This is a genomic window from Ruminococcus flavefaciens ATCC 19208, from assembly GCF_000518765.1.
GTDB lineage: Bacteria > Bacillota > Clostridia > Oscillospirales > Ruminococcaceae > Ruminococcus > Ruminococcus flavefaciens.
Genome location: NZ_KI912489.1, coordinates 523,693 through 636,492, shown reverse-complemented (window position 1 = coordinate 636,492; position 112,800 = coordinate 523,693). Strand labels below are relative to the sequence as shown.

The following is a 112,800-nucleotide window of genomic DNA, read 5'->3' as shown; positions in this document are numbered from 1 at the left end:
TAAGTAAACTCAAATTATCTCCGTTCGACTTGCATGTGTTAAGCGTGCCGCCAGCGTTCGTCCTGAGCCAGGATCAAACTCTTTATTAAAGTTGTATATTTAAATCTTTCGATTTAGATATCTGATCCAGTTCATAACGCTTGCGTTATTACTCGTTAAAAGTGTTTTTTAGTCTTTTCTTGACTTTCCTTCTTTAAAAAGGAATCTCAAGGGTCGTTACTTTTTCTTATTCGCATTGTTCAATTTTCAAGATGCTGTTTACCGCCCCTTCCGAGACAGCTTTAATATTATATCACTTTCCTTCAGAGTTGTCAAGTAGTTTTTCAAAATTTCTTTGAAAAAATTTTCTCTCGACTTGCTGTTTTTTCCAGCTCCCTGTCGGACAGTGATTATATTATAGCACCCTTTTTGATTTTTGTCAAGGAGAGAGTTTTCAACAATCTTAACACTATACTGTTAAATTCACGCAGTCAGCAGTATTAAGGTATAAAAAAACAGCTGCAAATGCAGCTGTTTATAATCATTACTTTGTAACGACCAATTTCTTTAATGTTTCATCATTTATGGAATTCATAGAGGTATTTCTGAGCTTATCCAAAAGGTCGTTGTCAAGCTCATTCGTCCCCTTTGGATATGTTCCCTTATAATTTCCATTTACGTAGGCTGTATAAACTACCGACTGAACATTATAGTTCTTGACATAGATCTTATAAAATCCTTCGCCACCGGTAATATTATTTATAGCCCTGCTCAAATCACCATTTTTCTTGGAATTTGCAGCTTCATTATCAACAGAGCCATTACTCTTTATTTTTACACCCTTAGAGCCGTTCCAATAAAAATAGAACTCACCATCGCCCATATAAATCTGCTTTCCGATTTCATCCTTGACATCAGTTGCAACTGTCGGATCATTATATTTATTCAGTAAGCTTCTCTCGTTATCACATATACGTGTAACAGCAGTCTGAGCAGCATTAAATACTATCTTAGCTTTTGAATTCGCATCTCTTTCGCGGGCTCTTCTCAAAAAATATCCCCAAGAAGGAATGATAATTGCCATAAGTATACCCATAATAGCAATTACAATAATGAGCTCCATTAAGGTAAAACCTTTTCTGGTCTTTTTCGCCTTCATTAGATATGCACCTCCCAATACAATCTTCACATATATTATATCAAAAAGTTCACATTTTGTCAATAAAGAATCAGACATTCTCTGCAACAATTTTTTTGCACATTTATTGTGCAATTTCGCCGAGAAAATCCCCCTCGATTCTTTGTAAAAAAATGCTCCTCCCAATTGGAAGGAGCATTATTTTTAATTCAAGTATCTAATCGCTTAGATTATGATGCCTTCTTCTTAGCGCCTGCGAGAGCATCGCCGAGCTTGCCTGTGCCGCTGTACTTCTCGTAGTTATCAACTGTAACTACACCAGCAGGTGATGTACCTGTGTAAGTATCGTCAACGCTTACTGCAACAGCCTTGCATACGCCGCCTTCAATGTATGACTGCCATGCGAGCTTGCCAGCCTTCTCCATGTAGTTCATGATCTTCTTTGTTACATCAGCAGCAGAAGCTGTTGTTGTACCTGTGATTGTAGCATCACCTGAACGACCTGCACGGTTGATAGCTGTGATACCAGCTGCATCCTGTGACTCCTCATCGATTTCAACGAGTGATGTGTTGATAGCCTTGAGAAGTGAGTTTGCTGCTGAGTTAGCTGAAGAAACCTTTGACTTCTTTACATAACCGAGCATTGAAGGAACGAGGATTGCTGCGAGAACACCGATGATAGCGATAACAACGATGAGCTCAATAAGTGTAAAACCTTTCTTTGTAGTTTTCATAAGAAAACCCTACTTAAATAATATAGTTTTGTGAAAGCTTTTTGCTTCCACTTCATTTTTGGGTTCGGGGTTTTTTTAACTCCCTTTCCCTTCCCTGTGATTATAGTATACCACCTTATTCACATAATGTCAACAGATTTTGAAAAAAAAATCCATATATCAAGGCACTTTTTACATTGGAACGGTAAATCGGCATATTTTTTTTAGCGTTTCCGTCAAAATGCACAAGTTTCTGTGAATATGTAAAATCAATTATCTTGTTTTTGTTATATTCACAGCTGATTATACGTTTTGTAAACGGATATTTTGACTTCCATATGAACATTTCATTTCCTTTTTTTATGTCTTTTCTGAATATTTCTTTATAATCTTCCTTCAAAAAAACAATTATTTCTGTAATATTGCGTTAATATATTACGAGGTGTAATAAATAAGGCCCATTATTTAAGTAGCAATGTTTTAAGCTGATTTAAGTGATGAGCAGTACACAAAGTCGTTTTTTATAACATTCCGAAGCATATTTCCTCTGCAAAATCCTCTTTGTTGTATTGTATAATAACAATTCAGAGCTTCTTCAGACAGATTCTACTTACTACTCTCCATTCACTAACCGCTTAGACTGTCTATTTTGATTTGGTTTGCAATGCTATGTGCAGAGCTGTCAGCCCCTACGTTCTCAATTCTCAAAACTACTTATTATAATATAAAAGACCGTCGGAAAAATCCGACGGTCTGTGTTATACAGTCATCAACCCTGGAGTGAGCTTCTTGGAGCTCCGCCCATCTGTGAAAGGAAACGATAGAATTCCTGCTTGTCGAGGCACTTTTCGAGAGCATCGACTTCGCCGATAACGTTCTTGGATACAAGTCTTGCAAGCTCCATATCCAGAGACATCATGCCCTGCTGCTTACCTGTCTGGATAGCAGACTGAACAAGGTGGATCTTGTTATCACGGATCATAGCCGAAATAGCATCGGTTACGTTGAGGATTTCCATACAAGCGATACGTCCTGTACCGTCCTTCTTAGGAATAAGTGTCTGTGAGATAACAGCTACCAGGTTATTAGCGAGCTGAGTTCTGATCTGCTGCTGCTGATGCTCAGGGTAAACGTCGATGATACGGTTGATAGTATCAGCGGCAGATGTTGTATGAAGTGTTGACATAACGAGATGTCCTGTTTCAGCGGCGGTTACAGCAGCCTGGATAGTCTCGAAGTCACGCATTTCTCCTACGAGGATTACATCCGGGTCCTCACGGAGAGCAGCTCTCAGAGCAAGAGCGAATGACGGAACGTCGTCGCCGATCTCTCTCTGGTTTACCATACATCTCTTATGCTCGTGAACGTACTCGATAGGATCCTCTACAGTTATAACGTGAGCACTTCTGTTAAGGTTAACGAAGTCGATCATAGCTGCGAGGGTTGTTGATTTACCTGAACCGGTAGGACCTGTTACGAGAACGAGTCCACGGGGACGCATTGCGAAATCTGCAAGGATCGGAGGAAGTCCGAGATCCTCAAGTGTAGGAATATCGTTTCTGAGAAGACGGATAGCGATAGCAGGCTTGCCCTTCTGGAAGTATACGTTTACACGGTGACGGTAACCGCTTCTTGTTGTGAACGAGAAGTCAGTATCGTGGTGATTGTTAACGCTTGTCTGCTGTGCATCGTTTGTCATCTGGTGAACGATGTTGAGTATTTCTTCCTCGTCCATTTCAGGATACTGTGAACGCATAGTTCTGAGTGTACCGTTAAGACGAACAACAGGAGCTATTCTGTCTGTGAAGTGAAGGTCAGAACAACCGAGGAGTCTTACCTCGTCAAGTATTCTATGAATTTCAATTGCCATGTTATTTTCCTCCCTATATAGATAAAGCTATTATACTGTGTATGTAGCTCTTACAAGCTCATCTATAGATGTTTCTCCTGCCATTACGAGTTCAGCAGCGTTGTCACGAAGCAGCTTTGTACCGTTTGCCTTTGCAGCTTTTTCGATATCTTCCTTAGTACCGCCTGCTGCGATGATAGAAGAAACAGTTGTTGTACAGTGAATGATCTCGTGGATAGCAGTTCTTCCTCTGTAGCCTGTGTTGTTGCATACAGGGCAGCCGCCTGCCTCAAAGATCTGTATTGAATGATCCAATCCCATGAGGTCATTTTCTTCGGGAGTTGACATTCTTGGCTTCTTACACTCAGGACAAAGTACCTTTACAAGTCGCTGAGCGATAACACCGATAAGTGAAGTTGCAACCATGTAAGGAGCAACACCCATATCAACAAGACGAACAACTGTCGAAGCAGCGTCGTTTGTATGAAGTGTGGAAAGAACCAAGTGTCCTGTGATAGCGGCACGGATACCGATATCTGCTGTCTCGGTATCACGCATCTCACCGATCATTACTACGTCAGGGTCCTGACGGAGGATAGAACGAAGAGCAGCGGCGAATGTCATACCAGCCTTCGTGTTAACCTGACACTGGTTGATACCATCGATAGCCTTTTCGACAGGGTCCTCAACAGTTACGACGTTTACGTTTGGCTTAGCGATCTCACCAAGAGCAGCGTAAAGTGTAGTTGTTTTACCTGAACCGGTAGGTCCTGTTACGAGGATAACGCCGTGAGGAACTCTCAGCATTGACTCGAACAGTGTATAGTTATAATCAGACATACCCAGATCGGTGATCTTACGAAGAGCGATCTGTCCTGTTGAAAGAATTCGGATAACGATCTTTTCACCGTGTACCATTGGAAGTGAGGATACACGGACATCAAGTGTTGTTCCGTCAACGACCTGTGTGAAACGGCCGTCCTGCGGGATTCTCTTTTCAGCGATGTTCATACCGCTGATGAGCTTGAAACGTGTTGTCAGCGCACTGTGAACTGCACTTGAGATGTTCATGAGTTCAACGAGGTCGCCGTTTACACGGATACGGATTCTTGTATACTTGTCAAATGGCTCGATATGAATATCGGTAGCGTCTGCTCTGTATGAGTTTTCAACGATAGTAGTTGCAAGCTTAACGATAGGTGCGCTTTCAACTCTGTCCTTAGACTCGATATCAGCCTCGGACATTTCACCGAGGTCGCCGCCCATACTTGAAACACCTTCCAGAACGCTGTCAACGTTCTGCATTGAGTAGCACTTACCGATAGCCTTGTTGATAGCCGATGTTGTTGCAAGAACAGGAACGGTATCCATACCTGTAGAAACCTTGATGTCCTCGAGGACGATAAAGTTTACAGGGTCATTAGTTGCAACTGTAAGACGCTTACCTTGTACATTGATAGCGATTACAGTGTGCTTTCTTGCAAGTGCCTCAGGAACCATCTGTACAGCATCGCTATTGATCTCGATATTGTCGAGGTCTACATACTGAACTCTCAGGTTTCCAGCCAGTGCCTTTGCGAAGTTAACTTCTGACATGAATCCCAGCTCAACAACAACGTCACCAAATTTCTTTGAACCGTTTGATGCTTTCTGAGCTTCAAGTACCTGCTGAAGCTGTTCGCTTGTGATAAGCCCTTGATTGACTAAGTAGTCACCAATTCTCTCGTTTCTCATAAAAAACCTCCGCTTATTTTCTGAACATCAGACATATCCGTCATACGCCTGATATTCTAAAATTGTACTTGAATTTTCCATAATTTATGTTATAATAAGATTATGTACTTTATAATATGAAGGAGGGGTAAAATCATGTTTGAATTTGAAAATATGCTCCACGATGAATTTACCGAGCTACCTTTCAAGATCATGTTTTACGTCATCATTTTCCTTTTCGGCATCTGTATCGGAAGCTTCCTCAACGTTGTCATTTTAAGACTTCCCGCAGGCGAGTCGGTACTCGGAATTGGAAAAACAAAAGAGGACAAAGAAAAAGCTTCACACTGTATGACCTGCGGTGCCAAGATCAGACCCATTGATCTGATCCCCGTTTTCAGCTGGCTGATGCTGAGGGGAAAATGTCACAGCTGCGGTCAGAAGATCTCACCGCGCTACCCTATCGTAGAGTCACTGAACGGATTCCTCTACGTTCTGACGTTTTTTGCTTTGGATATTAATGTTAAATCCATAATAACCTGCGTTTTAATGTCGCTCCTTATCTGTATAGGATTTATCGACTGGGATACAAAGGATATTTACGTCAGCATGGTTGCCGTTATTCTTATCCTTGCGATCCCACTGCATCTTTTCTACTCACGCGAGTATCATGATGTAAGTCTCAAGAGCCGCATAATCGGTGCATTCATAATCAGTGTACCCTTCTTTCTTATCGGTGAGATCAGCCGACCGATCATCAGGAAGAAGTTCGGTGAAGACTTCAGAGCGATAGAACTTGGTGATACATATCTCATGTTTGCAGCAGGTGCGTTTCTTGGAACGCGGGCTGTTATCGCTTCAACATTTGTTGGAATCATGACCGCCGCTATCGGAGGCCTCATAGTCAAGAAACTTACTAATGATTCAAAGTTTGCATTTGGTCCGTTTCTTGCAATCGGAATTGCTATCGGAAGCTTATGCGGAAATCAGATCGCTCAATGGTATCTGAATTTACTTCCTACCGAGTAAAAACAGTAAAAAATAAGTACAGGCAGCAGCATTAACTGCTGCCTGTTTTTTTACTTATTAATACATTTCATCTGTATATGCGTATACAAAATAGATGTCGTTCTGGAAATCGAATGTAGAGCTTGCATACTTATCACAGCTTACTGCATAACCTACAGCGCCATCACCCTGAAGCTTTACAGGATCGCCTTCTGCCTCCATCATAGGTCTTTTAACACCCTTTGGAGAAGAACTGTGATTTTCTCTTATTGCAATATTTGTAAGAGGAAGATTAGCGATCTGTACCGATACAGGACTTGCAAAAGCTCTGCATGCCTTCTGAGATCCAAAGGCCGGAATGTCAATTGATCCGGTGTCCTTCTTGTCAAGAACTATTGATACTGCAAGTGTTGTTGCAGAGATACCTGTCGGGCTGTCCTCGATATCCTTATCAAGTGCCCTGTAAACAACATCTCTGTCGATCTTTGCCTTTGCAGCATCATCAAGATCAGAATCAGGCGGCATTTTTACAACCTTGAGGTTTGAAGAACCCAATGCATAATTGTAATTATACACTGAATCCACAGCATCGAAGAAAGCTTTGTTGAGGTCTGCTGTCTCAGTATAAGCTGATGTTGACGATATTGGAATATTGGATGTAAATCCGTATACTCTGTGGATTATCTGACCTCTTGGAACCTCTTCTCCGCTTTTCAGCTTTGTATCGCTGTTGCAAAGCTTGATAACATGAATGTTACCCTTCATATAATTAGCTTTATTGCCATCATATGTTACTGTATTTTCAAAGTGTTCCTTACGGAATGTTTCTACAAGCTTTGCAATGTCTTCGTCGTCTACACCGTTGACACCGTTAAAGTCCAGCTTATCGGTTGTGCCGACATATACATCTTCTGCATACTCCAGCTTACCCTGAAGGTAAAGCTGGATATTATTTGCATAAGAATATGTTTTTTCTGCAAGGGCTGTCTTCTGGAACAGCCTTTGCACAGGACCTGTAAGAGCCATAACTGCAACCATAAGGATAGAGAATATTGCCATTACAACTATAAGCTCAACGAGAGTAAAGCCCTTTTTAATACGTTTTTTCATAGACTTACCCCCTTGATTACTCTGTTTCTTCCGGCTCTTCAGCAGGTTTTATATCGAAGAAATCAAGATTAAGCTTACCGTTTGCTTTCTTTCTCATATCATCGATCTCCTCAGCAGTCATTCCGGCTGTTATAAGCTCTTCTGTAGAATACTTATCAGCCTTCATGTCTACCTGTACCGAACCGCTTTCACCATACGGATGTTCAACATATGTTTTAGTCTTCTCGTCATATGTCCAATATGTACCGCTGGCATTGATCTTGACAGATATATCCATCTCTTCACTGTGCAGTTTCTTTTCTTTTCCATCCTCATCTGTACCAACTACAGAGTAATGATTAGCTGCATACGGCGACTCGACAACTACCTTGTTTTTAAGGTTATTAGCTGCTTTTGAGGTTGCATCAATATGTGTTCCCACAAGTATGAGCAAGCCGCCCATTATTGCGAATATGAAGATCGAAATGATCATTTCGATCAGAGTCATGCCCTTCAGCTTCTTTTTGCTTTTTTTCATAAGAACATTCCTCCTTTACGCACCTGTGAAATATGAAACTTCAAATACACCAAGTGCTGTACTAACGCTCTTCTTATCCTTTGATGCTCCGCCGCCGCCGGAGTTAAGAACTGCAAAGCTGTTCTGTGCTTCCTTTACATTTTTAAAGAGAGCACTTCCGACAATAGGAGCACTGATCTCTATAGCATCGCTTTCACTTGCTGTATATACGCTCTGGTATTTACACTTATACTTACCTGCTACGTAAGAAGCAAATGAAGTCTCAGGACACATAAATGTTCCTACCAGTGTGCTTCCGCCTGCATTTGTAAGTTCGACAGACGAATCAACTGCACCATAGTATTCAATACCCCACTGCATATCAGGAGTAATAAGCTTACCGTCTGTGCCGTTATCATTCAGATATGATGATGCGCCGCCGCCTGTTACTACAGGAATTATTGCAGAGCTGCTCAGCTTAACTGTTCCGTCTATAAGGAAACATACCTTACCTACAGATGTATCGCATCTGATATCTATTCCTGCATCAGCTGATGCAATATTGATATTTCTGAGGACGATCCATCTTCCGTCGGTAGTACCTGTAATATTAATATTGCCCTTTGGAGGTGTAAATGCTCCACCGTCAGCTCTACCTATAATACAGTTCTGAGTAATTGAATTACCGTCGCTGCTCCACGGACTCTTGTTATAAATATCCGTATCCTCCATATACTCATCTTTATCTTCCTGTGAATTCTTATCACCGAGATTCTTATGACCGTTTGGAAGGAATGCGTATGGAAGCTTATTTACTGTTGTATCTGATTCATCAGCTGCATTCAGACACTCGCTCTTCGGTACATGATCGAAGTATACATCTTTCTTATACTCACCATTTTCATCCATGTTAAGATCTTCTCTTACTTCAAAGATATTCTTGATGAGCTTTGTATCATTATTTACATGGAATTCGCCTGATAAATCATAATAACCGTAAATAGCCTCACGAGTCATGCTTGCAGGATATGCAGGTTCTTTACCGCTGCCTGTATAAGGAGTTGAAGAACCTACTGTTACATTTTCGTAAGCCTCATCCTTGCTGACAATTGCACCGCTCGGATCTGTATAATATGTACGAACAGCTTCTGACTTGTCTACAACATCACCTAACTTACCATCATCAGTGAGCTTATAATATGTAGCTTCATCTTCAGTTGGTTCATTGAGAATTACACTTGTATCGTCAGGATCTACCTTATAGATTGATCTTGGATTCTCAACTATAGTATCATAATCAATAAGACCGTCATATTTTGTAGCATAATATGGCTTTGATTCAAACCACTTGTCGCCGATTACATAGATACCGTAATCTGCATTTCCTCTTGGATCATTCCAATCCTTGAATACAGTTACTTCATCATCGCCCGGATACAGAATGCCCCAATGCCAGCCGTTACCGTCATCATCTTTATAGTTTCCGTCCTGCTTTGCTTTTCTGAATTCATATGAAGCCTCAGGAACAGCCTCGTTTTCATATATAGCATTAGGAACTTCTGCATAATAACCGGTTACCAGTTCATCAATATGCTCATTATAGCCTGACTTGAGCTGATTTTTGTTCGTTGTACCGGCAATACCTGATACACTATCACAGTATATTGTGCCGTTAACGCTTGTAACATCTCCGCCGCTGAAGGTAAGTGAGCCCTTAACTATAAGGTCACCGTGGATTGTAACGCCATTCTTTACTGTACAGTCTCCGTTAACTCTTACGTCGCCGAATATTTCAGCATTCTGAAGAGTAAGGTTACCCATTGAGTAAATGTTACCGCCTGATGACTTATGGAGTGTATCTGTCATATTAACTATTGAAGATGTCCAGTCATACAGTAAGCTCTTACCCTTAGCTGTACCAAAGAAGTTGTTACCCTTCTGGATACCCTTTATATCCTTAGCTTTATCAGCGGCATCTCTCTTATCCGCAGGGATTGGATTGCCGTCTTCATCAAGCTTGAGTGTTCCGTCTTCATTTGTCTCATAGAATGTCTCTTCAAGAGCGTAGTTTCTGTCAGCATACATTACTGTATACTTTTCAGAAGGATTATACTCATCCATCAGGTAAAGGTCTGAACCGCCTAAACCAAATACGAATCCGTTATCATCACCCTTTGTACAGTCAAGAGTACCGATGAATACATTGTAAGGTGATGCTTTACTTGCCTGTTTATTGCTCTTACTGTCTACTACAAGATTTACACTTGAAGCATTTGCGCCGATTGTTCCGTCAATATAGAGATATGGGATATCCTTCTGAGTGAAGTTGCCTTCCATTTTGTAATCATTGAATACCAATGTACCTGCATCTCTTACGAAAACATTTCCCATTACTACTGTCTGAGAATATGGTCTCTGCTTCTTAGCATCTGCATCCTGTGGAGTCTTTACCCAGATCTCAAAGTTTGATGTACCTGCAACGATACTTCCGTTGATGAAAGAAAGCTTTGTCTGGATATTTGTCTGGTTATGTGCAGGGAAAAGACCGGAAGCGTCCTTGGAAATACCTAATCCGAAACCGCCGGTAATAGTACCGCCGTTAGGGAATGCATTAGCTCCGACTTCCTGAAGTCCGTCAAGACCTCCGGGATTTACCTCTGAATGAGAAGATGCTGACTTCTGAATATAAGCAGAAACAGTTTCCTCTTCCTTACCTACCCTACAAGTTGCTGTAACCTTTACAGCTGTTACCTTTACCCATGAATCCGGTTTTCCGTCTCCGGTGGTATCACCGAAAACATATCCCTCTGCGTCGGGAACATTTTCAACAGTGATCTCATTTTCTTTCCATACATGATTCTTATCATAATGGCCTACTACACCGAGAGTCTTATCAGGGATTTTTATCTCAACTGTAAGCTCATCAGTTGTCATGTCCTGTATTGCAGCAGGGATTCCGGGATCACGTTCCATTGAACGCACGAATGTATCGATTGCAGCTCTCGCTGTGTAACTTGCCTGTGATGATGCATATGACTTATGCGCTCTGTTGCTCGATGCAGATGCAAGAGCAAGAGTACCTGTCAGAAAGATTATCAACAAGGCCATTACACAAACTACTGTAAACAGTACGGAGCCGCGTAATGTTTTCTTGTTCTCTGTTTTCATTTTTCTAACCGCCTTTCAAGTTATATAACTTAATAACTATAGCGTATGATGTAGAAAGCCTGCATCTTAATTAGAAGAAACGTCTTCAACATTCGGTTTTGCCATTTCGTATACTGAGAAAAGTGTTACAATTATCTTAACGTCTGTAGCGTTTGATATCTTCTTACCTTCGCCAGCCTCTACAATTGTTTCCTCATCGGCATCCTTTGAATCAGGAAGAGAAACATTTAATGCTTCTGCCTCGTTCTTACCGAAGCTTCCGTCAGTCATAGTAACAGTATTTACTGTAAGGGTCTTGTCAAACTTCTCAAGAGCTGCAAGATAAGCCCATACGCACTTCTGTGTACCGTGAATGCTGATAGCGTACTGTGTCTGCATTACAGACTCTTTAGCTCTCTGTGATACAGCTGTGCTTTCAGCAACCTTTTCTGAATATGCCTTTGAAAGACTTCCGTCAACATCGGCAGCCTTACGCATATCACCAAAGTTATCGGCTACTGCATTATAATAGTATTCAATAGGTGTAAGCTTAGCTTCCTTAAGCTCTACGCTGAGAAGCTTAACCTTTGCTTCATCTGCAAACTTCTGCATATACTTATCGATATATACCTGATCCTGTACGTCAGCGATCGGAACGAAGTTAGCTGTGATAACTGATGTATCCTCATAAAGCTTTAAGATACTATTCTTAAGATCAGGGATCTCAGCGATCTGAGCCTTGATCTCTGCTTCTGTCTTCTGTACTTCTTTAAGATTCTTCTGATGTGTCTGTATGTCCTTATACTTTGGCTTAATAAGCGCAAAGTATCCTACTAAAAATATAGTGATAGCTATAAGAATAGCAGCAATGATCTTATCTCTGTAATTAAGTTTCATTATTAATTAGCCTCCTCTTCTCATTCTGCCTTATCATCTTTTTTAGCACTATCATCGGGATGATAAGCACTCTTGAAGCCTACAAGCTTTGCACTTGAATTGAAGGTAATCTTCTGAACAGGTTCCTTACCCTCTTCTTCAATTGTCGTTACACGGTATCCACCGTAGCTTGAGCCGCAGAATTTAGAATCTGCCAGAATATTGTTTACAAAATCTGAAGGAAGCTTCTGTGCATATTCCTCCTTTTTAGCATCACATTCTACAGAGAATGTAATTGTGCCGTCCTGATAACGTGGTGTGATTACCTTAAAGTGCTCGAGTCCTTCCTTCTTACAGCTTTCTTCGAGTACCTTAACGACCTCATCAAATGATCCGCCGTTAACAACAGGCTTTGAAAGATATGCATCATATGCATTATTTACCTTTGTATAATATGCATTTACAGAATTCTTCATTGCAATAAGACGTTCACGATGCTCGAGCTTCTTAGCTGTATCAGCTGAATTGATGAAGTCCTCACAGTCCTGAATGTCACTCTTAATGCTCTTGTCCTTAATAGCCATACCTGCGTATATACCGCCTGCGATAACAACAGAACCAATAAGTGCAGCTATCATAGCAACATTGCCTGAGCTTTCGTTTCTGATCTTGTTCTTAACAGCAGTACCGAGGTCTGTTTCAAGAAGATTGATCTTTTCGATCTCTCTGTTTCTCTTGAACATAGCACCGATAGCGTTAGCGTACAGCGAGAATTCCAGATTTTCATGACCGTGGATCTGAGGAGGAACATTGATAAGGCTTGTTTTAAGATCAAGCTTTTCAAGTTCATCAGTAAGTCTTACATACTCGTGAGTATCACCGTAGAAGATTACGTTCTCGATTGACTCACCTGTGTTACGGCTTCTGTGGAACTGGAGCATACGGAAGATATTCTCGTTAACTGCCTCAAATACATAGTCATCAGAATATCCGTAGTCAGCTGCGTCGATAGAAGCGAAACGTGAGAATGAAAGCTGTCCCTGCTCATAAAGGTTGAGAGAGATGAAGTTGTTGTCGATCTGTACAGCAAGAAGCGGCATCTTTGATCTGATCTTTGTATCTGCGAGAAGTACTCTTGTGATACAGTTACAGCCGACCATAACCGATCTCAGTGAGATACCAAGAAGCTTGAATGCTTCTCTGTAGCTGTTTACGATCTCGTAAGGACAAGCTGTAGCGAGGATCTTGTATGAAGGCTCGCTTACTTCGCTGCTGTCTGCGTCACCAACTATGATGTATGAAACACTGTATGAATCATCGAGATTGAGCTCTGCCTGCATCTGGAGCTTAACTGTCTTCTGAAGGTCCTGACCTCTGCCCTTTGCAACTGTCATTTCCTTGAAGATCGTAAGGTTGGACGAGATCGAAACGATCGCTTCCTTATCAGGCATTCTGTGCATTTTAATAACGTTGTTTATAAGTGTTGCAACTGCGGGAACGTCCTTAACGTGTCCGTTAACGATAAGTCCCTCTTCAACGTTTACTGTAGCAGCAGAACTGATCTTGATCTTTCCGCCGCCCTCAACGCCTTTTACTACTCGTATGTTTCTATCTGTAATATCAAATGAAAGCATTTATCTTTCCTCCTTATTAACTGTTTTCGATGCTCTCTAATGAACCGTAAAGTGCAGGATAAATTCCGCACACAACCATTCCTATGATAAGACCCATGAATATAAGAAGGATAGGCTCCAGCATACCAACAAGACGCTGAACTGCTGCATCTGATTCTTCTTCGTAGTAATCCGAAGTCTTTTCAAGGATAGTATCAAGAGCACCCGACTCTTCACCAACATAGATTACAGAGCAGAACATAGGCTCAAATATCTCTGTACGTGTTATTGCCGACGAAAGCGGTTCACCCTGTTTAACCTCATCAATAACTGTCTCGAACTTTTCATCTACATATGAATTACCGAGAATTGCTGAAGCTCTCTGCAGGCATTCAACCATTGGAATACCGCTTGAGTAGAGTGAAGAAAGGGTTCTTGAAAATCTACCTGTATAGATCTTCGTTACAAGAGGACCAAATCCAGGTCCCTTTATAAGCATTCTGTCGAATTTCTTTCTGAGATTAGGCATCTTCATTGCATATCTGAATCCGAATACCAGAGCTGCAACTATTATGATCAGTACATACCACTTTGTCTTTAAGAAGTCACTGATAGCTGCCAGTATCTTTGTAAGAAGAGGCATCTTGCTCTTATCCTCAAACATGTCGATAAATGTAGGCATGATAACAGTAAAGAGGAAGATAACTATTACAATACAGAGGGTGAGAAGAATGATCGGGTAGACCATTGCGCCTCTGATCGTGTTCTTGAGTTTGTTTTCCTTTGCGTAGTGATCAGACATACGAGTCATAATGATATCCAGCGAACCGCTGCTCTCGCCCGCGCCGACCATGGAAATAAGAAAGTCAGGGAATGAACCCGAGTGCATCTCGAGAGTTGACGAGAAAGACTCACCTTTCTGTACATTCTCGTAGATATCCTGCCATATTGCTCTCGCTTTTTCGTTCTCCTGCTCCTTGGTTAGGATATCGATGGCTTTTACAAGTGTCAGACCCGAAGTAAGCATAGCACTTAGCTGTCTGCAGCAGAAGTTAAGTTCCTTCGTGTTGAACTTGTACATTGATTTTGCGTCACCTGAATCGCTTTCCTTATAATCCTTGACATACAAGCCCTTTTCTTTGGCCTTCTGTAAGAATTCCTGCTCATTTTCCGCATTCATGACTCCCTTGACCTGTCTGCTTCTTGCGTCCTGAGCTACATAGGAAAAACTCTTCATGAAACCACCTCCATAATTAATTACTTGTGATGAACGTTTCTCACTGCCTTAATAATAACAATTATAACATTTTAATAGTTACTTTTCAATCGCTTTTTTGACATAAATAATCAACCGTTTTTTATCAATATTAACCAAGAAATATACTATCTGTAATACTGACTGTTATAAACGGCTCACTTTTTACAAAAACACAACATCAAAGGCAGCCCAATATATGGTATATGCACACGTATACCAAACATTGTTAAACTTCCACAATAATTATAACACACTCACTTTTAAATTGCAACATAAAAGCTCATTTTTTCTGCTAATTTTTACAGAATTGTAAACTGCGGCAATTTGCTTATTGCTAATTTAGTTATTTTGACTGTTATTGCATAAAAACGTCGTTTTACTGCTCGAAAAACCGAAGGGCTTTCTGTGGACAAGTTTATATTTTTTACTAAAACTGCCCCGAAATCGTGTTTGCTTCTTACGTATACTATTATAATATAAGCATTTCTATTACAATATTCCTGCCGTGCCGATCAGAGCTCCTGTATAGTTTTCCAGAGCTCTTTTGCTATATCCATATTCACTCCTGCTACAGCCGCAAGCTCCTCCGGAGATGCACCGCGAAGATTGGTTATGGTCTTATACTTCATGAACAGCTTCGCCGCCTTCTTTTCGCCTATTCCACGCACATTCAGAAGCTCTGAGCTGTAGGTCTTTTTCTTATGGCGCGTATGCATGAAGCTTACGGAATAGCGGTGCACTTCGTCCTGTATCCTCGTCACAAGGTCGAATACCGATTTAAGATTGTTTATCTGTATCTCTCTTCCCCCCGTCGCAATGGCACGGGTGCGGTGCTTATCGTCCTTGACCATGCCGAAAAGAGGTATATCCAGACCTAATTCACGCAATACAGGCGCAACTGCGTTCACATGACCCTTTCCGCCGTCAAGAAGTATCAGGTCGGGTTTTCGCGTGAAATACTCGTCACCCTCCCCTGTTACGATATGCATGAGCCGCCTTTTTAGCACCTCGTGCATACTTCCGTAGTCGTTCTGGAACTGCTGCTCCTTTACAGTAAAGCGTTTGTATGCCTTTTTCAGGGGTCTGCCGTCCTCAAATACTACCATTCCCGCAACCATTGACTCCGAGGATAAATTGGATATATCATAGGCTTCGATGTAGCGCGGCGGCTTTGAAAGCCCCAGACTCTGCCCAAGCTGCTCAAGTGCAATGACCTCTTTTCCTGTTCGGTCATTCTTGATAGCGGCATACTCCGCGCTGTTATTTTTTGCAAGCTTCAGAAGCTCAAGCTGTCTGCCCTTCTGAGGCACATGGAGCTTGACCTTGTGCTGTGCCTGTTCCTCAAGCATTTCCGTCAGCAATTCACTGTCCTCCGGGATATGGTCAACTATGACCGAACGCGGTATATCAGGCTTTTTATAGTAAAATTGCAGCATGAAGCCGCTGAGTATATCCTCGTCCTTGTCGGGCAGCGGAAGCTCAAATACAGCCTTATCGAAGAGCCTGTCCTCGCGGTACATGAGTACGGAAATGTACAGTCCGTCGTAAAATTCTGCAATACCGATAACATCTGCCGACTCCACTCCGCTGTTGATTATTTTCTGCTTTTCCGAAGCCTTTTTCACTGCTGCTATCCTGTCGCGGAGCATTGCTGCTTTCTCGAACTGAAGCTCCTCGGCTGCTTTGTTCATCTCCTCTTCCATGCGCTCTACCGACTCGGCACTGCCGCTTTTTATAAACTCGACCGCCTGCTCGACTGCACTGCGGTAATCCTCAGCACTTATCCTGCCTCTGCAAACTCCCATGCACTGCTTTATATGGTAATTGAGACAGGGACGACTTTTTCCGAAATCCTGCGGGAATTTTTTCTTGCAGGTAGGCAGCATGAACACTCGGTTAGCCTCGTTTACAGCTTCCTTTGTGATAGCCCCGCTGGTATACGGTCCGAGATATCTGCCGCTCTGCTTAGTATTTTTTTCGTTGGTGATACGTGGGTACTCTTCGTCTGAAATACGAATATAATGATATCCCTTATCGTCCTTGAGAAGTATATTATACTTGGGTTTGTGCTGTTTTATAAGGCTGCATTCCAGCAGAAGTGCCTCGAATTCGCTGTCAGTTACAATGAAGTCATAATCGTATACATTCGATACCATAGCCGCCACTTTCGGCGTATGATCGGGATTTTCGCGGAAGTAGCTGCTGACGCGGTTATGCAGGTTCTTAGCCTTGCCTATATATATTATAGAGCTGTCCTTGCGGCGCATTATATAAACGCCGGGAGAGGTTGTCAGCTTTGAAGTCTTTTCACGGAGATATGGTAATCTCGTATTCATTTCATCTCACCTCTGTTCTTAAAATGCAGAGGACGCCATCAGGCGTCCTTTTCAAATCTTACTTCATCTTTCTGACCTGCCTGCGGATATAGCGGAACACCTCGTCCTCACCCTTGTCACGAAGCATAGTCAGAAGAAACTCCAGCTTTGCTGCTGTAGTCTTTTCGATTATGCGTCGAGGCTTCGCCCTGAGGAAATACTCAAGCGGCATGGACTCGTTGTAATTTTCTTTGTTGTATATCTTTGAAGCCGCCACACGGTCGCAGAACATCTCAAAAATAAAGATATCAGGCATTTTTACAGGTTCCATTTTCTTGGTTTCGGGGCTGTAGTCAGTCCAGTATTCAAAGTGATGACGGTTTCTGCCCTTGTGGTGCATCCACGCCTTCGAGCTGCCGTCAACTTCCCTCTCCCTCTCGTTGGGACTGCGGTTGCCCTGATAATACAGAACTCCCGGAATGAACTCCGTAGGCGAGAATTTCGACAGATCGTGAACAAGTCCGCGCCACGGTATACCTGCTTTAAGACAGTGTATGAATACCTGATGTCTGTGCTGCTGAACAGTTCTTAAATGACCTAAAAAATTATTGATAATCATTCGGTCACTCCTTGTTATAGCCGCTGTTGATGTCAAGCACACTCTCTTTTTCAATAAGCTTTCCGCTTATGATGCGTCTGCCCTCGGTATATGTAGGGTCAGTAAGCTTCTTAGCCATTATGCCAACGGAGACCTCAGCCATTTTCGCAAGGTCTACCTCAACGGTTGTTATAGTAGGTATGCAGATGCTTGAAACAGTATAGTTGTCGTAACCGACTACGCTTATATCATCAGGAACACGAACGCCCTTTGTTTTTAAAGCCGATATTACGCGGAAAGCAGTCTCATCGCAGTTGCACACGAAAGCGGTCGGCATATCAGCAGGAAAATCTATTTTTTCGTTGAGTATTCCCTTTTCGTTTCTGTCACCGATGACCCATTCTATGCGGAATTCCAGCTCATTTTCCATGATGCACTTCAGGTATCCGAGGTATCTGTCGTTGATACTGCTTGTAGCGTTCAGAGTACCGAAAAAGCCTATCCTGCGGTGTCCCTTTGATACAAGATAGTCCGTGAGCATATATCCGCCGTTGAAGCTGTCGGAAATTACAGAATCAACGTGATATCTGTTATCGTAGAAGTCCACGAATATAAGCGGAATAGTCAGTTTGCTCAATATCTCTATGTAGCTTCTGTGTACCTGTCCGATAACTATAACACCGTCAACCTTGCCGTCAACGATCATATTCGGCAGTATACCGTCCTTTTCGTTGTCAGCAGATATACATTCGTATACTGTGCAGACATTTATCTGCGAAAGCTGGTTAGAGATGCTCGCTGTAAGCTCCCAATAAAATGTACCTCTCGCACCGACGAAACGCTCAGACGTAAGAATACCCACATTTTTGCTCACCTTGGGTATGGACATACGTCTTTTCTCGCTCTTGGTATTTGAAGGCTTATAGCCCATTTTTTCGGCTGTCTCACAGATCCTCTTTCGCATCTGCTCACTTACGCCGTCACGGCCCGCAAGTGCATTTGAGACAGTTACAACACTGACACCGAGTTTTGTGGCAATATCGAGCATTTTTACTCCGTTTTTCATAAAATTCCCCCGATCTTTTAAGCTGTCCGAAAGCTTTCTGAGGCATAATAACTTATTGCATTAAAAGCCACGAATTAAATTAACATTGTATATTATACCATGCTTTAAGTAATAAATAAAGCAGTTTTGCAAATTTTGGAACATATGTCAATTTTTAGTTGCTTTGATTGTGCACAATAGCAAAACTGCGGAGAAATTCTCCGCAGTGTCACTGTTTTTCTTCTTTATTTCCGCCATATTCGGGCAGATAAGGATATACCTCATCATAAGAGCTCCGCTCAGCACCGTCCTCAGCGGCAAAATGAATCAGCCCCGTCATATCGCCCCACGAAGCCGAAGGACAGATATACTTCTCTTTTTCAGGTTCGGGAACAGGTATCTTTTTCTTGCTCATTTCATCATCTCCCGCAGATATTATCTGCGGAAATGAGACGATTATACATTAAAAGGCACTTCCATAACGGAAGTGCCCTTATATTACTCTTCAGGTGAATTATTCACCGACTGTGTTATATTCGGCTTTTCGGCTGTTTCTTCATCAGTTCCCGGAGGTGTAATACGTGCATCGGGTTCATATTTAAGGATAACCTTCTTGATCTCTTCGTCACGTGTGAGATTATAGGTAAGCTTCAATGCTTTAAGAGCATTGGGGATATCCTTATCCATGAGGTAACTTGCCGAAAGCTTTGCAGCAACGGAAACAACGTCCTCGTTTGGTCCGTATGGTATCTCATACTTTTTCATAGCCTCGTTTATATCATTCTGAGTAGGAGGCATTATAGGACTTCCCTTGCGCTCAGCAACATCTCTGAGTTCATACGGAATGGCAGGGTGCGGAGCAAATATAAGACTTGCCGACAGGAATGCAACTGCGTCATCGTATTCGCCCATATCAGTAAGTGCATAGCCCACATTCGCATAGCATCTTGCTATTGCAACAGGCGAAGCTGCGACCTCAAGAGTCTCCTTTGTGGTCTCTATCAGCATTCTCTTGTTTTTCAGGAGCTTATACACTTCCGCAAGCTCAAATCTCGGATTAACGTCAAGCGGATTGTATTCAACAGCCGTTTCTAGTACAGGGATAGCGTCAAGAGGAGAACCGGTTTCCACAAGAAGATACGCATATGTAGTGATATATGTCGGAAAATCAAATGGTGTACGGTTAAGCGTCCTTTTCTCCTGATTGTATTTCAGCTGATACAGATTATCCTCAAAGGGATTTCTTAGCGAAACAAATTTCGCATTATCACTGTCTCTGTAGTCAACAGTTATTTTCTTATAAAGACGCTCGGCAAGAGCTTTAGCCTCGGTCATATTCTTCTCATTAATGAGCTTTACGATCTTTTCCTGCATTTCATCAAGACGCATACCGTCAAGATGAGTAAGTCTCTCGACCTCTTGTTTCTGCTCCTCAGGCATAATTTCCACAAGAAGCATTGTAGCGGCTTTTACGCCCTCAGTGTTACTCTCCTTTGCAAAGCGCTCTGCTTCGCTGCGGAGAAATTTATTGTCTTCCTCGGCAGAGCCTGTAAGCTTTGCTCTCAGCTCTTCAAGGATCTTGTTTTCTGCCATTGGTTTTCCTCATTTCATCGTGAGATCTTTATAATAAGCCTCAGGGCAACTGTTTTATCAGAAGCCTCTCTTAGACATTTCCTTCTTGAACTTAGCGTCGATCTTATCCTGCTTCTTCTTAGCCTTGAGCTCTGCCTTTGTCATATAACGCGCATCGTTCATCATTGAAGAGGATGACTGCTGTCTCGGAGCGGAGCTTCCGCCTCTGTAGCTGTTCTTCTGAGGTGCCTTGTACTCCTCGAATACAGGAACATTCTGCTGTGCCTGAGCCTTTGCCTGAAGCTGTCTCTTTGCAGTCTCATCGCCCATTGTTGAAAGAACGTCCTCGACAGATGTAAGAACAGGGCTGTTAGCCTTGAGTCCCTGTGTCTCGATAAGGTTCTTGTCAGCATAGTCCTTTGAGCTTGCGATAGCATTGATGAATGCCTGTGAAGTTGACTTGCTGTGCGGATTTACAGCGATCTTTGAAATATTTGCTGAAGGGATACCGCCCTGCTGTACATACTTCTTCGGAACAGGTGACTTTACAGGAGCCTGCTGTACAGGAGCTACGGGTCTCTGTGCCTGAACGCCCTGCTGTACAGGAGCAACTGGTCTCTGACCCTGAACGCCCTGCTGAGCAGGAGCTGCGGCTGCTCTCTGAGCCTGTGCTGCTGTCTGCTGTGCAGGAGCTGCCGGTCTCTGAGCCTGACCTGCCTGAGGTGCTCCGACAGGAACATATACAGGCTGACCGTTCTGGTCGCGGCCTACAAGCTTCATCTGAATATACTTGTATACAGGCTGATTATTTGCATCATATCCTGCAAGCTGCGGAACCTTGATTATCTGAGACTGCTGTGCCTGCTGATTAGGCTGTTCTGCCTCGGCTGTATTTCTCTCAGCACCTGCGCCGGGTGCTACATAATTATAATCACTCATATTGGTATCATACTCCTCTTCTGCCATTGCTGGCTCATTAAATGTTTGTGCGGAAATATCCTCGATCATTGATGAAGCTGCATCGCCAAGTACAGGCATATCATCAATCATCGGTGCCGTCAGATCTTCTGCTGCCGAAATATCATCGAATATAGGTGCAGATGTATGATCCGCTGCTGGTATTTCATCAAATGCAGGGACTGCAATATCTTCTACCGCAGGTATCTCATCAAGAACAGCAGCCGCTGTTGCCTGAGGCGTTGAAATATCGTCGATCACCGCTGAATTGATATCCTCAACGGCAGGGATCCCGTCAGGAACAGGTGCTCCGATATTTGGGAAGGAAGGTATTGCTTCTGGAACTGGTGCTGATATATCTTCTATAGCAGGGATATCAAGCTCATCCATTTCCTTAGGCATATTCTCATCATACTGAGGATAAACGGGAGCTGATACAGGGACACCCTGCTGGATAGTCTCATCATATCCGTATATCTGATTCGGATCATAGAATCCTGCGTCCTGGAAATTATCGGCAGGAACTGTCATATCAGGCTGGATATATTGTGCATCGGGCTGTATATACTGCTGAGAAGGATCTATGTACGGCTGAACTATCTGACCGTCTCCTGTGTAGTATACAGGCTGGTCACCGCCGTAGACCGGCTGATTGTAAACTGGCTGACCGTATACAGGTTCCTGAGCATTATTGTCTATAGAGAACATCTGCATAACGTCCTCTTCACTCTGTACCTGCATAGGCTGTTCAGGCTGACCGTAAACAGGAGCAGGCTGTACAGGCTGCGTACCGTAATTATTATTGAAGTCAAGTCCGTCCATTTCCTCAGGTTCTGTACCGTAATTCACAGGTGCAGGCTCTCCGCCGGGGATAGCCGACTGCTGAGGTGTAGGTATTGCGAACTGAGCGAGGAAATCGTCCTCGGGAACGACTGTATTGTTCTGGACCGGTGCTGCCTCTGCATCCGGCTTCTGTATAGCGAACTGAGCAAGAAAATCATCCTCCTGCGATGCAGCAGGCTGAGCCTCTTCTTCACTTGGTACATTTATTGCAAACTGTGAAAGACTTTCGTCCATAGGTATGCCTGTTCCGGGGATCGTATTTACAGGAGCCTCGGGCTGCGCCTGAGCAGCATTCGGAGAAGGAGTATTGTAATACTCGAGCGCTTCTCTTGTAGCCTCCTCTTCAGCCTTCTTTTTAGCCTCTGCGGCAGCTCTTGCTTCTTCTGCTGCCTTTCTTCTTGCTTCCTCTTCTTTTCTTCTCGCATCAGGATCCTTTGTGATCTTTGCGGTGGTATTTCCGAGCGGTACTATGCCCTCATCGCCCATACCCATTTTTTCACGCTTCTTCTCTTCCTTGAGAAGGAGTGCCATTTCTTTTTTATCAGCTTTTATAAGCTTTTTGGCAAGGCTTGCCTTACATTTCTCACAGGTGATCTCTTTAAGATCGGTCATTCTTGAAGTCCTGTGGAAACGTGTTACATTTTCCGGCTTAAGAAGGTTTATGCCGCAGCCGGTCTTCTTATCATTATCGGTACCGTGAACGACCTTATCATATGAAGAAGTTACCAATGTTATATCCATAGTCCTCTCCCAACCGCAGAAAACTGCAGCCTCCGCTTTACGGCAGCGGACCGCCGATTTCCCAGATCGCCGCAGACTTTCCGCGCAAAACCGAGAAACAGCCGCGGAGCCTGCATAATGCGAATAACTATACAAGTATATTATACATGATATTTCAAAAAAAATCAACACTTTCTAAAAAAATGGCACAGCAAATTATACCCAATTTAAAATTTTCGGTGAAAATAACAAATCGTTATTGATTTTTTTGTCAAAATTCTCCTACACTGTTTATGTTAAATTAGGTAATGGGAATAATTTACATTTTATAAAAATTTGATGCCGTTTATTTCCCGTTATATCGTTTTCCTATCAGATAGACCAAAATAATAACCCTTACCGGCTATTATTTTACATAGACGTAAAAAATTATGAAATCATTCAATTTGCTATTGCATTATCAATGATTTTGTTGTATTATTAATAGTGTATTGGCAGATAAAAAATACTCTTTTTTATGAGCCGATGAAGCTTCTTTGAAGGAGGAAAAAACGTGAAGCTCGTTTCAGTAGTAGTTCCGTGCTATAACGAACAGGAGGTTCTCCCCATGTTTTATGAGGAGATAACAAAGGTAACAGGACAGATGTCAAAGGATCATCCTGAGCTTTCATTTGAATACCTGTTTATAAATGACGGTTCTAAAGATACAACTCTTGATATATTACGTTCCCTCGCAGACAGGGACAAGCGTGTAAGATACATTTCATTTTCACGTAATTTCGGTAAGGAATCAGGTATGTATGCAGGTCTGAAAAACGCCAAGGGCGACTATGTTGTCGTTATGGACGCAGACCTTCAGCATCCGCCGTCATTCCTGCCTCAGATGTACGATTATGTAAGGAACGGCGAGTACGACTGTGCTACCACACGCCGTGTAAGCAGACAGGGCGAATCAAAGGTACGCTCATGGTTCGCAAGACTTTTCTACAGGATAATGAACAAGATCTCTCAGACCGAGATCGTTGACGGTGCTCAGGACTTCCGCTTCATGACAAGACAGATGGTGGACGCTATCCTTGATATGTCTGAGTACAACCGTTTTTCAAAAGGCATATTCAGCTGGGTAGGCTTCAATACCCGATATATAGAGTACGAAAACGTTGAGCGCCCCGCAGGTACTTCCTCATGGTCGTTCTGGGGACTGTTCAAATACTCCCTCGAAGGAATCATGGCTTTCTCAACAGCTCCTCTGGCTATCGCCTCACTGCTGGGAATAATCACCTGTTTCTTCGCGTTCATACTCATCGTTATCACTATTATCCGCTCAATATTTGGCTGGCTGGACGCTCCCGACGGATATCCCACGATGCTCTGCCTTATATTCCTTTTCAGCGGATTACAGCTCTTCTGTGTCGGCATACTCGGACAGTATCTCTCCAAGACCTACCTTGAAACCAAGAACCGTCCGATATACATAACAAAAGAGACAGAGGACATTTACAGACAGCGCAAGGCAGCAGCTCAGCAGAACAGCGAGCAGAAGCCAGAGTCCTCTGAAAATGAGAGCAAATGATCCCGAGGAGGTGCGGAGACATTGACTAAGCATATGAGACTTGTAGTCTCCGTACTGTTTATCGTTATCATAGCCCTTGCCGTGGCTATCACACGTTTCTACTCAAATACGAGCCAGAGCACCGAATTGAGCGGTACTCAGCCCGCTATTGAAAAGAAGCTGGACTCCGACTCTTCGGGCAACCATATCTTTATGGACAGCGCAGGTCTTTACGGTATCGTTGACAGCAACGACCGTGTGATCGTTTATCCCGAATGGCAGCAGATCGAATTTACAGGCAGCGACCTGTGCATAGCTTCAAAGCAGATACGCGAAAAAAAGCTTTTCGGCTGTATCGACTATGAGAGCAATATCGCAGTACCCTTCATTTATTCTGAAATAACGCCGCTGAAGCTTTCCGAGCGCGTATTATATGCTGCAAGATCGGCTGACGACCGCAGTTATGTGATATACGACCAGAACTTCTGCCCGTGCTTTTCGGAAGCATGGACTTCCTGCAAGGAAGACGGCAATGAGCTTATCCTCGGAACAAAGCAGGGTATTTACAGATATACTGTCACAGCAAACGATATCGTTTTCAGAAATGCCGCCGTAAAAGGCAGTACAATGAATAAATCCTATGATATTGAAGTAACAAACAAAAATCTGCTTTCAGATCTGAGCGTTTCTTCACTTGAAAAAATGAGCAAGGCTGCGGGCAGATATATAGAATACGCCTTTGAAGGCGACAGCCATCTGCTTTCGGATATCGATGCCGAACAGTCAGCTGTCTTTCTCACTCTTTTCCCCGAAGATCACGCTGTTACGTCAAAAAAGCTCATGGGACTGTCCGATGCAATAGTTTATTCTGCAATATCAGATGACGGCTATAAACACTACAAAGTGTACATAACCGCAAATATCTATGCAGGCTATAAGGACTCAGACGCAAAAACAAAGTATACACGAGGAGACTACAAGGCTCTCCTTGAATTCAAATACATTCCCGAAAAAGGACTCAGGGTCATATCTGGCGATTTTGTTCCTAATAAGCTTTCTTACCCTATTACATCAGCCGAAAACAAACAGCCTTCCGATGCAGACGATAACACTGATCAGCAGCAGGCTCACTGACGGAGGTAATTCATGAAGAAAAAAACTGCTTTCCTGTGTGCATTTATAATGCTTCTGACAGCAGGCTGCGGAAAATTAGACATTGGCAGTGAAGCCGATGAAGAGACCTCCGCTGCTTCCACGGAAGCTGAAACTACAGAATCTGCTTCGGAAGCGGAAAAAAACGAAGTATCCGAAAAATTCGGTACAGAGTTTGAGCTTTTCCCTGATATAGAGCTTGGAATGACAGAAGCCGAAGTACAGGCTGTCATCGGTGATAATTATGAGCGCAGCGTCGAGAAATACCTCGACATCAGCCCTGATATCGTATATTATACCGTCCCCATCGACAGCTGTCCGTTCCTCGGTATAGATATGGAGGGCTATGAGCTTTTCACATTCATTCCCGACGGCGAGCTTATCAGCATGAGCTGTCATTTCGGAGTCATCGACAGGGACAATAACACCTCGAAGGAACACTCAGAAGAAGAGATGAAAGCCGTTTACGACAAGCTCTTCGATCAGATACATGAATACTACGGTGATTACTACACCTCTACAGATGTGGGGCCACCTTCACTTGGCAATCTCAGTTGGGACAACACCTACGGTTATCTTACCCTTTGGGGTACATACTACGATGACACCAAAGAAGGAAATGTTTCTTTATCTCTGATGGCTGATGACTTCGCTCAGAAGATACTCGATTATTCAAAAGAAAAAACCGATTCACAGCCGCAGAATAACGGACAGAACATCTTGGATCAGCTTAAAACAGGAATGTCTGAGGAAGATGTTTTCGCTGTTATCGGCAAAGATTACGACTATAAATACAGCGCAGGCTACAAGCCGTCTGTAGAATACGACTACAGCTTTGCAGCCGACGAAGTTTGGGGGACAGGGCTCCGCGGATATATGTTCGTGGAATTTGATGAAAAGACCGATGAACTCACCTGCTTCGGCTACCATATCGGAGCTGTTGGTCATGTAGAGGATTGCAGTTATCCATATTCGGAATGTGAGCTTGAAGAAGCTTTCAATAAACTGCTGCCTACCCTTGAAGAAGAATACGGTAAAGCCGATGAGCCTTCGGCTTTTTCAGGCGAAGGTGTCAAAGCCGAATACTCATGGTCAATGGGTACAGATCAGCTCTGGGCTATATGGGGCACAGACCTGTGGAGCGCATCAAGCGGCGTAAACGAAATAATCGTTTCACGCTCCATTGACAGATAATATAAAGGAGAAAAATTATGTCTAAAAAAGTTGCAGTTATCATGGGAAGCGACAGTGACTTCCCTGTTGTTAAATCAGCTCTCACAGAGCTCAAAAAGTACGGCGTTGAATTTGAATGCCGCGTTATGAGTGCGCACAGAACTCCCTCAGAGGCTGCTGAATTTGCTTCAAACGCAAAGGCAAACGGCTTCGGAGCTATCATATGCGCAGCAGGTATGGCTGCTCACCTTGCAGGTGTAGTTGCAGGCCATACAACACTCCCTGTTATCGGCATACCCATGAAGTCAAAGGCACTCGAGGGCGTTGATGCACTTCTCGCTACAGTTATGATGCCTCCCGGAGTACCTGTTGCAACAGTAGGCATAGACGGCGCAAAAAATGCAGCTGTCCTTGCTGTACAGATGCTGGCTATCGCTGATGACGAGCTTGCTGCAAAGCTTGCTGCCGAGAAGAAGGCAATGGCTGACGGCGTTATCGCCAAGGACAAGGCTCTTCAGGAGCAGATCGCAGCTCTTTGATATTAACCAAGACCACTTTCACCCAAAGGAGGTAAACCATGACACCTTCAGAAAGAAAAGAAAGCTCAGAAAAGATATTAAGGGAAAAGGGAATCGGTATAAACCCAAATCTTCCTCTTATTGAGGACGCTTCACAGGTAAAGCTCAGAAGCCTTGATGATATCTGCAAAAGAGCAATTGCTGCTCTGCTGTCAACTCAGATAGGTATCGAGCTCAGCGAAAACAACACAGACCAAATCGGTGGTTTCACAAATCTTATGCAGCATTTCGGCGTTGCAGACTGCCTTAACGCAAAGGAGCAGAGGCTCGTAAGCGGAAAGAGCTCTCAGCAGGATACTATAGATGTTGTATGGGAGTATGAATGCTACTGGTCACTGTTATGGGCACTGGGCATCGTTGAGGATATCACCGATGCAAACGCTATCTGCGACTGTACTGCTGCTATACGCGCTGTGTCACAGTGTGAGGGCTTCGATGACTTCAAGAGCAGATGCACTCTCAGAAGCACAGACGAGATACTGGATATGCTCGACCTTTATTACCGCTATCACTGGGCAGTGGTCCAGAATGAACATATCGACAAAAGCTGTCCTGTCGGCGACCTCAACGGCGATGTAGTGTTCGAGCGCAGACGCGGTCTCGAATGGCTCATCTCCGATAAGGACGACTGGCACGATATAGAATTGCATACATGATAGATAATTATGATACTCTTTTATTCGACCTTGACGGCACTCTCACAGACTCCACTGAAGGCATAGTAAAATGTATAGAATATGCTCTCACCAAAATGGGCTATGAGATGCCCGAGGATACGAATAAATTTCTCGGACCGCCGCTGTATCAGTCCTTTGCCGAGTTCTGCGGCATGAACGAGGAGCAGGTAAACGAGGCTGTAAGGATATTCCGCGAAAGATACTCCACTGTGGGACTTTTCGAGAACCGCGTTTACGACGGTATTCCCGAAATGCTTGACAGGCTCAAAAAAGGCGGCAAAAGGATAATGGTCGCCACAAGCAAGCCCGAGGTGTACGCAGTGCGCATATTCGAGAAATTCGGACTTTCTCAGTACTTTGAGATAGTGGGCGGAGCGAATATAAACGGCACACGCAACTACAAGGACGAAGTTATCGAGTACGTTCTCGCAAAGGCGGATATCACCGACAGAAGCCGCGTACTTATGATAGGCGACCGTAAGCAGGACGCAGACGGCGCACATAAAACAGGGCTGAAATGCATGGGTATCCTCTGGGGCTTCGGCTCTATAGAGGAGCTTACCGAAGCAGGAGCGGATTACATCGCTGAAACACCCGAAGAAGCAGCAGATATGCTTTTATAGTTATTAGCCGTTAGCCATCAGCCGTCAGCGAAAAGATGTCTGCTCCGCAGACTGATTTAAAATTTCCGCCGAAGGCGGCACAACAAGCTAAGGGCTAAGGGCTGAACAAATGAATACAATTTCCGTAATGATGCGGAATTGCATATATAATCATTTATATAATTCTCAAGGAGGAATTTTAAAATGTCAAACATCGAAAAGAAGGAACAGCTCTATGAGGGCAAGGCAAAAAAGGTTTACGCTACAAACGATCCTGATCTCGTTATCGTAGATTACAAGGACGACGCAACAGCTTTCAACGGCGAAAAGAAGGGCACTATCTCAGGCAAGGGCGTTATCAACAACAAGATGACAAACTATATGTTCAAGATGCTCGAAAAAGAAGGCGTACCTACTCACCTTGTTGAGGAGATCAGTGACCGCGAAACTATCGTTAAGAAGGTTTCTATCGTTCCCCTTGAGGTAATCATCAGAAACGTTGCAGCAGGCAGCTTTTCAAAGAGAATGGGCGTTGAAGAAGGCAAGAAGCTCCTCTGCCCTATCCTTGAATTCAGCTACAAGAACGACGATCTCGGCGATCCGTTCATCAATGATTACTATGCACTGGCTCTCGGTATCGCTACAAAGGAAGATATCGACACTATCTCTAAGTATGCTTTCAAGGTAAATGAGTTCATGGTAAAGTTCTTCAAGGGACTCAATATCGACCTCATCGACTTCAAGATCGAGTTTGGTAAAACTTCCGACGGCACAATTATCCTCGCTGATGAGATCTCACCTGATACCTGCCGTTTCTGGGATTCTACAACACACGAAAAGCTCGACAAGGACCGTTTCCGCAGAGATATGGGCGGCGTTGAAGAAGCTTATCAGGAAATCATGAAGAGACTTATGGGAGAATAAGCATATGGGCGGTTTTTTTGGTGCAGCCTCTAAAAATGACTGCGTTACCGACGTATTTTTCGGAACCGACTATCATTCACACCTCGGTACAAGAAGAGGCGGTATGACATCATGGTCGGAGGAAAACGGTTTTCAGAGAAATATCCATAGTATCGAAAACTCCCCTTTCCGTACCAAATTTGAGAATGATGTTGTGAATATGAGAGGCAAGCTCTGTATCGGCTGTATCAGCGATACAGACCCACAGCCTATCCTCGTCCGCTCAAAGCTTGGTATCTATGCTATATGCTCGGTCGGTATCATTCGCAACGCCGACGCTCTCGTTAACGAGCTCCTTGAACAGGGCTGCGCTAACTTTGAGTCTATGAGCAGCGGAAATATCAACTCAGGAGACCTTATCGGCGCTCTTATCGCACAGAAGAACAGCTTCGTTGAGGGTATCCGCTATGCACAGGAAAAGATCGAGGGTACTATGTCACTCATTATCCTCACTAAAAACAGCATAATCGCAGCAAGAGACAAATTCGGCAGACTTCCTATCATCATAGGAAAGAGAAGCGACGGCTTCTGCCTTTCAACAGAATCATTCGCTTTCCAGAAGCTGGGCTATACTACATACAAGGAGCTTGTTGCAGGTGAGATCGTAGAGCTTACTTCCGACGAATGTAAGACACTTGCAGAGGGCGATCCTTCAAAGATGAAGATATGCACCTTCCTCTGGACTTACTACGGCTATCCGAACGCTGTTTATGAGGGCGTAAACGTTGAAGTTATGCGTACAAGAAACGGCGAGATTATGGCTGAAAACGATATCAAGAACGGCAGACTTCCTGACGTTGACTATATCTGCGGCGTACCTGATTCGGGTACTCCTCATGCTATCGGCTATGCAAACAGAAGCGGTATACCTTTCGCAAGACCGTTCATCAAATATACTCCTACATGGCCAAGAAGCTTCATGCCTACAAACCAGAGCATGAGAAATCAGGTAGCAAAGATGAAGCTTATCCCCGTTCATGATCTTATCAACGGCAAGAAGCTCCTCTTTGTTGATGACAGTATCGTAAGAGGCACACAGATGAGAGAGACCGTTGAGTTTCTCTATGAGCATGGTGCTAAAGAAGTTCATATGCGCTCTGCCTGTCCTCCTATCATGTACGGCTGCAAGTACCTCAACTTCTCACGCAGCACTTCCGAAATGGAGCTTATCGCACGTCAGATAATCGACGAGTTTGAAGGTCCTGTGGGCGTAAAACATATCGAGGAATACAGCAACTCCTCTACAGACAGAGGCCGCAGACTCAGAGATGAGATATGCAAGAGACTTCGTCTTACTTCACTTGAATTCCAGACACTTGAGGGTACTGAAAAGGCTGTAGGCCTTGACTCATGCGGACTCTGCACATATTGCTGGAACGGCAAAGAATAACTGCTGAAAAATACGGCTTTGATCACAATATACTTTTTTGATCTCGTGAGGTATACAACATGAAAAAGATCGCAATCATCTTATGCGCTCTGGTACTGTTCATTACAGGAGGATTTATATTCTTCAGAGTACGGGGAAAAATAATAAACGGCAACCGCTACGGTACTATGGCTCTTGTCAACGGCGAATTATACTATTATGCCAACCATTATGTGTATAAATATTCATCGGGCAAAAGCAAAAAGGTCGAATGGGCTGACAACTGCTATTTTTCCATCAGCACATCTGGCGGAGATGTGGAATTCAATTACACTGATGAAGCTCCTGCCCATACCTCAGAGAATCCCTACAAGGATCTCCTGCCGTCAGCAGTCGATTATGCCTCGGTTTATGATAATAAATACGTTTATGTAAGATATCCCGAAGGTGACGCAAAAATAGTCGTATACAAAATAAACGCTCCATCTGCCGATAAAGGCAGTCTGGAAAAAATAGACGAGATCACTTTTTGATCTGAACTTATTGTAGGGGCTGGCGTCCTCGACAGCCCGTAAATTTCATAAGCTTTGCGGGACGTCGAGGACGCCGTCCCCTACATTTATTCATGGAGGTAAATTAATGAACAACAGTTTTTCCGAAAGCTACAAAAAAGCAGGCGTTGACGTTACCGCAGGCTACAAGTCAGTCGAGCTTATGAAGGAGCATATCGCCCGCACTATGATAAAGGGCGCACTGTCGGGCATAGGCGGATTCGGCGGACTTTTCGAGCTTGATATGACAGGTATCAGCAAGCCTGTACTCGTTTCCGGTACAGACGGCGTAGGTACAAAGATAAAGCTTGCTTTCATCATGGATAAGCATGATACTGTAGGTATCGACTGCGTTGCAATGTGCGTAAACGATATCATCTGCTGCGGTGCAAAGCCACAGTTCTTCCTTGATTATATCGCTTGCGGCAAGAATTTTCCCGAAAAGATAGCAACTATCGTTTCAGGTGTTGCTGAGGGCTGCGTTCAGGCACAGTGTGCTCTTATCGGCGGCGAGACAGCCGAGCACCCCGGTCTTATGCCTGAGGACGAATACGATCTCGCAGGCTTCTCAGTAGGTGTTGTTGACAAGGACAAGATCCTCCGGCCCGATACTCAGAAGGCAGGCGATGTTCTCATCGCTATCAAGTCAAGCGGTGTTCACTCAAACGGCTTCTCTCTCGTAAGAAGAGTTTTCGATGTAAATGAGCAGAACCTCAATATGCACTTCAACGATCTCGGAACAACTCTCGGCGAATGCCTCCTCACTCCTACACGTATCTATGTAAAGGCTGTTATGAGCCTTCTTGATGCTGTTAAGGTAAAGTCTATCTCACATATCACAGGCGGCGGCTTCTATGAGAATATCCCGCGTTCTCTCCCCAAGAACCTTGCTGCAAAGATCGAAAGAAACTCTGTACAGGTACTTCCTGTATTTGAGCTTATCCAGAGAACAGGCGATATCCCTGAGAGAGATATGTTCAATACCTTCAATATGGGCGTAGGTATGATAGTATCAGTTGACAAAAATGACGCTGACAAGGCTATCGCAGCTATCAAGGCAGCAGGCGAGGACGCTTATGTACTCGGCGAGCTCGTTGAGTCTGAGGAAGGCGTTATCATCTGCTGATAAAGCGCTTATCTTATCATAATTCATAACATTAGCCGCAAAATTATCCGAATTCATTATTTTTGACTGTTTAAAGCAAAAAACACTGAAACCGACACATGGGGTATGGGATTTGGAAATTTTAAAAGGTCGTGATGTTTATGAAAAAACGTATTTTACCAGCTGCATTGCTGTTTTCAGCGGTATTGGCAGCAACTCCTCTGTGCAGCAGCGCAGTCGGACAAATAGACATGGACTATAACTCCGACGGCATCGTTGACGTCTTTGATATGATAACCGCAAGACAAAACGGCGAGATATCAAGGGCGGAGCTGAATGCTATACAGAAGTTCCTGCTGGGCGTAAACGGTAAAACTCCCACAGAGTTTGAAGTACAGAACAATCCTATAGACGAGGAATGTATCCTTGAACCAAAGGGCACTGTACATACAGGCGAGGGCACTTTCTACGGCGGCGGATATACAGGCGGTCACGCTATGCTTGATCCTGTTTCCCACGATTACTGGATAGTTGCCATGAACCATTATGATTATAACGAAGCTCAGCTTGCAGGCGCATACCTTGAAGTTACAGGCGAGCTTGGCACTATAAAAATGCTTGTTACAGACGAGCTCCCCGAAGGTAAAAAGGGTGACCTCGACCTCTATACGGACGCTTTCCCGCTCATCGCTCCTGTTGAGAAAGGAAGAGTTCCCGTTAGCTGGAAGATAATCCCCCTTGATACTGCGGAGAACGCTCCTATCTCATTCAAATACAAAGAGGGCAGCACGGAATTCTGGTGCGGCGTTCAGGTGCGCAACCACCGCTACCCTATAACAAAACTTGAATATCTTAACGCTGACGGCGAATTCGTTGAGATACCGCGCCGCCCGTACAATTATTTCGAGTCCCGAGACATGGGAAAGGGTCCTTTCACCTTCCGCATAACCGATATCTACGGTCAGGTTGTCATCGACAAGGATATCCCCCTTTCCTATGACGATACGAAAATAATACAGGGACACGTTCAGTTCCCCGAATAATTTTTACTCTTGCAATAAAATAATAGGAGAAAAAACTCATGAAAAATATAGTTGTTCTCGTTTCAGGCGGCGGCACTAATCTACAGGCTCTTATCGACGCCGAAAAATCGGGTATCATCAAGGGTGGAAAAATAACCTGTGTCATCTCCTCAAAGGAAGGCGCATACGCTCTTGAACGTGCAAAAAACAACGATATATCTACAAGAGTGATCCCAAGAAAGGAATACTCTGACAGCGTGACCTACAGTCAGGCTATACTCAATGCACTTAATGAAGAAAAAGCCGACCTTGTGGTACTTGCAGGATTTATGACCATACTCGATGAGTGCGTGACAAAGGCTTACGCATACAAGATAATCAATGTTCACCCTGCACTTATCCCGTCATTCTGCGGTGAGGGCTATTACGGACTCAAAGTCCACGAAGCTGCTCTCGCTTACGGTGTAAAGGTCAGCGGAGCTACAATACATTTCGTAAACGAAGAAGCTGATGCAGGTGCTATAATCCTACAGGGAGTTGTAAACGTTGAAAAGGACGATACTCCCGAGATACTCCAGCGCAGGATCATGGAAAACGTTGAATGGAAGCTTCTTCCTCAGGCTGTATCTCTCTTCTGTCAGGACAGGATAGAGATAGTTGACGGAAAGGCTTATGTAAAATAAAACTATGAAAAAGATCAAGGAATTATTGGAAAAACAAACTATCCAGAAGCTTTTTCTGTGCTTCTGGATGTATGCTGTACTCGGCTGGCTTTACGAGGTGTTCCTCGAAGTAGTCGTATACAAATGGGGTTTCACAAATCTTGGAATAATGTTCGGACCATACTGCCCGATCTACGCCGTGGGAGCAATGCTGTTCCTGCTGTTCTTCAGTAAATTCATGAAGAAGGAAGGCGGCATCGGCTTGCAGATAGCCCGTCCGTTCATAATATTCTTCGGCTGTATGACAGTTGCCACTACAGTTGAACTTTTAGGTACATATGTCCTTGAATACTTCACAGGCTCATGGCCGTGGCAGACCTATGCGGACTATGAGATCAACTTTCAGGCAAGAATAGCCCTCTCCCCTGCTCTTAGATTCGGCATGGGCGGACTGCTGTTCATGTACTTCGTGCAGCCCTTCTATGATTGGTTTCTCGCAAAACCCAAACGCAAAACACTCAATATCATCACACTTATCGTACTTGTGGGAGTTGTCACAGACTTCGTTCTCACACTTATAATAAGATACTGATAAACCATTATCCGAAAGGAGTTATTACTATTATGAAAAAGCTTGATTTAGCACAGGAACTCAGTTCAAACGCTTACCCCGGAAGAGGTATCGTAATCGGTAAGTCCGACTGCGGAAAATACGCTGTTACTGCATACTTCATCATGGGCAGAAGCGAAAACAGCCGCAACCGCGTATTCATCGAGGACGGCAAGGGTATCCGCACAGAGGCTTTCGATCCTTCAAAGCTCACTGATCCACACCTTATCATCTACGCTCCTGTAAGAGTTCTCGGCAATAAGCTCATCGTTACAAACGGCGATCAGACCGATACTATCTATGAGCTCATGGACAAGCAGCAGACTTTCGAGCAGTCCCTCCGCACACGCGAATTCGAGGACGATGCTCCTAACTATACACCTCGTATCTCAGGAATACTCCACTTCGAGGACAAGGGCTTCAACTACGCAATGTCTATCCTCAAGAGCGCAAACGGCAACCCTGAGTCATGTCAGAGATACACATTCACATACACAAATCCCCTTGCAGGTGAGGGACACTTCATTCATACATATATGGGTGACGGCAATCCGCTCCCGAGCTTTGAGGGTGAGCCTAAGCTTGTTGGTATCAGCGGCAGTATCGATCAGTTCACAGATATGCTCTGGAACAACCTCAACGCTGACAACAAGGTATCTCTCTTTGTCCGTTATGTAAATCTTGAAGATAATACTGAGGAGACACGTATCGTAAACAAGAACAAGTAATGCTCGGTAAATGAAAAAATTCAGTATTCTGCTTGCAGCGGCATTGCTTCTTCCGCTTTCGGGCTGTAACTTTCCTTCGCTTTCAGGCAGTAAAAAAGAAATACCTGAGAATTTCTTGGCAATGCCCGATATCCTTTCTGATGACGAATTGAACATTGCTGAGAACGAACCATCTTACAAATGCATCGAATCACATTATAAAAATGGCGAACTCGAAGAAAAAAAAGAAAGGCTCTACGATGAGCATGACCATATTATATCAAAAGACAACCTTGATATAGTATCAGGCGAGCCGAAACCTGCTATGTACGGAAAAAGCGTCAATGAGTATGACTCGGACGGCAATTTGGTAAAGAGTATATGGTATTATTCGGACGAAAAAACTGTCGACAGAATTTTTATCAATACCTATGATGAAAACGGCAACAATACAAGTATAACTGTGTATTACAACGATGACGGTCAAATCAAAAAGCACCTCTACTTTGAAATGAAGTATGACGAGCACGGCAATGAGACCGAGTGGTTTGAAGTCAAAGCTAATAACAGCATCGGCACTGTCTGCAAGTATTCGTATGAGTTTGACGACAAGGGCAACATCACCAGAAAGACAACGGATTATTCATCGTCAAAACATGAGACAGAAGAGTATACATATACCTATGACGATGACGGAAATATGCTTACAGAAAACCGCAAAAGATATTCAAAAAAAGAAACTCTTTTTGAAATCAGCCGCAAATGCGATTACGACAGCCGCGGCAATCTTATCAGGGAAGAGTCAAGCTTCAGCGACGGCAGAGCAGATAAGGTCATATCCTATGAATATGATGCTCAGGACCGCAAAATACGCGAAACTGACGGTTATTCCGAGACCGTATACGAATATGAAGACCTTAAACAGGCTGATTGATATATTATGAAGATATCATTTGATCTTGACGAGACTCTTTTCGTAAATCCTGCGGAAGTCCCCACAGAGCCCGAACTGAAATTCCCGTATAACAAGATATACAAGGACAAGCTCAGGAAAGGTGCTGTGGAGCTTCTAAAATGGATAAACGACTTTGATACAGAGCTGTGGATATACACCACCTCAAACAGGACAGACAGGTATATCCGCGGTATTTTCAGGCACTACGGCATAAGGATAGACAGTATAGTCAACGCCGTCCGTCACGAAAAGGAAGTTGCACGAGGAAGAGCAAACTTCCCTTCAAAATATCCCTCTGTTTACCGTATTGACCTTCATGTGGACGATGAAAAGTCCGTCTATGAAAATGGTATAGCATACGGATTCAGAGTGTATCACATCACCAACGATGATACTGACTGGGCAGACAATATCCGCAAAGAGCTTGAAAGAATAAAAAGAAATCAGGACAGGTAACTGAGCCGTATAGCGGCTATATTAGGGGAAAGTGATAAAATGAACATAGTTACTATTGACTGCCCTCACTGCGGTGCGGCAGTTGAACGTAAAAAAGATGAATACTTCGGAGTCTGCCCTTACTGCGGCTGCGAGGTATGCTTCGATGAAGCAAAGGCTGAGGCTGAGGTATCGGGCTTGCGGGATAAAGTAAGCGACCTTGACAAGCATCTGAATGCCGAGAAGCAGTACAAGCAGCAGCTTGCAGCATGGGAGAAAAAACGCAATAGGCTGTACCTTATCACAGGTGTAATGTCCTTTGTGGGTTTCTTATGTGCGGTACTCAGCAGTGACTCTGAGGACGGCTACATAGCTATTGGGGTTACGCTTATACTGGGTGCACTGTTCGGTCTGCTTACCGTTTCTCTTCTCAGGTGTGCGGACTGCCCCAAGCCTGTTGACGCAGATACTCCAAAAAAAGGCAGCTTCCTGAAGGTATTCGGTACAGGATTTATTATCCTCTGCGGAACAGCTTTCATTTCAGCTATCATATACGCTATATTCACTGCCTGATTTTTTCTATGTCTATATAAAGCCTTTCAGCGGCTGAATAATTATGCATAAAGCATTATTAATTATGAATTAATATAAGGAGGACATTAACCATGTCAAATGAAATGCAGTTAAAATACGGCTGTAACCCAAATCAGAAGCCATCAAGAGTTTATATGGCAGACGGCAGCGAGCTCCCTATCGAGGTGCTCTGCGGCAAGCCCGGCTATATCAATCTTCTTGACGCTTTCAACGGCTGGCAGCTCGTTAAGGAGCTCAAGGCTGCTACAGGTATGTGTGCAGCAACTTCATTCAAGCACGTATCTCCGGCAGGTGCTGCTATCGGCAGACCTCTCAGCGATGATCTGAAGAAGATCTACTGGGTAGAAGATCTCGGCGAGCTCACTCCCCTTGCAAGTGCTTACGCAAGAGCAAGAGGTGCTGACAGAATGTCCTCTTACGGCGATTTCATCGCACTTTCCGACAAGGTTGACGTATGCACAGCAAAGATGATACAGCGTGAGGTATCAGACGGCGTTATCGCTCCTGACTATGATCCCGAGGCACTTGAGATACTCAAGTCAAAGAGAAAGGGTACATACTGCATACTCAAAATGGACGAGAGCTACAAGCCTGCTCCTATTGAAACAAAGCAGGTATACGGCGTATCCTTCGAGCAGGGACGCAACGAGCTCGATATCAACCGCGAGCTCCTCGCTAACGTAGTTACCGAGAATAAGGATATCCCCGACGACAAGAAGGACGATCTCCTTATCTCTCTCATCACACTTAAATACACACAGTCAAACTCTGTTTGCTACGTAAAGGACGGACAGGCAATCGGTATCGGTGCAGGTCAGCAGTCACGTATCCACTGCACAAGACTTGCAGGTCAGAAGGCTGACAACTGGTGGCTGAGACAGTCTCCACAGGTAATGGGACTCCAGTTCGTTGATGATATCCGCCGTGCAGACCGTGACAACGCTATCGACGTTTACATCGGCGACGAGTACGAGGACGTTCTCCGTGAGGGCGAGTGGCAGCGTATCTTCAAGGTAAAGCCTGCTGTATTCACACGCGAAGAAAAGAAGGCTTGGCTTGCCAAGAACACAGGCGTTTGCCTCGGTTCAGACGCTTTCTTCCCATTCGGCGACAACATCGAAAGAGCTAAGAAATCAGGTGTTGAATATATCGCAGAGCCGGGCGGTTCTATCCGTGATGATAACGTTATCGAGACCTGTAACAAGTACAATATCGCTATGGCATTCACAGGAATACGTCTTTTCCACCACTGATAAAAATGTTCAGGCTGCGGTCAAAAAACGACCGCAGCCTTGTATTATGGAGATATACATATGAAAAAACTTCATTTCACAGCTGTTATTGCAGCTGCTTTGATGTCGGTATCACTTTTCAGCTGCCTTGAAAAAAAGGAAGATACCTCCAATAAGCCTGCTTCTTCCGCTTCCGAAGCATCGACCGAAGGAACTACATCTGCTCCGCCTGTTCCTGTATCGCCGCTGACTGAAAAGATCGAGTACAAAAGCGGCAATTACATAAGTGAATCGTTCTCGTTGTATGCTGAACCTAATATATGGCAGTATGACGACTCCGCATCTGTTAAAGACGGGGGAGCTTTGCCCTGCGACCTGAAAATGGTCACCGACAGGGACTTTACCACCTGCGGTCTGAAGGTTTATGTATCCGAAAATAAAAGCGGCATTTCCGCACAGGAAACAATAAACGCCGAAGACAGCACCGCTATAGTTTTTACGGGTTCACTGGCAACAGGAAAAAATACCTTCTATTACTGCGAATGGGCATCAAATGACAATATGCATTGCAGGTCTTATCTCGCAGACTTCGGAGACAAATACCTGTGCGCATATGCAGAAAGCTCAAATTTCGGTTATGTTGAAGGTAAAATAGCTGATGTGCTTCAAAGTATAAAAAGCAAGTAAAATACGGCTTCTCGGCTGTCGCTTTTTTTCGCCGATAACACGTATAAATATCACAACATTCGGATTATTCACGAAAAAATATTTTAGCATTAGTTTTTTCGCTTCATTTCTTGCTTTTTCAGTGATTATATGTTATAATGATTTATGTATCATATATTGCGAAAATACCGCAATAGTATTTATTTTCTATTATATCTGGGGGGGCAATTTTATGAGCAGCAGTTACAATTCTATCTCACTAAAAAAGCTTTACATAACCGCCGCCGCTTTCACTGTTTTATACATAATACTCTCAGTGATCGCTTATCTTGTTTCCGGATCAGTTTTCAATGCACTTTTAAGCGATTCGATAAAAGATAATCACCCCGAAATAGCAATGTCAGGCAATTGCAAGACATTGCTCTGCGCAGTCCGGATAGTATGGCTGCCGTTTCTGATATATATATTCAGCTGTGTAGGCTGGGCTTTTTCAGCAAAACGCTGCAAACGCACACTGAAAGCTGCACCTGCACTATGGCTTTTCGGATTTATTGCCGAACACGTTCTGGCTTTATTTATATCCCATACCTCAATGGCTGAAAAACATATTTCCGAGCGCTGGCTAATTCAGCGTACAGAATACACAACATTCTTTTTCAGTATACTTCTTGTAGGCGCACTGGTACTTGTATGTACAGCCGCCGCCCTCGGTATAGATGAAGACCGCCACGTAAAGCATTTAAAATATAAATAAGGAGCATAAAAATGCAGAAATCAAACACACTAAAGATCACATTACTAATTTCATCACTCTTCTGTATCGTTAAACTTGCACTTGACATATTCTTTATAATGCATGATCACCTTTCGATATATACCGCTATGTTCGGTGACAACTTCAAAAGCGAAGTCCTGCCTACAAATGTGAAATTCGGACTTATAATCGAGGCTGTCATCGTTTCGGTTCCTATATGCATACTCGCATCTGTCAACTACGCATACAAGGATCTGAATAAAAAAAGAGGCATAACCACAATATTTCTTGCGGTAATACTGTTCATAACCGACTATGGCTGCTCAATGCTTCTCAACCGTATAATATGCAATGATATCATGAAAAAATACGGCGAAAACATAGTGGCGATAGTTACTCAGGTAAACTCTTTAAGAGTTTTTTCGGGCTTTCTTGTCTGTGCTGCATTCGTTATGGTATGCTGCTGTGCCTCTATAGAGATATACGGAGGAAGTCTTGCAGAAAACATGGAATTAGGGAAAAAAAGCGCCTAAACGCGAAATTTTCGGCGTTTTTACTATAAAATAAGCTTTTAGCGAATGAGCAGAAGGGGTTCTGTGCCGTTCGTTATAATATAATGATATAAGGAAAAAAACAAAAGGGGAAATTTAACTATGAAAAAAATTCTAATAATCATCTTATCTATCGCTGTGCTCGCAGCAGCAGGTTCTATAGGATATACATACTATATGACTCACCCTTCTGTGGAATACACAACTGAAAATTTCAGCTTTAAAGTACCGAAAGGCTTTAAGCTTTTAGATGATGACGGAGCAGGACTATACGATATGGTGTTCAGCGGTCCTTTTCACAGCAGGATATATTTCGATGACTGTACCTATAACTGTACAGTAAAAGCTTACACAGAAGGTTCTGAAGACAAAGCAAAGGCTTTTGATATTGGTTCCGGGCTTGAATGTTATGCAGAGCATACCACAAATACCAAGTCAGAGCCGCTGATACAATACGTTGCAGGAACTGATACCCGCTTTTTAGATGTAAAGACCAGCTGTTCTTCCGTAAAAGCTTTCCTTTCAGAAAAGGCTATAAAGAATATCATGAGGACAGTAAAGTACACTTCGGATTTCAGACTTTCTGATCTTCCCGAAGAATACGACTATCCCTACTTCACCATAAAGACAGGTCATAAATATTTCGTCTCGGATAATGAGATAAACAATGATAAATCTCTGATTGATATCAAGATAAGATATACCGAGGGAGATGATTATTTCAACACTTCCTACCCAGCAGTATTTTTGTCTGTGTCTGAGTCGGATAAAGTGTCTTCTCCGTCCGAATATCTTGATAGCCGATATGAAAAATTTAAAAGCGGCAGTGAGTATTTTTTTGATCCTGTACGCGATCAAAAAGAGATTTTCGGAATTAAATGTGAGTATCTCTGCTTCAAACAAAATTTTGGTGAAGATGGAGATATAATAAAGTACGAGCAATATGGCTTTGTCAAAGGCGATAAGAATTACCTTATCACCGCAGAAGGCACAATAGGCACAGATGAAACTGATATAAAAGAAATGCTTGACGGCATTACAATAAAATAAAACTCGGAGGGGAAATGAGAAAAAACCTTTTTATGACTGCATTATTCTGCTCAGCTCTTATGCTTTGCAGCTGCGGACCTTCATCTCTTATCGAAGAGAAGGATACAGAAACGGACACCACCGTAAATACAACTGAAGCTGTAAATACAACAGAAGCATCTGCTGCGGATAATGAAGATACGAAAGAAAATATAACTGAAAACAGTGATTTTGAATATGTCCCAATGTCAGAACCCGACCTGAATATCAGTCTCAACGAAGATGAATTCCGCATCTCTTATTTCAGTATGAAGCTCCCTGTCGATAAAATGCGTATGCTCGACGAAGAAGAAAAAAGCAATGTAGACCCACGTGACACATACAGTTCTATATTCATTCCCGACGGCGAATACGCAGAAGCTGACGGCAATGCTCTTGCAGCTGTCGAATGTTCGGGAAAACAGCTGCATATTCATTCATCTGACCTGTTTGAAGGCGATCTCGAGAGTATGAAGTTCACGGCATCTGACGCAAACGGCAGTATTATCACCGTAAACGGTCTCGACGCCTATGAGATAACAGGCATCAGCAAAAATGACAGCTCTGTAGAGTTTGTAAATTACAAAATAAGCAGTCCTGATGGCTGTTTCATAAATATAATGTTACAGGCTTCAAACGAAAAAGGCAGAGAATGGCTGGAAATAGTCAAGGAAAGTATTCTCGGAAGCATTGCCGCTGACGAATCTCCTTATGAGTCCAAGACCTTTTCGTGCCCATATTTCAGAATATCCGAAAGTGGGAACTGGTATATCGGTTCTGAAATTGCGCCTGACGACAGAGGACTTTACTGGGTAAGCTTCTACAATAAAGATACTCTTGCAAGCGGAACATCTTATACCGCATTTGATGCAAATATATCTGATACTACCATAAAAAAAGAAGTCAAAGAAGTACTTGAAGACATAGAAAAAGAAGATATTCTCGCAAACGAAGAAACCGAATTCAGAGGTCATAAGGCAAGGTATGTAAAGGTAAATAATCCTGCCACATACTTTGAATATGTATTCTATGAACTTGATGACTGTATTGCCTGTATCTTCACCAATCTGTCAAAGTATAACTACGATCAGCTCAAAGCGGAGTCTGATGAGCTTGTTGAGCAGTTAATTTTAAATGAATAAATATCCCCAAGGAGGAATTTTCCAATGAAGAACGTATTAGTAGTAGGCGGCGGCGGACGCGAGCACGCTATTATAATGAAACTGGCTGAAAGCCCTAAGGTAGGCAAGCTCTACTGCACTCCGGGAAACGGCGGTATATCCAAGTATGCTGAGTGCTTCAACGTAGGTGCAACAGATGTTGACGGAGTAGTTGCTCTTGCAAAACAGCTAAAACCAGACATGGTAGTAGTTGCTCCTGATGATCCCCTTGTACTGGGTATGGTAGACGCTTTGCAGGCAGAGGGCTTCATGACATTCGGTCCTAAGGCTAATGCCGCTATTATAGAGGGCTCTAAGGTATTCTCAAAGGAGCTTATGAAGAAATACAATATCCCTACAGCTTTTTACGAGGTATTCACAGAGTCCGATAAGGCTATCGCTTATCTCAAGGAGCAGAACAGCTACCCTGCTGTTATAAAGGCTGACGGTCTTGCACTTGGCAAGGGCGTTATAATCGCTCAGAACGAGGAAGAAGCTGTTGCGGCTGTACATGAGATGATAGACGAGCTCAAATTCGGAAAGAGCTCCTCACGTATTGTTATCGAGGAATTCCTCACAGGACCTGAGGTATCTGTTCTCAGCTTCACTGACGGAAAGACTTTAGTTCCTATGATATCCTCTATGGATCACAAACGCGCTCTTGACGGAGATCAGGGTCTCAACACAGGCGGTATGGGTACTGTTTCACCTAACCCATGCTACACCGAGGCTATCGCTAAGGAATGTATGGAAAAGATATTCATTCCAACAATGAATGCTATGAATTCCGAGGGACGCACTTTTGAGGGCTGTCTCTACTTCGGACTTATGATAACTCCTAAGGGACCAAAGGTAATCGAATACAACTGCCGTTTCGGCGATCCCGAAACTCAGGTGGTACTTCCTATGCTTGACGCTGACCTCTATGAGATATTCGAGGCTATATACAACCACGAACTGGACAAGGTGGATATCAAGTGGCATAAGGGAAGCTGTGCCTGTGTAGTAATGGCAAGCGGCGGATACCCTGAAAGCTATCCTAAGGGAATCGTTATGAACGGCTTTGACGATAAGGGGCAGGTTGATGGCTGCTTCGTTTACCATGCAGGTACAAAGCTTGGCGAAAACGGTGAATTTCTCACAAACGGCGGTCGTGTTATCGGCGTTACCGCAAAGGGCGATACTCTTCAGGCTGCACTTGATAAGGCTTATGAAGGAGTATCAAAGATAAGCTTTGAAGGTGCTCATTTCAGAAAAGACATAGGACAGAGAGCACTCAAGGCACTCGGCTAAGGAGCAGTTTATGCATGAACGTTTAAATAACGGTATAAAATACTGTTTCATCGCAAATATTCTATTCTTTGCATTCGGCATTATATGCCTTTTCTATTACAACACCTACGACTCAGAATCATTGTTTTCAAAGGCACTTGAAATTATTGCTTATATATCAGAGATCTGCGGATTCTGCCTTTTCCTTTGGGGAGACTGGCTTATGTCTACGGCTATGAGATTCAGGAGAATGATGAAAATATGCATTACGATATATATTTTCATAGAAGTTTTAATGATGATACTGGAACTCAATTCCTACAGACTTGAATTCTATAAACCATATTCTCTCCTGCTCGCTATGGTACATTCAGCTTTCTCGGGGCTTACCTGCCTGACTTTTTTACAGCTTGATCCTGATAAAAAGAAGCTGGAGTTATTCACCATTATAAGCATAGCTATTATGTTCTGCGGAATGCTTGGAAATATCATCGGACTTCGTATTTATTTCAGTATCATAGTAAATTCTGTTGCATTCGCTCTGATGTTCTTCTCAGTGCGCAGACTTATAGAGCGTGAGGATATCGAGGTGGACTGCCACGGCGATAAAGCACGAGTTGCGGAATTCACAAGTAAAATTGTCGATGATTGAGAACACCTTTCATATATACTACGAAAAAGGGTAGAATTCAATGCAATATCATTGAATTTCAGAAAAATAATTTTTGAGTTCTATATTTCATACAAAAACAAACGCCTGCATTTGTGAGCTTTCACAATGCAGGCATTTTTAGTAGTTAATGATTAGTTTAGGGGCGGATAATATCCGCCCCTAAACAAAAAAGGCGAACCTATCGGTTCGCCTTTAATTATGAAATATGCATTATAATTACGAATCAGATCAATACATTCCGCCTGCTGGCATTGCAGGAGCTGCGGGAGTGTCCTCCTTGATATCAGCAACAAGGCTCTCTGTTGTAAGAACCATTGAAGCTACTGATGCAGCGTTCTGGAGTGCGCTTCTTGTAACCTTAGTAGGATCAACGATACCAGCAGGTATCATATCTGTGTATACCTCATTGTAAGCATCGAAGCCGTAGCCAACCTTACGTGAACGTACTATCTTGTCGATGATTACGCTGCCCTCAAGACCTGCGTTCTCAGCGATCTGACGTACAGGAGCTTCAAGTGCCTTGAGGATTATCTTAGCACCTGTCTTTTCATCGCCGTCAAGTGTCGGGATAAGCTTGTTTACAGCAGGCATAGCATTTACGAATGCTGTACCGCCGCCTGCTACGATACCCTCTTCAACAGCTGCCTTTGTAGCTGCAAGAGCGTCCTCGATACGAAGCTTCTTTTCCTTCATCTCGATCTCTGTAGCAGCACCTACCTTGATAACTGCAACACCGCCTGCAAGCTTAGCAAGTCTTTCCTGAAGCTTCTCACGGTCAAAATCGGAAGTTGTAGTCTCGATAGCTGCACGGATCTGGTGAACTCTTGACTCGATAGCCTTCTTGTCGCCAGCGCCGTCAACGATGATAGTGTTCTCCTTCTGGATAACTACCTGCTTAGCCTGACCGAGCTGCTGGATAGTTGTCTCGCTGAGTTCGAGACCAAGCTCGGAAGAAATTACCTCGCCGCCTGTGAGAACTGCGATATCCTTGAGCATTTCCTTACGTCTGTCACCAAAGCCCGGAGCCTTAACAGCTGCAACCTTGAATGTGCCGCGGAGATTGTTGAGGATAATTGTTGTAAGAGCTTCGCCCTCAACGTCCTCAGCAATGATAACGAGCTTCTTGCCCATTTTTACGATCTGCTCGAGAAGTGGGAGTATCTCCTGGATAGAAGATATCTTCTTGTCTGTGATAAGAACGAAAGCGTCATCGTAAACAGCTTCCATCTTGTCTGCATCTGTTACCATATATGGTGAGATGTAACCTCTGTCGAACTGCATACCTTCAACAACTTCGCTGTATGTCTCAGCTGTCTTGCTCTCTTCAAGAGTGATAACGCCGTCAGCAGTTACCTTCTCCATAGCCTCAGCAATGAGCTTACCTACTGCCTCGTCAGCAGAAGAAACTGTACCTACTCTTGCAATATCCTCACTGCCCTGTACAGCCTTTGAATTGTCAACGATAGCCTTTACAGCAACGTCTACAGCCTTAGCGATACCCTTCTTGAGTACCATTGGGTTTGCACCTGCTGCGATATTCTTCATACCCTCACGAACAATAGTCTGTGCGAGAAGTGTAGCAGTTGTTGTACCGTCACCAGCTGCATCGTTTGTCTTTGTAGCAACTTCCTTAACGAGCTGTGCGCCCATGTTCTCGAAAGCGTCCTCAAGCTCGATATCCTTAGCGATAGTAACACCGTCATTTGTGATGAGCGGAGCACCGAACTTCTTGTCGAGAACTACGTTTCTGCCCTTAGGTCCCATTGTTATTCTTACAGTATCAGCAAGCTTGTCGATACCTGCCTGAAGAGCCTTTCTTGCGTCTTCGCCGTACTTTATATCCTTAGCCATAGTTATCTACTCCTTAAAACTTAATTCTTTATTGAGCTATCAGCCTTTCGCCTTTAGCCCTTAGCCTGTGGTGTCCCTTCGGGACATATTCAAATATTATCGCGTCAGCGATACCAATAGCTAACAGCTAATGGCTCATGGCTAACGGCTTTATTTTACTGTTGCGAGGATATCTTCCATCTTTACTATGATGTACTCTTCGCCCTCGAGCTTTACATTAGTGCCTGAATACTTGGAAATGAGCACCTTGTCGCCCTTTTTAACTTCCATTTTAACATCAGAAGTACCGGGACCTACTTCAACGACCTCGGCTACCTCAGGCTTTTCCTTTGCTGAACCTGAAAGAATGATACCGCTCTTTGTGGTCTCCTCAGCTTCGACCATTTTTACGACAACTCTGTCCTGTAAAGGTTTGATAGTCATGATATATACCTCCTGAAAAATTAATAAGCAATTCAAGTTTAGCACTCTTTCTCTTTGAGTGCTAATTATATTTTACCACCTTTTTACAATAAATCAAGCCTTTTCTGCAAGCTTTCACAATTTTTGGCACTGTACACAAATCGAGCTCTGTAAAGTGAATTTTTATGTGCTTTCAGCTGGCTTTTTACTGCTCTTTCGGTTCATTTCACACATAAGCATCACTGTCATCAGCACCAGCATTACAGATGAAACAGGCGAACCGCCGCTGTTTCCGCTCACTTTTACCGAAGATACCTCTACCGTTTCGTACTCCATAAAATAAGGCAGTAATAGTCTGCAAATCCAGAAGCTTATAACGGCTGCGGCAATACGCATCAGTATCAGCGGTCTCAGCGATATCCTGCCTGATGTTATCGCCGAGAGTTGAAACATTACACATACTCCGCCAAAGGAAACCAGCGCACTTATGTAAGGCAGCAGCAGCCAGTCGCCGCAGGGCAATGCCGAAACATTGGTTATATCAAGGAATGCGGCGACTAAAGCCTCGCCGCTTCTGCGGTCGAGGCAGGTGAGCTTCGCAAGAAGCTCACCGACTGCTGCTGCCGCTCCGATGCGTATAAGAAGTGAATTCACTACTGAAAAAGCAGCAATCATAATACATATATCCGCCATAGCCCTACCGCCACGGACAACGGAATCGGTAAGCATATCCGATGACAGACGGAATTTTCTCGATTTGCAGTTCTCGCCGCAGTTTTTCCTGAGAAAAAATGACATTATCAGCGCAAGAATAATGTTTGCCGATATATTTGATATTAGTATTACTTTGCCTGCATTATCGGAGCTGTAGAGCTGATGCGATATGCAACCGAAAGTGAACGCAGGACCTGCTCCGAAGCAAAGTCCAGACAGCAGCTCTGCACGTTTTTTTGACAGTCTACCTGCACTGTATTCATCACACAGCATTTTTACTCCAACGGGATAGCCTGCGAACATTCCGAAAGTAAAAACAGGAAAAATACTCTCCTCCATGCCGAATATTGTTCGGCTTATGCGTCCGCACCACCTCGGCATGACTGTAAGTGCTCCGCTCCTTACAATAAGTGAAGAAACTATCATCATGGCAAACAGTGAAGGTATCACCACATTCAGGCAGCGCATTATACTGATATATACCGCTCCAGCGGCAGTGGCAGTATCCAAAGTGCAAAATAATACAGCTGCCGCAAGTACTGCCGGCTTCACCAGCCTGCAAGCTTTCTCAGCAAATTTCCTCATAAATATCACCCCTTCTATCATATTATTGAAAGTGAAAAAATATACAGGAGTGAAGCTTATGTTTGACTGGCTCACGGAGCTTACCCGTGAAACCCTCTATCTCGATTCAGGGATACACATTTCGGGAAATAAAGAGCTGATTATAGATAACTGCCGCAGGATAGAGGAATATAACGAAGTCTATATGAGACTTGTGGCAGGAGGACTTTATATAAGTATACACGGGAGTGATCTTAGAGCTTACGACTTCCGTACAGGCGGACTTGTTATCCGCGGATATATCGAAAAGATAGAATTTACAGAAAGGAACAAGCATAATGAGTCTGAAAATACGAGGTCTGGTGAAAATAAACGCACAGGGGAAGAAGCTTTATAAATTCATCAATCTCATGCACGAAAACCGTATCGAATGCAGAGAACAATACTGCCGCGGCGAAGTATTCCGCGGTAATGTATTTCGCAGGGATATGAAAAAAGTAAGCGAGCTTGCAAATGAATGCAGCATTGAACTGAAAACTGCCGAATATGACAGTCTTTCCGCAAGACTTTACCGCTATCGTAAACGGATAGGACTGTTTATGGGACTTATCCTTGCAGCCGTAACGATGCTTTTCTTCTCTCAGACTATCGTCACTATAGAGATCGAAGGAAATACTTCGATAAGTGATGATATTATCCTCTCTGCACTTGCAGAGCTTGACGTAAAAGCAGGTACTCCCCTCTACCGCCTTGACCTGCGTGAATGTCAGAACAGGCTCAAAACAATGGTAGACGGCATCGCATGGGCAGGTATAAGACACACAGGCAGCCGTATTGTTGTACAGATACGCGAAGTCGAACCAAAACCTGATATGTCTCTTGAACGTGTCCCCTGCAATATCGTTGCAAGCCGCGACGCAGTTATATCCTCAGTACTTGTACAGAGCGGCGAGCTTAAACATATAGTCGGTGACTACGTCCCGAAAGGTACTCTGCTCATAAGCGGAGTCTCCGACGGTCAGAACGGCAAAACCTTCATTTATCACGCTATGGGCGATGTCCGCGGTACTTATGAGGAAAATGTAAGCTTCTCAGCGCCCTTTGATTCTCAGGAGCTTATCCCTACAGGCAAAAGAAAAAAACTTCGCAGGCTAAGACTTTTCAGCCTTGATATACCGCTCTCTTTCGGACATAATAATTACGAGCACAGCAATGCATCGACCACTCAAAAGCGTCTTGAATTCTTCGGGAAAGAGCTTCCCATAGGCATCAACAAGACTGATATCACCGAGCTTTCATTTGTCGGAAGAACATTCACAGAGGAAGAACTGTCACAGCAGCTCATGGAAAGAGTCTACCTTTATGAAAACAACTTTCTCGACGAAGATACACGTATAATCTCACGGACTATTGATATCTCCAAAAACGAAGATACTCTGACTCTGAACGTAACATACACTCTTGAAAGCAGTATCGCTGAGCAAAAGGATATATTTATAAAATAAAAGCCGTCATTTTTTACAAAAAAATATTGACAAAGTTCTCTTTTCAATGTAAAATAGTAAGCAGGGGATCATTTTCGCCTTGAAAGGAGAGACTTTCCATGATATCTATCAAAAGTGATGACTTCAGTGACAACTATGAGCTTTTCGTAAAATTGTGTTCTATCACTTCCGAACCTATGAAGCTCGTAAATGATAACTGTCAGGATATGATCGTCATGACTGCCGAAGCTTTCGAGCGCAGAAAGAAAATGCTCGATCTCCGTGAAAAACTCCTCGGCATCGACACAGAACAGTGTCTCAGCTCAAAAAATACCGACTTTCAACAACTCGGACAATATATTAATGAACTGGAAAAAAACGGGGAATAAATTGGTAATAATGCGTTCACACATAAGCCCTGTAAATGAAAATCAGATGAAATCGTCTCACTTTTTCTTGACAACCGCAGGATAATACAATATAATATTCTTGTGGTACAAGGGGTGTACCTAAAACACATTGTTACATGAAACAGGAGGATTATAAAATGGGTGTATTCAGAAGATTAAGCGACCTTCTCAAGGCTAACGTAAACGATCTTATCGACAGAGCAGAAGATCCTGAGAAGATGGTAAAGCAGATCATCATTGATATGCAGACAGAGCTTACAAAGGCTACTCAGAACTACGGCAAGGCTAAGGCAAGCGAACGCCTCGCTGAAAAGAAGTACCTTGATGCTCAGAAGATATCATCTGACTGGGAAGCTAAGGCTAAGGCTGCTCTCGCTAAGGGAGATCAGGATCTTGCTAAGCAGGCTCTTGCAAGAAAAGTCAAGGCTGACGAGGACGTTGCAAACTATAAGGAAATGTTCGATTCCATCTCTTCACAGACAGATGCTATCGGCGATCAGGTAGAGGTACTCAAGGCTAAGCTTGAAGAGGCTAAGAGCCGTCAGGCTATGCTCATCGCTCGCTCACAGATGGCTGATACTCAGAAGAGCCTTGCTAAGGCAGCAGGTACTTTCGATCCTAACTCCTCTTTTGAGAAGTTCCAGAGAATGGAAGACAAGGTCGTTCGCAAGGAAGCTGAGGCTGCTGCTTTCACTGAGATCGCAGGCGACGCACTCGGCGGCGGTTCAGGTGACGAGCTGAAGGATACTTTCAATCAGCTTGCTTCTGATGCTAAGGTCGATGCAGAGCTTGAGAGACTTATGGCTGAAATGAACGGCGGAGCTCCAAAGGACGCTGAGTAATAAACAAAAAAAGCAAAGGATTTTTATTATGAGCCGCAAAAAAGAAAATGTATATTCCGCAAAAAAAATGTTAGGAGATTCAATGCCTATACTTGGTGCACTATTTCTTTTAATAGTCTCAGTTGCATATATTCTCTTCCGCAGCTGGAGCAACAAGCTCTACTATGAGAAGTGGAAGGAATACGAGGATTGCGGTATCTGAAAAAGTCAAAGCTCCGAAGCTTAGTGCTTCGGAGCTTTTTTATTTTGTATTTCATTGTTTTACAGACAGATAAAAAGCTCCCCGATTTATTCGGAGAGCTTTTAAATTTTCTATTACTTTGTTGGATCAAGGCTTGCTATCTTATTGAGCAGGAACTCCTGTATGCGAAGTGCGTCATTCGATGTAACGCCCTTGCTTGAAGTATCAACGTCTGCATTTGCAGAACCCTGTTCTGTAAGATGATGATCGTCTGTACCTTTAAGTCCGTACTTGTTCGGATTTGCAAGGCTCTGCATGATAAGAACTATATCAGACATATCAACTTCGCCGTCACAGTTAGCATCGCCGTACTTAGTTACCTTAGGATCGTTTGAAGCATCATCTGTAGTTGTCGGAGTTGATACCATTATGCTGGTTGTTGTATAAACAGAAGTAACAGTAGAAGTAGTAGTTGATGTTGTTGATGTTGGTGAAGTAGTTGCTGTAGTTGTTGTGGTGGTTGTTGTCTCCTTAGGCTTTGTAGTAGTTGATGTAGTTACCTTTGGAGTATCACTGCCTGTACCGCCGAGTCCGTCAGCCTTTGTGCCGTCAGGCTCTTCGCCATAGTAAAGCTTGCCGTTTACATATACAGGTACGTAAGGTGTCATAACACCTACAGTTGAACCGTCTGCACCTGTTGCTGTTTTGCCGAGTCCCTTAGCTGAGAAGTCGTTTGAAGAATCCCAGCCGCTGCCGTAATCAGGCATTACAAGTGCAAGGAGTATCTCGCACTGCTGCTGTCCTTCGGAAATAGGAAGAACTACTCGTCCGTCAGGGAGATTAACTTCGATATAGTAGATATTGCCGCTGTACTGGATAGGCTTTGATATCTCAGCTGTCTTGTAGCCCTTTGCAGAGTACATAGCAGACTGGTCACGGTCGCAGCGAATTACGAGGTCCTCAGGCTTCTTGCCCTGAGCGATAACTTCGCTGAGATCCATATAGTATCTGAATGAGATATTGTCCTGTACTCTTGCAGGCCATGCGGAGTGGTTTGTTACCTTGAAGCTTATAGTCTGTCCGCTTGAGTCGCCGCCCTTTGAAAGAACTTCAACATAGAACTCAGGACTGTCGTGAACTTCCTTTGCAGGGAAGCTTGGATCCTTTGTTCCGCCGTATTTGTCTACCATCTTGCAGAGCATAGCTGTGAAGCCTGCATTATAGTCTGTAGCAACCTCGTTGTTGATGAAGTCCTGGCGGTCATCGTTGTAAGAACCGTCCTCATTAGGACCGCCTACGAGAGCACCGTAAAGGATATGTCGAGCGTGTGAAGGTATCTTCAAATCGTTCTTCCATGAACCGTGTGATGTACGGTGATGTGGGTTCTGAGGATACTTGTCGCCGAAGCCTACAACGTAGCTCTGCTTGTTCGGGTTATCACCGAGAGCATAGTTTACCTGAGTTTCAGCAAATTCTGTATAAGTATCAGCCTCTGACTTGAGGATAGTATCACTTGCAACTGTTGCAATGAAAGCAGCTGTATTTGCGTATCTCAGACAGCCCCAGTTGCTGAGCCAGCGAAGTCCGCCGGGTATCTTCTTTGCTTCAGTACCGTTTACCCAACGGTCGCAGTGCTTCTTAACGTGTGCGATAGCACTTGAGTCATTTGTATTTATAGCGTAGAGCAGCATAGCACCCTGCATATTGTCGTCCCAGCAGTGTGCCCAGCCGTAAGCAAGAGTATCTCCCTCGCCGAGCATCTTACCAAGATTAGGAATGAAGCCCTTTGCATCAGCAAGATAGCTATCGTCCTTTGTAGCTACATACAGCCAGTTTGCTGCATAGAAAAGCTCGTCGTAGAAGTGGCTTGACTGATAGAATCCCTGTGCATCGCTCTTATTATATACATCATCACTTGGTGATGTCTTTGCTATCTTGTAGATATTCTCAGCGTGCTTGATATAGTTTGCCTTCTTTGAAGCATCTATATCACCGTCAAGTGCTGCAGCACCTGCTGCGAGAGCTGCTGCCATTTCACCGAATACAGCAGAGCATCCCTTTGAGGATTTAAGTGCTGCACGGCATTCGGAAATACTGTGTGAGTTGTCCTCCATACCGTATTCAAGGAGTTCAACGGGTCCCCACCATGTATGGTCGTCCTTACCGATGCCTACCTGATATATTACCTCTGTGCCCTTATCGCACTCTGCGAGATAATCAAGAACGAATTCAAGGTTGTTAACGTATGTGGTTTTAAGCCCTGCCTTTTCAACTCCATCAGGGTACTGATAAAGTCCCCAAGCCAGCATTGATGCTGAATAAGCCATAGGCAGATTGAATTTTACGTGGTCGCCTGCATCGTACCAGCCGCCCAGTACAGGGTCCTGCATAGTGGAATCTGCTCTCCACTCAACTCTGTTCCATTCGGGAAGCGGTCCTGCCTGCTGTACCTCATAGAAGTACAGAGACTTATCAAGTGCGTCAACGTAATTGAACTTTCCGTCAGCAGCTGTTGCTGTATTAATAACAGTAAACGGCGCTGAGGACATTACTGACGCTCCAAGGACTACAGCAGAAAGCAATCCGCTTGTGAATCTTTTAAGCATAGTAAAACTCTCCTCTCATTTTTAATTGCCGCATAAAATACGGCTTCCTCACGAGTATACCATAGCTATACGTAATAAATTATGCCATATTATCAGAGAATTGTCAAGGGTATAGACTACAGAAAAAGGCGGTATAACGACAAAAGTCACAATATTTTATCACAATAGCCAATTTCATAACTGCTATTTTGTGAAAGCTGACAAAGAGCATAAGGCTGCCACTTTGCAATGAAAAATACAATCGGCAGCAACTTTTTTACTGCGTCTGTTGATTTATTGAAACCCATATGATATAATATTATTATCATATGGTATAGGGGGATATCTGTCAATGAAAAAATTCTTAAAGTCTCTTCCGTTTGTCCTGATGTTACTTGGTCTTGTCATCATACCGCTGGGGTCTCGTGCGGATTTTGGTGATTTCTCAGGCGATTCGGATTATGACAGCGGCTGGGACAGCGATTACGACAGCGACTGGGACAGCGATTACGACAGCGACTGGGACAGCGGCAACAGCTACAGCTGGGACGATGATGATGACTATTCAGGCTCACATAGCAGTTCAGGCAGCAGCGGCGATTCAACTGCTTTTGCATTTGCTGTTGGAGCAATAGCTGTATTTACTGTCATGGGTATGTCAACAAACAGCAAGAAAAAGAAAACCGAACATCATACATATACTCTCAAACCAGAGAATGATCTGCGCAACATTTATGATTATCTGGACGTTGATCCTGATTTCTCAACACCTGATTTCATCGAAAAGGTATCAAATCTCTATGTACGTTTCCAGAATGAGTGGCAGAATAAGAATATAGAACCTCTCAGACCTTACATGACAAGTGCTATGTTCGCTCAGATGGACAGACAGCTTGACAAGTACCGCCAGAACAATCAGACCAACCATGTTGACCGCATAGCTGTGCTTGATACATTTATTCTCGGCTGGAAACAGGAGAGCGGTCTTGATATCATCGTTATCCAGCTCGATACACGTATCGTTGATTACGTAACAGATGACAATACAGGCGAAATTGTACGCGGCGACAATACTCATGAGAAGTTCATGACATACGAATGGACTTTCGTCCGTACATCAGGAATGAAAACATCAAAGTCTACAGGAACGACTTCACAGACCTGTCCGTACTGCGGTGCTCATATCGACATAAATCAGAACGCAGTCTGCGAATACTGCGGCTCTGTTCTTACAACGGATACATTTGACTGGGCTGTAAGCAATATCAAGGGTATCTCACAGCACACTAAGAAATAAAGCTTTTATATTAATCGGGGGGATAATATGAAAAGGCTGAAAATATTCATATTGCTGATCCTCTCATCATTCTGTCTGCTGACGATGCCTGTTGAAGCGAAGGCTCTGGACTTCGGCAATTATGCAGGTGAAGTGGATTTCAGCTATGACAGCAACTGGCAGGTGGAGGATACTACCGCACAGTATGCAGCAGCTGCTTCAGACAGCAGTGACGACAGCGACAGCTGGAGCAGCTGCGCAAGGACGGTCAGACCAATGTGATACGCCGTCCCACAGTTCTCGGAAATACACTTTTGGGCTGGCGTCAGGACAGCGGCAAGGATATCATCATAGCAAGGCTTCAGACAAGACTTGTCAATTACATCAAGGAAGATGCTACAGGAGCTATCGTCAGCGGCAGTGACATAAAAGAGATATTCATGACATACGAATGGACTCTTACACGAACTACAGGTGTAAAGACTGCTGCGTCCACAGGTATAACTGTTCAGACCTGTCCCCACTGCGGTGCACAGCTGAATATAAATCAGACTGCTGAATGCCCTTACTGCGGCTGTATTATAACAACGGACACATTCGATTGGGCGATCAGCAATATAACAGCTCTGTCTCAGAATACAAAGTGAAAACAGACAGGCTCACGATAAGATACTGAGCCGCTGTTCGGAGGAAAAATGAAGGGGAATTTACTTATCTGCGACGATTCTCCGAGTCTCGGAAAGCTCATCTCACGCCGTTTTATGAATATGGGTATCCCGTCGGAATACTGTAAAAGCTCTATGGCAAGCATAAGAAACAAGGTCTCTGACGGCAAAATATACGGCATCATCTTATTTGCTTTCCGACCTGATGAAAAGCTGCTTGACTTTATCAGACAGCTCTCAGAAAACGGTATATTGGTATTTGCAGGACTTTACACAACATCTGCTCCCGTGCATAACAGCTTTCGCAGGGCAGGCGCTGCAAGATGCTTTACAATGCCATATCCCACAGGCAGTCTCTGCCGAACGGTCATACGGTATACAGAATGTGACGGAAGTCTTATCTCACATCTTGAGCTGCTTCTCGAAGAGCTTGGATTCCCGCGCAGACTCAGCGGATTTTACTATCTTGCAAAAGCAGCGGAAATAGCGATAAATGCTCCCGAAAGGCTATGGGGAGGCATGAACGGCATCTATGAGGAGATAGCAAATGCATATTCATCAAAGGCTTCTCTTGTGGAAAGAGCTATGCGAAATCTCGCCGATCACGCCTTTAAAAACGGTGCTTCGGCACGGCTCACCGAACATAGACTTATCGAAAAGCCTACAAATACTGAGCTTATATGCGCCTTGTGCGATATGTTCAGCCGCCTGTGACCTATTTGCTGCTTTTTGCAATGATGTATACCAAAAACAACTCACATATTCAAAAATCAGCAATTTTTGATTGACATTTTCACCGATCTGAGTTATAATTATCTTAATAAAATGTTTAATACGGAAGGAAGGTATTAACAAAATGGCTAACGAAAAAAATCCAAAAGTTCTTATAGTTGACGATGACAAGAACATCTGCGATCTTCTCAGACTTTATCTTGAAAAAGACGGATACAGCGTTCTTCTCTGCCACGACGGAGATGATGCTGTTGTTAAATTCAAGGCTCTCAGTCCCGATATGGTACTGCTTGATATAATGCTGCCCGGCAAGGACGGCTGGCAGGTATGCCGCGAGATCAGAAAGATCTCTAACGTACCGATCATTATGATAACCGCTAAAGGAGAGACTATCGACAAGGTAATCGGTCTCGAGCTTGGTGCTGACGATTATATCGTAAAGCCATTTGACGCTAAGGAAGTCATTGCCCGTATCAACGCTGTAACACGCCGCGTGGGAACAGGCATGGCTGAGCCCGAGTCAAAGGAAGTACATTACGACAAGCTCTCTGTAAATATGGACAGCTATGAGCTTAAAGTAAACGGAAAGAATATAGATACTCCTCCTAAGGAGCTGGAGCTTCTTTATTACCTTGCTTCCAACCCCAACAGAGTATATACCCGTGACCAGCTTCTTGACGAAGTATGGGGCTTTGAATACTACGGCGATTCACGTACCATCGACGTACATATAAAGCGTCTGCGTGAAAAGCTTGAGGGCATATCCGATAAGTGGGCTCTCAAGACTGTATGGGGCGTAGGCTATAAATTCGAGGCTGACGAAGAGGAATAATTCCTCATGCACTTAACGGCAAAACTATCATAGTCCTGATATTACTGATACGCATGGAGTGAGCGTATTTACGAGGAATAAAGATAATAAAAAACATCAAGGGGACCGTTTGTCCCCTTATTTTGTATAGAGGTGATCCTGCTTGAAAACCAAAAAAAGCTCTTATGACAAGCTTTTTATATTTCTGATATTTATAGTGCTGTCAGTAAATATCGTTATCAGCATTATCATTATAACTATAAGCTCTTGGATATATAAATCTTCAAAGCTTGAAGAGCTTCAGTCTATCGGTGATCTGTTCATAAGCTGTATGCAGGACAACTACGCCGAGACACGCGATACACGTTCTGAGCTTACAAAAACGCTTCATAAGAAGTTTTCAAGCAAATACCACCTGATGATATACATTTATGATGAAAACGGAAACTGCGTCCTCTCAGACGCTGATTATAAGGAAACACCGAAAAAGGTAGTCAAAAACAGCGAGAAGATATCTGCTGCCGAAATGACAAAGCTGGACGCAAATGATTTTCTTGATCTTGAAACAAAGAATATCTCGGCAAATGAACCGTATATGCTTTACGGAAGCTGCTTCTTCCTGAAGGGAAACGGCGACATTGTGCCGATGCGTATGTATGCAAAGATATACAGCAAGTCGGATAATATCAATTCCTTTGCCCTGAAAATAGCGTTATTCTATACACTTATATGTGCTCTCAGCATATCAATACAGCTTTTCCTCATAAAGAGAAGATTCAACAAGCTTGACGAATACGAAAGAATATTCCGCAGGATATCAGAACAGTATGCAAGACGCGACTTCTCGGAGTCTATCCCTACAAATGTTCCGTATACTACCTCTGAGATAGCTGATTACGTCAACGCAGTAGCTGCTGACGTTGCAAAGAGTGAAGAGACCAGTAAGACATTTATCGCCAACGTATCTCATGAGCTTAGGACCCCTATCACTACCATAGGCGGATTTGTTGACGGTATCCTTGACGGTACTATATCAAAGGGCAGACAGAACGAATACCTCGTGCTTGTATCAAAGGAGATAAAGCGACTCCGCATACTCATCTCATCAATGCTCAATATGTCAAGATTTGAGACAGGTACTCTAAGGCCTAATTTCCGCGACGTAAATCTCACTGAAATAGTTATACAGACTGTTCTCATGTTTGAAAAAAAGATAGAAGATAAAAACCTTGAGGTAGAAGGCCTCGGAAGCGACAGAATGACCTGTGAAGTCGATGCAGACCTCTTACAGCAGGTAATATACAATCTCGTCGAGAACGCCGTAAAATTCATAAATACAGGCGGTACGCTCTCATTCCGCTTTGAGCGTTCTGTAAACGGTAATTGCACCATAGGCATAAAAAATACAGGTGAAGGACTGAAAAACGACGAGATAACTCAGGTATTTGACCGTTTCTACAAGACGGATTCGTCACGAGGCAAGGATACTACAGGTCTTGGTCTCGGACTTGCGATATCACGTAAGATAGTTCATCTCCACCACGGTCATATCGTAGTCAAGAGCGTGTACGGAGAATATACAGAGTTTCTTATTCAGCTGCCTGAAAAGCAGCCAAAAGCGAAAGGATAAATAATGGACGAAAGAGATATTTTCAACCCGGATCCGTCTGAAAATAACGATCAGCAGCCGTATTCACCTCAGCATGAAAGAGCTGCCGATAACAACGTATCAAACGGCACCCATAATATGGAGCAGCACAGCGCTTATACAAACAGCACTCCCCCGCCGCCTCCACCCCCTTACAATCAGCCAAACGGCTATCAGAACGGTTACGGACAGCAGCAACAGGGCTTTTACGGTCAGCAGCCTTACGGTCAGCCTCAAAGACCTGTGTATGATAAGTTCATGTACGAACCTATCGGCTTTGAAGAGCTTGAACGCAGTCAGAACAGCAGCAATTCAGGAAGCTCTGAAAATGAGCCCCGCCGTCCGAAGGGACAGTCGGCTGTACTAATAATGTTCGTTATCCTTATCATTATTTCGGCATTAATGGCAGTATTCGGCATAGTCTATGATATAATCAACAGTGACAAGGTCATTGAAAAAATAGGCTCTCCCAAGCCTGTGATACTGTATAAGGAAGAAAAGCCAAATGGTGCCAACGACGCTGAGAAATATAAGGACGAAAACGGCAAATATACTCCCGAAGGAGCAGCTGCTCTTGTAAAGCCTTCCATAGTAAAGATATACACCTACAAGAATTACTCAAACTTTAACGCAAAGATTCCGGTAGGTACAGGCTCGGGCATAGTCCTCAACGAGGACGGCTATATTGCTACAAATGCCCATGTTCTCGAAGCTGAGGGCTATCACGTAGTTGAGACTGTTGACGGCGAGACCTACTCTGCTGCAGTCATCGGCAGAGACTCAAAAACAGATATCGCAGTTGTAAAAATAGACGCTGACGGACTTACCCCAGCTATACTCGGTAATTCAGATGAAGCTGTCGTAGGCGAACAGGTAATTGCTATCGGTAATCCTGCTAACCTTGCAAGCACAGTCACAGACGGCATCGTCTCTGCTGTAAACCGAAAAATAAGCAGTGATACAGGCGGCTTTGAAATGGACTGCATACAGACAAACGCCGATATAAGCCCCGGTAACTCCGGCGGTGCGCTGGTAAATATGTACGGTCAGGTCATCGGTATCACATCTTCAAAATACGTAAGTGCTGAATTTGAGGGACTTGGCTTTGCTATTACCATAAACGAAGCTACTCCCGTTATCGAAGAGCTTATCAAAAACGGCTATGTGGGCGGACGCTTCAAGATAGGCATACAGCTTTACGATATGAGCTCTGAAGGCAACATCAAGAAGATACAGGAAGAGCTTGGCTTTGATCTCCCGAAGGATTTCAAGGGAGTATACATCATCAGGATCGAAAAGGATTATGATATCGCCAACACAGACCTCAAGGAAGGCGATTTCATCACAGCTATAAACGGCAATGCCGTAAGCACCTATCACGAGCTTTACGACACCATAAAAAGCCAGTACAAGGCAGGCGACAAAGTTCCCGCAACCTGCGCTCACATTGATAAAGACGGCGAAATATCCTATTATGACATTGAATTCAAGCTTGCAGAGGATACCTCGGGAAATTATTGATCCCAGAGCTTCTTCGGACGCTTTGAATTTACACCTGCAACTCCTCCTGCTGCACCGAAAAAGGTCAGCAGAAGGAGTTTTTTTATGCCTGACCATTCTCCAAGTATTACGATCGCCAGAATGTTTATAACAGTGCACATCAGCACTCCGCATACTGTACCGCTGACAAGACCTTTTCTGCGTCTGTATTTACCGCAGATAAACGCTGCTATATAAGCTCCTGCTGCAATAGAGGCTCCCGCAAAGGCTCTTATCATTGTCATATCCTTCATGACAAAATATACTATCGCAGATGTAATAACTGCACCAGCCGCAGTACATAAGGCTCCTGCAAGTACAGATACAAGTATACTGAATATACGGCTTGACCACAAGCTTTTCCGTTGTCGGCGCATAAAAAACCTCCGCTGTAGAATTATTAATAATTCTATGCGGAGGTATTATCATTTATTCTTCGTCATTCTTCTTTTTCTTTGACTTTTTATCATCGTCGTCGTCAACTACCGCAGCAGCCTCAACTGTTGATGAACCCTTTGCACCTGCTTTTGCTTCTCTGAAGCGCTCAGCAGCTGAAACATTCTCAGTGATAGCCCAGTTCTTTATTCTGAGCTTATGCTTGGCACCGCCTGTTTCGATAACAACTGTATCATCGCCCACGCTTACAACAATACCTACGATACCGCCGCCTGTAACAACTTCATCGCCTACCTGAAGGCTCTGCTGCATTTCCTTGAGCTCCTTGTCGCGCTTTTTCTGAGGTCTGATAGCAAAAAAATAGAGCAGAACGAACATCAGGATAAGCATGATAGGCATTGAAAGAAGATTACCCATACTTGCCTGCTGCTGATTAGCTGTAGTTGCCTGCTCGGAATCCTCAGCAAATGCATTCAGAGCTGTAGCACTTGCTATCACGGCTGTTGAAGCAGCTGCTGTAACAGAAGCGATTAACTTATTGATCTTCATATACTAATTCTCCAATCGTTTTGATTTGTAATTCATACGATGTATATTATATCATATCCCCGATATTTTTGCAAGTACTTTAAGGCGATTTTTCGTATTTTTTTATTGTCTGTATACAGAAAAGCCGCTCCCTTAACGGGAACGGCTCTTGTAATTAGATATCTGCGATCAAACGAGCTTGATGATAGCCATTTCAGCAGCGTCACCACGGCGAGGACCGATCTTTACGATCTGTGTGTAACCACCGTTCTTATCAGCATACTTTGGAGCGATCTCGTCGAAAACCTTCTTTGCAACGGACTCCTTAGTGATGTATGAATATACCTGACGCTTGGAGTGCAGATCATCATTTTTACCGATAGTGATCATTTTTTCTGCAACTGCACGTACTTCCTTAGCTCTTGTTACGGTAGTTTCGATCTGACCGTTCTCAAGCAGGAAAGTTACCATGCCTCTGAGCATAGCCTTTCTATGATCAGATGTTCTGCCCAGCTTTCTTGTACCCGGCATTGTATTCACTCCTTTTTATAGTTGTGCGCTTTACGCACGTTTTAAGATTTATTCCTCTTCTGATGAGAGATCAAAGCCCAGTGACTGGAGCTTTTCCTTAACCTCATCGAAGGATTTCTTTCCAAGGTTTCTAACCTTCATCATTTCTTCCTCTGACTTATTGATCAAGTCATCCACGGTATTGATTCCTGCACGCTTCAGACAATTGAATGAACGTACAGATAAGTCAAGATCCTCAATGGTCATCTCAAGGATTTTTTCCTTACCCTTCTCGTCCTTTTCAACAAGGACCTCAGCAAGTCCAGCCTCTTCTGAGAGGTCGATGAACAGCTTCAGATGCTCGTTGAGGAGATTGGCTGCCTGTGATAAAGCTTCCTTAGCAGAGATAGTACCATCGGTCCATACCTCCATTGTAAGCTTATCATAGTCTGTGACCTGACCGAGTCGTGTATCCTCTACGGTATAATTAACCTTAAGAACAGGAGTATAGATGCTGTCTACAGCGATAACATCAACTGGGAGGTTGATCTGCTTCTTGTTTCTTTCTGCCGAAACATAGCCTCTGCCTCTGTCGATAGTGATCTCCATATAGAGCTTGGCATCCTTGCCAAGTGTTGCGATATGCATACCCGGATCCAGAATATTTACCTCTGAATCTGTCTTTATATCGCCGGCAGTGATCTCACATTCGCCCTCTGCCTCTATATATACTGTCTTAGGACCTTCTCCGTAAAGTTTTGCCGTCAGTCCTTTAATACTGAGGATTATTTCCGTAACGTCTTCTTTTACGCCCGGAATAGTTGACAACTCATGGTGAACTGTACCATCCTTGCCCGAAAGCTTTACAGATGTTACAGCCACACCAGGAAGTGAGGAGAGCAGCACACGCCTGAGGCTGTTTCCAAGTGTAATACCGTACCCACGCTCCAGCGGTGCTAAAACGAATTTGCCGTATTTGCCGTCACTTTTAAGCTCGACAATATCAATATCAGGCTTATTAATTTTTTCCAGCATAAAAACCCTCCTATTTCGCAATTAATGTTGATTTCGTAATCTGTCTCTTCAAGCAGATCCCTTTTCGGATTACTTTGAGTACAGCTCGACGATGAGGTGAGTAGCTACCTCGTAGTCAATATCCTCAGCTGAGGGGAGACGATTTACTGTAGCAGAGAAATCATCCTTGTTAGCTGTGAGCCATACAGGAACGAGTCTGTCCTTGGTTTCCTCTACAGTAGCCTTGAACTTTTCAGATGTTCTGTCGTTCTCCTTGAGAGCGATCACATCGCCAACCTTAACTCTATAGGAAGGAATGTTTACCTTCTTGCCGTTTACTGTATAGTGGCTGTGTACAACGAGCTGTCTTGCTTCTCTTCTTGTAAGAGCGAGACCCATTCTGTATACAACACTATCAAGTCTGGATTCGAGAACAGTGATAAGGTTATCACCTGCTTTACCCTCCATCTTTTCAGCGATTGAGAAGTAATGTCTGAAAGGCTTCTCAAGTACGCCGTAGATAAACTTCAACTTCTGCTTTTCCTTGAGCTGAAGTCCGTATTCAGAGATCTTCTTTCTGTTGTTAGCGTTCTTGAAACGGATCGACTCCTTCTTTGAAACGCCCATTACAGCAGGGCTGATGCCCAGATATCTGCACTTTTTAAGAATTGGTTCTTTCTGTACTGCCATTTTAATACACCTCCAATTTGATCAGACACGACGTCTCTTAGGCGGACGGCAGCCATTGTGCGGGATAGGTGTTACGTCCTTGATCATTCTTACCTCAAGGCCTACTGTCTGAAGTGCTCTGATAGCTGCTTCACGACCTGCACCGGGTCCCTTTACGTATACTTCTACATTCTTGAGTCCGTGCTCCATAGCAGCCTTTGCAGCTGTTTCAGCAGCTGTCTGTGCTGCGAAAGGAGTTGACTTCTTTGAGCCTCTGAAACCGAGCTCGCCTGCGCTTGCCCATGAAATTGCGTTTCCGGCTGTATCTGTAATAGTTACGATCGTATTATTGAAAGTGGACTGAATATGAACTGCGCCGCTTTCGATATTCTTACGTTCTCTACGTCTTCTGATAGTAGTAACTTTTTTACCTTTCTGCTGTGCCAAAGCTCATAACCTCCTTACTTCTTCTTGTTTGCGATAGTCTTTACAGGACCCTTACGAGTTCTTGCGTTTGTCTTTGTTCTCTGTCCTCTTACAGGGAGACCCTTACGATGACGAACGCCTCTGTAGCAGCCTATTTCAACAAGTCTCTTGATGTTAAGAGCAACTTCACGGCGGAGGTCACCCTCAACTGTGTAATGCTCATCTATATAGTCACGAAGCTTAGCTACATCCTCTTCTGCGAGATCCTTAACTCTTACGTCAGGATCAACGCCTGTTGCTGCGAGGATATTTGTTGCAGTCTGACGACCGATTCCGTAGATATAAGTGAGACCGATTTCGATTCTCTTATTCTTTGGAAGGTCAACACCGGCTATTCTTGCCATATTATAATTGCACCTCCATTAATGCGCCCGGGGCATTAACCCTGACGCTGCTTATGCTTTGGGTTTTCGCAGATCACCATGATTCTGCCTTTACGTTTGATAACCTTGCACTTTTCGCAAATAGGTTTTACTGAAGGTCTGACTTTCATTGAAAATACCTCCTTTAGCGGATAACGGATATACTTGATATCCTGTATTATTACTTAACGCGCCAGGTGATACGACCCTTTGAAAGATCATAGGGTGACATTTCAAGCTTTACCTTGTCGCCTGGAACTATTCTGATATAATTCATTCTGAGCTTTCCCGATACATGAGATAATACCTCATGTCCGTTCTCAAGCTGAACCTTGAACATTGCATTTGGCAGAGCGTCTGTTACAACGCCTTCAACCTCGATTACATCTTCTTTTGACACTTGCATAACCTCCTTTACTCAGCCTCACTGAATTGCTTCAGTATGTTTCTGAGTTTTTTATCAGTTATATCGTTTAGATCGATCATACTGTCTGTAATGCGGATATGTTTTATATTCTTCCGCTTCGGCTTGTCGAGCTTTCTGCTCTTGCCGTCCGCGATGAAGCAATACTTTTCATCATAGTCTGTAACTGCGAAGTATCCTCCGCCGTCACGTCCTGCCTCCGCTCTTACAACAGAGCCTTTAAGCAGCTTCACTGTTATTCCCTCCGTCAGGGCTGTGTCAGAATGACGGGACCGTCAGGAGTTATTGCGATCATATGCTCAAAGTGAGCTGAAAGTGAACCACTTTTTGTAACGACTGTCCAGTTGTCTTTCATAACTTTGACATCGTCGCCCTTGACATTTATCATGGGCTCTATGCAGAAAGTCATTCCCGCTACCAGTCTGGGTCCGTGACCTGCCTTGCCCCAGTTCGGTATCTCGGGTGATTCGTGAACTTCTCTGCCGATACCGTGGCCGCAGTAATTTCTTACGATTCCGTAGCCTCGTGAAGCACAATACTCTTCTACAGCATGAGAAATATCTCCGACCCTTGCGCCAACCTGAGCCTTAGCGATACCTTCATACAGGCTCGCCTCTGTAACCTCAAGCAATGCCTTAGCTTCATCAGAAATTTTACCCACAGGGAAGGTCCAGCAGCTGTCTCCGTTGAAGCCCTTGTACGCAGCTCCCGTGTCGATGCTTACTATATCGCCTTCTTTTAATCTGTGGCTTGCCTTTGGGATACCGTGGATAATCTCCTCATTTACTGAGATACAAGCGTTTCCGGGGAATCCGTAAAGACCTTTAAAGCAGGATTTGCTGTCGTGGCGGGCAAAATACTCACCAACCAGCTTATCAACATCGAGTGTTGACATTCCCGGCTTTAATCTTTCGCCCGCATACCATATTGCGCCGCAGGTAATCCTACCTGCTTCACGCATTATGGCGAGTTCGGACTTTGATTTTATTGTTATGCTCATTACTTCTCTACCCCTACTGCTGCCAGTGTGAGCTTTGAAGTTTCAGCGACCTCTTCCTGACCGATAACAGTAACAAGCTTGCCCTGCTTCTCGTAATAGTCCTTGAGAGGAGCTGTTTTCTCGTGATAAGTTGCGAGTCTGTCGAGAACGACTTCCGGCTGATCGTCCTTACGAACGATAGTCTTATCGCCGCACTTATCGCAAACACCCTCGACCTTAGTAGGCTTGTATTCAACGTGGTAAGAAGCTCCGCAGCCCTGGCAGACTCTTCTGCCTGAAACTCTCTGCTTGATAGTCTCATCGGGAACATGGATCTCGATTACCTTGTCGATCTGGATGTTCATTTTATCAAGAGCTTCTGCCTGAGGTACCGTTCTCGGGAAACCGTCGAGGATGAAACCGTTTTTACAGTCGTCCTCTGCTATTCTCTCCTTCAGTATACCTATTACGATATCATCTGATACGAGAGCACCGGCATCCATTGCAGCCTTAGCTTTGAGACCATACTCAGTGCCGTTCTTAGCAGCTTCACGAAGTATATTACCTGTAGATATCTGTGGGATATTCAGTGCATCTGAAACTACCTCAGCCTGAGTACCCTTGCCTGCGCCGGGAGCGCCTAAAAAGATAAGGTTCATATAGTCGGTCCTCCTTTACTGTAAGAAGCCCTTATGATGACGCATCATAAGATGTGATTCAAGTGTTCTTGTTGTTTCAAGCGCAACGCTTACTGCGATAAGGATCGTAGTACCGCCCATTGACAGTGTCTTGAGCTGTTCGTCTGCCATCGAAATGAAGATCGGGATAACAGCGATTATACCGAGGAAGATAGCACCAACGAGTGAGATCTTGTTGAGCACCCTCTGGATATAGTCAGATGTTGGCTTACCTGGTCTGATACCGGGGATACCGCCGTTTGACTGACGAAGGTTATTAGCGATCTCAACAGGATTATACTGGATCGATACGTAGAAGTAGTTGAACGCAATGATGAGCAGGAAGTAGATTATAGCGTAGCTCCAGCTTCTTGTGCTGAAGAAATCACAGAACTTGCTGTAGAAGCTGCCGTCATGCTTGTTCGGCTTAATGATCTGGATCGCTGATGGAAGAGACATAAATGACATAGCGAAGATGATCGGCATAACACCGCTCATGATTACCTTTATCGGGATATGTGTCTTCTGTCCGCCGTACTGCTTTCTGCCGACTACGCGCTTAGCGTACTGGATCGGGATACGTCTTTCTGCTTCGTTCATATAAACGATGAAAGCGATCTCTGCGATGATAAAGAGATAGTATGCAATAGTTACCCAGAGGTATTTACCGTTCTGATTATTATTGATACTGTTCTTTGTAAGTTTTATAAGGAGAGCAGCGTCGGTAGGGAATCTTGCTGCGATACCGGCAAAGAGTAAGATTGATATACCGTTACCGATACCCTTGTCGCTGACTCTGTTACCCATCCATACAACGATGAGTGCGCCTGCTACGAAACAAGTGATTATAACAAACGCTGCGAAAACGCCTTCTCCGCCGCTCATATATTTAAGAGCGTTGCCGATAACATTTCCGTCCTTGTCCTCAACATTTGTCATACGTTTTAATGTAAGATAATATGCGTAAGACATAAATACTGCAAGAACCATAGCAACTACAGCTGTGATCTTGTCGATCTTTTTTCTTCCCTCTTCGCCCTCGTCGCGCATACGCTCAAGAGGAGGCAGTGCATAAGTCAGCAGCTGCATGATGATGGAAGCATTGATGAACGGTGTTATCGAAAGTGAGAAAACGGTAGCTTGTGACATAGCGCCACCGGTGATCGTATTCATGTAATCGAGGAAGCCGCCGTCCTTAGCGTTTGTCTCCATCCATGCCTTTACGATATCAGGATTGAGGAAAGGAACGGTTACTGCGCTTCCGAATCTGAACAGAATGATCATGAGTAATGTGTATAAGATCTTTGTGCGTATCTCGGGGACACCCCACGCCTTTTTCAGCGTCTGAAACACATTACATCACCTCAGTCTTTCCGCCTGCCTTTTCTATCTTCTCGACAGCACTCTGTGAGAATTTTGCAGCTTTAACTGTCAGCTTAGCGGTAAGCTCTCCATTGCCGAGGATCTTTACTCCGTCATTTACCTTCTTAACAAGACCTGATGCTACGAGGAGCTCTGTATCAACTACTGTACCATCCTTGAACTTATTAAGATCAGAAACATTGACGATAGCATACTTTGTAGCGAAAATATTGTTGAAGCCTCTCTTAGGGATTCTTCTTGCGAGTGGCATCTGACCGCCTTCAAAGCCGATTCTTACGCCGCCGCCGCTACGAGCGTTCTGACCCTTGTGACCCTTACCTGCTGTCTTGCCGTTACCCGAGCCGTGGCCTCTGCCGATACGCTTTACAGCCTTGTTGGAATCGAGTGCAGGTGTTAATTCATGAATTTTCATTTGGTTGCACCTCCTTGTTTACGCTTCTGTAACCTCAACGAGGTGTGAGATCTTCTTTATTTTACCGTTTGTCTGCTCGTTGTCGGGCTGTGTTGTAACATCTCCGACCTTCTTGAGGCCAAGTGACTGAGCAGTAGCGATCTGGTCCTGCTTTCTACCAATGAGGCTCTTTACGAGCTTGATATTCTTTGCCATTTCTTACTGCCTCCTTAACCTAAAATTTCCTTAACAGACTTGCCTCTCTTAGCAGCAACATCCTTTGCAGATGTGCAGTTTACGAGGCCGTCGATTGTAGCTCTTACTACGTTGCATGGATTGTTAGAACGAAGTGACTTTGTTCTGATATCCTTTATACCTGCAACTTCGATAACGGCACGAACAGGACCGCCTGCGATAACACCGGTACCAGGTGCAGCCGGCTTCATAAGAACTCTGCCTGCGCCGAATGCGCCAACGATTTCGTGAGGGATTGTTGTTCCCTTGAGAGCAACCTTTACAAGGTTCTTCTTTGCGTCCTCGATACCCTTACGGATAGCATCGGGAACTTCTCCTGACTTTCCAAGTCCGAAGCCGACTGTACCATTTCCGTCGCCTACAACAACGAGTGCTGAGAACTTCATGATACGACCGCCCTTAACTGTCTTTGATACACGGTTGATTGCAACAACCTTCTCAACGAACTCAGGAGCCTGTGTTTCAATATTAGCCATTGTTTTACCTCCCTCTTAGAACTTTAATCCGTTTTCACGTGCGCCCTCTGCGAGTTCCTTGACTCTGCCGTGGTAGAGGTAGCCGCCTCTGTCGAAAACTACTTCGCTGATACCCTTATCAGCTGCGTTCTTAGCGATCATCTCGCCAACCTTGCGAGCACCCTCAACGTTGCCGCCGTTGCCCTCAAAGCCCTTATCCATGCTTGATGCAGAAGCAAGAGTAACACCGTTTACATCATCAATGAGCTGAGCATAGATGTGCTTTGTTGAACGGAACACATTGAGACGGGGACGCTCGGGAGTTCCTGAGATCTTTGCACGAACTCTGCGGTGTCTCTTTAATCTTGCCTTATTGCTGTCAAATTTCTTAATCATAGCAATTTGCTCCTTTTAATTACTTCTTGCCCTTACCAGCTTTACCTTCCTTGCGGATGATATGCTCGCCTTCGTATCTGATACCCTTGCCCTTGTATGGCTCAGGTGGACGCTTTTCGCGTATTTCAGCTGCAAACTGACCTACAGCCTGCTTGTCGATACCGCTTACGATGATCTTGTTCGGCTGAGGAACTTCAAGCTTGATTGCATCTGTTTCCTCAAGTACAACAGGATGTGAGAAGCCAAGGTTAAGATTTACCTTGTTGCCGCTCTTAGCAGCACGGTAGCCGACACCCTCGATCTCGAGAGTCTTTGAATATCCGTTTGTAACACCCTCAACCATGTTAGCGATGAGTGTTCTTGTAAGACCGTGAAGTGAACGGTGACGCTTGTCATCGCTTGGTCTTGTAACTGTTATAGTGCCGTTCTCGACCTCAATGCCGAGCTCTGCATTAAACTGTCTTGAAAGCTGACCCTTAGGTCCCTTTACAGTGAGAAGATTGTTCTCATTCTTAACCTCTACACCTGCAGGAACGCTGATGGGCATTTTACCGATTCTTGACATGATCAGTATCCTCCTTACCAGATGTATGCAAGGACTTCGCCGCCGACATTGAGCTCTCTTGCCTTCTTGTCTGTTACGATTCCCTTTGAAGTTGAAACGATTGCGATACCAAGGCCTTTTCTTACCTTAGGCATATCTGCGCAGCTTGAATAGATACGCAGACCTGGCTTAGAAACTCTTCTAAGGCCTGTTATAACGGGAGACTTGTTGTCGCCGTATTTAAGCGTGATTCTGATAACACCCTGCTTTCCGTCTTCGATGAGCTGGAAGCCCTTTACATATCCTTCATCTACGAGGATCTGTGTGATGTCCTTCTTTACTCTTGAAGCGGGAACGTCAACAGTGGCGTGCTTAGCAGTATTCGCATTGCGAATTCTTGTTAAAAGATCAGCGATTGTATCAGTTATCTGCATGCCGAATGACCTCCTTCTTGTATTTTACCAGCTTGCCTTTTTAACGCCGGGGATCTGACCATCGTGTGCAAGCTCTCTGAAACAGATACGGCAGATGCCGAACTTTCTGAGATATGCGTGCGGTCTGCCACAGATCTTACATCTGTTGTAAGCTCTTGTGGAATACTTGGGAGTTCTCTGCTGCTTATTGATCATTGCCTTCTTAGCCATTTTATTTCCTCCCTGATTACTTGATGAATGGAGCACCCATAAGTGAAAGGAGCTCTCTTGCCTCTTCATCAGTCTGTGCTGTTGTGATGAAGTTTATATCCATACCTCTTACCTTATCGATCTTATCGTACTCGATCTCAGGGAAGATGAGCTGTTCCTTGATACCTGTGGAGTAGTTGCCCTTGCCGTCGAATGAATTTGCGCTGATGCCTCTGAAGTCACGAACACGTGGGAACGCAACGTTGAAGAGCTTGTTTACAAATTCATACATTCTGTCGCCTCTGAGAGTTACTTTAACGCCGATAGGCATACCCTCACGAAGCTTGAAGTTAGCTACTGACTTCTTAGCTCTGCACACTACAGGCTTCTGACCTGTGATTGCTGCAAGATCAGTCATGATAGCATCTATAACCTTTGCGTTGTCCTTTGCTTCACCTGCGCCGACGTTGATCACAACCTTGTCGAGCTTCGGGATCTGCATAACACTCTTGTAGTTGAACTTCTTCATAAGTGCAGGAGCAACGTCGCTAACATAAAAATCCTTTAAACTTGCCATGTCGTTTCTCCTTTACTATTATTCAAAAGACTTGCCGCACTTCTTGCAAACGCGGAGCTTCTTGCCGTCCTCTACAACGTGACCTACTCTTGTAGGCTTGCCGCACTTAGGGCAAACGAGCTGTACCTTGCAAGCGTAAACAGGAGCCTCAGTATTGATGATGCCGCCCTTTTCGCCCATTCTTGTAGGCTTTACGTGCTTTGTGATCATGTTGATTCCCTCAACGATGACCTTGTCTTCCTTAGGGCTTACTTCTACGACCTTACCGGTCTTTCTGTCGCCCTTGCTGTCGAATTTATCCTCATACTTGCCGGTGAGAAGGATTACAGTGTCACCGGTTTTTACGTGTACTTTACTCATAATCGAATGACACCTCCATTAAAGAACTTCTGGGGCAAGGCTCAGGATCTTTGTATACTCCTTTTCACGGAGCTCCTTAGCAACAGGTCCGAAAATACGGGTACCCTTTGGGTTCTTGTCTTCCTTAATAATAACAGCAGCGTTCTCATCGAAACGGATGTAAGTACCGTCCTCTCTTCTGAGACCCTTTGCTGAACGAACGATAACTGCCTTTACAACATCGCCCTTCTTTACAACGCCTCCGGGTGTTGCTTTCTTAACTGAAGCAACTACTACATCGCCGATATTTGCATATCTTCTGCGTGTACCTCCCAGAACTCTGATACACATAAGCTCCTTTGCGCCTGTGTTATCAGCGACTTTAAGATAAGTCTGCATCTGTATCACAGCGAGTTCCTCCTTTCAAGCTTTAAGCTTCTATCAAAATTACTTAGCCTTTTCAATGATATTTGTTACACGCCATCTCTTATCCTTTGAAAGCGGACGTGTTTCCATAACCTCAACGCGGTCACCGATTCTGCACTCATTGTTTTCATCGTGAGCCTTAAGCTTAACGGTACGCTTGATGATCTTCTTATAAAGCGGGTGTTTAACGTTATCAACGATAGCAACTACGACGGTCTTATCCATCTTATCGCTTACAACCTTACCTACTCTTGTTTTTCTAAGGTTTCTCTCAGTAGACATTAGCTAAATCCTCCCTTTCTTACTGCTGCGCAGCAAGCTCTGCCTCACGCAGAGATGTCTTGATGCGTGCAATATCCTTTTTTACAGCCTTGAGTCTTGCTGTATTATCCAGCTGATTGATAGCGTGCTGGAAACGGAGAGCAAAAAGCTCTTCCTTAAGGCTTGTGAGCTTTTCGTTGAGCTCATCAACTGACATTTCTCTGATTTCTGATGCCTTCATTACTGCTCAACCTCCTGCTCTGCTTTAGTTACGAACTTACACTTGATAGGAAGCTTGTGCATAGCAAGACGCATAGCTTCTCTTGCAGTTTCCTCAGCAACGCCCTTGATCTCAAAAAGAACACGGCCTGGCTTAACTACTGCTACCCAGTATTCCGGTGAACCCTTACCTGAACCCATTCGTGTTTCAGCGGGCTTTTCTGTGATAGGCTTGTCAGGGAATATCTTGATCCAAACCTGACCGCCTCTCTTGATGTAACGAGTCATAGCAATACGGGCAGACTCGATCTGGTTGGATGTGATCCAAGCAGGCTCAAGTGCCTGAAGACCGAAATCACCGTAAGTTACCTTATTTCCTCTGTATGCCTTACCCTTAAGACGTCCTCTGTGGACTCTGCGGTACTTAACTCTCTTTGGAAGAAGCATTACTGATTACCTCCTTCTCTTTTAGCGTCACGATTGAAATTTCTGTTTCCGCCGCGTCTGTTGTTGTTTCCGTCACGCTTATCGTCACGGCGACGGCGGTCATTATTTCTTGTATCGTTCTTTCTCTCGAGCTTTTCTCTCTGAGCAGCAGCCTTTGCAGCATCGCCCTTGAGAACTTCGCCCTTGTAGATCCAAACCTTAACGCCAAGCTTACCGTATGTTGTATCAGCCTCAGCGAAACCGTAGTCGATATCAGCACGGATAGTCTGGAGCGGGATTGTACCCTCGTGGTAGCTCTCGCTTCTTGCGATTTCAGCACCGGCAAGTCTGCCTGATACCTTAACCTTGATACCCTTTGCGCCAAGACGCATTGTTCTGCCGATAGACTGCTTCATAGCTCTTCTGAAAGATACTCTGTTCTCAAGATCAAGAGCGATCTTTTCAGCAACGAGCTGGCTGTCCATATCAGGCTGCTTAACTTCAATGATATTGATGAAAACCTGCTTGTTCATCATCTTCTCGAGCTGTGCTCTGAGCTTCTCGATCTCTGCGCCGCCTCTGCCGATAACGATACCCGGCTTAGCGCAGTGGATGTGGATTCTGACCTTATCAGCAAAACGCTCGATCTCTATTCTTGGAACACCTGCTGCATACAGGCTCTTCTTGATGAAGTTACGAACGTTGTAATCCTCAACGAGGGCATTGCCGAAGTCAGACTTATTTGCATACCAACGAGAATCCCAATCTTTTATAACGCCGACACGAAGACCGTGTGGATTAACTTTCTGGCCCATTCTTCAAACCTCCTTGGGATTAGTCTTTTTCTTTAAGAACAACTGTGATATGTGATGTTCTCTTTAAAATTCTATATGCTCTGCCCTGTGCTCTTGGCATGATTCTCTTCATTATAGGACCGGGTGTTACGAAGCACTCGGAAACCACGAGATTATCCTTATCCATGCTGAAGTTGTTTTCAGCGTTTGCCTGAGCGGACTTTACAAGCTTTGCAACGATAGGACTTGCAGCCTTAGGAGTAAGATCTAAAGTAGCTAAAGCGAGATCAACAGGCTTGTTTCTGATAAGATCCAGAACAATCTGCACCTTTCTTGGTGATATACGAGCATTTCTTAAATAAGCTCTTGCTTCCATCTCTGAGCTCCTCCTTCCGCTTATTTCTTACCGTTGTTAGATGTCTTTGAGCCTGCGTGGCCCTTGTAAGTTCTTGTAGGAGCAAACTCACCGAGCTTGTGACCTACCATATCCTCTGTAACGTATACCGGAACGTGCTTGCGACCGTCGTGTACAGCGAATGTATGACCTACGAAATCAGGGAATATTGTTGAAGAACGGCTCCATGTCTTGAGAACCTTCTTTTCACCTGCTTCGTTCATTGCAACGACCCTCTTCAGGAGAACTTCCTGGACATAAGGACCCTTCTTGATACTTCTGCTCATTTAATAGTTCCTCCTTTCAGATTATTTGCCGTTGCGGCGCTTTACGATGAACTTATCAGTTCTGTGATGCTTCTTACGTGTCTTATAGCCGAGTGCTGGCTTACCCCATGGGGTTACAGGGCCCGGACGTCCGACAGGTGATTTACCTTCACCACCACCGTGCGGGTGATCGCATGGGTTCATGACAGAACCACGTACAGTAGGTCTCCAGCCCATATTGCGGACTCTACCAGCCTTACCGTAGTTAACGTTCTCGTGATCAATGTTTGAAACCTGACCGATAGCAGCCTTGCAGTCGATCGGAACTTTTCTCATTTCGCCTGAAGGAAGTCTGACAAGTGCATACTTGTCTTCTTTACCCATGAGCTGTGCCTGGTTACCTGCACTTCTTACGAGCTGTGCGCCCTTACCGGGGTAAAGCTCGATAGCGTGGATAAATGTACCAACAGGGATATCAGCGAGCTTGAGTGCGTTACCCGGCTTGATATCAGCCTCAGCACCTGACTCTACCTTGTCGCCTACCTTTAAGCCGTTAGGAGCAAGGATATATCTCTTCTCGCCGTCCTCGTACTCAACGAGTGCGATGAATGCGCTTCTGTTTGGATCGTATTCAAGAGTCTTAACAACTGCGATTACATCGTCCTTGTCTCTCTTGAAATCTATTACACGGTACTTTCTTCTGTTACCGCCGCCTCTGTGGCGAACTGTTATACGGCCGTAGCTGTTTCTTCCCGACTTCTTCTTCATTGGTTCGAGAAGGCTCTTCTCCGGCTCAACCTTTGACAGAACCGAGTAGTCAGTTACAGTCATCTGACGTCTCGAAGGTGTCGTAGGCTTATAAGTCTTTATAGCCATTTTAACTTTTCTCCTTTAATGCATTTTTTGCGGGAGCATTACTCCCATAACTCTCTTACTTATTTAATAGTGGGATCAAACCATACCCTCGAAGAATTCGATTGCCTTTGAACCCTCTGTAAGAGTGATGATAGCCTTCTTCCAATCAGGAGTCTTGCCAAAGAATCTTCCGACTCTCTTAGCGCGACCGTTGCAGTTGATTGTATTTACCTTAGCAACCTTAACGTCGAAGAGCTCTTCAACAGCCTTCTTGATCTCGGACTTGTTAGCGTCCTTAGCTACCTTAAAGGTGTACTTTCCTGTCTGAAGATCATCCATTGACTTCTCAGTGATTACAGGCTTAAGAATGATATCCTGAGCTGTTTTCATTATGCGTACACCTCCTCGATCTTTCCTACTGCATTCTTAACAACGATGAACTTGTCATAGTTGAGAATGTCATAAACATTAAGTGTATTTACAGCAGCAGTCTTAACACCGGGGATGTTAGCTGCGCTCTTGATAACCTTTGCATCAGCCTCTGCTGTTACGATGAGAGCCTTGCCCTCAACGCCGAGAGCCTTGAGCATTTCAACAACTGTCTTTGTCTTGTAGCTGTCAAGTGTGAGAGCATCAAGAACGATCATGTTGTTGTCGATAACCTTAGTAGAAAGCGCAGACTTCATAGCGAGTCTCTTTACCTTCTTGTTAAGCTCGTATCTGTAATCTCTTGGCTTAGGTCCAAGTGCGATTCCGCCATGTACCCACTGAGGAGCACGAGTTGAACCCTGTCTTGCGTGACCTGTACCCTTCTGTCTCCAAGGCTTTCTTCCGCCGCCGCTTACTTCTGTTCTTGTAAGTGTTGACTGTGTGCCCTGTCTCTGGTTTGCGAGGTAATTAACAACTGCAGCGTGCATAACACCTTCGTTGGGAGTGATTCCGAATACTGAATCATTAAGCTCTGTCTCGGAAACCTGCTTACCTGTCATATCAAAAACTGAAATTGTAGACATTTACGCTTCCTCCTTCCTTAAGCCTTTACGCTGTCAACGATATAAACGATACCGCCCTTAGGTCCGGGAACCGCACCCTTGATAGCGATAAGATTGTTTTCAACGTCTATTTTAACGATCTCGAGATTCTGAACTGTTACCTGCTCAGCACCCATGTGACCTGCCATACCCTTGCCCTTGTAGATTCTTGAAGGAGATGAACAAGCACCCATTGATCCAGCCTGTCTGTGTACAGGGCCTGTACCGTGAGTTTCCTTGAGTCTGTGCTGGTTGTGTCTCTTGATAGCACCAGCGAATCCCTTACCTTTGCTTGTGCCGACAACGTCGATTGCGTCGCCTACAGCAAATGTATCAGCCTTGATGATGTCGCCTACGTTAAGTGAATCGCAGTCTGCAAGTCTGAACTCCTTGAGTGTCTTCTTGCAAGCAACGTCTGCCTTATCGAAGTGACCCTTCATTGGCTTGTTAACTCTCTGTACCTTTACGTCGCCATAGCCCAGCTGAAGAGCTGCATAGCCGTCGTTCTCTACAGTTTTCTTCTGTACAACGACACATGGGCCGGCTTCAATTACTGTTACAGGAACAACTTTTCCTGCTTCGTCGAAGATCTGAGTCATACCGATCTTCTTGCCGATAATGCCTTTCTGCATTTTCTTTTCCTCCTGTTAGGTTATTGGTTGATGATTTACACATCAACTTGACCGACGGATCACCGTCATTCCGCTTCCCGAGCGGTAGTTTCAAGCGTGATAGCGGTTAATTACTTAACCTCCATTACTACGTCTACGCCTGCGGGGATCTCAAGCTTATCAAGAGCAGCAGTTGTCTTTTCTGTAGGACGGATAACGTCTACGAGTCTCTTGTGAGTTCTCATCTCGAACTGCTCACGGCTGTCCTTGTACTTGTGTACAGCACGAAGGATAGTAACAACTTCCTTATCTGTAGGGAGCGGGATAGGTCCTGAAACTCTTGCACCGCTTCTCTTAGCTGCCTCAACGATCTTAGCTGCTGCAATATCAACTGTAGCATGATCGTAACCCTTGATCTTGAATCTGATTTTTTCGTTGACTGCCATTATTTTCGCCTCCTTGAAATTGATTACGGGGACGCAGATATGAGATATTCACACGTTTCCGTGTGTTTCATGCCTTATCTGACAAAAAAGCTCGAAAAACCATTGTTTTCCGAGCAGTCTTAGCAATATTTGAGCACAAAAAGAGCATAATTCACGCATACGCAAGCTGCGTGAAGAATAACCACAAACTGTGTTCGATATCCCAATCGCCCGGTTTAAAATCGGACATACTCCACGGAAATTACCTGTCATACCGACAGCAACCTTCCGCTTCAACGCATATCTTCTGCAGTCAGTGCGCACATCAGCGCACTCAACGTAATCAATTATATCATATATAAGGGGAGAAATCAAGGATTTACAGGAATTGCATTTGTAAATTTTTAATGAACAATAATCTTATTTTAACTATTATTTATTCTTTGAAAATACAACAGTTCCCGAAAGCAGAAGTGCCATCGGGAACCGGTAAAATTATTCTTCTCTTGCAGCCTTTTCCGCCTTTATGGCTTCGATTCCCTGCTTAACAAGAAATGCTGCACCGTCATACAGTTTGTGTATAATGATAGCGCACACAAGCGAGCACAGGAACACCTTTGGTACTATCTCATACCAATGTGCAAGACGCTCGCCGACTTCCAGATACTTCTCGCAGAAGCCCTGATGACGAACGCTTGTATCGTTCATCTGCCAGCCGCCGTAGAACATATTGTCAAATATGTAAGAAATCATATAAAGGGAAAGTGTAACGCCGGAGATCTGTCTGAGAACAAATTTCACGCCCTTGTTTGTAGTCGTGATGTCAAAGAGCAGCAGGAATACACAGGTTGCCATTACATATACGGGATATGTACCATAGTCGTTGAAATGCCATGAAACAAAGTGGTGATCGTTTACCTCGTCAGCAAGAGACTGCTTGTAGGTGCTGTATGTAATGAACCATGTTGCAAGACAAAGCACGGCAAAGATTATAGTCTTATTGCGTATGCATCTCTTAGGCGGACAATCACGTACAAATGCGCCTGTGAAGTAATATGCAAGAGGCCATGCACCGCTGAGATAATCAGGAAGTGCTCTGACCTGATCATTCTGCTCAAATCCGAGATAGAAACTTCTTGCAACTATAGTCAGCATAGTAACTGTAAAAACAAGTGCAAATTTCTGCTTATTGGTCTTGCAGCCGTTGAATGCAAGATTAAGGAACGGGATACAGAGGAAGATAGCAATGTAATAATTGATATACCAGCCGTACTGAGCATTGGTATACGTATCTATATATCCCTTAAGCAGCTTCCAACTGTCAAATTCTTCATGGAAGTGATGTTCCTTGAATTTGATACAAAGTATACTTATAAAGATATAGATAACGATTATCTTTATAAGTCCCGTATAGTATTTCGCGCTGAATGTCTTGTTCTTCATCAGATATCCCGTTGCTATCATAAACAGCGGAACACATATATAAGCCAGCCAGCGGAAGGCTATAGGTCCAAGCGCTGAGGAATTTGTAAGGGGTTCATAATAGAAACCGTTATACAGGAAGAAGTGTACGCTTACTACAAGGAATACCGCAAGTATCTTCACTATATCTATTCCCGCAAAATACGGTTTTACCGGAGCTGCTGCCACTGCCGCAGCCGTATCCGTGCCGTTTTCTGTCTTTTTCGTTTTCTCCTTGCCGCTGATCTTGTCACCGGCAGCTTTGCTTACCTTCTCCGCCGATTTCTCTTTTTCGGTGGTTTCAGTACTTTTTTTACTGCCCATTTTGTCGGACCTCCTTAGTTATTCTGAATAATGCAAAAATAAACTCACTGTTACATTATATCCTATAATACATATTATGTCAATCAAAAATTACGTCTGCACACTTATTAGACGTACAACTCTGCGAAAACTCTCAGCTTCCGAAAATATATTTCAGCACGGTCAGTACAGTATCACCGACCTTTTTCGAGTCAACTACTTCGAGTGCCTTGTCGGGACGGTTCGTGATGATATTGTCCACGCCCAGAGCCATCATCTGCTGAACATCTTTCTGTCGGTCGACCGTCCAGACAAATATGCGCTTTCCGTTATGATGAGCGGAATTGACAACACTCTGATTCACAAAGAGGTAATTCATGCTGACTGCATCTATATAAGGCAGACGGGAGTATGATGTAGCCGTGGAAAGATTAGCTATAAAGCCCGTCTTTATCTTTGAATTGAGCTGCTTGACCTTCTTGAGAGCAGGATAAGAAAACGAAGTGATATAGCAGGAATTGACTATGCCATACTCCTCTATCAGCCTGACTACGTGTTCTGCCGTCTTTTTAGGATCGCCGGAGCGTTTTATCTCTATATTCAGCATTATATCGTCGCTTACAAGGTCAAGCACTTCTGTAAGGAGCGGTATCTTCACATCATCGAATTCGCCGTCCTTGCTGAACCATGAGCCTGCCGAGAACTGCTGAAGCTGTTCATAGGTATAGTTCTTCAGCATTCCCTTTCCGTCGGTAGTACGGTCTATACGGTCATCATGGAATACTACGAGCTGATCGTCTGCCGTAAGCTGCACATCGAGCTCGATATAGTCTGCTCCGCAGTCAACAGCTGCCTGAAATGCAGGAATGGTATTTTCGGGAGCAATACGCGAAAAGCCTCTGTGCGCACTTACCTGTGTACGGTTAAGGACTCCCACATTAACGTTTACGTTGCCCTGATACAGAGCCTTGAAGTAGGAAAGGTTCATCACAATGGCTGCTGAAATAAGTACGACAACGATGATTATACTGTGCCTGAGGCGCATTTTGTACTCTCTCTTATTAGGGAGATCAAAATTCTCACCTGCATTGTCGCTCATAAATTTATGAGTGAGCCAGCACATTACCATAGGTGCAGAGACAAATGCTGATATGGCTGTAAATACGTTCCACGCATAGCGCAGTATCCTCAGCGAAGTTCCGAAAGCGGCATTTGCCTTCAGTCCCTTGACAGCGTATACGATAATGAAGCTTATTCCGAATGTGGCTATAGCGATGAGCGCTACAACAGCAAGGCTGAAACCAAGCAGCATCAATATCATCTTGAAACGCTGACCTTTCATCTTAGCCCTGCTCTTTTTCAGGCATTCATTGAATGAAGAACCTGTAAGCACAAGATAGTGTATGCTGTAGCAGCCGCTTATGATAAACATTATGAACAGCAGCTGTATCAGTATATAAGCCACCACAGCCCCGATACCGCTGACAGAGGAGAATATCCTTTTCAGCACAGGCATGAGAGGCGCCATGAACATACCTGACGACAGTGAGAACTGTGCCAGCGGCATTACAGCCATATATCCGAGGAACGAGAGTATCCCCGCTCCCTTGAAAGCCTTTACGAAGGACTTGATACCCGTGCGGAACATTCCGCCCGTAAAGATACGCTGTTTTTTCTCAAAGCAGGAGAAACACGCCGCCAGTGCGGACAGCTCCACAAAAGAGAAAAAGGCATAAAAGAAAAGCATGACGATTATAACGGTTATCGTCGCAGGATGCTTTAAGTAAATAAGTAAGTTTTCGTCATTAAGGTAGTTTATTCCCGAAAGCTTCATCGTTAGCTTGAGAAGGAGCGTAAGCACAGGCGTTCCTATGCCAAGCAGCATGAGCTTGAATATAAGTTCAAATACAAGAAAATGAGGAACAGCTCTCAGAAAAACACCCGCAGGTCTGAATATTTTTTTCATAGGTTTGCTCCGAACAAATAATATACTTCAATTATACGCTGTTTTTCGCCCGATGTCAATAAAAAAATCCGTCTTTCATGACCTTATTTTCACATAAAAGGTCACGAAAGGCGGATATCATTCAGCCAACTATGCCCGAGCGCTCAATACCCTCGGTGAAGTGCTTTTGCAGAAACACGTACATAAGCAGTACGGGAGCTATTGAAAGCAGGCAGCCTGCTTCCTTCCATACTATCTGTTCACGGAGACTTATCTGCACCGATGGATCGTTGAACAGCTTCATTTTCAGCTGGCTGTCCAGATTCGTAAGCATAAGCGCAACTGTTTTCGGAGCGGTAAAGAATGTGTTGCTCACATAATAGTCGTTCCAGTACCATACAACAGAGAACAGGAACACAGTAAGGAACGCAGGTATGGCATTGGGAGCCATTACTCTCACGAAGGTCATAAAAGGTCCGCAGCCGTCTATATAAGCTGCATCCTCAAGCTCACGGGGAAGCCCCTTAAAGAACTGTCTGAAAATGAGTATCATAAGTCCTGCGCGTATGCCGTTTGCAGTCATGGCAGGCAGATACATGGTCAGTCTGCTGTCAATGAGATTTACCGAAAACAGCCCCTTAATGCCGAAGTATCTGAACTGGGTATACAGCGGCAGGGATATTACCTGAGTCGGCACAAGTATCATCATTATAACAACACCGAAAAGGAGCTTCTTGCCCCTGAACTTAAATCTTGCAAAGCCGTAGCCTGTAACGGCACATGAGACCACCTGCACCAGTGAGCAGCCTATATTCAGCAGCAAGGTGTTTTTCAGCGTGTCCCAGTAGTCCATTACATCTATAGTTTCTCTGATGATATCGAGAGTGTAATGCCTCGGTATCCACATTACCGTTGGGTCGCTCATGTCTCCCCTCTCTCTGAAAGCGCAGCTTATCATATAAATAAGGGGATACAGTATAACAAAGCTGAGTCCAACAAGGATAACGAATCTGAAAAGAGGCCAAATCCTGTCCTTTACAGCCTTGCGTCTGAGGTAGGCTCTCTCCGCCGCCGACATATTCTCCATACGGAGCTTACGCTTTTTTCCGCGGCTGAGGCTTTTTTCAGGCTCTTCATTTCTGACAGCGGCAGTAACATCGTCCATTTATATCCCTCCTCAGTCGTTTTCGTAATATATCATATGTCTCACCATACCTGCAATAACAGATATAACCGCAAGAACTATGATAAAGTATATCCACGCCATTGCCGAAGCCGCACCGAATTCCCACTGATTCTTCATTGAAACGATACGGTTCATAACGCTGTTCATAGGGTTGGTGAAGGAATCTATTATTGTAAAGATAAGATTTGCGAGTATGAACGGGCTTACATAGGGAAAGGTTATCTTCCAGAAATACTCCCATGCAGTAGCTCCCTCAAGCTGTGCAGCCTCTCTTGCAGATGAAGGGATATTCTGCAAAGCCGCAAGAAAGAGCAGTATCTGTATGCCTGAGCTCCAGACGATACCGAAGATATTATCCGCAACAGCCGAGATGATATTGCTCATTCTGTCGCTGATGCCGTATATGCCGAGAAACTGCATAAGCTCCCCTACAAGATCTACCGAGAACATTGTCGAGAACTGCTGTGCACCCGAATTGCCTGTAGAATCCATATCTCCGCTGATTATTTTGAAAACAGGACCTGTAGCGATTATTACAGGCAGAAAGAAAACCGCTCTTGCAAGTGTCCTGCCCTTGAATTTCTGATTCAGTATCACTGCGATAAACAGTGAAAAAATAAGTATCAGCGGCGTTTTCCATAATGTCTCGATGAGAGTATCGCCAAGATATTCCGTATAATAAGGATCCTCGGCAAGAACGCTGAAATAGTTCCCCAGACCTGTAAATCTTGTTTTCAGCGAGCCCGGGTCTACCGTAACATCACTGAATGAGTACCACAGGGATTTTCCAAGAGGGATAAGGAAGAATATAACAGTTCCCACCAGCCACAGACTTATGAATCCATAGCCGTACAGCGACTTTTTTCGCTCATATGACATTCTGCGGTGCTTTTTATCCGCAGAAACTTCTGCTTTCACGCTCATCAGTAACTGTCCCCCCCTTCCTCTGAAAGCTCTATATGCATGGCTCCGCAGTCGATAGTGCGATTTTTCATATCCACCTTTATGACTGTGCCGTTTTCGTATTTACTTGTTATTATATCTCCGTCAACGCTGTAATCCTCGATGAAGCTGTCCGATACCTTTCTCAGCACAGGCTCTATAAGGCTGTAATACTTTGCGGCAGTATCCGTCCAGTATCTGTGATCTGCGTAATAAAGCCAGTCATACTCGGTATCTTTAAGGAGACTTGCCTCCTCGTATATCATATCAAAACTGAGATCACTTCCCGCAGCAACCGCCCTGAGCATGAGCTTTTCGGGATCAGGGTCGCCGTTCACGGCTTTTGTGGAATAGGGTATAAGTCCGTGGAGCACCAGCTGATAGAAGGGTATATCCTCATCGAACATATCAAATCTGCTCGAGCTGTCGGGAACATCGGTTATACAGCTGACATAGGGCAGCGCATAAGCATTTGCACCGTCTGCAAGTATGCCGCCGCTGAGTTTATCGTCTATCTTTTTATAGCTGTCCGTAAGCATTTTTTCGGCTTTGGCGCGTGAGATGTTCTTCTTGCCGTAGTCACCGTAAAGCGAAGTCGTGAGACTTGCAAGAGATACTCCGTCAAGGTCAGCCTTTGAGTAGCTTTCAGCCATATCGCCGAAAACCTTGCTGAAATAGCCGGGTGAAAGCAATGACATATTCTTCCTGAAGCCGTCAGGTATGCCGTAAGCCCTGTCGTAGCTGACTATCTGGGAATACGCTCCCGAGACCCTCACAGCTGTATCCGTAAAGGAGTAATATCCGTTGCCCGAGAGAAAATCCCTGTTGTCAGAGACAGGATAAAGAGTGTATCCGTTTTTGTCTATAAGGTCGGTGAGCTTTTTGAAATCGCTTTTGCCGCCCAGCTTTCCCGACGGGTCTGCATCAGTGTCCACCTTGTTCTTCATGCCGTCATTGGTCCAGTTGCTGTAGGATATGACCATATCCTCAACGCCATCGCCGCTGAGCTTGCCGATAATATCAGCTGACTGAGCATAATCGGTTACGGAGGTCTTCATATCAACGGGTATACCGAGGATATTCTTCTTTTTCATAGTACCGCCGTACAGTCCCAGATACAGGGCAGAGCTGTCGGCAGTACACTTCTTTGTGACTCCCTGCTCCTCCATGAGGTACTGTCTGTAGCGAGCGGCTACATCAGTATAGTCCGCACCTTTCTTCGAGATAGGATAGTACAGCATCTCTATATCGTCCGACTTTATGGTCCCCTTTTCAAAGACGGTATATCGCTCATTGCTGCTGCCCGACATATAGAAGCTGTCCATTGCGCGGAGAATAAAGGTAAATCTGCATATATTATAGCTGCTGTTGGACTGCTTTGACACATTTGCGGTGATATAGGCATTTGAGTCGCCTTTAGCCGCAACTGCAAGCAGTGCGTTATCCTCCTTGACTATGCCGTAAACGGGCAGGTATATCTGCTCGGTAACAGCTCCTTTAGTCTGAGGTACGGCAGTAACATCGTTACCGTAGACTCTCTGTTGATATATATTTGTCTGGGTAGAGCGGTTGTTGTTGAACCTTACCAGCGCGCCGCTTCCGTCAGGAATAACAAAATAGCCCTCCTCCTTATCGGAAGCTGCTCCGAAACAGCCAAGCACAGTCATTTCCGTAGCGATATTGGCGCTTTTGCTCTCCTCTATTTCAGATACCTTGACGCTTGCCTTTAAATGGTCGTCCTCAAGAGTATACTCCACAGGGAACTTAAAGCCTGCCTTTTCGTAGTTATAGACCACACGTATGCCGTCTTTGATATCGCTGACCTCAAACTTGCAGTCGCTCTCGCTGCCAGACCTGAGCATATTATTTCCAGAGCGGCTCAGGGGGACACCGTACCTCAGCATATTCGACGACCTGAGTTCATCTGCAAGAAGAGATGTGGCAGTCTTGTCCTGTGCAGCTTCAAGAGGCGACGACCACCATATATAGCCTGTTTCCTTATTTTCAATACCGAATATGGCACTTCTGTCGTCAACTATCATTCGGAATTTGTCATTTTCCGCACCGTATCTGAAAACGCCGAGAAAATGGCTGCCGTCAGCAGTTAGCCACGCAAATTCCCCGCTTTCAGCTTTATAGACCTTTTTGCCGTCCTCTTTCACGCTGTATGATAGGGTGATATCAGGCTTTTTCAGGTCTTTTTGCAGAAGCTCCAGCGTTTTCCCGTCAGTTGAAAGGAATGCGTATCTGCTGTCAAGGGAAGAGATTATTTTTCTGACTCTTACGACCTTTGCAGCATCTTCATCGGTGATAACGAAAAATCTGCCTGCGTCGCTTACCCACAGCTTTCCCTCATCGCATTTGCTGCCGCTTTTGAACGAAGCTGCTGCCTTGCCTGATTGTGTGTCAATTGCAACAAGCTCCCCAAGCTTTTTAAGCTCGTCTATCTTATCCGCAATGAGCTGCTGTTCGTCTGTGTAGTCCTTTTTGCTTTTGGGCTTTCCGCCGACTGCCTCCCACAGCTTATCATCGAAGTCCTTATCCTTGCGGTATATGTCATAGCCGTCGGAAGAACCTATCTTTTCCAGATACTTCTCGGCGTCCTCTGCGGACAGCTCTGCTTTCTCCACTGTTTCCGAACGTTTAGCCTTTTCCGCCTCGACGCTGTCCGTCTCGGCGGTCTCCGCAGACAGTTCCATATTGTCATCAGCGGCAAATGTCCTGCCTGATATAGTTACAGAGGATACAGCAAGAAGGCACAGCAAAAGCTTTCTTATATTGCCCATAATGCCGCCTCCTCAGACTCTTGCCCTATAGGACAGCTCGGTGTAGATAGTGGATATGAATATGTATACCTGCTGTATCAGCGACATAAAGAGCACAAGCAGGAAAAGCATTATGAGCATTGCGGCAATTGTAAGAACTACCGCAAAAACGGTCTTGCCGAGTGAATACTGATGCACCGACTTCACAGCCGAAAACATAAGCAGCACCGTCCAGCCCGTGCCTATTATCTCCGCAAGCTGCATGAAAATGTATTCGTCACGTATGAGTATATGCGAAAGCCCCACATTTATGTAAAGCTGCACCACGTACGGTATAAGCGCATAGGCACTGTAAATACATATGTTTTTAAGAGTGCCCTCGCCGTCAAGGAGAGTACACACCGCCCAGTTACCGATGACCCATGCACCGAAGAGCACGAAGCTCCGCACGATATACGGAATAATATTGAAGGTCTTGTCATTGCTTATGAAAAACTGTGCGCCGTAAAGTCTGCCGCAGGCTATCTGTCCGAAAAATAGCAGAACTATGATACACATGGCTATCTTCACTGAGCCTGACTTTTTCCAGCGCATATCCTCAAAACCCTCGAAGGGGTGAGTTACTGCATACTTTACCCACTGCTTCTGAGTAAGATCCATCATGCCTGCTTCTCCTCCTTTTCCGATATATTGTCAGCAGCCGTACTTGCCCTGCGCTTTTTTCTGAATTTGCCGTAAGTTACAGATCCTGCTATAAGTATAACAAGTCCTGCGGCTATAGCTGTGAAATGCTCTCTCAGGAACTCTCTGCGGTAGCCCTCGAAAGCCTTATTGTATATGTCTCCTGCATCGGAGAGCTTTGCATACTTCATCGCACCCTTGTAGTCGCCCTTGCGGAGAAGTGCCGAAGCTATGCCAACATAAGCTCTGTAATAATTACCGTCACGTTTAAGAACGTCCTGCCACGGCTCAAGAGCTTCCTCGTAATATCCCGCATTATAAAGTGCAGCTGCTTTGTGAACTGCCTTGCCGAATGAAGTTTCCCTGAATATAGTAACTGTATCCTTTGAGGAGTCAAGTACATAGAGGTCATTGTCGAGGGACTCGATAGCCGCTGCATGGTCAAAGCCTCCTGTCTGCTTTGCAGCAGCACCTGTGATGAACAGCAGGTTACAGTCCTCGTCGTACTGAAAAACTCTGCCCGTCGTAAGATCAAGGCAGTTTATACAGCCGTCCTCGGCCACATCTATATCCACTATAGCAGGCGAAAGCACCTTGTTCTGGGAAGTATCGTAAACAGGCTTATAGTCGCCGAAAGACAGTTCAAGATCAGCGAAAATGTTCTTTCCTGCGGCGTTGAGCTTCTTAACGGTATCGGTAGTCTGTGTAGACGAAGAGGTACAGGTAAAAATAAAGTCACCGTCGATATCAAAGCTGGTAATACCTGTGGGAACTGTTCTTTTCCTGTTTGCCTTTTTCTCATCTGACATGAATATGCTTCTTATGTAGTTGCTGACTATCTTTGCAGTAGGCTCAACTCGGTTAGCTCCGTAAAAGCCCATAAAGCTGCCGTCAGGAGCGAACATAGCCGCACCTGTGGTTATATTGCTGAGAACTACGTAGACATTTCCTGCCTTGTCAGCGATCACCCTCTGCGGGAGAAATGTCCTTTTTCGGTCATATACCTCGGAATCCGGCTTCGTTATCATTCCCTGCACATTCCCGTCCTTATCAGAAATGAGTACACGGGCGTTGTCGCTGTCCGCAATATACATCAGGTCATTTTCAGCCGAAACATACACGCCCATAGGCTTATTCATGGGAGTTTCCGAGCCGTCGGGCATGGTGAAGCTGTCGTACACCTTTACAACGCTTTCAAAATCGGAGTTAACAGCTACTATACGGTTATTTCCTGTATCAGCGATATAGAAGATATGCTCATGATCGCAGAATATATCACTTGGGCTGTCAAAAGCACCCACACCGAGGTCATAGCCCGATACGGAACACTCCGCGGTAAAGCCTGCCTGCGAAGGCACAGCCTCGCCCCAGCGGTCGTAGTTATATGAGTCATAGGGCTCACCTGCGGCTGCTGAGACAGCTCCGAGAGAAGCAAGTGCAGCAAATGCAGCTGTTGCTGTGATACATCTTTTCAGTTTTGACTTCATTTGCTTCACTTCCTTCTGTAGGGACGCTCAATGGGCGTCCGCTGCGGTATTTTGATAATTCGGACGACCAATGGTCGTCCCTACAATTTTCAAATGTATTTCATACGGGCGCACACTGTGCGCCCCTACATACTGCTGTTTGTTATTTGCGGGCGAGCGGAACTCGCCCCTACAGTACAGCACCTGCAAATCTTATAATCATTATGGGCTAAAGGTTAAGGGCTTACTCCTTAATGCCCGAATGAGCCATAGTTTCGATGACTTGTCTCTGCGCAAGCATAAATATAATTATAGGCGGTATCAGCAGGAACACGGCTGCTGCCATTGCAACTCCTGCCCTTGCAAGTCCCGAAGCCGCCGCCTGACCAACTACAGTCGGCAGGGTCTTGTATTCTTCTTTAAACACTATAGAGCCTGTCTGGATATTCCATGCTCCCTGAAATGCGAATATGATAAGAGTCATAAGTGCAGGCTTCTGATTTGGCATTACCACCTGCCAGCATATACGGAAAAGTCCTGCTCCGTCCACCTTTGCCGCTTCTATCATGGAATCGGGCACCTGACTTATAGACTGGCGCATGAGAAAAAGTCCCATAGGCGAGGCTATAGCAGGGAAAATAAGTGCCATATAGGTATCTATCATGTGCATTTTAGCCATTACGATATACTGCATTATGTAGATAACGTTGCTCTGGTAGAGAAGTGCAACCACGATTATTCCGTTTATTATCTTTCCGCCGGGAAATTTGCACTTTGCCAGTACAAATGCTGCCATAGACGAGAAAAAGCATTGCAGCACTGTTACCGCAGCGGTAACAAAAACGCTGTTAAACACGTACCTCGAAAAAGGTACGCGGTTCTGATGCAGTACCCTGAACATATCCCTGAAATTGTCAAGGGTAGGACGAGCTGCATAAAGCTTAGGCGGGAACACAAAAAGCTCCTCTATGGGCTTTATGGACATAACGATCGTAAGATATATAGGCAGAGCCATAAAAAGTCCGAGTATAGCCAGAAGCAGGAATATAGCCACACTTCCCCATTTACGCCTGCCTGCCTGTCTGTTGGAAGCGTGAAGCTTCGCAGTATTTACCTGTGCCACAGCTTCGCCTCCTCAGTCCATATACTTGCCCAGCACTTTGTTTATGAGCTTGTTGCAGGCAAACATGGCAACAAAAAGCACCATGCATATCGCCGAGGCATAGCCCATTTCAAAACGCTGCCAGCCGTAATCAAATGCGTGTGTCATTATCGTATGAGCCTTGTAGTCCGTACTCGGGAAGCCTACAAGATTTTGCGCAACTGTACCTGCTGTGAAAGAGCTTACTATCTGCATCACAGCCGCAAACATGAGCTGAGGTCCCATTGAGGGTATGACTATGTATATGAGCTCCTGCCAGCGTGTGCGTATACCCTCGATAGCACCTGCTTCATACATGGAGCGGTCGATATTCTGAAAGCCTGCGCGGAGCGCAAGGAAGCCTGCTCCGAGAGATATCCACAGCTGTACAACTATAGTTACTCCGAGGACGTATCTTCCGTCCGTGAGCCACTGTACAGGCGAATTGATAATGCCGAGATTTATGAGGAAAGAGTTCACATAGCCGTTCATGTCCCCGCTGAATATTAGCTGCCAAACCGTATAGACATTAGCCATAGACGGAGCATAGAATATGAGCGTGAAAACTGTTTTCAGCTTCGGGTGCATCTCGTTTATGAGCCATGCCAGCAAAAAACACAGCACATAGCTTACAGGTCCCGTGAGCAGTGCGAAAACCAGTGTAACTCTTATGGACTTCATGAATATCTTGTCCGAAAGGAAGAGTGTGGTGAAATTTGAAAGTCCTACAAATTTCGGCGGCTGTACCATATTGAAATCAGTAAAGCCCATAGGAAGGGACATAACTACGGGGATTATGGTAAATACGATAAAGAATACCATAAACGGAGCTATCATGCCATAGCAGCCCTTATTTTTCTTTATTTCACGCCAAAGCTCGCCTTTGCCGCGCTTTTTTGATCCGACAGCCATTTTTCACACTCCCTTCTGTTTAGCCGTTAGCCATTAGCCGTTAGCTCATTGTAGGGACGCCCATCGGGCATCCATTTGAAACAAACGATATTCACAGCGGACGACCACTGGTCGTCCCTACATATTTTTTCGGAACGCCGAGGGCGGCGTTCCCTACAAATTAATCTAAACCCAGATTTTTGCGCTTTCGTGTTATTTCCTCGTTGATATCCCTGTTGTACCATATAAGCGTATCACGGGGATTTGCCTTTTCGTTGATAGTCTCTCTGAAAGCGTTCATAATATTTCGCGTAACAGCGTAGGACGCAGGTATTATCGGTATCTCCTCAAGCTCCTGCTGCTGTGCGCGGAGTCTTGCAAGCTCGTCCTCAGACCATGAGAGCTGTCCCAGTGCCTCAACGTTTGCTGTATCAAAACGTCCCATAGTACCGAGAAGTCCCTCTATCTGCGATGCATATTGCACCTGTGTATCAGTATCGGTGAACCACTTGATGAATTTCCATGCGTTTTCCTTGTTCTTTACCTTTTTGAATATAACAGCTCCTGCGCCGTTGGAATTAGCCGCATGAGAAACAGTTCCGTCTGCCCTTACGGTTGCAGGTACGGGACAGAAGTCCCAAAGCCCGCTTATTTCGGGAGATGCTGCCGTAAGCTGATTGAAAAAGGTGTAATTCGCAATAACTATGGGATACTCGCCTGTTCTGAACCTGCTGAAAGCATCATAGGTCTGCTCGAAGCTGTATTTTGTATAGAAATCCGTCCACTCCTCAAAGGACTGTACAGCCTCAATGGAATTGAACGTAGAAGCTGTCTGCTCCTCATTATAATAGTTAACGCCCTTTTGCAGCATCAGCATCGCAAAGGTATGCCCCGTTTCCGTTGCAGGAGATATGTTATTCGGCGGAAGAACAAGTCCAACCGACATATAATTTCTTTGCAGCGCAGGCAGCATATCTATGAGCTTTTCCCATGTCTCGGGAGGCGAAGTATATCCAAGCTCCGTGAGCACATCTTTCCTGTAGAACATCATGGGGAAGCTCTGACTTATAGGCAGTCCGTAGCAGCCGCCGTTGAAGCTGTACTGCGTCATAGCATTTCTCTGGAAACGCTGCTTTACGTCCTCATAGTCGTCAAACTGCGATATATCAACAAGTAAGTCTCTTGCGGCAAGGTTGACGGGGAACTCTCCCCCGAGGAATAATGCCACATCAGGACCTTTTCCTGCGAGTGAAGCCTCTACAACGCCGCCTGTCACAAGATTTACCGAGACAGGTATGCCTGTTTCCTGAGTAAACTGATTTTCCGTCATTTCCTTGACCACCTGAGCCTGATCGCGTCCCAGCGATACCCAAACTTCTATCGCGTCCTCTCCCGTAACATCGGAAAGAGTGGTATAGTCCTCAAAGAATGAGCCGATAAAGGCATCAAAGCCGAATTTCAGTGACTTGCCAAGCTTTTCCCTACAGCTTGTAAAATCGCGGTCAGCTGTTGCGAATTCGATATAGTCCACTTCAAGGGGCTGGTCACGGTTATCCCTGAGCCATGCGGAAAGTGATGTTATGCTGTCCTTTATCTGCGAAAGATAAGACGGTATCTTCAGCGGCTTGTCAACGCATTTATCCAGTATTACCGCCATATTTTCCAGTGCAGCAGCCTCAGAGCCGCTTGAATCCGAAAGTCTTTCTATGCCTTTCTGCACGTCTTTCAGCTCCGCGGAGATGCTCCTGAATTTATCCACTAATTCGGGTATCTTCTCATGTACGTAATAGTCCGTATACTTATCGGGAGAAGGACCCGTTATCATCAGTACCTTTCTGTAATAGGTATTGAGCTCGGATACATAGTCCTCAAGTCTGCGCAGATACTCGCTGATATCGCTTGGCACAGTCTCAAGGGTGATAGTGTGGTCTTTGCCGCCCTCAAGCCATATATATACATTATCACCGCCGCTTTTCGGACTTACCACAGACCAGTCTGTATCATAATGGAATTTCACGCTGTCAAGCTCGCTGCACGGTACTTCGCCGTCGATATATATGCGCCTTGCCGAACAGAAACCGCGTATCTGATCCTGTCGTGCCTTTATGCCTATCTTATACCAGCCGCCGCTGCCTACCTTGTCGGCAGGTATGTCCCATGTTGCCGACTGAAGCGCCTTGCGCCAGCTGCCGCTGCCTATGGTATTGTATACCACCTTGCAGGAATCTGAGGGTGATGCAAGGTAGCTCGTATTGTCATATGTTGGATAAAGAGTCGGATCAGACTTGTATACAGCCTTTTCTCCCTCTATCTTAAAGCTTGCGGAAGCTGTCTGTTCGGGAGCTGCGCTTGCTCCCACAGAAGCCTTATACTCACTGTATGACGGCAGTTTTTCGGGATTTCTGAAGCAAAGGCTCTCAATTGCAAGCTGTGCACGTTCTGAGCTGAGTTTAAGAGTATGCTTTCCCTTTTCAAGCGAGAAAAACAGCGGTTCGCTGAAAAGTCCGTCTCTGTCGCCGAAAAAGCATTTCTGCCACATCTCGGTCTGCACCTGCGTGGGTCTTACCTGATTTCCGCGGCTGTCGGTATATATATCCTTCTCGTTCACCCAGACTCTGCCGAGATAAAGCCTCGAAGCCGTATCATACGGTATCTCGCCGTCAAGCTCCATTTCAAGCTCTATTGAGGAGCTGCCGGAAATCATGGGGCAGTAGCTCACTTCAAGGGAATATGCCCCTGCCTCGGCAACTTCAAATTCATAAGTCACTTCGCCTGACGAGCTGTTCCACAGCAATACGCCGTTTCGGCTGTCACCGTCGCTGTCTGTATAGCTGCCCGATGAGAAATCCCCGTTTTCAACGGAAACAAAGCTGCTTCCTTTTATAAATATCTCATCATCGGGACGGATATCAGCTGAATGAAGGTCGTAATACTCGCTGAAAGTGGTCATATTCATGTCCGACTCATCTATATGATAGTAGTCATCGGCCATTGCCGCAGCAGTAGCTGCTGACGGCTCGCCAGCCTCCGCAGCCGCTTTAAGCACGCCTACAGAGCTTCCCGTAATAAAAATACAGGTCAGAAAAGCCGCTGCCGCAGCTCTGAAAGCCCTTTTCATTCAGTTTTCACCGCCTTTCATACGCTGAGTGACAAATAAAAAAGCGCAATCTCCCTGCGTTGGGAATTATGCGCACGGACAGCCGTTAAAGAGTTTGCCAAAACTGCATATATCCTTCAAAATCAGTATATCAAATTTATCGTTTATTGTCAAGAAATTCAATATTTCTGTATAATAAATAATATTTTTTACCATGCGTATTTTAGCTAAATTATCAATATTTTCAATAAGATTCAACAATTAGCATACTCATAAACTGTAAGTTATAACAAGAACTTTTACCTCATTGTTTTAATTTAATTCCCGAATTTCACGATTATTAAAAAACTGTAAAATCTTATCTACATTCTACTTTTTGTATTGACATTTGGCTCTATTTGTGCTATTATACAAGTGTAGAAAGAAGTAACAGTTTCACTACTCAACTCCATTTAATAAGGAGAGATATTCTTGGCAAATGTTCTTGAAGTAAAAGGACTGTCAAAGCAGTACACAAAAGTCCTCGCTGTTGATAAGATATCTTTTGAAATAGGTGAAGGAGAGATATTCGCTCTCATCGGTCCCAACGGCGCAGGCAAAACAACTACTATCAGAATGATATCAACACTGCTGAAGCCTACCGACGGTGACGCCATCGTGGCAGGTCACAGCGTTATAAAAGCTCCTGAAAAGGTCAGGGAATGTATCACTTACCTCCCCGACGAAGCAGGTGCATATAAACAGATGACAGGTATAAAGTACCTGAGATTCATGGCAGGTCTTTTCACGAGCGACATCGACGGGATAAACTCCTGTGTGGAACGTGCAAAGAATATCTGCGGACTCGGCGACAGGCTTAATGATAAGATCGGAAGCTACAGCCGCGGAATGATACGCAAGCTTCTCCTTGCAAGGGCTGTAATGACAAAGCCCAAGCTTGCAATTCTCGACGAGCCTACAAGCGGTCTTGACGTACTCAATGCTATCGAGATACGCAAGATGATAAAAAAGCTCGCGGAAGAAGAAGGAATGTCCTTCCTTCTCTCATCACACAATATGCTTGAGATAGAATTCGTTTCCGACCGCGTGGGTATAGTCTCAAAAGGACATCTCATGGTAACAGGCCGTACAGACGAGCTCAAGGAACGCTATAACGCGCCTAATCTCGAGGAAGTATTTGAAAGGGTGGTGAATGAGAATGAAGTTCATTAACCTCCTGAAAAAAGAACTTTCCGAGCTTATAAACGCTCAGATGGTATTCTCATTGTTATTTTCACTGGCAATATTTATTATAATGGGTAACGTTATGCAGTCTGTAACAGCTGAGATCAGCGAAGAGGCTTCTCACCCGAAAATAAATATCTGCGACCTTGATAATACCGACTTCACCAACGCTATGCTGGATTCATTCATAACAGAAGGCTCAAATGTCAAGATAGTATCTGTTAAAAATGATGATTACGCAGCACCGTTCAGCGGAAGCAATATGAAAAGCTACGTTGTTATCCCCAAGGGGTTTACCGATGAAATAAAAAACGGCAAAAAACCTGAGGTCATCTCCGTTAGCAAAATAAAATCAGCTTCCACATTAAGCGGATTCACAGGCGGTACAGACGGTACGACTTCTCTTATAAATTCGTATATATCCTATGAGCTTGCAGAACAGCAGGGCGTTTCGGAAGATAACCTGAAGATCATCGAAGCTCCTCTGAAAATATCAGAGCAGACCGTTGTAGCCGATAAAACAGCAAAAGTATCGAGCACCACTATACTGGGTAAGATATCAACACAGAATATGATACTTCCTATCATCGTTCTTGTGCTCCTGATGCTTACTTCTCAGTCGCTCATTGCTTCAATATCAAATGAAAAGATAGACAAGACCCTCGAAACTCTCCTTTCCACCCCTGTAACACGAGGATCTGTTATAACAGCCAAAATGCTTGCAGCAGCAATAGTTGCTCTCATAAACGCAGGCGTAATGATGATCGGCTTCTCAGTATACACCAAAGGAATGACAAGCGCTGTCACAAGCGATCTCGGGATAACAGAAACAGTTACCAAATCGTTATCCGCCGATGACGCTTTCAGACAGTTAGGTCTCAACCTTTCCGCTGTAGATTATGCACTGGTAGGAGTTCAGCTCTTCCTTACAATTATGATATGCCTTGCGATATCAATTATCCTCGGCGCACTTGTCAATGACTCAAAGTCAGCACAGACAATGCTCCTGCCGATAATGATGATGGTAATGATACCGTGGCTCATATCAGTATTCACAGATGTGAATACACTTCCTACAGCAGCAAGGCTTATCGTGTATGCGATACCTTTTACTCACACATTTACCGCGATACCAAACCTTATGTTCGGAAATATGACAGAATTCTGGATAGGTTTAGGATATCAGTTCGTAATATTCATTATCGTGATGTTCTTTGCATTAAAGCTTTTCAAGTCAGACAAGATACTCACGATATCTCTGAACTTCGGTCAGAAGTCCAGATTCAAAAAATCAAGAAAAACCACTGAGGATTGAGCCTCTTCCCTTTCCCCATGAAAAGACGCAGCAGTTTCGTTAGCACCGAAGCCGCTGCGTTTTTTGTTATATATGCAATATCCTCATAAAAAGTAAAAAGCTATGCACGAAGCATAGCCAAGAAAAATGAAATGAATAAATATAGAAGGGGAATTGGGGGATTACTTAATCCACTAATAATATACCAATCCAACCTTAAAATAATCTTAAAGTTATCTTAAATTTTCCTAAAATTATTTCATTGTATAAGCTGTCTCAAGAGCTATCTCCATCATGTCACGGAAGGTGGTCTGTCTCTCCTCAGCAGTTGTGGAAAGTCCTTTCAGCGGACAGTCTGATACCGTAAGTATACACAGCGCATTCTTCCCTGCCCTTGCAGCGTTCATATAAAGCGCAGCTGCCTCCATTTCTATGGCAAGCACATTCATCTTCTGCCAGTCTGCAAGGCTGTCTGCGTCATCATAGAAGGTATCGCTTGAAAGTATATTTCCCACATGGAAGCTGCTTCCCTTAGCCTCAGCTGCCTTTACAGCAGCCGAAAGCAGGCTCCATGAAGCTGTTGGTGCATAAGTCCCCGGTAGTCTGTACTGTGAAGCATAAGCAGAATTGGTGCTTGCACTCATTCCTATAACTACATCTCGAAGCTGTACGCTGTCCGCAACAGCTCCTGCGGTACCTACTCTGATAATATTCTCAACGCCGTACTCATTGAAAAGCTCCCATGAATATATACCTATAGAAGGCATACCCATGCCGCTGCCCTGTACGGATACGGGAACGCCCCTGTAAGTACCCGTATATCCGAGCATACCTCTTACCTCGTTATAGCATACGGTGTTTTCAAGGTAATTCTCGGCAATGAATTTGGCTCTCAGCGGATCTCCGGGCATGAGAACTGTTTTAGCGATATCGCCTTTTTTGGCATTGTTGTGTGGTGTCGGCATATTTAGCCCTCCTTTTATTTTGTGATATGAGTTAACGGTATATCAGCTTCTCTTGAGAAGCTTATTTACCGTAATAAGAAGCGACTTGTAATTCATAGCAGTTACAGCTGCTGCAAAAACAAGCGCACCGAATATATAGTACTTGACCTCTGTCATCATTACAGCACACATCAGAAGCAGCAGTGCTGTATTCAAAAGGTTCTTGCCTCCGTTAAAACGGAACGGTACATAATATCTTGCATCTATGATACGTGCCCAGAAGCAGATAAGATAACTGAGCAGAGTTGCTAATGCTGCTCCGTTTATGCCCCATATCGGTATGAGGAAATAGTTCATGGGGATATTTACGAGGCAGGCTGCAAGAGCCGTATAGCATGAGTTTTTAGGGTGCTTTGTAGCCGAATAGATACTGCCGAGAAACTGATTTAAGCTCATGAACAGTACAGCAACTATCAGTATAGGAGTATAGAGGTATACGGTCGAGTATTCCGAATATGTGCTCGACACCATAAATATTGAGGTAACAGGCTTTATAAGGAGAAGAAGTCCTGCTGACGCAATGAACAGCATTGCTTCATATGCGGAATATACCTTTTCGTAAAACTTGTTTCTGTCCGCTGATGAATTTTCATTTATGGCAGACATACTCCATGCCTGATAGAATATAGTCGATACCATTGAGATAAGATTTGGTATTACGTTTGCACAGTCGTAGATACCGACAGCGGATTTTCCAAGCTCATGGTAATCACTGTGCATCTTATTGATGAAAAGTCTGTCGGAAAGGCTTGTTATGGTCCACATTACTATTGTTGGAATAAACGGTCCTGCAAACCTTAACATCTCTCCTGCAAGCTCTTTATTGAAATAACGTATGCCTGTGTATCTCTTCAGCTTTGCGGCAGAAAAAAGGAACACTATCGAGCACAGGTCTGAGAATATAGTCGCAAGCATGAAGCCCTTTACGCCCCAGTGCAGTACGGATATAAATATGACATTGAATATCAGCAATGTAAGGACTGCAAAGATACCGTCTATGGAGAAAAGCTTGACCTTATCAAGTGCGCGGACGAACTGCTGACACAGCATACGGAAAGACGATGTTATAACGTATACTATAAGCAGCAGCGAATACCCCTTTACAAAGTCCAGCGCGGGAACAGCGGCAAGAAGCGGCATTACTATCGCCATAAGCAGCATTCCCGCTGTAGTCATTACAGCAGATGTATTGAACACCTGTCGCTTGTCATATTCCTTATCAAGTCCGAAACGGATAAGATACTCCTGCAAAGCGAAAGTGAAAATTGGCTGCAAAAACAGAGCCATTGTGACGAGGAGTCCCTTTATTCCGAGATTATGAGAGCTTAAATTGGCTGTATAAAGTCGATTGAGCAGTAAAACAAGTATTTTTGAGCCAAAAGTTCCAATGGCAAAAATGCCCGTATTAAAGACCAGTTTTTTATATTTATTCATTTTTAACACTCCGAAAAATATTATACGCTATTATTATATCATATTAATTTTAAAATAGCAACAATCGCGGAATAATAGTTCAAGTTTTTCATTAATTTTACGCGAAAAAGGGTGCAGCGTCACGCTGCTTATATCATATTAATTTTAAAATAGCAACAATCGCGGCATAATAGTTCAAGTTTTTCATTAGTCAAACAAAAAAGCTCCCTTCTCAGGAAGCTTAAAGAGGCGGTGCAAGTACATTAAAGAAATTCCTTACAATAAAGAAAACAAGAAACATTCCCAATACAGTCCACCATAGCCACTTTTTCCGCGGAAAAAGCTTTACCCTGTCGTTCCATATGCCTATGACTGTCTCAGCATACAGCAGAAGAGCCATAAACCCAAGAAAAGGTATGGTCGGATTGTATCTTACCGCACGCCACAGCTGACCGTGCAGAAGCGCATTAACGCTTCTTGTATTGCCGCAGCCCGTACACCATAATCCCGTAAGCTTATGTATAGAACATTCGGGCAGCAGATGTGATGCTTCTGTTACTGAATCCCTGAATATATATATCATTGCAGCTGCACACGGAAACAAAATCGCTGCCATTATCCTTACACGTTTGCTCATATTTCACCCTTGTAATTCTTAATTGATAAGACAAGTATATCATTCCTGCTTTTTATTGTCAACACTCAGAAAAGGAAAAGGCTCTGCCAAAAAAGGCAGAGCCAAAAATTAAGGAGGTTGTATTTATATACGAAAATATCTGTATATCATTTATTATGTGCCGCCAAAGCTCTGTCAGCTCTGCTCACTTACAAGAAGTGATATACGGCTCTGTAAAAGCTCGATGACCTCGTCTGCTTTCTTCTCACCCTTGAGGTAAGCCATGAGCTCTTCTTCAAGTATCATTCCTACATCAGGATCAATAGACTCGCTTACCTGTGTTGTGTTCTTGATATAATCTACGATAAAGTCTTTTTCCTCAACTGTAAGAGGATCTATCTTTACTTCCTTACCGTCCGCTCCGTGATAAGTGAGATCCTGCTCAACTTCCTTGCCGTTCTCGTCCTTGTAAGTAGGCTTCTTCAAGCTCTTTTCAGCCATCTTATCAAATGCAGACTTGAGTGAAGGGAAACCGTAAATTGCTACGCCGTTTTCTTCATCAACAGAATCGTTAAAGCAGCTCTTTATAAGCTCCCAGCATTCGTCCTTGTTTTCGGAATTTGAAAGAATGGCAAAGCTCTGACTAAATCCTAATACACTACCCTTACCGGTTGAAGAAGGGAAACCTACAAATGAAATGTCTCCTTCAAATTCGCCCTTGAGTTGTTCTGTATAATCCGTAAAGTTGTTTATATACATATCCTGAAGAAGCACTTTATTCTCCTTGATGTTGTTGCCGCCGAAGAAGTCCTGCATTGCTGTCTCGTCCTCCCAGTCAATAACATCATCCTGTGAAGGGAACTGATCTATGAAAGCAATGAGCTTTCTGAAATCAGGAGTATCGAAATTGCAGGTGCCCTTTTCGTAGTCTATAACGTCTCCAAGTGCTGAGAGAACCATCATAAGCATTGATTCCTTACAATCAAGTGAAGTAAATCTCATACCATCAGGGAGATTATTGTATGCGTCTATCATCTCGTCAACTGTCCAGTTTTCCTTATCACAGTTTGACTTCTTTGCAGCCAGTGTCTCTATATAGAATGAAGGTGTGATAGAATAGAGCTTTCCGCCAGCCTCACAAGCAGCCAGTACGTTAGGCATGATATCTTCCTTGCTGATATCGGGATCCTTATCCAGCATATTATAAAGGTCCTCAAAGAGTCCCTTCTTATAGAGGCTGTCGATAATTCCGCGGTTATTCGCAACGATCATATCAGGAGCCTTTCCTGAAACGATGTCCTTCTTGAGCTGTCCTTCACCTGTATTGTTGTACTTCTCTGCATCACTATCATAATCGTCATACTTGCTGTAATCTTCGATCTTGAATCTTACGCCGTCATGTGATTTATTGAATGAGGATACCTTGCCCTTGATCTGCCAGTCATCATAAAGTACACCGATAGTGATGATCTTTGTATTTTCAAGCTCTGAAGCATCACGCTTTGTAAGTCTGTAAAGACCGCTTTCGCTTTCATTTGAATAATCACTGTACCAGATTATGAACTCGCCGTTCTCAACAGGTATGAATGAGTTGACATATCCTTCACCCATATCAGAGTCTACCCAGTTAATGAGCTCGGTTGACTTTCCGTCCTTGTCTATACCAACGATACCCTTGCCTGTTGATGCAAAGAACTTATAATCATCATTGCCTGGGAACAGGCTGTTTATACCTGTGTTTCCAACATCATCAAGCTTTAATGAATCGCCTGTTTCACTTAATGTTTCCATGTCAAGGAACTTTATTGCCTCACCGTCGCTTGCATATCCAATAACAGCAAGTGTGCCGTCACCCATAGCAGACATATTGTTTATCCAGTTCATATCATTGACCTTGACCTCATCGCCTAAAGTACCGTCAGCGTTTATTACAACATACTGATCGCTGCTTGTACCGTAAACCGAAAGAATTGCTTTACCGCCGCCGCATGGGTAGAAATTACCTATGTTTAATCTGCTTTCGTCATCTTCATATTTGTCAAGGCCCTTGATCTCATTCTCGGAAGTAACCTTTCCGTCAAGATCAACAGTATATATCTTGTATGTCTGCTTAACATTTTTATAGAATTCTTCAAAATCGAAACTCTGATAATCAAAATCAGGATCCTCAAAATCAGGCTTTTCCTGATCGCCGTAATCAGAAAATGTTGCCATTACCATTATGTCGCCGTCAGGTGTATATACAGAATTCAAATTGACTTCTTCATCTTCCTTGATGCCAAGATCGACCTTTATCTCATCGAAAGATGTCATAGCAGAATCTGCAATATAGAATGACGGTGATGAGCTTCCATAGCTTGCTGCACTGATAAAGATACGTCCGTCATCAAGCTTTTTCATATCTGAGACATCATTTAATTCAACATCTGTGTCGATGCTTACTGCGCGGTAAGAAGCAGCCATAAGCTCCTGAGCTGTTTTTTTCTCGCCCTTGCTGCTGTCCTCCTTCTTACCGCAGGAAGCTGCTGAACCTGCTATTACGGCAAGTGCTGCGGTCAATGCTGTAATACGTTTTGAAAAACTTTTTTCCATAATATTCCCTCATTTCAGATTTTTATAAATACTTTCTTTTGTTTGCCTCTGCTTTTTTGCTTCAGCTTTCTTTTTCTGTGGTCTGTAATACAGTCTTTGCTTTTTTGCTTGTCAGTTTGCTCCACTTTACCGAAACATAATCAGCAAAAGCTTTTTTCAGACCGGCTTTTTTTCTATTATATAACTTGAATGCCTTTATTAACAGGACAGCCAATGTTATAATCGGGATAAGCAGGAGGAGCCTTCGCCCTCCATAGATAAATGAAAGCCTGATATCGGTTATTCTCGAAGCGTTCTCCCAGTAGGGATAAACAACACTTCCTTTTCCGACAACAAGATCTTCTATATTTTTCAGAGCCTTGACCCTTGTTTTGGGCTCAAAGCGGGTTTTGTTATTTACTATGCTCAACTCGCCGTCATATTTTTTTTCAAAATGTTTCTTAACTACCGTATATGTGAAATTTTCAACGGGATCGGGCGATATGAACTCACAGCAGGTGACTCTGGTAAGTTTAGAACTGCCGCCTTCACCGCTGTTTTCGCCGAATATGAGCTCGGCTGCATCATAGGTTATATATGCTTTAGGAGTCTTTCCTATGCATTTTTCTTCGGCTTTTGTATCAGGAAGATCTATTACTCCCATAACAAAAAGCTTAACGTTATTTACATATATATTCTTTCCTATTATATCGTCAGAGCCGTAAAGGTTCCACGCTACCTGACGGTCAATAACAGCACCGTTCTTCATAAGATCATCATCCTTGAAGAAAGCTCCTTTGCGCAGTCTGAACTGTCTGAACAGGAAGAAGTCTCCTCCAACAGCTGTTATGTCTGTCTCTGAAATTCCTGATCTGTCGCAGCTCAGGGTAGCGCTGCCGACAAGGGTACTGTAAGCAAAAGCTACAAGCTTCTGATTATCTTCACGAGTTATGGAAGCTTTTGCAAGCTGGTTATAGAAGTCTATGTTAATCTCTTCTACGCCCTTAGTGGTAAAGCCTGCTTCCTTGCTGAAATAACAGCTTACCTGTCCGTAATTGCTTTTGCTTCCGTTTCTCCAGCGCTCTGACGCGTAATTGTATCTCTGAGCCTTTGCAGCAGAGCTGCCCACTGCGGTGAGTATTATTGCTCCTGCTACAGCAACTGCATTGACTGCCGCTATGATCTTATGTCTCAGCTTTATTTTTGGTATCATAAGGTCCACCACCTTATTTATCCTTCATACGGACCTGATCACCCGGATCGAAAGGCTTGCTTGACGCTGTTATAATGTAATCGCCTCTGGAAATTCCGCCTGAAACTGCATAAGATGAAGTATCCTGTGCCTCTATGTTTACATTGACCTTCTCAGCATAGTAACGGTTGCCGAGAGGAGTATTCTTTGAACGGACTGTATAAACGACGTGACTGTCGCCAAGATCGTAAACAGCGCCTCTCGGAACTATAGCGTCATATGTTCCGCTGCCAAGAGGTATTGCAAGATCAAGGCTTTCACCGGTTTCAACATCTCCTGTGACTGAGAATACAAGCTCCTTCATTTTCGGATTTGATGCATCGTTCTTTATCTCTGTAAGAACAGCCTCAACATCGCCGCCATAGTGGTTAACGACCTCAGCCTCCATCCCCTTCTTGATCTTCTTTATATTTTCATTCTCAACTGATACCTTTACGGTAAAGCCGTCATCAACAAGATCGATAACTGCAAGCGGTTCACCATCTGTAGTCGTTGCATCGGGCTGAACATTTATTGAACTTACAACACCTGAATACTTTGACTTAACTTCGGTAGTCTTGGCTTCCTTCTTCAACTTGTCAACCTTTTCCTGCTGCTTGTCAATAGCCTTTTTCTTCGACTCAAGATCAAGTGTGTTCTTTTTGTCGGTAATGGTTGCCTTCTGCTTAGTTTTGTTGAGAGTTATGATAAGCCCTTCAAGGGTGTTCTGCTTCTGAAGCACTGCATCAGCGAGCGAATCATAGCTTTCCAAACCTTCCTTGCCGGATGATGCTTCATAATCTGCTACCTTGTTGGTAAGATCATTTATAGGATCTTCAAGCTCTGAAAGCTGTGAATTCACATCTTCACGTATTTTATCCTTTTCCTCATTGTAAGCTTTTTCTGCCTCTTCTCTTGCAGCCTGCTTTGCTTCACGCTCTTCCTTTAAAGGCTCAGCGTCTGCACCCGGAGTTCCGAGAGCTGTCTGATATGCCTCAGATGCACTCTTGTACTCAGCGTCGGCAAACTGAAAAGCATTTAATAAATTCGGAAGCTCACCCAGATATTCATAAGGCGCCTCATCAAAGCTATCCGTGCGTAAAGCCTTGACAACTGAATCAAGCTTTGACTGCTGTGCTGTAAGCTTTGCAAGCTCAGCCTTGTTTGAGACGTATTCCGATTTTGCATAAGAAGCATTTGCTTCTCTGACCTTTGCTGCATCACGCTTTGCAATGGCTGCATTGAGATCGTCGCGAGCCTCTTTTATTTTCTGATTTTCCTCTGAATAATCCACAGGATCTTGAAGAAGAGCTGTTTCATAATCAAGCTTTGCCTTGTCAAGATCAGCTTCTGCTGCTTCAAGCTTTTCATTGGATACTGCATTTATAGTAAAGAGAACATCGTCCTTTTTGACTTCCTGTCCCTTTTTAATATGTATCTTCTCAACTACTCTGTTGCCTTCAACGGTAACATTGTAAGCCTGATTAGCCTCTACCGTGCCTCTTTTTTCAAGACGCTCGGTAAGCTTTCCCGATGCAACTGTCTCTGTTGTTATCTCAGGGAGAGCTCTGTTCATTATTGTATTTGAGAAGAATGTAAGCAGCAGCATTATCACAAGGAAGATGATAATGAGCGTCTTTATCAGATCTCTTCTTTTTTCAGGCGACATTTTTTCTTTTTCTTCGCCCGCAAGCTTTATATCCTTAACTTCTTTTGTCTCATTCATATATTAATTACTCCTTCTGAGAGAATAGCTCTGACAACTGTTCTTATATGATATTGGATTTTTTTCAACTTTTCATCAACTCAGCCCTTGATACCTCCCGAATAGGTTATACCCTCAACGAGGTAATCCTCTCCGTAAAGGAACATGAGCACAGTAGGTATCATATACACTGTTCCTACAGCAAAGGCAAGTCCTATATCTCCTGTATTTATTTGTGACAGGAATACCGAAAGCGGATGAAGTGTGTTTTCCTTCATAAGTACAAGAGGCTGTTCGACCATGTTCCAGTAATCAATGAATACCAGCATAGCTATAGAGGCTATTGCGCCTTTGCAAAGAGGTACATATATCTTGGTGAGTATCCTGAACTCTCCTGCACCGTCAAGCTTTGCAGCCTCAACATATGAAACAGGTATACGCCTCATTACCTTTGTGAGCAGGAATATACTGAACGGCGAGAATATGGCAGGAAGTATGATAGCCTTTCTCGTGTCGAGCATATTGAATTTATCCGCTACGAGGAAATTAGGTACAAGAGTTACCTGATAAGGCATTATCATAAGTATAATGTATGCAAAAAAGATAATGCTCTTGAATTTGTTCGGGTATCTCGAAAAGCCATATGACGTAAGTATTGCAACGAGCATCTGAAAAACCGTTATCGGTACTGTAAGCATTACCGAATTCCAGAATTTAAGAAGATAATCCGAATTCTGTATCAGTACTGCTTTATACTGATCGAAGGTGACCTTGTCGGGAATAAACTTAAGATTGACATTATTTGATATGAATGTCTTTTTATTCTCAGTCATATTCGAGAACATCGCACCGTAATTGGCAGATATCTCGTTTGAAGTCATAAACGAATTTGCTATGGTGAGAATTGTCGGGAACAGGAACAATACCGCAACAAGCAGAATAAATACAAATACTATGATATCAAATATCTTTCTGCGCGCCTTTATCCCCGGTGTAGGTACTTTGAAGCTCATCAGTTCTCCACATCCTTTCCGAAGATATTCTCAACGATGAGGAGTATAGCCATTATGACTATCATAACAAGCGCAAAGAGTACAGCCGCTGCCGAAAGCTTCTGATAATCCAGACTGTTGAAGGTATTGTTCATAAAGTGCTGGAGCATATAAAGCTTATCCTGCGGATAATTGCCTGTAAGCAGGTATACCTCTCTGAATATCTTGAATGAGTTTATCATCGAAAGTATAAGCACGAAAAGTATCGTAGGCGAAAGGTACCTGAGCTTGATATGTACGAATTTGTAAAAGCCGCTTGCGCCCTCAAGGTCGGCTACCTCGATTATATCACGGGGTATGGCGCAAAGTGCCGACATGAACAGTATCATGTTATATCCCAGATTTTTCCAAAGGAACATACATATTATAATTATCTGTCCGTATGGAGATTTTATCCAGTCAACTCCGTGTCCGCCGCAGGACTCTATTATCTGATTTATGGTTCCGTGATTATGGAAAAGCACCTGCCACACAAGAACTACCGATGCAGTCGGAACCATGAGCGGACTCAGGAAAAATGTTCTGAATATACTTTTTCCCGGTATATTTCTCTCAAGAAGCATCGCAAGTCCAAGAGAAAGTATTACCGAAAGCGGCACCGAAACAAGTGAGAAGAACGCTGTATTCTTTACTGCCTTTGTAAACGCCGCATTACTGAAGAGCTTTGTATAATTTTCAAGCCCCACAAACTCTTTCAGTACAGGGTTGTTGATTAGAGAATAGTATATTACTATGCAGAACGGAACAAGAAAGAACATCATTACGCCCAGAAAGCTCGGCATTATACAGACATTGCTGAAAATGCGCTCGCCTCTTCTTCCGCACTGATCTTTTGGATTTTTTTTCATTTGAATACAACCTCACAAAAAATCTTTTGTCCTGAAAACATCTTCCCCTCTTCTTATCGGGTCTGTATATATTAGTGTATTAAATGCCCCAAAAAGACGACAGAAAGATATATTATTTTATTTTAACTCGATCAAGCCTGCACCTGACCGCACATTACCCCCTCCATTTCATGAAAAATACCCCAAGTATGCTCCCTATTATCATACTCCGCATTTTCAGCCCTTATGTCTGCACGAATATCTGCTACTGCACATTATAAAACAACTGAAGCAGTATTTTTTATGCACAGATATAAAAAAATTTAAGCAGTCATCAAAACCGAAACAATATCTCTCAGTTATTTATAATATAACATTGACAAAGGTTTGTCAAGTTAATATCACTAATTTTTTATTTTCTTAATGAAATCTTAATCTTTTTCAAGACATTGCAGCTTATGTAAATAATTTTTGTATCATATTCTAATACTTCATTTCTGTTTTTCAAAGTATGATGCTATTATACAACCTCTGCATGACATTAACGTGACTTTTAAATTACAAATTCGTCACTTTTCTGTCAATTTAAATTTCTCTATAATATAAGACGCAATTTTTTGCCGTTTTGTGACATATTTTTTTACTTCACAGCATTTAATCAGCATTTTGTCTCCTGAATCACTGTGCCGGACAAAAAAATTAGTCAATATGACTTTTTTTCAATTATGCTATTGACATTCAGCTTAGAATGTGATAGAATATTTTCTGTTGAAACGCCGTGCGGGTGTAGTTCAATGGTAGAATGTCAGCCTTCCAAGCTGAACACGTGGGTTCGATTCCCATCACCCGCTCCATTTATTTAGCAGCTATGGCTGCTAATCTTTTCTGTGCGCCTTTAACTCAGCTGGATAGAGTAACTGCCTTCTAAGCAGTAAGCCGCTGGTTCGAATCCAGCAAGGCGCGCCATTCCGAAACTCTCCGTTACTTGACTCCATTTAATGGAGAGCTTCGTTTTTATTTATTGAATATGGTGGGTGTAGCTTAGCTGGTTAAAGCGTCGGATTGTGGTCCCGAAGACCGTGGGTTCGAATCCCATCTCCCACCCTCATGAAATAGGCACTTCTGAGAAATCGGAAGTGCTTTTTTCGTTGTTTTTCTAAGATTTTTTCTAATATAAATGTCCCCGCATCTGCGGGGACTCTGTACATTATTTATTATCGGTAATGATATGTTGTCTTTATTTCAGTTTATAGCCTGTTCAAGAGCATTTTTTGCAGCTTCGATAATACCCTTTGAACTGTATGTTGCGCCCGAGCATGCATCTATTCCGTCTGCACTGAGACTGCTCTTTATCTGAGGTATCACCTTGCTCTTTGCGTCATCAAAGAAATCAGGATCATCATCGTCTGCATTAGCTGAAAAGGCAGTTATCGTATCATTTTCAATAGTTATCGAAACGTGCACCTTTCCTGAATATCCTTCGCCTGTGCCCTCAAAGGTACCGTTCTTGAATCTGTAATTCTGCTCCTGAGCTTCTTCCTGTTCATTGTTATCAGGCTGCTCGTCAGTATTTTCAGCTTCTGTAGCTTCTTCCTTTACTGCGTCAGTTACTGCTTCGGTAGTTTTTTCTTTTTTATCGTCGGAAGTTGTAACTGTTGTACCTGACTTCACTGTTGTTGTAGTTTTCGTTCCGTCAGTTGTTGTAACCGCGGTAGTTGAAGCCTGTGTTGTCTCATTTTCAGAAACTTCAACAGCAGCTTTAGGAGATGCACTTAAAACCTTAGTTTGAGTGTTAGTATTTCGTGATAATATTCCGCTGAAGCATAACGGGATAACAAATGCACAGGCACAAACTGAATTCGGAACAAGCTTTGATGTTTTTTCATTCTTTGAAAGGTATGCTTTTCTGAGTCTCATTACAGCATAACCTATGAATACTGAGCTGTATACAAGAACACTGAGGAAATATCCCTCTCTGCCCTTCTGAGCTTTCGGAACGAACAGAACCATGATATGAATATATATCATCGCATAGAAAAGATAAGCAAGACGCTGTATCCTTTTCCATGTTTTTGCGTTCATCTTTTTTCTTACAGCCTTGAATGACATAATTGTCAGCGGCAGCATTATCAATGTCATTGAAAGGGATAAAATACATGTAATGACAAAGTCTCTGTAAGCGTCTCCGCTACCTGTTCTTCCGTCTATAAGGTTGCGTATATACTGCATACCGAATGTAATGATATGTGCCAGTGTAAGAACAGCAGCGGTTATTGAAAGCTCACCGCGTACAGGCATGAGCTTCTTTATTGGAGCAGAGCCGTTCGGAAGAGCACCTGTCCACATTACAACTGCCCAGAACGCTGCTCCAAGTGCTCCGCGGGAAAAAATACCGATAACATAGTCTCTTACAAATCTGCTTGAGATGGTGATATCAGACTGTGTAACAGCTACAGAAGCAACCGTGAGAACAGCTGCTGTAACATAAAATGCAGCAGGGAATTTTTTTAATGGCTTGTCAAGACAAAACGCTATAAAAAGCGCGATAACAAGTGATATAATAAATAACATATATATTACGACCTTTCAGCACTTGACCCCTGTGCCAAAAAGCTCCAGGGGTCATCTGCATTAAAAATATCTGTCACGAATCAATACTTCAATCGTTTTTCTTTCTGAGTACAAATGCTGTAGCACCTGCTAAAGTAAGAACTGCTACAGGAAAAGCCATTCCGTTTACACCTGTCTTAGGACTGTTTGAAGCAGATGTTGTAGTCTTGGCAGTTTTTGTAGTTGTCTTTGTTGTCTTTGCTGTAGTGGTTGCAGTTGTATTCTGAACATCGTTCTTTACCTCAAAGCTGTATGGTGCATTATAGCCCGTTGAGTTAAGAGTGATATTATAAGTACCGTTGTTTTCAAATACCTTTGCATCACTTACAGTTACGTCAAAATCAATAGAACCGTCTTCCTTGAAAAGCTTTATAGCTTTGCTGCCTGTTGCCTTGTAAGAAGTATCATTTATATCAACAGTTGCAAGATTTTTAAGGAAGTTTGCCTTGTCATCATCTGTAAAGCCGTCTGCTGTTGTGAGCTTGCCGTCAGCAAACTTAACAGGTACATCGTCAGTTGAAAGTATGAACTGTGCTGTCATTGGTGCGTACTTGCCATTCTCATCTTCAACATTTACATTGTACTTACCCGGCTTTGCGTCTGTGTAACTGATCTCTGTTTCTGTAACGTTAAGTCCTTCATCAGCAGTGATCACCTTCTTGTAATCCTCAGGGAAGCCTGTGATCGAAAGAGCTGTTCTGCCTGTACCTGCGGAAGCGTCGTCTGCCTTTACTTCGCCTGCAAATCTGATAGGAAGATACTGCTCACCTACATTTACAGTAGTATATCCGTCAAGTGTGATGAATGTTACGGAAGTTACGGTCTTACCCTTTGAGCTTTCATAATCCTCATAGCTTACGTGATTTCCGTGATATTCAACAGTCTTGATACCTGCTGACCATGCATATGAACCGTTTCTCCAGATATTTTCAAGATGACGCATAGCATAGTGGTCATCTTCCTTTGTATTTACTATAACACCGTAAAGAACTGTATTCTCGGGATATCCTGTTACCTTGATCTGATAGTCACCGTAATAGCTGTTTGTGGAAACAGTTGCAGAACCGTCAACAGTCTGCTCGCCGTCTGTGTCAACAAGCTTTGATACGCTGAGAGTATCGCCTGAAAGTGATACTTCCTTGTATGCTGTAGGCTTGCTGTCAAGTACGGTAAATCCGTACTTTTCCTTGAGTGCGTCAACATCGTCTGCTGATGCTTCTACAGGGAAGTTTACACCGAGAATAGTACCGTTTCCATTATTGTATGTACCTTCAACTATCTCGCCCTTGCCGTTCATTCCCCACTTGCCCTTTGTGGTAGCTGATGAGACTGCGTCAACTTCATATGCGTCGTCGATCTCTGCCTTGTAAAAATCAGCATATGGGATATTCATTGTACCGTATACTTTCTCTCCATCAGCAGCCGAAACCGAAAACTGAACTGATGTAAACGCTGATGTAAGCGCTGCTGTACAGACTGCTGCACTAATGATTGAAAAGATCTTTTTCATGTGAATTGCTCCTTTTGTTGTAAAATTAATGATTAATAGTGTTATAACATAATAAACATACATTTAATATTTTACAGCATACAGTAAATCGTGTCAATATGTTTTTTTAATAACATAAATAATTGAAATATATCGATTTTTAGTAAAAAACTGCAAACAGTCTGCCGAATATGAAAAATCCCCGCACTCGTGGAGACTCTTTTTTATCGCTCTCTTTTTTGACATATACTTTAGATAATAACTACTAAAGGGTACATTAGAAAGATATTAATGACGCACAAAAAAATCTGCCTGTATTACTACAGGCAGGTATTTTTCATTATTTCAAAGTAAATTTCAGCATATTCCATGAGCGTGGTGCAAGAATGATATCACCGCTTATTTCCTGCTGTACAGGAGCGACCGCATCAGGCTCATTTACACTGTTGCAGAGTTTCATATCATCGTTTGTCAGAACTGTATGGGATACGAGTCTGTAAGCCTCAAATCCGCTGAGTTCAAGCTCACAGCTCTCATCAGACGAACGATTAACTGCAAACAGAGTGATACCGCTGCCGTTGTCTACTGTGATACTCTCGATAAATGGCACATTGCTGTGATTTTTCGTGTTATAAGTACCGCATTCGCAAACAGTACGCAGTGCCTTTCCTCTTCCGTTGACTGAACTGTAAAGAAACGGATAATAAATTGTCTGAACCCATGTTCTTCCGCCTGTCTCAGTCATAATAGGTGCAATTACATTGACAAGCTGTGCAAGACAAGCGATCTTGACCCTGTCACAATGCCTCAGCAGCGTGATAAGCAGACAGCCTACAACAAGTGCGTCCTCAACGTTATAGATATCCTCTAAAAGCGGCGGAGCGACCTGCCAGTGTTCTATTTTCTTGTCCTGCTCATTGCTGTGGAACCAGATGTTCCACTCGTCAAAGGAAAGCATAATATCCTTATCGGACTTTTTTTCCTCTTTTATCTCATCGCAAATCTTTGCAGTATCTATGATAAACTGCTCCATATCCATTGACGACGCAAGAAAATCTGCGGTGTCATTATCTGGATTGCCATAGTAACTATGCATAGAAACGTAATCCACATGATCGTAGCACTCGCGCAGTACAGTACGTTCCCATTCGCCGAATGTGGGCATAAGCGGACCTGAACTGCCGCAGGCTACAAGCTCTATGGTAGGATCAGTCAGCTTCATAAGCTTTGCGGTCTCACAAGCAAGACGTGCATATTCCTGTGCGGTTTTGTGACCTATCTGCCAGTCGCCGTCCATCTCGTTTCCAAGACACCACAGCTTTACGCCGAAGGGCTTTTCAAAGCCGTTTTTGCGGCGAAGATCTGCATAATATGTATCAGTTTCAAGGTTGCAGTATTCAACGAGATTTCGTGCATCCTCCGCACCTCGCGTACCGAGATTTACAGCCATCATCAATTCAGAGCCCGCACGTTTTACCCATTCCTGAAACTCGTCAACGCCAATTTCATTGGTCTCGATGCTGTTCCAGGCAAGCTCCAGCTTTCGCGGACGCTTTGCTCTGTCTCCGATTCCGTCCTCCCAGTTGTAGTTGGAAACGAAGTTTCCGCCGGGATAACGCACAACAGGTACGTTCAGCGTCTTTACAAGCTCCATTACGTCCTTACGGAAGCCCATATCGTCAGCGCTTTCATGTGACGGCTCATAGATACCGCCGTATACCGCACGACCAAGATGCTCTATAAAAGAGCCGTATATCCTCGGGTCGATATCACCGATAATATTCGAGGTATTTATAGTTATTTTTGCTTTCATAGCTTACACTCCGGATCATATTTATGTAATCATTAATCGCATAAGCCGTCCGTTTTTAATGATCTATCCTGCATATATAAATCAATGCTAAAAATGTAACAATATGCTTTTAATATTCCCATAAATGCAATAATTTAAAATAATGTCTCTTTCAGTATATCCTGCTTTCGTCTCTCTTTATCAGAGAACCATCCTATGCATATACCAGTATCAACCCTTTACAGCACCTGCTGTAAGACCGTCTACGATCTTATTTGAGAATGCGCAGTAAACTACTATAGTAGGTATGATAGCGATTACAATAGCCGCAAACATCTGCGAATAGTTTGTTGCATGAGGTCCGACGAACTTTGAAAGTGCTACAGGCAGCGTCTTTTTGGACTCATCAGAAATGAATACCATTGCTACAAGAAGCTCGTTCCAGTTGCCGATGAAAGTCATAAGACCTGTTACGAAAAGGCCTGTTCTGCCAAGCGGCAGGCATATTTTGAAGAATATCTGGAAGATATTCGCACCCTCCATACAAGCACACTCGATAAGCTCATTAGGAAGTCCCTTGAAGAAGCCTGTCATAATGAATATAGTTATCGGAAGTGAGAAGGTAAGGTAAGGAAGTATAA

The 112,800-nt window shown here is 43.9% G+C and carries 115 protein-coding genes and 3 tRNA genes (1 of these 118 only partly in view); 42 read left to right on the top strand and 76 right to left on the bottom strand.

Annotated features, from left to right (window positions below; translation table 11 throughout):
- Positions 1-523: 523 nt before the first annotated feature.
- From L870_RS17230 to L870_RS0109745, 4 genes are all read right to left on the bottom strand, one after another.
- Entirely contained in the window at positions 524-1,138 is a 615-nt protein-coding gene (locus L870_RS17230) for a pilus assembly FimT family protein (RefSeq protein WP_037271724.1), read from the bottom strand.
- Between the two features lie 209 nt (positions 1,139-1,347).
- On the bottom strand, positions 1,348-1,851 hold the full coding sequence (locus L870_RS18550; RefSeq protein WP_051411488.1) for a pilin: 504 nt from the start codon (positions 1,849-1,851) through the stop codon (positions 1,348-1,350).
- Between the two features lie 748 nt (positions 1,852-2,599).
- Complete coding sequence (locus L870_RS0109750) at positions 2,600-3,700, bottom strand: type IV pilus twitching motility protein PilT (protein WP_028517995.1); 1,101 nt, start codon at positions 3,698-3,700, stop codon at positions 2,600-2,602.
- 30 nt (positions 3,701-3,730) lie between these two features.
- Positions 3,731-5,413, bottom strand: coding sequence for a GspE/PulE family protein (locus L870_RS0109745; RefSeq protein WP_028517994.1), 1,683 nt, complete (start codon positions 5,411-5,413; stop codon positions 3,731-3,733).
- Positions 5,414-5,548: 135 nt separating this feature from the next.
- Here L870_RS0109745 and L870_RS0109740 point away from each other — a divergent pair, with 135 nt between their 5' ends.
- A complete protein-coding gene (locus L870_RS0109740; RefSeq protein ID WP_051411487.1) occupies positions 5,549-6,421 on the top strand; it encodes a prepilin peptidase in 873 nt (290 codons plus the stop codon).
- A 57-nt stretch (positions 6,422-6,478) separates the two neighbouring features.
- On the opposite strand, the gene L870_RS0109735 is transcribed toward L870_RS0109740, so the two are convergent.
- The 12 genes from L870_RS0109735 to L870_RS0109680 form a co-directional block, all read right to left on the bottom strand.
- Positions 6,479-7,510 carry a type II secretion system protein gene (locus L870_RS0109735; RefSeq protein ID WP_028517992.1) on the bottom strand — a complete coding sequence of 344 codons (1,032 nt, stop codon included), beginning with the start codon at positions 7,508-7,510 and terminating at the stop codon, positions 6,479-6,481.
- 16 nt (positions 7,511-7,526) lie between these two features.
- Positions 7,527-8,027 carry a type IV pilus modification PilV family protein gene (locus tag L870_RS0109730; protein ID WP_028517991.1) on the bottom strand — a complete coding sequence of 167 codons (501 nt, stop codon included), beginning with the start codon at positions 8,025-8,027 and terminating at the stop codon, positions 7,527-7,529.
- Positions 8,028-8,042: 15 nt separating this feature from the next.
- The gene (locus L870_RS0109725) at positions 8,043-11,174 is read right to left on the bottom strand and encodes a hypothetical protein (protein ID WP_028517990.1); all 3,132 of its coding nucleotides are present in this window, start codon (positions 11,172-11,174) and stop codon (positions 8,043-8,045) included.
- Positions 11,175-11,240: 66 nt separating this feature from the next.
- Positions 11,241-12,050: a type II secretion system protein GspM gene (gene gspM, locus L870_RS0109720; protein WP_028517989.1), complete on the bottom strand. Its 810-nt coding sequence runs from the start codon at positions 12,048-12,050 to the stop codon at positions 11,241-11,243.
- Positions 12,051-12,070: 20 nt separating this feature from the next.
- Positions 12,071-13,663: a pilus assembly protein PilM gene (gene pilM / locus L870_RS0109715; protein WP_028517988.1), complete on the bottom strand. Its 1,593-nt coding sequence runs from the start codon at positions 13,661-13,663 to the stop codon at positions 12,071-12,073.
- 16 nt (positions 13,664-13,679) lie between these two features.
- Positions 13,680-14,879, bottom strand: a complete 1,200-nt coding sequence (locus L870_RS0109710) for a type II secretion system F family protein (protein ID WP_028517987.1) — start codon at positions 14,877-14,879, stop codon at positions 13,680-13,682.
- A gap of 533 nt (positions 14,880-15,412) precedes the next feature.
- Positions 15,413-17,236, bottom strand: coding sequence for an excinuclease ABC subunit UvrC (gene uvrC / locus L870_RS0109705; protein ID WP_028517986.1), 1,824 nt, complete (start codon positions 17,234-17,236; stop codon positions 15,413-15,415).
- Positions 17,237-17,294: 58 nt separating this feature from the next.
- Positions 17,295-17,834, bottom strand: coding sequence for a DUF5662 family protein (locus L870_RS0109700; protein WP_028517985.1), 540 nt, complete (start codon positions 17,832-17,834; stop codon positions 17,295-17,297).
- 4 nt (positions 17,835-17,838) lie between these two features.
- On the bottom strand, positions 17,839-18,879 hold the full coding sequence (locus L870_RS0109695) for a LacI family DNA-binding transcriptional regulator (RefSeq protein WP_028517984.1): 1,041 nt from the start codon (positions 18,877-18,879) through the stop codon (positions 17,839-17,841).
- Positions 18,880-19,087: 208 nt separating this feature from the next.
- Positions 19,088-19,273: a hypothetical protein gene (locus L870_RS0109690; RefSeq protein WP_028517983.1), complete on the bottom strand. Its 186-nt coding sequence runs from the start codon at positions 19,271-19,273 to the stop codon at positions 19,088-19,090.
- A gap of 83 nt (positions 19,274-19,356) precedes the next feature.
- A complete protein-coding gene (locus tag L870_RS0109685; RefSeq protein ID WP_028517982.1) occupies positions 19,357-20,451 on the bottom strand; it encodes a tetratricopeptide repeat protein in 1,095 nt (364 codons plus the stop codon).
- Between the two features lie 57 nt (positions 20,452-20,508).
- Positions 20,509-22,971: a hypothetical protein gene (locus L870_RS0109680; RefSeq protein WP_028517981.1), complete on the bottom strand. Its 2,463-nt coding sequence runs from the start codon at positions 22,969-22,971 to the stop codon at positions 20,509-20,511.
- Positions 22,972-23,503: 532 nt separating this feature from the next.
- Between L870_RS0109680 and L870_RS0109675 the strand changes: the two genes are divergently transcribed.
- The 25 genes from L870_RS0109675 to L870_RS0109555 all read left to right on the top strand — a co-directional run bounded on the left by L870_RS0109675 (position 23,504) and on the right by L870_RS0109555 (position 45,012).
- Complete coding sequence (locus tag L870_RS0109675) at positions 23,504-24,523, top strand: glycosyltransferase family 2 protein (RefSeq protein WP_028517980.1); 1,020 nt, start codon at positions 23,504-23,506, stop codon at positions 24,521-24,523.
- Positions 24,524-24,544: 21 nt separating this feature from the next.
- Positions 24,545-25,636 (top strand): hypothetical protein, encoded by a 1,092-nt coding sequence (locus tag L870_RS0109670; RefSeq protein WP_028517979.1) that lies wholly within the window; start codon positions 24,545-24,547, stop codon positions 25,634-25,636.
- A 12-nt stretch (positions 25,637-25,648) separates the two neighbouring features.
- Entirely contained in the window at positions 25,649-26,848 is a 1,200-nt protein-coding gene (locus L870_RS0109665) for a hypothetical protein (RefSeq protein ID WP_028517978.1), read from the top strand.
- Between the two features lie 17 nt (positions 26,849-26,865).
- Entirely contained in the window at positions 26,866-27,366 is a 501-nt protein-coding gene (gene purE / locus L870_RS0109660) for a 5-(carboxyamino)imidazole ribonucleotide mutase (RefSeq protein WP_028517977.1), read from the top strand.
- A gap of 38 nt (positions 27,367-27,404) precedes the next feature.
- On the top strand, positions 27,405-28,061 hold the full coding sequence (locus L870_RS0109655; protein ID WP_028517976.1) for a DUF4272 domain-containing protein: 657 nt from the start codon (positions 27,405-27,407) through the stop codon (positions 28,059-28,061).
- The gene (locus L870_RS0109650; RefSeq protein WP_028517975.1) at positions 28,058-28,705 is read left to right on the top strand and encodes an HAD hydrolase-like protein; all 648 of its coding nucleotides are present in this window, start codon (positions 28,058-28,060) and stop codon (positions 28,703-28,705) included. Before L870_RS0109655 ends, L870_RS0109650 begins: the two co-directional genes overlap by 4 nt.
- A 183-nt stretch (positions 28,706-28,888) precedes the next feature.
- Positions 28,889-29,608 carry a phosphoribosylaminoimidazolesuccinocarboxamide synthase gene (gene purC, locus L870_RS0109645; RefSeq protein ID WP_080676407.1) on the top strand — a complete coding sequence of 240 codons (720 nt, stop codon included), beginning with the start codon at positions 28,889-28,891 and terminating at the stop codon, positions 29,606-29,608.
- A gap of 4 nt (positions 29,609-29,612) precedes the next feature.
- Positions 29,613-31,037, top strand: a complete 1,425-nt coding sequence (locus tag L870_RS0109640) for an amidophosphoribosyltransferase (RefSeq protein ID WP_028517973.1) — start codon at positions 29,613-29,615, stop codon at positions 31,035-31,037.
- A 59-nt stretch (positions 31,038-31,096) separates the two neighbouring features.
- Positions 31,097-31,549 carry a hypothetical protein gene (locus tag L870_RS0109635; RefSeq protein WP_028517972.1) on the top strand — a complete coding sequence of 151 codons (453 nt, stop codon included), beginning with the start codon at positions 31,097-31,099 and terminating at the stop codon, positions 31,547-31,549.
- A 106-nt stretch (positions 31,550-31,655) separates the two neighbouring features.
- Positions 31,656-32,693: a phosphoribosylformylglycinamidine cyclo-ligase gene (gene purM / locus L870_RS0109630; protein ID WP_028517971.1), complete on the top strand. Its 1,038-nt coding sequence runs from the start codon at positions 31,656-31,658 to the stop codon at positions 32,691-32,693.
- Between the two features lie 140 nt (positions 32,694-32,833).
- Entirely contained in the window at positions 32,834-33,715 is an 882-nt protein-coding gene (locus tag L870_RS0109625; RefSeq protein WP_080676406.1) for an expansin EXLX1 family cellulose-binding protein, read from the top strand.
- 38 nt (positions 33,716-33,753) lie between these two features.
- Entirely contained in the window at positions 33,754-34,377 is a 624-nt protein-coding gene (gene purN / locus L870_RS0109620) for a phosphoribosylglycinamide formyltransferase (protein WP_028517969.1), read from the top strand.
- A 4-nt stretch (positions 34,378-34,381) separates the two neighbouring features.
- On the top strand, positions 34,382-34,948 hold the full coding sequence (locus L870_RS0109615) for a putative ABC transporter permease (protein WP_028517968.1): 567 nt from the start codon (positions 34,382-34,384) through the stop codon (positions 34,946-34,948).
- 32 nt (positions 34,949-34,980) lie between these two features.
- A complete protein-coding gene (locus L870_RS0109610; protein WP_028517967.1) occupies positions 34,981-35,694 on the top strand; it encodes an IMP cyclohydrolase in 714 nt (237 codons plus the stop codon).
- Between the two features lie 10 nt (positions 35,695-35,704).
- Positions 35,705-36,607, top strand: coding sequence for an RHS repeat domain-containing protein (locus L870_RS0109605; protein ID WP_028517966.1), 903 nt, complete (start codon positions 35,705-35,707; stop codon positions 36,605-36,607).
- A 6-nt stretch (positions 36,608-36,613) separates the two neighbouring features.
- Entirely contained in the window at positions 36,614-37,084 is a 471-nt protein-coding gene (locus L870_RS0109600; protein WP_028517965.1) for a hypothetical protein, read from the top strand.
- Positions 37,085-37,123: 39 nt separating this feature from the next.
- Positions 37,124-37,636, top strand: coding sequence for an MFS transporter (locus L870_RS0109595; protein ID WP_028517964.1), 513 nt, complete (start codon positions 37,124-37,126; stop codon positions 37,634-37,636).
- 92 nt (positions 37,637-37,728) lie between these two features.
- Positions 37,729-38,910, top strand: coding sequence for a phosphoribosylaminoimidazolecarboxamide formyltransferase (locus L870_RS0109590; RefSeq protein ID WP_028517963.1), 1,182 nt, complete (start codon positions 37,729-37,731; stop codon positions 38,908-38,910).
- Positions 38,911-38,970: 60 nt separating this feature from the next.
- Positions 38,971-39,576: a hypothetical protein gene (locus L870_RS17220; protein ID WP_037271718.1), complete on the top strand. Its 606-nt coding sequence runs from the start codon at positions 38,971-38,973 to the stop codon at positions 39,574-39,576.
- 211 nt (positions 39,577-39,787) lie between these two features.
- A complete protein-coding gene (locus L870_RS0109580; protein WP_037271715.1) occupies positions 39,788-40,309 on the top strand; it encodes a hypothetical protein in 522 nt (173 codons plus the stop codon).
- An 11-nt stretch (positions 40,310-40,320) separates the two neighbouring features.
- Positions 40,321-40,842 carry a hypothetical protein gene (locus tag L870_RS0109575; RefSeq protein ID WP_028517961.1) on the top strand — a complete coding sequence of 174 codons (522 nt, stop codon included), beginning with the start codon at positions 40,321-40,323 and terminating at the stop codon, positions 40,840-40,842.
- Between the two features lie 120 nt (positions 40,843-40,962).
- Positions 40,963-41,910, top strand: a complete 948-nt coding sequence (locus L870_RS0109570) for a hypothetical protein (protein WP_028517960.1) — start codon at positions 40,963-40,965, stop codon at positions 41,908-41,910.
- 14 nt (positions 41,911-41,924) lie between these two features.
- Entirely contained in the window at positions 41,925-43,070 is a 1,146-nt protein-coding gene (locus L870_RS0109565; RefSeq protein WP_028517959.1) for a hypothetical protein, read from the top strand.
- A gap of 24 nt (positions 43,071-43,094) precedes the next feature.
- Positions 43,095-44,381, top strand: a complete 1,287-nt coding sequence (gene purD, locus L870_RS0109560; protein ID WP_028517958.1) for a phosphoribosylamine--glycine ligase — start codon at positions 43,095-43,097, stop codon at positions 44,379-44,381.
- A 10-nt stretch (positions 44,382-44,391) separates the two neighbouring features.
- Positions 44,392-45,012, top strand: a complete 621-nt coding sequence (locus tag L870_RS0109555; protein WP_028517957.1) for a hypothetical protein — start codon at positions 44,392-44,394, stop codon at positions 45,010-45,012.
- Between the two features lie 249 nt (positions 45,013-45,261).
- Here the strand turns inward: L870_RS0109555 and groL are convergent, their stop codons facing one another.
- The 3 genes from groL to L870_RS0109540 all read right to left on the bottom strand — a co-directional run bounded on the left by groL (position 45,262) and on the right by L870_RS0109540 (position 48,585).
- Entirely contained in the window at positions 45,262-46,884 is a 1,623-nt protein-coding gene (groL, locus tag L870_RS0109550) for a chaperonin GroEL (RefSeq protein ID WP_028517956.1), read from the bottom strand.
- Positions 46,885-47,034: 150 nt separating this feature from the next.
- Positions 47,035-47,307: a co-chaperone GroES gene (locus tag L870_RS0109545; protein WP_028517955.1), complete on the bottom strand. Its 273-nt coding sequence runs from the start codon at positions 47,305-47,307 to the stop codon at positions 47,035-47,037.
- A gap of 162 nt (positions 47,308-47,469) precedes the next feature.
- Entirely contained in the window at positions 47,470-48,585 is a 1,116-nt protein-coding gene (locus L870_RS0109540; protein WP_162148440.1) for a hypothetical protein, read from the bottom strand.
- A 58-nt stretch (positions 48,586-48,643) separates the two neighbouring features.
- Between L870_RS0109540 and L870_RS19495 the strand changes: the two genes are divergently transcribed.
- The 4 genes from L870_RS19495 (at position 48,644) to L870_RS0109520 (ending at position 51,300) form a co-directional block, all read left to right on the top strand.
- Positions 48,644-48,961, top strand: a complete 318-nt coding sequence (locus L870_RS19495) for a YabP/YqfC family sporulation protein (protein WP_162148439.1) — start codon at positions 48,644-48,646, stop codon at positions 48,959-48,961.
- On the top strand, positions 48,903-50,069 hold the full coding sequence (locus tag L870_RS0109530; protein WP_080676405.1) for a sporulation protein YqfD: 1,167 nt from the start codon (positions 48,903-48,905) through the stop codon (positions 50,067-50,069). The genes L870_RS19495 and L870_RS0109530 overlap by 59 nt, the downstream gene beginning before the upstream one ends.
- Before the next feature lie 98 nt (positions 50,070-50,167).
- Complete coding sequence (locus L870_RS17215) at positions 50,168-50,437, top strand: hypothetical protein (protein ID WP_037271711.1); 270 nt, start codon at positions 50,168-50,170, stop codon at positions 50,435-50,437.
- A gap of 158 nt (positions 50,438-50,595) precedes the next feature.
- Complete coding sequence (locus tag L870_RS0109520; protein WP_028517951.1) at positions 50,596-51,300, top strand: PspA/IM30 family protein; 705 nt, start codon at positions 50,596-50,598, stop codon at positions 51,298-51,300.
- A gap of 315 nt (positions 51,301-51,615) precedes the next feature.
- Here L870_RS0109520 and L870_RS0109510 read toward each other — a convergent pair whose 3' ends face one another.
- Positions 51,616-54,087, bottom strand: coding sequence for a glycoside hydrolase family 9 protein (locus L870_RS0109510; RefSeq protein ID WP_028517950.1), 2,472 nt, complete (start codon positions 54,085-54,087; stop codon positions 51,616-51,618).
- A gap of 331 nt (positions 54,088-54,418) precedes the next feature.
- Here L870_RS0109510 and L870_RS0109505 point away from each other — a divergent pair, with 331 nt between their 5' ends.
- The 7 genes from L870_RS0109505 (at position 54,419) to L870_RS17205 (ending at position 60,719) form a co-directional block, all read left to right on the top strand.
- Entirely contained in the window at positions 54,419-55,363 is a 945-nt protein-coding gene (locus L870_RS0109505) for a zinc-ribbon domain-containing transport protein (protein WP_028517949.1), read from the top strand.
- 27 nt (positions 55,364-55,390) lie between these two features.
- Positions 55,391-55,624 (top strand): hypothetical protein, encoded by a 234-nt coding sequence (locus L870_RS0109500; protein ID WP_028517948.1) that lies wholly within the window; start codon positions 55,391-55,393, stop codon positions 55,622-55,624.
- A complete protein-coding gene (locus L870_RS0109495; RefSeq protein ID WP_028517947.1) occupies positions 55,621-55,989 on the top strand; it encodes a TIM44-like domain-containing protein in 369 nt (122 codons plus the stop codon). The genes L870_RS0109500 and L870_RS0109495 overlap by 4 nt, the downstream gene beginning before the upstream one ends.
- 48 nt (positions 55,990-56,037) lie before the next feature.
- Positions 56,038-56,721, top strand: coding sequence for a sporulation initiation factor Spo0A C-terminal domain-containing protein (locus L870_RS18545; RefSeq protein ID WP_051411486.1), 684 nt, complete (start codon positions 56,038-56,040; stop codon positions 56,719-56,721).
- A gap of 142 nt (positions 56,722-56,863) precedes the next feature.
- Positions 56,864-57,571: a response regulator transcription factor gene (locus tag L870_RS0109485; protein WP_028517946.1), complete on the top strand. Its 708-nt coding sequence runs from the start codon at positions 56,864-56,866 to the stop codon at positions 57,569-57,571.
- Between the two features lie 142 nt (positions 57,572-57,713).
- Complete coding sequence (locus tag L870_RS0109480) at positions 57,714-59,180, top strand: sensor histidine kinase (RefSeq protein ID WP_028517945.1); 1,467 nt, start codon at positions 57,714-57,716, stop codon at positions 59,178-59,180.
- Between the two features lie 3 nt (positions 59,181-59,183).
- Positions 59,184-60,719, top strand: a complete 1,536-nt coding sequence (locus tag L870_RS17205) for a S1C family serine protease (RefSeq protein ID WP_051411485.1) — start codon at positions 59,184-59,186, stop codon at positions 60,717-60,719.
- On the opposite strand, the gene L870_RS0109470 is transcribed toward L870_RS17205, so the two are convergent.
- From L870_RS0109470 to L870_RS17195, 44 genes are all read right to left on the bottom strand, one after another.
- Positions 60,713-61,114, bottom strand: coding sequence for a TIGR04086 family membrane protein (locus L870_RS0109470; RefSeq protein WP_080676403.1), 402 nt, complete (start codon positions 61,112-61,114; stop codon positions 60,713-60,715). The genes L870_RS17205 and L870_RS0109470 overlap by 7 nt on opposite strands.
- A gap of 52 nt (positions 61,115-61,166) precedes the next feature.
- Complete coding sequence (gene yajC / locus L870_RS17200; RefSeq protein ID WP_028517943.1) at positions 61,167-61,682, bottom strand: preprotein translocase subunit YajC; 516 nt, start codon at positions 61,680-61,682, stop codon at positions 61,167-61,169.
- A 168-nt stretch (positions 61,683-61,850) separates the two neighbouring features.
- Positions 61,851-62,192, bottom strand: a complete 342-nt coding sequence (gene rplQ / locus L870_RS0109460) for a 50S ribosomal protein L17 (RefSeq protein ID WP_028517942.1) — start codon at positions 62,190-62,192, stop codon at positions 61,851-61,853.
- Between the two features lie 48 nt (positions 62,193-62,240).
- Positions 62,241-63,206, bottom strand: a complete 966-nt coding sequence (locus L870_RS0109455; RefSeq protein WP_028517941.1) for a DNA-directed RNA polymerase subunit alpha — start codon at positions 63,204-63,206, stop codon at positions 62,241-62,243.
- A gap of 69 nt (positions 63,207-63,275) precedes the next feature.
- Positions 63,276-63,875 (bottom strand): 30S ribosomal protein S4, encoded by a 600-nt coding sequence (gene rpsD, locus L870_RS0109450; RefSeq protein ID WP_028517940.1) that lies wholly within the window; start codon positions 63,873-63,875, stop codon positions 63,276-63,278.
- A gap of 21 nt (positions 63,876-63,896) precedes the next feature.
- The gene (rpsK, locus tag L870_RS0109445; RefSeq protein ID WP_009984961.1) at positions 63,897-64,301 is read right to left on the bottom strand and encodes a 30S ribosomal protein S11; all 405 of its coding nucleotides are present in this window, start codon (positions 64,299-64,301) and stop codon (positions 63,897-63,899) included.
- A 14-nt stretch (positions 64,302-64,315) separates the two neighbouring features.
- Entirely contained in the window at positions 64,316-64,684 is a 369-nt protein-coding gene (rpsM, locus tag L870_RS0109440) for a 30S ribosomal protein S13 (protein WP_028517939.1), read from the bottom strand.
- 35 nt (positions 64,685-64,719) lie between these two features.
- Positions 64,720-64,833, bottom strand: a complete 114-nt coding sequence (gene rpmJ / locus L870_RS0109435; protein ID WP_009984964.1) for a 50S ribosomal protein L36 — start codon at positions 64,831-64,833, stop codon at positions 64,720-64,722.
- A gap of 50 nt (positions 64,834-64,883) precedes the next feature.
- Positions 64,884-65,102 (bottom strand): translation initiation factor IF-1, encoded by a 219-nt coding sequence (gene infA, locus L870_RS0109430; protein ID WP_009984966.1) that lies wholly within the window; start codon positions 65,100-65,102, stop codon positions 64,884-64,886.
- Positions 65,103-65,116: 14 nt separating this feature from the next.
- On the bottom strand, positions 65,117-65,359 hold the full coding sequence (locus L870_RS0109425) for a KOW domain-containing RNA-binding protein (protein WP_028517938.1): 243 nt from the start codon (positions 65,357-65,359) through the stop codon (positions 65,117-65,119).
- Positions 65,360-65,373: 14 nt separating this feature from the next.
- On the bottom strand, positions 65,374-66,126 hold the full coding sequence (gene map, locus L870_RS0109420; protein WP_028517937.1) for a type I methionyl aminopeptidase: 753 nt from the start codon (positions 66,124-66,126) through the stop codon (positions 65,374-65,376).
- Positions 66,126-66,764 carry an adenylate kinase gene (locus L870_RS0109415; RefSeq protein ID WP_028517936.1) on the bottom strand — a complete coding sequence of 213 codons (639 nt, stop codon included), beginning with the start codon at positions 66,762-66,764 and terminating at the stop codon, positions 66,126-66,128. Before L870_RS0109415 ends, map begins: the two co-directional genes overlap by 1 nt.
- 15 nt (positions 66,765-66,779) lie before the next feature.
- Positions 66,780-68,135 (bottom strand): preprotein translocase subunit SecY, encoded by a 1,356-nt coding sequence (secY, locus tag L870_RS0109410; protein WP_028517935.1) that lies wholly within the window; start codon positions 68,133-68,135, stop codon positions 66,780-66,782.
- Position 68,136: 1 nt separating this feature from the next.
- Entirely contained in the window at positions 68,137-68,577 is a 441-nt protein-coding gene (rplO, locus tag L870_RS0109405; protein WP_028517934.1) for a 50S ribosomal protein L15, read from the bottom strand.
- Between the two features lie 18 nt (positions 68,578-68,595).
- On the bottom strand, positions 68,596-68,772 hold the full coding sequence (gene rpmD / locus L870_RS0109400; RefSeq protein WP_019680115.1) for a 50S ribosomal protein L30: 177 nt from the start codon (positions 68,770-68,772) through the stop codon (positions 68,596-68,598).
- 14 nt (positions 68,773-68,786) lie between these two features.
- Positions 68,787-69,287 (bottom strand): 30S ribosomal protein S5, encoded by a 501-nt coding sequence (gene rpsE, locus L870_RS0109395; RefSeq protein ID WP_024860939.1) that lies wholly within the window; start codon positions 69,285-69,287, stop codon positions 68,787-68,789.
- A gap of 15 nt (positions 69,288-69,302) precedes the next feature.
- Positions 69,303-69,662: a 50S ribosomal protein L18 gene (rplR, locus tag L870_RS0109390; protein ID WP_024860940.1), complete on the bottom strand. Its 360-nt coding sequence runs from the start codon at positions 69,660-69,662 to the stop codon at positions 69,303-69,305.
- 19 nt (positions 69,663-69,681) lie between these two features.
- A complete protein-coding gene (gene rplF / locus L870_RS0109385) occupies positions 69,682-70,227 on the bottom strand; it encodes a 50S ribosomal protein L6 (RefSeq protein WP_028517933.1) in 546 nt (181 codons plus the stop codon).
- A 14-nt stretch (positions 70,228-70,241) separates the two neighbouring features.
- Positions 70,242-70,640 (bottom strand): 30S ribosomal protein S8, encoded by a 399-nt coding sequence (gene rpsH, locus L870_RS0109380; RefSeq protein WP_019680111.1) that lies wholly within the window; start codon positions 70,638-70,640, stop codon positions 70,242-70,244.
- A 24-nt stretch (positions 70,641-70,664) separates the two neighbouring features.
- On the bottom strand, positions 70,665-70,850 hold the full coding sequence (locus tag L870_RS0109375; RefSeq protein WP_009984979.1) for a type Z 30S ribosomal protein S14: 186 nt from the start codon (positions 70,848-70,850) through the stop codon (positions 70,665-70,667).
- Positions 70,851-70,866: 16 nt separating this feature from the next.
- Positions 70,867-71,406 (bottom strand): 50S ribosomal protein L5, encoded by a 540-nt coding sequence (gene rplE, locus L870_RS0109370; RefSeq protein WP_028517932.1) that lies wholly within the window; start codon positions 71,404-71,406, stop codon positions 70,867-70,869.
- Between the two features lie 18 nt (positions 71,407-71,424).
- Positions 71,425-71,766, bottom strand: a complete 342-nt coding sequence (gene rplX / locus L870_RS0109365; RefSeq protein WP_028517931.1) for a 50S ribosomal protein L24 — start codon at positions 71,764-71,766, stop codon at positions 71,425-71,427.
- An 18-nt stretch (positions 71,767-71,784) separates the two neighbouring features.
- The gene (gene rplN, locus L870_RS0109360; protein WP_009984984.1) at positions 71,785-72,153 is read right to left on the bottom strand and encodes a 50S ribosomal protein L14; all 369 of its coding nucleotides are present in this window, start codon (positions 72,151-72,153) and stop codon (positions 71,785-71,787) included.
- Between the two features lie 39 nt (positions 72,154-72,192).
- Complete coding sequence (gene rpsQ / locus L870_RS0109355; RefSeq protein WP_019680108.1) at positions 72,193-72,453, bottom strand: 30S ribosomal protein S17; 261 nt, start codon at positions 72,451-72,453, stop codon at positions 72,193-72,195.
- Between the two features lie 19 nt (positions 72,454-72,472).
- A complete protein-coding gene (rpmC, locus tag L870_RS0109350) occupies positions 72,473-72,673 on the bottom strand; it encodes a 50S ribosomal protein L29 (protein WP_028517930.1) in 201 nt (66 codons plus the stop codon).
- The gene (gene rplP, locus L870_RS0109345; protein ID WP_009984988.1) at positions 72,673-73,098 is read right to left on the bottom strand and encodes a 50S ribosomal protein L16; all 426 of its coding nucleotides are present in this window, start codon (positions 73,096-73,098) and stop codon (positions 72,673-72,675) included. Before rplP ends, rpmC begins: the two co-directional genes overlap by 1 nt.
- Positions 73,098-73,892, bottom strand: coding sequence for a 30S ribosomal protein S3 (gene rpsC, locus L870_RS0109340; protein ID WP_028517929.1), 795 nt, complete (start codon positions 73,890-73,892; stop codon positions 73,098-73,100). Before rpsC ends, rplP begins: the two co-directional genes overlap by 1 nt.
- A 19-nt stretch (positions 73,893-73,911) precedes the next feature.
- On the bottom strand, positions 73,912-74,247 hold the full coding sequence (gene rplV, locus L870_RS0109335) for a 50S ribosomal protein L22 (RefSeq protein WP_028517928.1): 336 nt from the start codon (positions 74,245-74,247) through the stop codon (positions 73,912-73,914).
- Positions 74,248-74,267: 20 nt separating this feature from the next.
- Positions 74,268-74,552, bottom strand: a complete 285-nt coding sequence (rpsS, locus tag L870_RS0109330) for a 30S ribosomal protein S19 (RefSeq protein ID WP_009984992.1) — start codon at positions 74,550-74,552, stop codon at positions 74,268-74,270.
- Positions 74,553-74,573: 21 nt separating this feature from the next.
- A complete protein-coding gene (gene rplB / locus L870_RS0109325) occupies positions 74,574-75,407 on the bottom strand; it encodes a 50S ribosomal protein L2 (RefSeq protein WP_028517927.1) in 834 nt (277 codons plus the stop codon).
- A gap of 75 nt (positions 75,408-75,482) precedes the next feature.
- Complete coding sequence (gene rplW, locus L870_RS0109320; protein ID WP_028517926.1) at positions 75,483-75,776, bottom strand: 50S ribosomal protein L23; 294 nt, start codon at positions 75,774-75,776, stop codon at positions 75,483-75,485.
- A complete protein-coding gene (gene rplD / locus L870_RS0109315) occupies positions 75,776-76,399 on the bottom strand; it encodes a 50S ribosomal protein L4 (protein ID WP_028517925.1) in 624 nt (207 codons plus the stop codon). The genes rplW and rplD overlap by 1 nt, the downstream gene beginning before the upstream one ends.
- Before the next feature lie 17 nt (positions 76,400-76,416).
- Complete coding sequence (gene rplC / locus L870_RS0109310) at positions 76,417-77,049, bottom strand: 50S ribosomal protein L3 (protein ID WP_028517924.1); 633 nt, start codon at positions 77,047-77,049, stop codon at positions 76,417-76,419.
- 110 nt (positions 77,050-77,159) lie between these two features.
- Complete coding sequence (gene rpsJ, locus L870_RS0109305) at positions 77,160-77,474, bottom strand: 30S ribosomal protein S10 (RefSeq protein ID WP_019680098.1); 315 nt, start codon at positions 77,472-77,474, stop codon at positions 77,160-77,162.
- A gap of 474 nt (positions 77,475-77,948) precedes the next feature.
- On the bottom strand, positions 77,949-79,238 hold the full coding sequence (locus L870_RS0109300; RefSeq protein ID WP_028517923.1) for an acyltransferase: 1,290 nt from the start codon (positions 79,236-79,238) through the stop codon (positions 77,949-77,951).
- A 133-nt stretch (positions 79,239-79,371) separates the two neighbouring features.
- Positions 79,372-81,183 carry a glycerophosphodiester phosphodiesterase family protein gene (locus tag L870_RS0109295; protein WP_028517922.1) on the bottom strand — a complete coding sequence of 604 codons (1,812 nt, stop codon included), beginning with the start codon at positions 81,181-81,183 and terminating at the stop codon, positions 79,372-79,374.
- Between the two features lie 121 nt (positions 81,184-81,304).
- A complete protein-coding gene (locus L870_RS0109290; RefSeq protein ID WP_028517921.1) occupies positions 81,305-82,327 on the bottom strand; it encodes a carbohydrate ABC transporter permease in 1,023 nt (340 codons plus the stop codon).
- Between the two features lie 12 nt (positions 82,328-82,339).
- Positions 82,340-83,272, bottom strand: coding sequence for a carbohydrate ABC transporter permease (locus L870_RS0109285; protein WP_037271696.1), 933 nt, complete (start codon positions 83,270-83,272; stop codon positions 82,340-82,342).
- Positions 83,272-86,076, bottom strand: coding sequence for a DUF5696 domain-containing protein (locus tag L870_RS0109280; RefSeq protein WP_028517919.1), 2,805 nt, complete (start codon positions 86,074-86,076; stop codon positions 83,272-83,274). The genes L870_RS0109285 and L870_RS0109280 overlap by 1 nt, the downstream gene beginning before the upstream one ends.
- A 12-nt stretch (positions 86,077-86,088) precedes the next feature.
- A complete protein-coding gene (locus L870_RS0109275; protein ID WP_028517918.1) occupies positions 86,089-86,718 on the bottom strand; it encodes a Yip1 family protein in 630 nt (209 codons plus the stop codon).
- A complete protein-coding gene (locus tag L870_RS0109270) occupies positions 86,715-88,223 on the bottom strand; it encodes a hypothetical protein (protein WP_028517917.1) in 1,509 nt (502 codons plus the stop codon). Before L870_RS0109270 ends, L870_RS0109275 begins: the two co-directional genes overlap by 4 nt.
- Before the next feature lie 223 nt (positions 88,224-88,446).
- Positions 88,447-89,325 (bottom strand): carbohydrate ABC transporter permease, encoded by an 879-nt coding sequence (locus tag L870_RS0109265; protein WP_028517916.1) that lies wholly within the window; start codon positions 89,323-89,325, stop codon positions 88,447-88,449.
- Between the two features lie 12 nt (positions 89,326-89,337).
- Entirely contained in the window at positions 89,338-90,255 is a 918-nt protein-coding gene (locus L870_RS0109260; RefSeq protein ID WP_037271693.1) for a carbohydrate ABC transporter permease, read from the bottom strand.
- A gap of 160 nt (positions 90,256-90,415) precedes the next feature.
- Positions 90,416-93,352 carry an extracellular solute-binding protein gene (locus tag L870_RS17195; RefSeq protein WP_080676402.1) on the bottom strand — a complete coding sequence of 979 codons (2,937 nt, stop codon included), beginning with the start codon at positions 93,350-93,352 and terminating at the stop codon, positions 90,416-90,418.
- A gap of 450 nt (positions 93,353-93,802) precedes the next feature.
- Here L870_RS17195 and L870_RS0109250 point away from each other — a divergent pair, with 450 nt between their 5' ends.
- Positions 93,803-94,543, top strand: coding sequence for an ABC transporter ATP-binding protein (locus L870_RS0109250; protein WP_028517914.1), 741 nt, complete (start codon positions 93,803-93,805; stop codon positions 94,541-94,543).
- Complete coding sequence (locus L870_RS0109245; protein ID WP_028517913.1) at positions 94,530-95,870, top strand: ABC transporter permease; 1,341 nt, start codon at positions 94,530-94,532, stop codon at positions 95,868-95,870. The genes L870_RS0109250 and L870_RS0109245 overlap by 14 nt, the downstream gene beginning before the upstream one ends.
- A 233-nt stretch (positions 95,871-96,103) precedes the next feature.
- Here the strand turns inward: L870_RS0109245 and deoD are convergent, their stop codons facing one another.
- From deoD to L870_RS0109205, 8 genes are all read right to left on the bottom strand, one after another.
- A complete protein-coding gene (gene deoD, locus L870_RS0109240; RefSeq protein ID WP_028517912.1) occupies positions 96,104-96,814 on the bottom strand; it encodes a purine-nucleoside phosphorylase in 711 nt (236 codons plus the stop codon).
- Positions 96,815-96,856: 42 nt separating this feature from the next.
- Complete coding sequence (locus L870_RS0109235) at positions 96,857-98,287, bottom strand: MATE family efflux transporter (RefSeq protein ID WP_028517911.1); 1,431 nt, start codon at positions 98,285-98,287, stop codon at positions 96,857-96,859.
- Positions 98,288-98,507: 220 nt separating this feature from the next.
- Positions 98,508-98,903: a DUF2752 domain-containing protein gene (locus L870_RS17190; RefSeq protein WP_051411484.1), complete on the bottom strand. Its 396-nt coding sequence runs from the start codon at positions 98,901-98,903 to the stop codon at positions 98,508-98,510.
- A gap of 174 nt (positions 98,904-99,077) precedes the next feature.
- Complete coding sequence (locus L870_RS0109225; protein ID WP_028517910.1) at positions 99,078-101,474, bottom strand: ABC transporter substrate-binding protein; 2,397 nt, start codon at positions 101,472-101,474, stop codon at positions 99,078-99,080.
- 61 nt (positions 101,475-101,535) lie between these two features.
- A complete protein-coding gene (locus tag L870_RS0109220; protein ID WP_028517909.1) occupies positions 101,536-102,666 on the bottom strand; it encodes an ABC transporter permease in 1,131 nt (376 codons plus the stop codon).
- Between the two features lie 13 nt (positions 102,667-102,679).
- Positions 102,680-104,410: an HlyD family efflux transporter periplasmic adaptor subunit gene (locus L870_RS0109215; protein WP_028517908.1), complete on the bottom strand. Its 1,731-nt coding sequence runs from the start codon at positions 104,408-104,410 to the stop codon at positions 102,680-102,682.
- Between the two features lie 80 nt (positions 104,411-104,490).
- A complete protein-coding gene (locus L870_RS0109210; protein WP_051411483.1) occupies positions 104,491-105,402 on the bottom strand; it encodes a carbohydrate ABC transporter permease in 912 nt (303 codons plus the stop codon).
- Entirely contained in the window at positions 105,402-106,289 is an 888-nt protein-coding gene (locus tag L870_RS0109205) for a carbohydrate ABC transporter permease (protein WP_028517906.1), read from the bottom strand. The genes L870_RS0109210 and L870_RS0109205 overlap by 1 nt, the downstream gene beginning before the upstream one ends.
- Before the next feature lie 759 nt (positions 106,290-107,048).
- Between L870_RS0109205 and L870_RS0109195 the strand changes: the two genes are divergently transcribed.
- The 3 genes from L870_RS0109195 (at position 107,049) to L870_RS0109185 (ending at position 107,373) form a co-directional block, all read left to right on the top strand.
- A tRNA-Gly gene (locus tag L870_RS0109195) sits at positions 107,049-107,122 on the top strand.
- A gap of 35 nt (positions 107,123-107,157) precedes the next feature.
- Positions 107,158-107,234, top strand: a tRNA-Arg gene (locus L870_RS0109190).
- Positions 107,235-107,297: 63 nt separating this feature from the next.
- Positions 107,298-107,373, top strand: a tRNA-His gene (locus L870_RS0109185).
- Positions 107,374-107,510: 137 nt separating this feature from the next.
- On the opposite strand, the gene L870_RS0109180 is transcribed toward L870_RS0109185, so the two are convergent.
- The 4 genes from L870_RS0109180 to L870_RS0109165 form a co-directional block, all read right to left on the bottom strand.
- Positions 107,511-108,839: an FMN-binding protein gene (locus L870_RS0109180; RefSeq protein WP_028517905.1), complete on the bottom strand. Its 1,329-nt coding sequence runs from the start codon at positions 108,837-108,839 to the stop codon at positions 107,511-107,513.
- A gap of 88 nt (positions 108,840-108,927) precedes the next feature.
- Positions 108,928-110,388, bottom strand: coding sequence for an NPXTG-anchored protein (locus L870_RS0109175; RefSeq protein ID WP_028517904.1), 1,461 nt, complete (start codon positions 110,386-110,388; stop codon positions 108,928-108,930).
- A gap of 319 nt (positions 110,389-110,707) precedes the next feature.
- Positions 110,708-112,180, bottom strand: coding sequence for an arabinosylfuranosidase ArfA (gene arfA / locus L870_RS0109170; protein WP_037271690.1), 1,473 nt, complete (start codon positions 112,178-112,180; stop codon positions 110,708-110,710).
- Positions 112,181-112,390: 210 nt separating this feature from the next.
- Positions 112,391-112,800, bottom strand: partial view of a carbohydrate ABC transporter permease gene (locus L870_RS0109165; protein ID WP_051411482.1) — the 3' portion only. 466 nt of this gene lie beyond the right edge of the window; the window shows 410 of its 876 coding nt (coding positions 467-876); its start codon lies beyond the right edge, outside the window; the stop codon is at positions 112,391-112,393.

What these genes read in the sequence shown, in the direction of transcription:
- L870_RS17230 (WP_037271724.1), bottom strand. Translation starts at nt 1,138, where the DNA reads ATGAAGGCGAAAAAGACCAGAAAAGGTTTTACCTTAATGGAGCTCATT.
- L870_RS18550 (WP_051411488.1), bottom strand. Translation starts at nt 1,851, where the DNA reads ATGAAAACTACAAAGAAAGGTTTTACACTTATTGAGCTCATCGTTGTT.
- L870_RS0109750 (WP_028517995.1), bottom strand. Translation starts at nt 3,700, where the DNA reads ATGGCAATTGAAATTCATAGAATACTTGACGAGGTAAGACTCCTCGGT.
- L870_RS0109745 (WP_028517994.1), bottom strand. Translation starts at nt 5,413, where the DNA reads ATGAGAAACGAGAGAATTGGTGACTACTTAGTCAATCAAGGGCTTATC.
- L870_RS0109740 (WP_051411487.1), top strand. Translation starts at nt 5,549, where the DNA reads ATGTTTGAATTTGAAAATATGCTCCACGATGAATTTACCGAGCTACCT.
- L870_RS0109735 (WP_028517992.1), bottom strand. Translation starts at nt 7,510, where the DNA reads ATGAAAAAACGTATTAAAAAGGGCTTTACTCTCGTTGAGCTTATAGTT.
- L870_RS0109730 (WP_028517991.1), bottom strand. Translation starts at nt 8,027, where the DNA reads ATGAAAAAAAGCAAAAAGAAGCTGAAGGGCATGACTCTGATCGAAATG.
- L870_RS0109725 (WP_028517990.1), bottom strand. Translation starts at nt 11,174, where the DNA reads ATGAAAACAGAGAACAAGAAAACATTACGCGGCTCCGTACTGTTTACA.
- gspM (WP_028517989.1), bottom strand. Translation starts at nt 12,050, where the DNA reads ATGAAACTTAATTACAGAGATAAGATCATTGCTGCTATTCTTATAGCT.
- pilM (WP_028517988.1), bottom strand. Translation starts at nt 13,663, where the DNA reads ATGCTTTCATTTGATATTACAGATAGAAACATACGAGTAGTAAAAGGC.
- L870_RS0109710 (WP_028517987.1), bottom strand. Translation starts at nt 14,879, where the DNA reads ATGAAGAGTTTTTCCTATGTAGCTCAGGACGCAAGAAGCAGACAGGTC.
- uvrC (WP_028517986.1), bottom strand. Translation starts at nt 17,236, where the DNA reads ATGAATACGAGATTACCATATCTCCGTGAAAAGACTTCAAAGCTGACA.
- L870_RS0109700 (WP_028517985.1), bottom strand. Translation starts at nt 17,834, where the DNA reads ATGATTATCAATAATTTTTTAGGTCATTTAAGAACTGTTCAGCAGCAC.
- L870_RS0109695 (WP_028517984.1), bottom strand. Translation starts at nt 18,879, where the DNA reads ATGAAAAACGGAGTAAAAATGCTCGATATTGCCACAAAACTCGGTGTC.
- L870_RS0109690 (WP_028517983.1), bottom strand. Translation starts at nt 19,273, where the DNA reads ATGAGCAAGAAAAAGATACCTGTTCCCGAACCTGAAAAAGAGAAGTAT.
- L870_RS0109685 (WP_028517982.1), bottom strand. Translation starts at nt 20,451, where the DNA reads ATGGCAGAAAACAAGATCCTTGAAGAGCTGAGAGCAAAGCTTACAGGC.
- L870_RS0109680 (WP_028517981.1), bottom strand. Translation starts at nt 22,971, where the DNA reads ATGGATATAACATTGGTAACTTCTTCATATGATAAGGTCGTTCACGGT.
- L870_RS0109665 (WP_028517978.1), top strand. Translation starts at nt 25,649, where the DNA reads ATGAAGAAAAAAACTGCTTTCCTGTGTGCATTTATAATGCTTCTGACA.
- purE (WP_028517977.1), top strand. Translation starts at nt 26,866, where the DNA reads ATGTCTAAAAAAGTTGCAGTTATCATGGGAAGCGACAGTGACTTCCCT.
- L870_RS0109655 (WP_028517976.1), top strand. Translation starts at nt 27,405, where the DNA reads ATGACACCTTCAGAAAGAAAAGAAAGCTCAGAAAAGATATTAAGGGAA.
- L870_RS0109650 (WP_028517975.1), top strand. Translation starts at nt 28,058, where the DNA reads ATGATAGATAATTATGATACTCTTTTATTCGACCTTGACGGCACTCTC.
- purC (WP_080676407.1), top strand. Translation starts at nt 28,889, where the DNA reads ATGTCAAACATCGAAAAGAAGGAACAGCTCTATGAGGGCAAGGCAAAA.
- L870_RS0109640 (WP_028517973.1), top strand. Translation starts at nt 29,613, where the DNA reads ATGGGCGGTTTTTTTGGTGCAGCCTCTAAAAATGACTGCGTTACCGAC.
- L870_RS0109635 (WP_028517972.1), top strand. Translation starts at nt 31,097, where the DNA reads ATGAAAAAGATCGCAATCATCTTATGCGCTCTGGTACTGTTCATTACA.
- purM (WP_028517971.1), top strand. Translation starts at nt 31,656, where the DNA reads ATGAACAACAGTTTTTCCGAAAGCTACAAAAAAGCAGGCGTTGACGTT.
- L870_RS0109625 (WP_080676406.1), top strand. Translation starts at nt 32,834, where the DNA reads ATGAAAAAACGTATTTTACCAGCTGCATTGCTGTTTTCAGCGGTATTG.
- purN (WP_028517969.1), top strand. Translation starts at nt 33,754, where the DNA reads ATGAAAAATATAGTTGTTCTCGTTTCAGGCGGCGGCACTAATCTACAG.
- L870_RS0109615 (WP_028517968.1), top strand. Translation starts at nt 34,382, where the DNA reads ATGAAAAAGATCAAGGAATTATTGGAAAAACAAACTATCCAGAAGCTT.
- L870_RS0109610 (WP_028517967.1), top strand. Translation starts at nt 34,981, where the DNA reads ATGAAAAAGCTTGATTTAGCACAGGAACTCAGTTCAAACGCTTACCCC.
- L870_RS0109605 (WP_028517966.1), top strand. Translation starts at nt 35,705, where the DNA reads ATGAAAAAATTCAGTATTCTGCTTGCAGCGGCATTGCTTCTTCCGCTT.
- L870_RS0109600 (WP_028517965.1), top strand. Translation starts at nt 36,614, where the DNA reads ATGAAGATATCATTTGATCTTGACGAGACTCTTTTCGTAAATCCTGCG.
- L870_RS0109595 (WP_028517964.1), top strand. Translation starts at nt 37,124, where the DNA reads ATGAACATAGTTACTATTGACTGCCCTCACTGCGGTGCGGCAGTTGAA.
- L870_RS0109590 (WP_028517963.1), top strand. Translation starts at nt 37,729, where the DNA reads ATGTCAAATGAAATGCAGTTAAAATACGGCTGTAACCCAAATCAGAAG.
- L870_RS17220 (WP_037271718.1), top strand. Translation starts at nt 38,971, where the DNA reads ATGAAAAAACTTCATTTCACAGCTGTTATTGCAGCTGCTTTGATGTCG.
- L870_RS0109580 (WP_037271715.1), top strand. Translation starts at nt 39,788, where the DNA reads ATGAGCAGCAGTTACAATTCTATCTCACTAAAAAAGCTTTACATAACC.
- L870_RS0109575 (WP_028517961.1), top strand. Translation starts at nt 40,321, where the DNA reads ATGCAGAAATCAAACACACTAAAGATCACATTACTAATTTCATCACTC.
- L870_RS0109570 (WP_028517960.1), top strand. Translation starts at nt 40,963, where the DNA reads ATGAAAAAAATTCTAATAATCATCTTATCTATCGCTGTGCTCGCAGCA.
- L870_RS0109565 (WP_028517959.1), top strand. Translation starts at nt 41,925, where the DNA reads ATGAGAAAAAACCTTTTTATGACTGCATTATTCTGCTCAGCTCTTATG.
- purD (WP_028517958.1), top strand. Translation starts at nt 43,095, where the DNA reads ATGAAGAACGTATTAGTAGTAGGCGGCGGCGGACGCGAGCACGCTATT.
- L870_RS0109555 (WP_028517957.1), top strand. Translation starts at nt 44,392, where the DNA reads ATGCATGAACGTTTAAATAACGGTATAAAATACTGTTTCATCGCAAAT.
- groL (WP_028517956.1), bottom strand. Translation starts at nt 46,884, where the DNA reads ATGGCTAAGGATATAAAGTACGGCGAAGACGCAAGAAAGGCTCTTCAG.
- L870_RS0109545 (WP_028517955.1), bottom strand. Translation starts at nt 47,307, where the DNA reads ATGACTATCAAACCTTTACAGGACAGAGTTGTCGTAAAAATGGTCGAA.
- L870_RS0109540 (WP_162148440.1), bottom strand. Translation starts at nt 48,585, where the DNA reads ATGAGGAAATTTGCTGAGAAAGCTTGCAGGCTGGTGAAGCCGGCAGTA.
- L870_RS19495 (WP_162148439.1), top strand. Translation starts at nt 48,644, where the DNA reads ATGTTTGACTGGCTCACGGAGCTTACCCGTGAAACCCTCTATCTCGAT.
- L870_RS0109530 (WP_080676405.1), top strand. Translation starts at nt 48,903, where the DNA reads ATGAGTCTGAAAATACGAGGTCTGGTGAAAATAAACGCACAGGGGAAG.
- L870_RS17215 (WP_037271711.1), top strand. Translation starts at nt 50,168, where the DNA reads ATGATATCTATCAAAAGTGATGACTTCAGTGACAACTATGAGCTTTTC.
- L870_RS0109520 (WP_028517951.1), top strand. Translation starts at nt 50,596, where the DNA reads ATGGGTGTATTCAGAAGATTAAGCGACCTTCTCAAGGCTAACGTAAAC.
- L870_RS0109510 (WP_028517950.1), bottom strand. Translation starts at nt 54,087, where the DNA reads ATGCTTAAAAGATTCACAAGCGGATTGCTTTCTGCTGTAGTCCTTGGA.
- L870_RS0109505 (WP_028517949.1), top strand. Translation starts at nt 54,419, where the DNA reads ATGAAAAAATTCTTAAAGTCTCTTCCGTTTGTCCTGATGTTACTTGGT.
- L870_RS0109500 (WP_028517948.1), top strand. Translation starts at nt 55,391, where the DNA reads ATGAAAAGGCTGAAAATATTCATATTGCTGATCCTCTCATCATTCTGT.
- L870_RS18545 (WP_051411486.1), top strand. Translation starts at nt 56,038, where the DNA reads ATGAAGGGGAATTTACTTATCTGCGACGATTCTCCGAGTCTCGGAAAG.
- L870_RS0109485 (WP_028517946.1), top strand. Translation starts at nt 56,864, where the DNA reads ATGGCTAACGAAAAAAATCCAAAAGTTCTTATAGTTGACGATGACAAG.
- L870_RS17205 (WP_051411485.1), top strand. Translation starts at nt 59,184, where the DNA reads ATGGACGAAAGAGATATTTTCAACCCGGATCCGTCTGAAAATAACGAT.
- L870_RS0109470 (WP_080676403.1), bottom strand. Translation starts at nt 61,114, where the DNA reads ATGCGCCGACAACGGAAAAGCTTGTGGTCAAGCCGTATATTCAGTATA.
- yajC (WP_028517943.1), bottom strand. Translation starts at nt 61,682, where the DNA reads ATGAAGATCAATAAGTTAATCGCTTCTGTTACAGCAGCTGCTTCAACA.
- rplQ (WP_028517942.1), bottom strand. Translation starts at nt 62,192, where the DNA reads ATGCCGGGTACAAGAAAGCTGGGCAGAACATCTGATCATAGAAAGGCT.
- L870_RS0109455 (WP_028517941.1), bottom strand. Translation starts at nt 63,206, where the DNA reads ATGCTGGAAAAAATTAATAAGCCTGATATTGATATTGTCGAGCTTAAA.
- rpsD (WP_028517940.1), bottom strand. Translation starts at nt 63,875, where the DNA reads ATGGCAGTACAGAAAGAACCAATTCTTAAAAAGTGCAGATATCTGGGC.
- rpsM (WP_028517939.1), bottom strand. Translation starts at nt 64,684, where the DNA reads ATGGCAAGAATAGCCGGTGTTGACCTTCCAAAGAATAAGAGAATCGAA.
- rpmJ (WP_009984964.1), bottom strand. Translation starts at nt 64,833, where the DNA reads ATGAAAGTCAGACCTTCAGTAAAACCTATTTGCGAAAAGTGCAAGGTT.
- map (WP_028517937.1), bottom strand. Translation starts at nt 66,126, where the DNA reads ATGAGCATAACAATAAAATCAAAGTCCGAACTCGCCATAATGCGTGAA.
- L870_RS0109415 (WP_028517936.1), bottom strand. Translation starts at nt 66,764, where the DNA reads ATGAACCTTATCTTTTTAGGCGCTCCCGGCGCAGGCAAGGGTACTCAG.
- rplO (WP_028517934.1), bottom strand. Translation starts at nt 68,577, where the DNA reads ATGAAAATTCATGAATTAACACCTGCACTCGATTCCAACAAGGCTGTA.
- rpmD (WP_019680115.1), bottom strand. Translation starts at nt 68,772, where the DNA reads ATGGCAAAGAATATCAAGCTCGTAAAGAGCCTCATTGGTAGAAAGCAG.
- rpsE (WP_024860939.1), bottom strand. Translation starts at nt 69,287, where the DNA reads ATGGCTAATATTGAAACACAGGCTCCTGAGTTCGTTGAGAAGGTTGTT.
- rplR (WP_024860940.1), bottom strand. Translation starts at nt 69,662, where the DNA reads ATGATTAAGAAATTTGACAGCAATAAGGCAAGATTAAAGAGACACCGC.
- rplF (WP_028517933.1), bottom strand. Translation starts at nt 70,227, where the DNA reads ATGTCAAGAATCGGTAAAATGCCCATCAGCGTTCCTGCAGGTGTAGAG.
- rpsH (WP_019680111.1), bottom strand. Translation starts at nt 70,640, where the DNA reads ATGCAGATAACTGATACAATCGCTGATCTTTTAACAAGAATTCGCAAT.
- L870_RS0109375 (WP_009984979.1), bottom strand. Translation starts at nt 70,850, where the DNA reads ATGGCTAAGAAGGCAATGATCAATAAGCAGCAGAGAACTCCCAAGTAT.
- rplE (WP_028517932.1), bottom strand. Translation starts at nt 71,406, where the DNA reads ATGGCAAGTTTAAAGGATTTTTATGTTAGCGACGTTGCTCCTGCACTT.
- rplX (WP_028517931.1), bottom strand. Translation starts at nt 71,766, where the DNA reads ATGAGTAAAGTACACGTAAAAACCGGTGACACTGTAATCCTTCTCACC.
- rpsQ (WP_019680108.1), bottom strand. Translation starts at nt 72,453, where the DNA reads ATGTCTACTGAGAGAAACCTTAGAAAAACAAGAGTAGGTAAGGTTGTA.
- rpmC (WP_028517930.1), bottom strand. Translation starts at nt 72,673, where the DNA reads ATGAAGGCATCAGAAATCAGAGAAATGTCAGTTGATGAGCTCAACGAA.
- rplP (WP_009984988.1), bottom strand. Translation starts at nt 73,098, where the DNA reads ATGCTTCTTCCAAAGAGAGTTAAGTACCGCAGAGTCCACAGAGGACGT.
- rpsC (WP_028517929.1), bottom strand. Translation starts at nt 73,892, where the DNA reads ATGGGCCAGAAAGTTAATCCACACGGTCTTCGTGTCGGCGTTATAAAA.
- rplV (WP_028517928.1), bottom strand. Translation starts at nt 74,247, where the DNA reads ATGGAAGCAAGAGCTTATTTAAGAAATGCTCGTATATCACCAAGAAAG.
- rpsS (WP_009984992.1), bottom strand. Translation starts at nt 74,552, where the DNA reads ATGAGCAGAAGTATCAAGAAGGGTCCTTATGTCCAGGAAGTTCTCCTG.
- rplB (WP_028517927.1), bottom strand. Translation starts at nt 75,407, where the DNA reads ATGGCTATAAAGACTTATAAGCCTACGACACCTTCGAGACGTCAGATG.
- rplW (WP_028517926.1), bottom strand. Translation starts at nt 75,776, where the DNA reads ATGAAAACAGCTCAGGATATCATTCTTAAGCCTGTAATCACTGAGAAG.
- rplD (WP_028517925.1), bottom strand. Translation starts at nt 76,399, where the DNA reads ATGTCTACAATTTCAGTTTTTGATATGACAGGTAAGCAGGTTTCCGAG.
- rplC (WP_028517924.1), bottom strand. Translation starts at nt 77,049, where the DNA reads ATGCAGAAAGGCATTATCGGCAAGAAGATCGGTATGACTCAGATCTTC.
- rpsJ (WP_019680098.1), bottom strand. Translation starts at nt 77,474, where the DNA reads ATGGCAGTCAACGAAAAAATCAGATTCAAGATCAAGGGTTACGATCAT.
- L870_RS0109300 (WP_028517923.1), bottom strand. Translation starts at nt 79,238, where the DNA reads ATGGGCAGTAAAAAAAGTACTGAAACCACCGAAAAAGAGAAATCGGCG.
- L870_RS0109295 (WP_028517922.1), bottom strand. Translation starts at nt 81,183, where the DNA reads ATGAAAAAAATATTCAGACCTGCGGGTGTTTTTCTGAGAGCTGTTCCT.
- L870_RS0109290 (WP_028517921.1), bottom strand. Translation starts at nt 82,327, where the DNA reads ATGGACGATGTTACTGCCGCTGTCAGAAATGAAGAGCCTGAAAAAAGC.
- L870_RS0109285 (WP_037271696.1), bottom strand. Translation starts at nt 83,272, where the DNA reads ATGAGCGTGAAAGCAGAAGTTTCTGCGGATAAAAAGCACCGCAGAATG.
- L870_RS0109280 (WP_028517919.1), bottom strand. Translation starts at nt 86,076, where the DNA reads ATGGGCAATATAAGAAAGCTTTTGCTGTGCCTTCTTGCTGTATCCTCT.
- L870_RS0109275 (WP_028517918.1), bottom strand. Translation starts at nt 86,718, where the DNA reads ATGATGGATCTTACTCAGAAGCAGTGGGTAAAGTATGCAGTAACTCAC.
- L870_RS0109270 (WP_028517917.1), bottom strand. Translation starts at nt 88,223, where the DNA reads ATGAAGTCAAAACTGAAAAGATGTATCACAGCAACAGCTGCATTTGCT.
- L870_RS0109260 (WP_037271693.1), bottom strand. Translation starts at nt 90,255, where the DNA reads ATGGCTGTCGGATCAAAAAAGCGCGGCAAAGGCGAGCTTTGGCGTGAA.
- L870_RS17195 (WP_080676402.1), bottom strand. Translation starts at nt 93,352, where the DNA reads ATGAAAAGGGCTTTCAGAGCTGCGGCAGCGGCTTTTCTGACCTGTATT.
- L870_RS0109245 (WP_028517913.1), top strand. Translation starts at nt 94,530, where the DNA reads ATGAAGTTCATTAACCTCCTGAAAAAAGAACTTTCCGAGCTTATAAAC.
- deoD (WP_028517912.1), bottom strand. Translation starts at nt 96,814, where the DNA reads ATGCCGACACCACACAACAATGCCAAAAAAGGCGATATCGCTAAAACA.
- L870_RS0109235 (WP_028517911.1), bottom strand. Translation starts at nt 98,287, where the DNA reads ATGAATAAATATAAAAAACTGGTCTTTAATACGGGCATTTTTGCCATT.
- L870_RS17190 (WP_051411484.1), bottom strand. Translation starts at nt 98,903, where the DNA reads ATGAGCAAACGTGTAAGGATAATGGCAGCGATTTTGTTTCCGTGTGCA.
- L870_RS0109225 (WP_028517910.1), bottom strand. Translation starts at nt 101,474, where the DNA reads ATGGAAAAAAGTTTTTCAAAACGTATTACAGCATTGACCGCAGCACTT.
- L870_RS0109220 (WP_028517909.1), bottom strand. Translation starts at nt 102,666, where the DNA reads ATGATACCAAAAATAAAGCTGAGACATAAGATCATAGCGGCAGTCAAT.
- L870_RS0109215 (WP_028517908.1), bottom strand. Translation starts at nt 104,410, where the DNA reads ATGAATGAGACAAAAGAAGTTAAGGATATAAAGCTTGCGGGCGAAGAA.
- L870_RS0109210 (WP_051411483.1), bottom strand. Translation starts at nt 105,402, where the DNA reads ATGAGCTTCAAAGTACCTACACCGGGGATAAAGGCGCGCAGAAAGATA.
- L870_RS0109205 (WP_028517906.1), bottom strand. Translation starts at nt 106,289, where the DNA reads ATGAAAAAAAATCCAAAAGATCAGTGCGGAAGAAGAGGCGAGCGCATT.
- L870_RS0109180 (WP_028517905.1), bottom strand. Translation starts at nt 108,839, where the DNA reads ATGTTATTTATTATATCACTTGTTATCGCGCTTTTTATAGCGTTTTGT.
- L870_RS0109175 (WP_028517904.1), bottom strand. Translation starts at nt 110,388, where the DNA reads ATGAAAAAGATCTTTTCAATCATTAGTGCAGCAGTCTGTACAGCAGCG.
- arfA (WP_037271690.1), bottom strand. Translation starts at nt 112,180, where the DNA reads ATGAAAGCAAAAATAACTATAAATACCTCGAATATTATCGGTGATATC.